The organism is Pseudomonas sp. GW821-FHT09D08, from assembly GCF_059416305.1.
This window is the reverse complement of the sequence record NZ_JBWKOX010000011.1, coordinates 1-115343: the sequence shown is the minus strand read 5'-3', so window position 1 is coordinate 115343 and position 115343 is coordinate 1. Positions and strand designations below refer to the sequence as shown.

Sequence of the window (115343 nt, the reverse complement as noted above, 5' to 3'; positions counted from 1 at the left end):
GATGCTGGCGAAGGTGCCGCCGCTTTCGGTGTCCCAGGTCCAGACCTTGGGTGGGACATAGCTGGATGAATCGGTCATGCTCACTGCTCCTGAGGCGCTTGGAATGGATGAATTCAAAGCGCATCTTACCGATTGGCTCACATTCAGATACCCCACATGGCCGACAGACTTGAAGATATTCTCGCCAATCACCTGAGGGTCGTGTTCTGCGGCATCAACCCCGGCAAGGGTTCCGCCGCCCTCGGCCTGCATTTCGCCAACCGCAGCAACCGCTTCTGGCGCACCCTGCACCTGGCCGGCTTCACACCCCATGAAATCCGCCCCGAACACGGGCGTACGCTGCTGCACTACCACTGCGGCCTGACCACGTTGGTGGAACGTCCCACGGCCAGCGCGGGCGAATTGGCACGGCATGAGTTCACCCAGGCCGCGACGGGCTTCGAACACAAGATCCGCCACTGCGCGCCGCGCTTCGTGGCGTTCCTCGGCAAGCCCGGCTACAGCGCGTTGAGCGGCCAACGCGAGATCGCCTGGGGCTTGCAGCCAAAGATGTTGGGCGGCGCGTCAGTGTGGGTGCTGCCCAATCCCAGCGGGCGCAACCTGGCGTTCAGCCTGGAGCAGTTGGTGCAGGCGTATCAACAATTGCGCCGGGCGACCGAGTGCCCTTAATCTCTTGGGCTCGTCACCCTGACAGCAATGGAGGCTTCATGAAACTGATCGGCATGCTGGACTCGCCCTACGTGCGCCGCGTGGCCATTTCCCTGGACCTGTACGGGGTGGATTTCGTGCATGAACCCCTGTCCGTGTTCCGCACCTTCGACGAATTTGCGCAGATCAACCCGGTGGTCAAGGCCCCTACCCTGGTGCTGGACGACGGCACGGTATTGATGGACTCCAGCCTGATCCTGGAGTACCTGGAAACCCTGGCCCCGGCTGACAGGAAGCTGTTGCCCCAGCATCCAGCGGCACTTGCCAAGGACTTGCACGTTCTGGGACTGGCGCTGGCAGCCTGTGAGAAGAGCGTGCAGATCGTCTATGAACACAACCTGCGCCCGGCCGAGAAGCTGCATGCACCGTGGCTTGAGCGCGTGAGCGGGCAATTGCTCGCGGCCTATGGGTTGCTGGACAAGCAACTGGGCGACAGCGAAGCACTGACCCAGGCGTCGATTACGGCGGCGGTGGCCTGGTCGTTCAGCCAGTTCACCGTGGCGTCGGTGGTCAAGGCGGATGCATTTCCCAACCTGCAACGGCATGCCGAAAGGCTGGAGCAGCATCCGGCGTTCAGGCGTTACCCCATCGCCTAAGCACAGCAGTTCAAATGTGGGAGGGGGCTTGCCGCCGATAAGGGTGGATCAGTTATAGAAGTACTGCCTGAACCACCGCTATCGGGGGCAAGCCCCCTCCCACATTGATTTGGGTTGCCTGAACTGACGTGTTCGGCTCAGACCCAGCCGCCATCCACAATAAAGTTCTGCGCCGAACACATCGCCGAGGCATCGGACGCGAGAAACAGCGCCATATTGGCGATGTGTTCCGGCAGTACGCTGCCGGGCAGGCACTGGCTGCGGCTGATCAGTTCCTTGGCGGCGTCATCCACCCACATGGCCAGCTGTTTTTCGGTCATCACCCAGCCCGGCACCAGTGTGTTCACCCGGATACGGTTCGGCCCCAGTTCTCGTGCCAGCGCGCGGGTCATGCCGTGGGCGGCGGCCTTGCTGGCGGCGTACACCGGGTAGCCGGCGGAGGCCATCATCCAGCCTACGGAGCCGAGGTTGATGATCGAACCGCTGCCGGCGCGTTTCATCATCGGCACCACGGCCTTGGCGGCAAAGAAGGCGTGTTTGAGGTTGACCGAGATCAGCTTGTCGAAGGTTTCCGAATCGACTTCTTCCAGGGTGTGGCGCACGTCATTGGCGGCGTTGTTCACCAGTACGCTGATCGGCCCCAGGGAATGCTCGAAGCGCCCTATCGCCGCCTTGTAGGCGATTTCATCGGTGATGTCGCAGCACACGAACTCCACGGCATGCCCCTGGGAACTCAACAGCGCCGCCAGGCGTTCGCCCTGGCTTTGCGCGCGGTCCACAAAGCCGACCTTGGCACCCTGCACGGCGAAGGCGCGCACCATGAATTCGCCGATCCCCGAGGCGCCCCCGGAAATCAGTACGGTTTTGCCTTTGAGGTCGGGATAAACGGCGTGTTCAGTACTCATAAAAGGATGCCTCGATCAATTAGTCTTATTTTATTTTACGAAATCGGCTTTAAAGGCTATAAATTCGCTGTCCAACCGACAAAATATCGCTATTAGTAGAACTATTCCACTCAAAACAACAAAAGGAAGTTCGACCATGAAGCACCCTCGATACCTGCTGTCCGGCCTGGCGCTGTCCATGCTGATCGCCAGCGGCGGCGCCCAGGCGGCCGGCCTGAGCAGCGAGCAAAAACCTTTCGGTAAAACCAACGACGGCACTGCCGTCGAACAGTACATCCTGCGCAACAGCCACGGCATGCAAGCCACGGTCATCACCTATGGCGGCGTGTTGCAGTCGCTGAAAGTGCCGGACAAAAACGGCAAGGTCGACGACGTGGTGCTGGGCTTTGACGACGTGCAGGGCTATCAAGCCGGTACGGCGTTTTTCGGCGCAACCATCGGCCGCTTCGGCAATCGCCTGGCCGGCGGTGCCTTTGAACTCGATGGCAAGCGCTTCCAGGTGCCGCTCAACGACGGCCCCAACTCACTGCATGGCGGCGCCCAGGGCTTCGACAAGCAGGTGTGGAAGGCCGAGCCGGTCAAGGACAAGGACTCGGTCGGCGTGAAGCTGAGCTACCTGTCCAAGGACGGCGAGATGGGCTTTCCCGGTAATTTGAAAACCGAAGTCACCTATCGCCTCAACGACAGGAACGAACTGCACATCGACTACAAGGCCACCACCGACAAGCCGACGGTACTCAACCTCACCAATCACAGCTACTTCAACCTGGCCGGTGCGGGTAACGGCGACATCCTCAAGCACGTCGCTACATTGCATGCCAGCCATTACACGCCGGTGAATGCCACCTTGATTCCTACCGGCGAACTGGCACCGGTCAAGGGCACGCCGATGGACTTCCTCAAGCCCACCCCGATCGGCCAGCACATCAAGGAAGATCACCCGCAGCTCAAGTTTGCCGAGCCGAAACAGGGTGGGTTTGACTTCAACTGGGCGCTGGACACCAAGGGCGACGTCAAGCAACTCGCCGCCGAGGTGCATGACCCGGCGTCAGGCCGGCGCTTGCAGCTCTACACCAGCGAACCGGGCGTGCAGTTCTACACCAGCAACTTCCTGGATGGTTCGGTGAAGGGCAAAGGTGGCAAGACCTACCTGCACTGGAGTGGTTTCACCTTGGAGACCCAGCACTATCCGGATGCGCCTAACCAACCGACGTTTGCCTCGACCCGTTTGAATCCAGGGCAGACGTATACCCAGAACACCGTCTTCAAGTTCTCCGCTGATTAACCTGACATCAACCCGCTTCGGTTAACGAAGCGGGCTTTTTTTGTGGTGAGCGGGCTTGCCCCGCGCTGGGGCGCGAAGCGGCCCTGAAACCCGCGACCCGGTTCAGCCTGGAAGAATGCAGTGACTGTGTTGGGGCCGCTTCGCGCCCCAGCGCGGGGCAAGCCCGCTCACTACAACCGGCTTGTTTACCACCATCAGCGTTGTTTCATGCGGTCGATGACCACCGCCAGCAGCAGGATCGAACCACGGATCACGTATTGGTAGAAGGTGTCGATGTTCTTCAGGTTCATCGCGTTCTCGATGATCGCCAAAATCAACACCCCGGCGATCACGTGGCGAATCATGCCGATGCCGCCGCTCAGCGACACCCCGCCCAGCACGCAGGCAGAAATCACCGTCAGCTCGAAACCCTGGCCGATCATCGGCTGGCCCGAGGTCATGCGCGAAGCGAGGATCACCCCGGCCAATGCGCCGATCAGGCCGTGCACGGCGAAGATCAGGATCTTGGTGCGGTCGACATTCACCCCCGCCAGCAACGCCGCTTCCGGGTTACCGCCGATGGCCATGGTGTTGCGCCCGTAGGTGGTGTAGTTGAGCAGCCAGCCGAAAAATAGGAAGCACACGATGGTGATCAGGATCGGCACCGGCACGCCCAGCAGTTGGCCATTGCCAAAGATAAAGAACTGGTCCTGGGATACGCCCACCGCCTTGCCGTCGGCAAAGATATAGGCCAGGCCGCGCACGATCTGCATGGTCGCCAGGGTGGTGATCAACGCATTGACCCGCAGCTTGGCGATCACGATGCCGTTGATCAGCCCCACGACCAGGCCCATCAGCAGCGCCGCGCCAATGCCCAGAATGACGCTGTCGGTGTCGCGCATCACAATCGCCGCCACCACGCCGGCGCAGGCGATCACCGAGCCCACCGACAGGTCGAAGTGCCCCGACGCCAGGCAGAACAGCATGGTGCAGGCGGCAATGCCCACGGTGGAAATCGCCAGGCCCAGGCCGCGCATGTTCAACGGCGAAAGGAAGTTATCGATGAGCAAGGCGCACAGGACAAAGATGCCCACCGCCGCCAGCAGCATCGCCCAGTTGTCGAGCAGTGCGCGCATATCGAGGGGTTTGCGTGCCGTCGGCAGCGCGTTGTTTTGAGTGGTCATGGTCTTCTCTCAGTTCGCCAGGCCGCGCGGCAGGGCCAGTTGCAGCAGGTTGGATTCGGTCGCGTGTTCGCGGGTCTGTTCGCCGCGCATCGCGCCTTCGCACAGCACCAGGATGCGGTCGGAGATGCCCATCACTTCCATGAGGTCGCTGGACACCACGATCACCGCAATGCCCTGGGCCGCGAGGTTATGAATAATCTGGTAGATCTCGGCCTTGGCGCCGATGTCGATGCCGCGGGTCGGTTCGTCCAGCAGCAGGACCTTCATCGGCATCGACAGCCAGCGGCCAAGAATGGCTTTCTGCTGGTTGCCGCCGGACAGGTACATGATCTTTTGCGCGGCAGTCGGGGTTTTGACCTTCATCGCCTTGATCTGCTGGTCGGCGTTGCCCTTCTCCCAGCCATCGCGCAGCAACCAGCCGAACGAAGAGTGGGCGCCACGGGCGCTGATGTTGATGTTCTCGGCGACGCTGGACAGCGGAATGATGCCTTCCTTCTTGCGGTCCTCGGGGCACAGCAGTACACCGGCGGCGATGGCGTCGCGGGGCGAGCGCAGTTGCAGGGCCTCCCCGCATAACTCAAGGCTGCCGGCACTGGCGCGCTCCAAACCGCTGAGCAAACGGAACAACTCCGTGCGCCCTGCCCCCACCAAGCCGAACAGGCCGAGAATCTCGCCTTTGCGCACCTCAAAACTGATCGGCTCCCGCAAACCCGGGCCCAATAAACCCTCGACCTTGAGCGCCACCTCGCCGTGCTCGCGCGGGCGGTAGTCGTAGATGTCCTGGATGTCGCGACCGACCATGCAGGTCACCAACTGGTCGTGGGTCAGCGCGCTCATGTCATCGAAGGTGCGCACGTAGCGGCCGTCCTTGAACACCGTGACCGCGTTGCAGATGCGGAACACTTCTTCCATGCGGTGCGACACATAGAGCACCACTTTGCCCTCGTCCCGCAGGCGCGTGATGATCGCCATCAAGCGGTCGATCTCCCGCGCCGACAGGCTGCTGGTGGGTTCGTCGAAGGCAATCACATGGGCGCCACGGGACAGCGCCTTGGCGATTTCCACCAATTGCCGCTGGCCCAGGGACAGACGCCCGAGTTTTTCCTCAGGGTCGATTTCATCCGCCAGGCCCTTGAGACAGGCCAGGGCCTGCTTGCGCAGCAGGCCCCGGTTGACCACGCCGAAGCGCGAGGGCAAATGCCCGAGGAACAGGTTTTCGGCGACGGTCATTTCCGGCACCAGGTGCAGCTCCTGGTGGATCACCGCGACGCCGCTGGCGATGCTGTCGGCGGCGCACTTGAACGCCATGGTCTGCGCGCCGATCTGCACGCTGCCGCTGCTGGGGATATAGGCCCCGCCCAATATCTTCAGCAGCGTCGACTTGCCCGCGCCGTTCTCGCCCATCAAGGCGTGCACCTGCCCCGGGTGGGCGGTGAAGCTGATGCCGTCCAGCGCCTTGACCCCGGGAAAGGTCTTGCCGATAGCGTCAAAACGCAGGGCCGCCGCCGTCATTTCCACAGCCCGATCTTGGTCAGTTCTTCCTGGAAGTTGGCGCGGGTGATCAGGGTCACTTCATCCATGGCCGTGTATTTAGGCGGCTCGGTGCCCTTGGTGACCCACTCGTACATCATCAACGCAGTGTTGTAGCCCTCGATGTGCGGGCTTGGCAGCATCGAGCCGAAGAAGCCGCTGTTGGCCTTCTTCAATTCGCCGATGGCGTCGGTGCCATTAATACCGATACCGATCACATTGGCCGCAGCGAAACCGGCGCTTTCGGTGGCGCGCACGCCGCCGAGCACGGTGTTGTCGTTCATGCCGCCGATGATCAGGTTTTTCGCACCGCTGGGCAGCTTGACCAAGGCCGAGTTGGTGGCGTCCATGCTGCCCGGGACGTCGAGGGTTTTCAGCGCGGCGGTGAGGATGTGGTCCTTGGGAATGCCGGCTTCTTCCAGGGATTTGATCGAGCCGTCGGTGCGTTTCTTGCCGGTGTCGAGTTCATTGAAGGTGTTGATCACCGCGTAGGTGTCCTTCCAGTCCCAACCGCGTTTTTTCGCCTCGGCAGCCATGGCCGCGCCCTGTTTCTGGCCGACTCCAAACGCGGCCATGCCCAGGTACGGCACGTCCTCCATGAAGTTGCCCTTGGCATCGACAAAGCGGTCATCCACGGCAATCACTTTCAAGCCGTTGGCCTTGGCCTTGGCGACGATGGCCGGGCCCAGGGACACGTCCGGCGGGCAGATCACAAAGCCCTTGGCGCCGTTGGCGGCCAGGCTGTCGATGGCCGAGAGGGTTTTCTCGCCATCGGGCACGGCGATCTTGATCACAGTAAAGCCATGTTCCTTGCCGGCTTTTTCGGCGAAGGCCCATTCGGTCTGGAACCACGGTTCCTCGGCCTGCTTGACCAGGAAGCCGATCTTCACTTCTTCAGCGGCCAGCAACAGCCCGCTCAAGCTCATGGCCGAGACCGCCACAGCGGCGCAGCACAGGGAACGGATACCACGACGACGATGATTCATACGGGTGACTCCTTGTTGTTGTTTTTTGTTTGCTGTTTTTTGTAGGAGCGAGCTTGCTCGCGAAAAACGTTAACGATGACGCGTACATCCTGAATGCACACGGCGCGCTCAGGCCTTTCGCGAGCAAGCTCGCTCCTACAGTGAAGCGGTGCAGCTAACCGGCAAAGCGATGGCAAGGCATGCCGGGTACATCGACTTCGATGGCCAGCACCGCGCCGTCCAGAGGGTGATCCAATGGGCTGGCGGCGCTGGTGATATACAAAGTGGTGAGGTGGGGGCCACCGAATACGCAACTGGTGGGGCGACTCACGGGCAACTCGATAATGCGGTCCACCTCCCCCTCGGGCGTCAGGCGCAGCAGGCAACTGCCGTCCCAACGGGCGTTCCAGATGTAGCCTTGACTGTCCATGGCCGAGCCATCCGGCCCGCCGCGCAAGTGCGGCCCGAACCACGGCGTTGCGGGCTCGAGTTGACCGTCGGCCTGGATCGAATACTGGTAGAGCGTGGCGTCCAGGCTGTCACCGAAATGCACCTGGCGGCCGTCCTCGCTCCACAGCAAGGTGTTGGGAATACCCAGGCCATGCAGCAACGGCGTGACCCGGGCATCCGCATCGATGCGAAACAGGCCGCCGGAGCGCCGCGTGATCGGCAAGTCTTCGCCGTGTTCGCCGATGTTGTTCTGCATCGTGCCCAGCCACAGGCGGCCCTGGGCATCGCAGCGCGCTTCATTGCCACGGTTGCCCGGTTGCGGGTCGGCCACGCACAGCAGGGTCAGGGCTTCGGTGGCCAGGTCCAGGCGGTAGACACCGCTGCTCAGGGTCACCAGCGCATCACCGCGTTCGCACGGGATAAACGCCGAAACGTGCTCGGGTAACTGCCAGATCTGCAACTGTCCGTCCATCAGGCGCAGGGCCTGTTTGCCGGCGATATTCACCCAATACAGTGCCTGGGTGGGCGCGTCCCAGAACGGACCTTCGCCCAACTGAGCACGGTGCGGAGTAACGGCGATGCACGACATGTTGCCTCCTGATTATTTACAGCGAGTCGCGGGATGGCGTGCCATCCACCAGGCGCTGGATGCGCAGGGGGTTGGCGTTTTTCAACGCGTCGGGCAGCAGGCTATCCGGGTAGTTCTGGAAGCACACCGGGCGCAGGAAACGGTCGATGGCCAAGGTGCCGACCGAGGTGCCACGGGCATCCGACGTCGCCGGATACGGGCCGCCGTGCACCATCGAGTCGCAGACTTCAACGCCGGTCGGGTAGCCGTTGAGCAGGATGCGCCCGACTTTCTGTTCCAGCAGCGGCGTGAGTTCGGCGAACTGTTGAAAGTCTGCCGGTTCGCCAATGATTGTCGCCGTGAGCTGGCCGTGCAGGCCGTGCAAGGCAGCGCTGAGCTGGGCTTGATCAGCCACTTCGACAAACACCGTGGTAGGACCGAAGACTTCTTCCTGCAGCACTTCATCGCCCTCGAGCAACAAGCGCACATCGGCCTTGAACAGCTGCGGTTGTGCCTGATTGCCCGCCTGGGTGCTACCGGCCACATGCTGAATGCCAGGGTGCGCCAGGAGTTTTTCCAGGCCTTTGCCGTAGCTGCTCAGGGTGCCGGCATTGAGCATGGTTTGCGCCGGTTGCTCGCCGATCAATTGCGCCACCTGCTGGGTGAACGCGGTAAAGGCCGGCGAGGCGATACCGATCACCAGCCCAGGGTTGGTGCAGAACTGGCCGCAGCCTTGCACCACCGACGCGGTCAGATCCCGCGCGACGGTTTCCGCCCGCGCCTGCAGGGCCTGGGGCAGCACGATCACCGGGTTGATGCTCGACATTTCGGCAAACACCGGGATCGGCTGCGGGCGCGCCGCGGCCATATCGCACAAGGCGCGACCGCCCTTGAGCGAGCCGGTAAAGCCGACCGCCTGGATCGCCGGGTGCTTGACCAGCGCCTCGCCGACGCCGCCACCGAAGATCATATTGAATACACCCGCCGGCATCTCGGTCGCTTCTGCCGCTCGAATGATTGCATTGGCCACCTGTTCAGCCGTGGCCATATGTCCGCTGTGGGCCTTGAACACCACCGGGCAACCGGCCGCCAGCGCCGCTGCGGTATCGCCGCCGGCGGTGGAAAACGCCAGGGGGAAGTTGCTCGCGCCAAACACGGCCACCGGGCCCAGGCCGATGCGGTATTGGCGCAGGTCCGGGCGTGGCAGTGGCTGGCGATCGGGTAACGCCTTGTCGATACGCGCACCATAAAAATCACCGCGACGCAGCACCGTGGCGAACAGGCGCATCTGGCCGCTGGTACGCCCGCGCTCGCCTTTGATACGTGCGGCGGGCAGCGCGGTTTCGCGGCAGACCAGCTCGATGAAGTTATCGCTCAGGCCATCCAGCTCGTCAGCGATCGCGTCCAGGAACTGCGCACGGCGCGCGGCACTCAACGCACGGTAAGCCGGATACGCCGCGGCGGCGGCCTTGGCAGCGGCGTCGACTTCTTCCGGCGTGGCCTGGTAGAAATCCTGCGGCAAGGTTTCGCCCGTGCTGGCATCGACGCTCTGCAGCTTGATGCTGCCGCTGGCGCTGCGCTGGCCGCCGATGTAGTTGTGGCCGAGGAACTGGGTCATGTTGATCTCCTTAAAGGGGGGTGACTTGGCCGGGTTCAAAGGCCGCATCGCTGCTGCCGACACCGTTGACCAACGGCGCACCGAACTCGGCCTGGCTGATCTCGAACACATCGCCCGGTTGGGTACGTATACCATCGGCGAATGACAGCGTGGCGGTGCCGAAGAAGTGAATGTGCACATCGCCCGGCTTGAGGAACTGGCGGTATTTGAAGTGGTGGTACTCGAGGTTTTCCAGGCTGTGGCACATATTGGCCTCGCCACTGAGGAATTCGTTCCGCCAGATTTCCTCACCATTGCGCAGGATTCGGCTGGTGCCGGCCAGGTGCTGGGGCAACTCGCCCACGCGCAGTTCGGGGCCGTAGCTGCAACTGCGCAGCTTGGAATGGGCCAGGTACAGGTAGTTCTTGCGCTCCATGATGTGGTCGGAGAACTCGTTGCCCACTGCAAAACCCAGGCGATAGGGCTGGCTGTCCGGGCCGATCACATACAGGCCGCCGATTTCCGGTTCTTCACCGGCGTCTTCGGCAAACGGTGGCACCGGGAAGGCTTCGCCTGGGCGCACGACGATGCTGCCGTCGCCCTTGTAGAACCATTCCGGTTGCACACCGGCCTGGCCGGCAGCGGGCTTGCCGCCCTCCACGCCCCATTTGAAGATGCGCATGGTGTCGGTCAAGGCGCTCTCATCGCCGGCCTGCTGGTGCATTTTGTCCCGCGCCGAGGCGCTGCCCAGGTGGGTCAGGCCGGTGCCGCTGATGAGCATATGGGCCGGGTCCGGGTGGTCCAGCGGCGGCAAAATCTTCAGGTCGGCCAGCAGTGCGGCGTAGTCATGGCTGTCGCCCAGGCCCAGGCTCTCGACCTGCTGCTGCAACTTGACGCCCGCCTCGATGGCGGCCAGCGCCAGTTCGCGCACGCTGCGCGCGGTACGCACTTCGCGCACTGTGGCGCCTTCTACAACGCCGACCCGGCGTTCACCGTTGCTTGACTCGAACTGAACTAAACGCATCAGACTTCTCCCAGATTAAGTACGTGTGGCGCCACGGGCGCTGGCGGCGAATTGGTCGGCGGGCAGTACGTGCTTGCGCTCCAGCACGCGGTAGACCACGCCGGTCAGGACCAGCCCGAACACCATGACCCCGGACAGGAAGTACAAGCCCGAGGCGAGGTTGCCGGTGTATTCCTTGAGCGCACCGATCACGAACGGACCGATATAGCCGCCGAGGTTGCCCACCGAGTTGATCAAGGCAATGCCCGCCGCCGCACTGGCGCCGGCAAAGAAGCGCCCCGGCAAGGTCCAGAACACTGCGGTGCAGGAAAACAGCGCAAACGCCGCCAGGCACAGCGCGGCCATTTGCAGCACCGGCACACTCAGCCAGGCACTGCAGAACAGGCCGATGGCGCCGAGCACATAAAGCACGGCCAGGTGGCCGTAGCGATCATTCAGGCGGTCGGAACTGCGCGGGATGATCAGCAGGCCGATGATGCCGAAGATGTACGGCACGGCGGAGATAAAGCCGGTGACCAGGTCGGTGCCGCCGAACTGTTTGATCAGGGTCGGCAGCCACAGGCCCAGGCCGTAAATGCTCAGGGTCACCGGCAGGTAGAACAGCGCCAGGAGCAACACGCGTTTGTCCTTGAGGGCATGCAGCGGGTTGCCGTGGCGGGTCTGGCCGTAGGCTTGCAGGTCTTTGTCCAGCTCACCGGTGAGCCAGGCCTTTTCGTCGTCGCTCATCCATTTGACCTGCCTGGGGCCATCCGGCAGGTAGCGCAGCACCGGCCAGGTCAGCAGGATCGCCGGGGTGCCGATCACGATGAACAGCCACTGCCAGCCATGCAGGCCGAGGATGCCGTCCATGCCCAGCAGGCCGCCGGACACCGGGCCGGTGATCATCATCGCAATCGGTTGGGAGAGGATGAACAGCCCGAGGATCTTGCCGCGATGGCGCACCGGGAACCATTGGGTGATGTAGTACAGGACGCCGGGAAAGAATCCGGCCTCGGCCGCGCCGAGCAGGAAGCGCATCACATAGAAACTGTGCGGCCCTTGCACGAAGGCCATGCCGATGGTGATCGCGCCCCAGGTGATCATGATCCGCGCAAACCAGCGCCGTGCGCCGAAGCGGTCGAGCATCAGGTTGCTGGGGATCTCGAAGAGGAAGTAGCCAATGAAGAACAACCCCGCGCCCAGGCCATAGGCCGCATCGCCGATACCGACGTCGGCGCCCATGTGCAGCTTGGCAAACCCCACGGCGGAACGGTCCACGTAGGCGATCAGGTACAGCAGGATCAGGAAGGGAATCAGTTTCAGCGTGATGCGCCGAATAAGCCGCAGTTCCTGGCTCATGGGGGTCGATCTCCGATTGTTGTTTTTATAGAAGCTCGGGGGACGCCTCTCGCGGAAATCCGCCAGGGTCATACCTCAGTTAAGCCAGACTATATAGTAGGACTATTTGCAAAACAACTCTTCCAAAGCATCGATTTTGCGCTTATGTTTAAGCACGCATAGAACATATAGTCATACAATAAGAGAATCGATCATGTCTGATAAAAAGCCCGGCCTACGCTCCGCCCAGTGGTTTGGTACCGCCGACAAAAACGGCTTCATGTACCGCAGCTGGATGAAGAACCAGGGCATCGCCGACCATCAGTTCCATGGCAAGCCGATCATCGGTATCTGCAATACCTGGTCGGAGCTGACCCCGTGCAACGCGCATTTCCGCCAGATCGCCGAGCACGTCAAACGTGGCGTGATCGAGGCCGGTGGCTTCCCGGTGGAATTCCCGGTGTTCTCCAACGGCGAATCCAACCTGCGCCCCACCGCCATGCTCACTCGCAACCTGGCGAGCATGGACGTGGAGGAAGCCATTCGCGGCAACCCGATTGACGGTGTGGTGCTGCTGACCGGCTGCGACAAGACCACCCCGGCCCTGCTGATGGGCGCCGCCAGTTGCGACGTGCCGGCCATCGTGGTCACTGGCGGGCCGATGCTCAACGGCAAGCACAAGGGCCAGGACATCGGCTCGGGCACCGTGGTGTGGCAGCTCAGTGAACAGGTCAAGGCCGGCACCATTACCCTGGATGACTTCCTCGCGGCCGAAGGCGGCATGTCGCGTTCGGCGGGCACCTGCAACACCATGGGCACCGCGTCGACCATGGCCTGCATGGCCGAGGCACTGGGCACCTCCCTGCCCCACAACGCGGCGATCCCGGCGGTGGATGCGCGGCGTTATGTGTTGGCCCACATGTCCGGCATGCGTGCGGTGGAGATGGTGCGCGAAGACTTGAAGCTGTCGAAGATCCTCACCAAGGAAGCGTTTGAAAACGCCATCCGCGTGAACGCCGCCATCGGTGGTTCGACCAACGCCGTGATCCACTTGAAAGCCATCGCCGGGCGCATCGGCGTCGAGCTCGACCTGGACGACTGGACCCGCATCGGTCGCGGCATGCCGACCATCGTCGACCTGCAACCGTCCGGGCGCTTCCTGATGGAAGAGTTCTACTATGCCGGTGGCCTGCCCGCCGTGCTGCGTCGCCTGGGTGAAGCCAACCTGATCCCGCACCCGAATGCCTTGACCGTCAACGGCAAGACCCTCGGCGAGAACACCAAGGACTCGCCGATCTACGGCCAGGACGAAGTGATCCGCACCCTCGACAACCCGATCCGCGCCGACGGCGGCATCTGCGTGCTACGCGGCAACCTGGCGCCACTCGGTGCGGTGCTCAAGCCGTCGGCCGCCAGCGCCGAGCTGATGCAGCATCGCGGTCGTGCGGTGGTGTTCGAGAACTTCGACATGTACAAGGCGCGCATCAACGATCCGGAACTGGATGTGGACGCCAACTCGATCCTGGTCATGAAAAACTGCGGGCCCAAAGGTTACCCAGGCATGGCCGAAGTCGGCAACATGGGCTTGCCGGCCAAGCTGCTGGCCCAGGGCGTGACCGATATGGTGCGGATCTCCGATGCGCGCATGAGCGGTACTGCCTACGGCACCGTGGTCTTGCATGTGGCGCCGGAAGCCGCGGCCGGCGGACCGTTGGCCACGGTGAAGGAAGGTGACTGGATCGAACTCGACTGCGCCAACGGTCGCCTGCACCTGGACATCCCCGACGCAGAGCTGGCGGCGCGCATGGCTGACCTGAAACCGCCGCAGAACCTGATCGTCGGCGGCTACCGCCAGTTGTACATCGACCATGTGCTGCAGGCCGACCAGGGTTGCGACTTTGACTTCCTGGTGGGTTGCCGTGGGGCTGAAGTCCCCCGGCATTCCCACTAATTGGGATGCTATGATGCCGCGAATTTAAGTCGGAGCATCCCTGTCGTTATGGATCACCAGCCGTCCAAGCCGCGCAAGAGCATGCATGCCCAGATCGTTCAGGACTTGGGCATGCACATCGTTTCAGGTCGCTTCAAGCCCGAAGAACGGCTGCCCATGGAGGCCACGCTGTGCGAGGAGTACAAGGTCAGCCGTTCGGTGTTGCGCGAGGCGACCCGGGTGCTCAGCGCCAAGGGCCTGGTGTATTCCAAGCCACGGGTGGGTGCGGTAGTGCGGCCGCGCTTGAAATGGCACCTGCTCGACCCGGACGTGTTGTCCTGGTTGATGCAGTCCACGCCCCACAGTGAATTCTTCAATACCCTGGCCGGTGTGCGGCGCATCCTCGAGCCGGAGATCGCCGCCATGGCGGCGACCACCGCCACCGATGAAGACATCGCCACCATCGAAAAAGCCTACCAGGGCATGGAAACCGCGCAGACCCACGAACAGCTGTTGCAGGCCGACCTGGACTTCCACCGCGCCATTGCCGACGCCACCCGCAACGACCTGCTCGCCTATATGTGCAACATGCTGTCGTTGCCGCTGCGCGAGTCGATCAACATCACCAACCGCCGCCCGGACATCCAGGGCCTGAGCCTGCCCCGGCACAAGGCGATCCTCACCGCGATCCAGAACCGCGACGCCCTCGGCGCGCGGCATGCGTCGCTGGTGCAGCTGGATGACACGCGAGTGGCGTTGGATACGGTGATGAGTGTGCTGACGCCGTTGTAATGTAAATGCAATCAAATGTGGGTGCGGGCTTGCCCCCTCCCACATTGAAGCTGTGCAGGCTGTTAGAGGGTGTAGGCGATCCCTACCTGCACAGTGCGCGGTTCGCCTGGGTAGGCGTATACGTTGCCGAACGCACCTTCTTCATACTCGCGATTGAACAGGTTTTTCACGTCCAGGTTCAGCCGCACCTTGTCGTTGACCTTGTAGTAGCTAAGCAGGTCGACCACGGTGTAGGCGTCCATCGAGAAGGCGTTGTTGGAGGTCTGCCCGGCCCGTTCATCCACATACTTGCTACCCGCGCCGAGGCCCAGGCCCTTGAGGGCGCCGTCCTGGAACTCGTAGACGTTGAGCAGGCTGAAGCTGTTACGCGGGATGTTCAGCAAGCGCGTGCCGCTGCGCAGGGTGTGGTCCTTGGTCACTTCGGCATCCACGTAGGCGTAGCCACCGATCACACGCCACTCGGGGGTGATATTGCCCGCCACGTTCAGGTCGAAACCACGGCTGCGCACCTGGCCGGCGGCGACGCTGAAGGTGGAGTCGATAGGGTCGGTGGTGAGCACGTTTTTCTTCTCGATCTGGTAGATCGCGGCGTCGACGCTGAGTTGACGGTCCAGGGCTTCCCACTTGATGCCCATCTCGTAGGATTTGCCTTTCTCCGGCTCAAAACCACCGCCCTGGCGACTGGCGCCGGTGTTGGGCTTGAACGAACGCGCGGCGTCGGCGTAGACCGCGACGGTGTCGGTGAGGTCGTAGATCATGCCCACGCGTGGGGTGACGGCGTTGTCGCTGGCTTCCCAGCTTTTACCGCCCGGCACGTAGGTGTGGTAGTCGTGTTCGAAACGCTCGAAGCGTGCGCCGGCGAGCACTTTAAGGCGCTCGGTCAGGGCCACCTGATCCTGCACGAAGGCCGCGTAGGTCTTGAGGTTTTCCTTGTCGTGGGTCGGCGTGCGCGTGAGGTTCGGGCGCGCCTGGCCGTAGACCGGGTTGAAGATGTCGATTGAATAAGCACCCACTGCGCCGCTGGAGCGCTGGATGATCGACTTGTAGTCGTAGTCTTCGAATTCGACGCCGGTGAGCAAGGTGTGGTCGAAACCACCGGTGGAGAAATGCCCGGTGAGGTTGAGCTGGGTGTCCTTGTCGGTCCATTCCAGTTTGCGGTAGTTGAAGTTGCGGCCCAGGGTGCGACCGTCGGCGGCCAGGCCGTTGGCTTCAATGGCATTGCCTTGCAAGGTGCCGTCCAGCCATTGGAAACCACCGCCCAGGGTCCAGCTGTCATTGAGCAGGTGCTCGAAACGCAGCTGGGCCATGCTGTTGTCGTTGTGCAGTTTGCCGGCGTCTTTTTCACCCCAGAAGGTGTCGCGCGAGGCGGTGCCTTTTTGATTGGGGTAGCGCGTCAGGCCACGGTCCAGCGGGTGGTTGTTGCGCATGAAGTCGCCTTCGAAGATCACCTTGGTGTCATCGCTGGCCTGCCAGGTGATCACCGGCGTCACGCCATAGCGTTCGGTTTCGACGTGATCACGGAAGGTGTCACCGCCCTCGCCTACCACGTTCAGGCGATAGGCCAGGCGACCTTGTTCGTCCAGCGGGCCGGAAGCGTCAAGGGTGGCGCGCTGCATGCCCTGGTCATCCAGTTGGCTGCCGAGGGTCACGGTCGGCTCGGCCAGCGGTTGCTTGGAGACCACGTTGAAGGTGCCGCCGGGATCGCCACGGCCATACAGCATGGTTGCCGGGCCGCGCAGCACTTCGAGGCGTTCGATGGTGTTGGCGTCGGGCATGTTCGGGTAGCCGCGGTTGATCGGGAAACCGTTGCGGTAGAACTCGCCGGTGGTGAAGCCACGTACGGTGAAGGTGGTGAGCCCCTGGCCACCGAAGTTGTTGGCGCGGCCGACGCCGCCGGCGTAGTCCAGGGCGTCCTGCAAGCGGGTGGCGCCGATGTCTTCGACCACATCCTTGGACACGACGCTGATGGACTGCGGGGTTTCATGAATCGAGGTGTCAGTGCGCGTCGCACTCGCGGAACGTGTGGCGTGGTAGCCCTTGACCGGCCCTTGCGCCGTCTCGTAGTCCGCCTCGCCGGTGACATTGGTGGCTTGCAGCTCAAGACTGGCCTTGTCGGCAGGGACAACCTCGGCCCAGGTAAACGGGGAAAACGCCTGAAGCACGCAGAGGGAAATCAGGGTACGACGCATGGATGTTGAACCTAGTGAATGAGCCAGATGGGGCGGCAAACCTGCCAAAAAACGCGGGAATGGTATACCAAGTCATTCGCGTTTGACATCTATTCTCATTCACTATTTTTCAGGTAACAGCTTTGTATCGATCTGTAGGAAATTGGACGAGAGGCAAATGTGGGAGGGGGCTTGCCCCCGATATCGGTGTATCAGTCACAGCAACATCGACTGGTCTACCGCTATCGGGGGCAAGCCCCCTCCCACATTTGGATTTTTATACAACGTTAGAAGTGGATCCGATCAGCGATACCGCTCCAACCAATGGGCGTAAGGCGCCGGCAGGGTCCAGGAGGACTTCTCCACCCCCAGCTCCTTGGCCGCAAAGTACGCCCAATGCGGGTCAGCCAGGTGCGCACGACCGACCGAGACCAGGTCCAGGTGCCCCGCCTGCAACGCACCTTCCGCCAGTTGCGGCGTGCCAAAGCCCCAGGCTGAGGTCACCGGGATGCCGGCTTCGCGGCGCACGCGCTCGGCGATCGGGCCCATGAAAGCCGGGCCCCACGGGATATTGGTGTCGGGGATGGTGAAACCGACGCTGACGCTCAGCAGGTCCAGGCCGCCGGCCTTGAAGTTGCGGGCCAGTTCGATGGATTCGGCCAGGGTCTGTTCGTCCCGGCCGTCGTATTCGATCACGCCAAAACGCGCGGTCAGCGGCAGGTTCTCCGGCCAGACCTCGCGCACGGCGGCCAGGGTTTCCAGGAGGAAACGGCTGCGGTTGTCGAAGCTGCCACCGTAGGCGTCGGTGCGCTGGTTGGAATGCTCGGAGAAGAAGCTCTGGCCCAGGTAGCCATGGGCGAAGTGCAGTTCGATCCATTCGAAGCCGGCATCACGGGCACGGCGGGCGGCATCGACGAAGTCCTGCTTGACCCGAGCGATGTCGTCCAGGGTCATGGCGCGTGGCACTTGCGGCAGGTTGGCACCGAAGGCGATGGCCGACGGCGCGATGGTTTCCCAGCTGCGCGCATCGGAGGCAGGTATGTGGTCGTCCCCTTCCCACGGGCGGTTGGCGCTGGCTTTGCGACCGGCGTGGCCGATCTGGATGCCGGGCACCGAACCGGCGGCCTTGATGGCCTTGACCATGGGCACGAACGCTTCGGCGTGGGCGTCGCTCCAGAGACCGGCGCAACCTGGGGTGATACGCCCCTCAGGCGCTACAGCGGTGGCCTCGACCACCAGCAAACCGGCGCCACCCCGGGCCATACTGGCCAGGTGCACGAGGTGCCAGTCGTTGACGATGCCGTCATCGGCCATGTATTGGCACATCGGCGGGATGGCGATGCGATTGCGCAGGGTGACGTCTTTGAGTGTGAACGGTTCGAACAAAGCGGGCATTGAGAACTCCGGGAGCGAGTGGATGATTCGATAGTTCGATGGTAATCGAACTATGGTATTCGATGATAGCCCCCTGTTATGATTCGTTTCATGCGAGCCTTTAAACACCCCACCCCGGAAGACTTGACCCTCGAGCGCCTGTTGTACGCGCTGAGTGATCCGGTGCGCCTGGAGATTGTCCGCTGCCTGGCCGGCGTGCCCGAGGCCAGTTGCGGCGAACTGGACGGCGGGCGTCCCAAGTCCAGCATGTCCCACCACTTCCGGGTCCTGCGCGATGCCGGCCTGGTCCACACCCGCAGCGTGGGCACTACCCATATGAATTCATTGCGCGGCGAGGTGCTTGAGGAACGGTTTCCGGGATTGTTGCAGAGCATCCTGACGCAACGATAAAAGCAGGATCAGTCCAGCAGCGCGATCAGCCGCGACTCGATCGTCATGTCCCGCACGTCCAGTACCGCCAACGTCACCGGCAATTTGAAGCGCCGCCGCCCTGCACTGCCGGGGTTTACGTACAGTGTTGCGCCCCGCCATTCGATCAGGGGCTTGTGCGAATGGCCGGTGATCACCAGCCGAGTAGACGCGTCGAGTAAGGCGGGTACGTCGGCGATATCATGCACCACCAACGTCCGCCATCCGTCCACCGCCAGCATCAAATGATCGGGCACCTGCTCTGCCCACGGCGCGTCCTGGTCATTGTTGCCACGCACCACGTGCAGGGGCGCGATCTGTGCCAATTGCTGAAGAATCTCAGGGCTGCCGATATCACCGGCATGGATGATCTGCTCGCATCCCTGCAAGGCAGCGACAGCCTCAGGGCGCAGCAGGCCGTGGGTGTCCGAAATCACGCCAACTTTCATAGGGCCTCCGGGGTGGACATCGAACGGTGAAACACCGGCGCGCCATCCAAATATACGCGGTCTTTACCGTTGCCCTTGGAGGCGTAGAGATTGCGGTCGGCACGCTTGAGGACCGCCGACATATCGGCCCCGGCCGTAAAGCGCGTCATGCCCGCACTGCAGGTGTAGTGATGGGGCGGCGCGACACTGCAGCGGATCGCTTGCAGCAGGCGCAGCGCGTAATCGGTGGCGAGATCGGGGTCATCGACCAGCAGCAGCACGCCGAACTCCTCGCCGCCAATCCTGCCGAAACTGTGGCTGCCGGGGGTGGATTTCAGGCACGCGGCCATGGCGCAGAGGATCCGGTCGCCGACATCATGGCCGAACTGGTCATTCTTCAATTTGAAACTGTCGATATCCAACATCATGAAGTAACCGGTATCGCCGGCCGCAATCAGTTTGGCGAAGCCCTCCATAAAGGCGCGCCGGTTCAGGATGGCGGTCAAGTAATCCGTCTCGGCCAATTCCCGAAACTCACTCTCGACCAATAACACGGAGCGCAGGTTTTTCAGGTAGTAGACATTCAAGATAAAGCCGATCGACACCGACGCCGCACAAAAAATAAACACATAGGTGTCGACCCCGTCATAAAGGCTCAGCTGAATGTTGGGCCACGTCAGTAACCAGACCAGGGCGGCGCAGACCAGAAAATCCTGGACCACGATAAACAGGATTGCGCTGCTCATCACCAAGGTCACGGCCAGCGGCAAGGCGAACACCTGCAACGCGGGGCGGGTGTGCACCACATAGGCAAAACCTGCGGACAGCAGCACCATGTAGAAGCCGCCCAGCGCCCGCCACAGCACATAATGCGTCACCACCCGGTGAACCCCATACACCCCGCACAGCCCCAGCGTGACCAGCACCACCGGCCAGCCGAACATCCCCCCACGATCCACCAGCAACACCGCCAGCCAGGCGAAAATCCCGATCAGTTCGGCCTGGGCGATGGCGGGCGACAACAGCCTCTGCATCCGAGGCCTGAGTTTCACATTTGCCGGCATCCCGTCACTCCCTGTGCATGCGTCGCCGGTGTGTCATCGGCATGACTCAGTTGAAGACTGTGCAGGCAGATCGCAAACGAATAGGCCATGAACCGTCTTACCAGCACGACAAAAGGTGGCAGGACCTCAAGTTGCGTCTTGGAATGAATCTTGAAATAGCCCCGCTCGGCCCCCTCTTGCACCAGACGAATGACATGGGTCTTGGACACCGAAAGTTGCTCAGCGATGGAAAGGTAGGACGAAGACCTGAAACTTGCGCCCTGGTTATCCCGCGTACACGCATCGTTATAGATCGCCAGCATCAACATATGCCCGGCATCGCGTTTTACCAGCCAATAACAATCGGGCATCAACAGGTCAATGCTCAGGTTACGGCAGAGAAGCACCGAGAACCCTTTGAAATACCGGGCCAGATAGGCGCGATCATCCAACCCGGCCATTGAGGCGCACACCGCGGGTTCGGGGCACATCACGCCCAGCGGCTCGACCATGGACGTGAGCATCGGCCTGATCTCCGCGCAGGCTTGGGACGATGGGCTGAACAGCCGCAGGCGGCTGTCGTCCGGATGCCTCGACACCGTCATGAACCCCAGTGCCCTGAACAGCAGGAAGATCGACTCCAGGCTGTTTCGCGAACAGAACCCGCGCGCCACACAAAACGCTTTCACCTCGGACAGCAAGGGGACCGGCTTGGCGAAATACGTGCTCAATAACGTAAAGGACACCATCAAGCGACTGAACTTCAGTGCCGTCTTGTAGAAAAACGGTCTTTTTGAATAGCACTCCAGCAGAGCCGAATAATGGGTACGAATACACCCGTCAAAATCCATATGGCGCTCAAACGCCCGCGCCGACTGTTCAATCGCCAGCTTCAACGAACCACTGCACATGAGAAAGAGCCCTGATCAAACAACTTGGATTCACTGATCTCAATTGCAGCACCGGTAATGGCGTTTTGCCTTGAGCGCAATCTAGCGTGATTAGCTCAGGGGACATCGTCGTTACCAAAATTGTTCCAAAAAACCCAGGCGGCTTAACCGTTTCAGTCGCCACGGCGAACCTTCCCCGCAAGCCGGCGTCCGAGCTAAGGCACTGTTGCCTACCGCTCGCCGCGAGGTTGTCGTTTGAAAGCCGCCATCATCAAAAAGTACCGCCTGATCATCAAGACCATGGGCTATGTGGGCTGGTCGCTGTTCTGGCTGTTGCTGTGGGACGTCGCCGTCACCGTGGACTTCATGCTGTTCCTCACCGCCAAGATCAATTTGCCGCTGATGCCCCTCACCCTGCTGGGCTCGGCACTGATCGTGCTCATCAGCTTTCGTAACAGCAGCGCCTATAACCGCTGGTGGGAGGCCCGTACGCTATGGGGCGCGATGGTCAACAATTCACGCAGCTTCGCGCGGCAGGTATTGACCCTGCTGGACGACCCCGACGGCGAAGTGAACCCGGTCAAGGCCACCCTGCTGCGCCGCCATGTGGCCTATGTGAATTGCCTGGCCGCGCACCTCAAGGGCGAGCCGTGCCCTGATGAAGTACGCGCCTTTATCCCCGCCGAGGAATTCGCCCGCAACGGCGCCACCAATAATTTCGCCAATGACATCCTCACCGGCTCGGCGGCGTTGCTGGCCAGGGAATACAAGGCCGGGCACCTGGACAGCATTCGCCTGGCACGGCTGGAGTCGACCCTGGTGGATTTGTCCAATGCCCAGGGCGGCATGGAGCGGATTGCCAACACGCCACTGCCCTACCCCTACGTGTATTTCCCGCGCCTGTTTATCTCGCTGTTCTGCCTGATCGTGCCCGTGGGCCTGGTGGAATCCCTGGGCTGGTTCACCCCGCTGGCGTCCACCGTGGTGGGCTTTATGCTGCTGGCCATCGAACGTATCGGCACCGACCTGCAAAGCCCGTTCCGCTCCAGCGAACACCAGATCCAGATGGAAGCCATCTGCGAAACCATCGAGAAAAACCTGCAATCGATGCAGCGTGATGCGCTGGGCGGCGAGCGCATCGGATAAACACGCCCTTCGGCCTAAAGTGCGTGCTCCCGCAGTCGATACAAAGGGAGTACGCATGGGCCACATCCCCTCAAAACAACACATGCGACGCTCGACGCCACTGTTTTCTCCTTGCCAAAAATATAAATACCCGCGGGTGAAGTCATGAATATCAAGCAAAAGTTGACCTGGGCGTTTGCCGCTATCGCGTGCCTGCCAGTCATCCTGGTGGCCGTTATGGTTGTGCTGAACTTGCGCGAGGGGGCCCTGGCCAATTTCCTCGACAGCAGCGGTCGCGAGATCCGTCAGATCGACAACGGCATGAAGCAGTTTTTCGATGGCATCAGCCAGAACGTCGACTTCGTCGCCAAGGACCCGCGCGTTGTCGCGGCCAAGGACCTCAAGAGCTACGCCGGCGCCGACGCCGCGCAAATCCCCCTGACCCAGACCAACAAAGACCTGCTGGCGATTTTCGATCAGTTCGCCAAGAGCCACCCGAGCACCGCCTACTTGTCCTTGGGCCTCGCCGACGGCGGTTATGCCAGCTGGCCTGACGACACCAAACTGAACAACTACGACCCACGCGTACGCCCCTGGTACAAAGCCGCCATCGCCGCCCCAGGCGCCACCGTGCGCACCGGCGCCTATTACTGGGCACCGGACGACGTGGTGCTGATCGGCACCGTGCACACCGTTGCCGATGCCACCGGCAATATCCTCGGCGTGGTCGGCCTGGACGTGTCGCTCAAGCAGCTCACCGAACTGGTGCGCAACATCAAGCTGGGCGACAGCGGCTACCTGATGCTGGTGGAAGCCAACGGCAACGTGCTGGTGGACCCCAGCGATGCCAAGCACAACTTCAAGCCGATGGCCGACCTGGGCCCCAACTACGCCGAACTGGCCAAGCGCGGCGACGGCGTGACCCAGATCGACATCAACGGCGTGGCCTACATGGCCAACGTGGTCAGCTCCAAGGATCTGGGCTGGCGCTTTATCGGCCTGATCAAACGCGATGAAGTCATGGCCGGCGCCACCAGCCTCACATGGTTGATCGCCGCGATTGCCGCCGTCCTGGCCGTGGTGTTCGCGATTGTCGGCGCCAGCTTTGCCAGCGTGATCGTGCGCCCGATTCGCGGGGTGGCCGACGGCCTGCAGGAGATTGCCGAAGGCGAAGGCGACCTGACGCGCCAACTCAAGGTGCAAGGCAAGGACGAAACCGCCAGCCTGGCGGGCTGGTTCAACCAGTTCCTGAGCATGATCGCGCAACTGGTGCAGCGCATCGGCAACGCCTCTTCCGACCTGCAAACCGCCGCCGCCGACACCAGCGAAGTCGCCAACAACATGAACCAGGCCGCCGGGCGCCAACGTGAAGCCGTGGAGCTGGTAAGCACCGCGTTCAACGAAATGGTAGCCACCGCCAACGAAGTCGCGCGCTCCTGCAGCGCCGCCGCCGCGAGTGCCGACGAAGGCTACCGCGACGTGCACAATGGCCAGCAGCACATCGGCGAAGCCACCGGCAGCGTGCTCAAGCTCAGCGAAGACCTGCAAAAGTCGACCCAGACCATGCAGTTGCTGGAGCAGGACAGCCAGAACATCAACACCATCCTCGACACTATCCGCTCGATCGCCGAACAGACCAACCTGCTGGCGCTCAACGCCGCGATTGAAGCCGCGCGCGCCGGTGACCAGGGCCGCGGTTTTGCCGTGGTCGCCGACGAAGTCCGCGCCCTGGCACGCCGCACTGCCGACTCCACCGGTGAAATCGACAGCCTGCTGGGCAACCTCGCCCGCCGCACCCAGGAAGTCACCCAGCAGATGCAAGGCAGCCTTCAGGTGTCCCACACCAGCGTGGAACGCATCCAGCAGGCCCGCGACAGCTTCGACAAGATCCAAGGCTCGGTGGACTCGATCCGCGACCAGAACACCCAGATCGCCACCGCGGCCGAAGAACAGCACCAAGTGGCCGAAGAGATCAACCGGCACATCGCGCAGATCCATGCCGATGCGCAACTGGTCGAAGGCTTTGCCCACTCGGCGCAGACCGGATCGGGGCGGTTGACGGATATTTCCGGTCAGCTCAAGGGGTTGGTGGGGCGGTTCAAGTTCTGACCGCTGTCACACCGGGGTCGCCGGCGGGGGCGTGTATTGGCTACTATAGCCACGCACTCCCCGCCTCTTACCCAACCACTGCGGAGCCTTAATGCCCAACCCGAAGGACACGGCCACCGACAGCAGCACCCCGATGATTCCCGAGCAGCGTCGAGAACAGATCCTGCGACAGTTGCGCAAGCATCAGGTGATGAGCGTGCACCAGTTGATGGAGATGTTCGACTGCTCGCACATGACCGTGCGCCGCGATATCGCCCTGCTGGAGCAGGAAGGCCGGGCGTACTCCGTCACCGGTGGGGTCCGGATCGCCAGCCAGTTGCACAGCGAACCCAGCCATCAATCCAAAGCCGTGGTGGAGTTGCCGCAAAAGCAGGCCATGGCACGACTGGCCGCACGGTTGCTGCACGCGGACATGACGGTGTACCTGGATGCCGGCACCAGCACCCTGGAGATCGTCCCGTATATCAAGGCGCTGTCGGGGATGACGGTGGTCACCAACGACTTCGGGATCGTGCAGGCCCTGATGGATGCGACGCAGGTCACGGTGATCCACACCGGCGGCCAACTGGACCATGACAACCATTCTTCCGTCGGCGGGCTGGCCGTGGCGACCCTGCGCCAGGTGGTCACGGACATCGCCTTTGTCTCCACCAGTTCCTGGGATTTGCACCGAGGCATCACCACCCCCTCGGCGCTGAAAGTCGAGGTCAAGCAAGTGGCGATGCAATCGGCGTCCCAGGTGGTGTTGGTGGCGAGCAGCTCCAAATACGGCACCTTCAGCATGTACCGCATCGCCGGGCTGGAACCGTTCGACGTGATCATCAGCGACGACGCCCTGGCCCCGGCAGCGGCAGATGGCATCCGCAAGCGCGGGATTGAATTGATGCTGCCGGGTGATCCGTTGCCGGAGTGATGCCCTTCCTGTGTGGGAGAGGTCGAGCTTTAGCTAGGCTTCGATGGCGACGGCAGGGTTGGTAGAGGTGTTGGCTGAGCCACCGCATCGGGGGCAAGCCCCCTCCCACATTTGGTTGTTGTTGGCAGGTAAAAAGTTGCCCGGCTATAGATCTCGTGGGCACTGCTGATCCCTGTGGGAGATGTCGAGCTTTAGCGAGGCTTCGATGGCGGCGGCATGGTTGGTAGATGTGTTGGCTGACACACTGCTATCGGGGGCAAGTCGAATCGTCGCACCGCCCCTCCCACATTTGAACCGAACCGACACAGACGCTCGTCGACTACCGAGCCGCTTTCCAGTCCCGCAACCATTGCAGGCCCGCCGAGGTATCGGCCTTTGGCCGGTATTCGCAGCCGACCCAGCCGTCGTAGCCCAACTGGTCCATCAGTTCGAACAGGAACCCGTAGTTCAGTTCGCCCAGCTCTGGCTCGTGACGGTCCGGTACCCCGGCAATCTGGATATGGCCAATGCCATCGAAGTCGCGGCGCAGTTTGGTGGCCAAGTCGCCTTCGACGATCTGGCAGTGGTAGCAGTCGAACTGCACCTTGAGGTTGCGCGCACCAACCTCCCGGCAGATGGCGTGGGCCTGGTCCTGGCGGTTGAGGAAAAACCCCGGCATGTCGCGGGTGTTGATCGGTTCCAGCAACACGGTGACGCCGACCTTGGCCGCCGCCGCGCTGGCGTAGGCGAGGTTTTCCAGGTACACGGCCTGGTGGCGCTGGCGCAGGCTTTCCGAGGGCAGCAAGCCGGCCATGACGTGCACGCGGTCGTTACCGAGCACGGCGGCGTATTCCAACGCGCGGTCGAAGCCACTGCGAAACTCCGCCTCACGCCCCGGCAGCGTGGCGATGCCGCGCTCCCCCGCAGCCCAATCGCCCGGTGGTGCATTGAACAGGGCCTGGACCAGGCCGTTGTCACTCAGGTGTTGCTTGAGTGCCTCGGCGCTGTAGTCGTAGGGGAACAGGTATTCCACCGCGTCGAAACCATCGGCCTTCGCCGCCGCGAAGCGCTCGAGAAAATCATGTTGCGGGTACAGCATGCTCAGGTTGGCAGCAAAACGAGGCATAAAAGCTCCCAAGAGTCAGACAAAAGGCCAGATCAGCAGGGTAATCAAGAAACCCAAGGTGCCGAGCAAGGTGGTGATCACCGTCCACGTGCGCAGACCGTCGGCCACGTTGAGCCCGGCGAGCTTGGTGAAGATCCAGTAGCCGGCGTCGTTGATATGCGACATCGCCAGCCCGCCACCGCCCATGGCCAGGCACAGCAGCGCCAGGTGGTTGGGCGTAAGGTTGAGGGTCACGATCAGCGGGCTGATGATCCCCGCCGTGGTCACCAGGGCCACGGTGGTCGAACCCTGCACCGCGCGCAGCAGCATGGTCAACAAAAAGCCCAGGGCCAGTACCGGCAGGCCGGTGGTGCGCAGCATGTCGGAGACTACCGCGCCGATGCCGGTGTCCACCAGCACCTTGCCGAACACACCACCGGCGCCGGCGATCAGGATCACCATCGCCACGCCCGGCAACGCCGAGCCGATCACGTCAGAGACCTGGCTGCGGCTCCAGCCACGGCGCGAGCCGAGCAGCCAGGCACACAGCAAGGTGTCGATCAGCAGCGCCACCAGCGGCGCGCCGAGTACGGTCATCACCCCACGCAGGGTCGAGTCGACCGGCAGCAGCGACGTGGCCAGGGTGCCCAGCAAAATCAGCACAATCGGCAGCAGGATCAGGCTGACAATCAGGCCGAAACCGGGTGCAGGCGCCGCCGGCAGCTTGGCGGCGATGGCGCTGGTGGACTCTTCCAGGCCCATAGGGGACTCGGCCACAGCGCTCTGTTGCACCGCCTGGTGATTGCCGTTGGTCCAGGCCCGCAGGTCTTCATTGGTCACGTGAGGGCCATAGACTTCGGCACGGATATCGTCGGTCATCGGATAGAAGCGTCGGGTCATGCGCCCCGCCACGCGGTAACCGATGTAGCACAGCAACGCGGTGATCGGCAGGCCGAACATCAGCACCCGGCCCAGGTCGGCGCCCAGTTGGCTGGCGGCGGCCACGGCGCCCGGATGGGGCGGCAGGAAGGCATGCACGGTGAGCAGCGCCGCACACATCGGCAAAGCGAACACCAGCAGCGGCTTGCGTGCCCGGCGTGCCACGCCATACGCCAGCGGCATGAGGATGATCACCCCGACTTCAAAGAACACCGGCACGCCGATGATGAACCCGGCGATGGTCAGCGCCAGCGGCGTACGGCTGTTGCCGAAGCGCTCGATCAGCGACTTGGCCAGGGCCTCGGCACCGCCGGACAGCTCGATGATCCGCCCGATCATCGCGCCCAGGGCAATGATGATCGCGATATGGCCAAGGGTCTTGCCCATGCCGCCCTCGATCGTCGCCACCAGGTCAGCCGGTTTCACCCCGGCCACCAGCGCCACCACGATACTCACCAGCATCAACGCGACAAACGGCTGGAATTTGTACCTGAGGACCAGAAACAGCAGCAGCGCGATACCCGCGACAGCGGTCAACATCAAAATCAGTGGGCTCATTCAAGAATGTCCTGTTGTTATTGTTTTTTCAGGCAAGCCGGGGCCGTCGAGCGTCAAACCAGGCGCTCGGGCAGCACTTGCGGTGTGTCTTGCGGGTTACCAGTGCGCGCCGAAGGTCTCGCGCAATTCATCCAGTGCCGCCTGATCCAGCGGCGCCGGCCGAGGGTTGCTCATCAACCACAACCGTGCGGTTTCTTCCAACTCTTCCAGGGCGTAGCTGGCCCTGGCCACCGAGCTTTCCCAGACAACCGGACCGAGGCGTTCAAGCATCACCCCACGCACGCGGTTGGCCAGTTGCGCGACTTGCTCGGCGACGTTGGGCGAACCCGGACGCTGATAGCCGATCAAGGGAATGTGACCGACCTTCATCACCTGGTAAGGCGTGAGCGGCGGCAAGATATCCTGCGCGCTCCACACGCCTGCCAGGGTCAGCGCCACCAGGTGGGTGGAGTGGGTGTGCACCACACCGCCCACCGAGGGGTTGCGGTCATACACCTGGCGATGCAGGGCCAGGGTCTTGGACGGTTTGTCCCCGGACACCCACTCGCCTTTCAGGTTGACCTTGGCAATAGCACCTGGCACGAGGCGCCCGAGGCAGGCATCGGTGGGGGTGATCAGCCAGCCATCGTCGAGGCGCGCACTGATATTGCCGGCGCTGCCGACGGTGTAGCCACGTTGATACAGGCTGTGGCCGACATCGCAGATTTCTTCGCGCAGGGCCTGTTCGTCGATGCCAGTCACTGGGCACCTCCGGCCAGGTGCGCGAGGGCTTTGGCGAAAAACTCACGGCCACCGAAGTTGCCGGATTTGAGCGCCAGTGCCAGGGGCTCGGCGGAACTGCTGACGGTGGCCGGCACGCCAGGATCAATCTGCGCGCCGATCTGCAGCAGGTTGACGCCGAGGGCCTTGACCACCGCGCCAGAGGTTTCGCCGCCGGCGATCACGAAACGCCGCACGCCTTGCTCGCGCAAGCCCGCGGCGATCTCGCCCAAGGCGTTCTCCACCAGGGCCCCGGCGCGCTCGACGCCGAGCCGCTCTTGCACGGCCTTGACCTCGGCGGGGGTGCTGGTGGCGTAGATCAATACGGTGTGTGCACTGTCGCGGGCAAACGCCAGGGCCTGCGCCACCACCGGCTCACCGGCAGCCAGGGCCAACGGATCAATGCGCAACGCCGGGCGACCCGCCTCTAACCAGGCCGCAACCTGGCCGAGGGTCGCCACCGAGGCACTGCCGGCGAGCACCACCTCGCCACCGCTGATAGTCGGCAGCGTCGCCGCATCGAAGTCGCGCAGCTTACCGGCACGGCGGAAATTGCCCGGCAAACCCAAGGCCAGGCCCGAGCCACCCGTGAGCAAAGGCAAGTCGGCGCAGGCGCTGCCGAGGGTGTAGAGGTCTTGATCGGACAGCGCATCGGCGATGGCAATGCCCACGCCTTGCTCGCGCAGTTCGGCGATTTTTTTACGGGTCGCCTCGACGCCCGCGGCGATGCTGTCGTACCGCAGCAGCCCGACCGGCAATTGCGTCTGGCTCTGCAGCACGCGCACCAGATTCGCGTCGCCCATGGGCGTCAGCGGGTGATGTTGCATGCCCGACTCATTGAGCAACTGGTCCTGCACAAACAGGTGACCACGGAAAATCGTCCGGCCGTTTTCCGGGAACGCCGGGCAGGCCAGGGTGAAATCACTGCCCAGCGCCTTGAGCAAGGCCTCGCTGACCTGGCCGATATTGCCGGCGGCAGTGGAGTCAAAGGTCGAGCAATACTTGAAAAAAATCTGTTCGCAGCCCTGCTCGCGTAGCCAGTCCAGCGCGGCCAAGGATTCCTCCACAGCCTCTGCGACCGGCGTGGTACGCGACTTGAGGGCGATGACGATGGCGTCCGCATCCAGCCCGTCCGCGACTTCGCGGCTGGGGATGCCGATGCTCTGCACCGTGCGCATACCGCCGCGCACCAGCATGTTGGCCAGGTCGGTGGCGCCGGTGAAATCATCGGCGATGCAGCCCAGCAACGGGCGCGTGGTGTGGTTAGTCATAAAGCGTTCCTTACACCGGCTCGGGCTTGGCAGTCGGCAGGTCGATGCCGGGGAAAATCTTGATCACCGCCGAGTCGTCCTCGCGGCCAAAACCGGCGCTGGAAGCCTGCATGAACATCTGGTGCGCAGTGGCCGACAACGGCAGCGGGAATTTGCTCGCACGCGCGGTATCCAGCACCAGGCCGAGGTCCTTGACGAAAATATCCACCGCCGACAGTGGCGTGTAGTCGGCCTTGAGAATGTGCGGCACGCGGTTTTCGAACATCCAGGAATTGCCGGCGCTGTGGGTGATCACCTCGTACAAGGCATCGGCGTCCACCCCTTCGCGCAGGCCCAGGGCCATGGCTTCGGCGGAGGCGGCGATATGCACGCCGGCGAGCAACTGGTTGATGATCTTGACCTTGGAGCCCAGGCCATGGACGTCGCCCAGGCGATACACCTTGCCGGCCATGCCCGCCAGCACTGCATCGGCCTTGGCATAGGCGGCCTGCGGGCCGGAGGTCATCATGGTCATCTCACCGGCGGCGGCCTTGGCCGCACCGCCGGAAATCGGCGCATCCAGGTACAGCAGGCCGTGTTCGCCCAGGCGCCGGCCGAGGTCCACGGCGTAGGTCGGGGCCACGGTGGCACAGCCGATCACCAGGCTGGCGGGACGCAGCGCCGCCACGGCAGCGCCCTCACCGAACAGCACGGTCTCGGTCTGCTCGGCGTTGACCACCACGGTGATGATCACATCACAGGCCTCGGCCATCTGCGCCGGCGACGCGCACGCCACCCCGCCTTCGCTGGCGAACTGCTGGGTCACCGCGTCGCGCACATCACAGGCATGCACATTAAAGCCTGCGCGCAACAGCGAACGGGCAATGCCCAGCCCCATCGCGCCCAGACCGATCACACCGACATTCTTATTATTCATGGGGTACTCCAGGGGAAAACGGCAGCTCGCGCTACACCGGCGAGCCGCATTGGAATTGCAGTCGATCATCCACCAATGAACGGATTATGTGAAGTTATTTTTCTATTTAACATTTGTTAACATTGGTCGCCGCCGATTTACCACGCCAGCCGGTAACCTATGTTCAAAGCCCACGGGCGCTTTTGGGTAGAACTGTCACTGGTCTCGACATCGACATATAGATGCTGGCTCCTGCTCATGGCCGCAGTAATACCTGCCCCGGCATACCAGCCACCGCCATTGCCGTCGGGGTGGCTGCTGACGTCGTTGGTCTTGACCTGGTTGCGCGCTGACAGGTCCTGGATCCAGCCAGCCTTGAGGTACGGCTGGATCGCAAAATCACCCTCCAACCGCATCTGGCGCCCAACCAGCGCGCCGCCGCGCAACTGGGTTGAAATGCCATCGTCGGCGTCGACGCGCATGTCGTTGCTCAACCGGTAACGATCACCGCCACCGTACAACGCCGACAACTGCGCTTGGGGCTCAACAAACCAGCCATGGGAGAAATCCAGGCGCTTGCCGGTTTCCACCGAGAGGCCAGCGCCGTTGCTGTGGGTTTTACCGCTGACGCGTTTGCCGTCGGTAGCGTCCACGTCGAACCGAGTGGACCAGCGATTGAGTGTCAGCAGGCTGTCGGTGTACCAACCCGAATCGTCCAGGTAAGTGGCGTAGGCACCGATGTAGTAACTTTCGAGCTTACCGCTGCCCTCGCCATTGAAGCTGCGATTGGCGTGACTGTAACCGGCAAGGCCGCCGAGGATCAGCGAACCGTTGCTGCGCGCCATCCGGCCATCCACACCCACCTGGACGCCGTTGAGGTTCTGCGTGAAGTGCCGCCCTGCGCCGTTATCCAGTTGCTGCTCCTGACCATAGCTGCGCATCCACACCCCTTCGTCGTGGCCATCGCCGCGCACATCGCCCAGGCGCTGGATCAGGCTGCCGCGCTCAGCATCCCAGGTGTCACGCAGGGTCGCCAACGCGCTGCTGTTGATCGCCGCGCTGGCGGCGGTGGACAGTTGCTCGGTGATGTTGACCAGGCTCCACTGCGATTGGCCGCTCGCACTGTCGTCACGTTGCAAGGTGTAGCGGTAGGTGCCCACATCCACCTCCTGGCCACGGTTGGCCAGCGTGAAGTCGCCGACGCCCCCCTGGCTGTCGATCAACAGCAATTTCTGCCCACCGCCCGACGGCTCGGCGCCGCTGTTGCGCACCAGCAACTGGTTATTACCGGTCACCTGGCCGCCCACCTCAAGCCGGTCGCCGCGCAGCGCGCCCAGATCAGTATTCATGATGTACTGCCCGTCGCCCTGAAGGTCGCCGACGACTTTCAGGCGCATGAAATCGCTCGCTGCCGGCGTGGCGAATTCCACGCTGCCCTTATTTGTCAGTTGGCCGACACTGGAGTCGCCCCGCATCAGCCAGGTGCTGCTGTCGTCCAGACTGAGGCTGGAATGGCCAGGGGTATCGTTCACCGCACCTTCGAGGCGTGACTGATTGTTCAGGCTCAACTGCAGCGCGCCACCCTCGACCAGGACATCGCCATCGATGAACGAGTGATCGCTGTCCAGCCGGACGAGGTCGGCGGCCAGCCCATTGGCACCGTCGGTAATCCATACTGCCGTCGCGGGCTGATCGGCGCTGCGCCCCACCAGGCTGCTGTGGGTCAGATGACTGAGCAAGCTGCCGCCGGAGACGCGCAAGGCACTGCTGTCGTGGGCCAGTACCGTACTGTCAGTGAGATCGAGTTGGTTGGTGATACCCGCGATGGTTGCCTGGCTCACCAGCCCGTAGGCTTTCTCTCCAGCGGTCTCGATGTGGGTGTCGGTCAGGTCTGCCGTGGCATTGTTGCTGACCGACAGGCCATACGCCGAGTTACCTTCGGTGACCACATTCGTGCGAGTCGTCTGCAAGCTGGCATCATCGCCTGAAACCAGTAGGCCATGACTGAGATCACCGTGGGTCAACAGCTGGCTGTCGGACAACACCATCCGTGTCCCGCCCAGCCGGGCTAAGGCGCCGACCGACCCGACGCCAAAGGTCTCGATCACCACGTTCATCACATCGAACGTCGCCCCGGGCGCCCCCGACTGGCCACCGATCACGTCGGTTGATGCATAGAGCCCGTGGGACGAGTCACCGTGGGTGACCACGCGGCCGCCGTCCATCTGGAAAATACCGGCGCGATTGTCCACCGCGGCCGCCTGTGTGCCCCATGTTTCCAGCTGACTGTCGTGCACGTCGGCGTGGCTGTCGCTGCCGGGCATCCAGATCGCCGAACCATTATCCCCTTTGGCGCTGATCTGGGACTCGTACAGTTCCAGGGACGCACCTTTGGCATCAAGGTTGATGCCGTTGCCGGTTTGAGAGAGGACCTGGGAATTGCGCACTACCGCCGTCCCCCCACCGTTGGGAGAACTCGGCCGGATCAGGATGCCGTCAGTCTTGGCCTGGATGCTGCCATTGCTGAACTCCAGACGTCCTTCTTGCATCTCCACGCCCTGGGCGCCGTCGGATTGTGCGGTCACGCCGTCGGCGGTGACCACGCTGTCCGTACCGGTGATGGCGATCGCGGCAGTCTGGCCATGGGCGGTGGCGCTGACGTTGTTCAACTTGATGCGCGCCCCCTGTTGCGCCCGCACTGCGTAGGCCGCATTGCCGGCGGTCGATACGCTCGTGCCACTGGCGCTGATGGTCGAACCAGCGCCCATGGCAGAGAGCCCGTCGGCCATGAGCCCTGTGGTGGTGACCGTGCCGCCGATGATCTGCGCGCTGGAGCCCTGATTGACCATGACCCCACGGCCACGGGCGCCGTCGGTGGTGATGTCGGTCTGCCCCAGCTGCACGTGCGAGCCTGCACCGCTGGCGCTGGCGCCGTCACCGAAATAGCCGCTGGCCTTGATCGTTGAGCCCTGCAGTGTGCCCCGCCCACCACCCTGCACTTGCAGCCCCGTCACCGCATCGTTTGGCCCGCCGGCGGTCGCGTGGATATCCATGGTCGTGCCGATGAATTCATTTTGCCCCCCCATAACGCGAACGGCCGCACCTTTGCCGGCGAACGAAACCTGGTCATTATCCAGTACCAGCAGGTCGCCCGCCTCGGACGAAACGTCAACAGACCCGATAGTGGCCGCCTGCACCGGCACTAGTGCAACGAAGAGGGCATAACTGATTGCAAAACTGAGGGGTTTCTTCGGAAAGTTCATTGATCCATTCCTTGACGTTAGTTGTCTTCCAACAAAAGCGCTCGACAAAAAAATGCCCGCCATGCCCCCAGTCAGAGAGGGAGTGGCAAACCCGTTAAAGCGCCTTTTATTGATACTTAACAGTGACCGTTGCGGTACCTTTTACAAGCCCGGGTGTGACGCAATTAGTGCCGCCAGAACTTTGGTAATAACGCACTAAATAGGGCAAGTTGAAACTTGTCGAATTGTTAAACACCGTGCCCACGACTTGAGTCGCCCCAAGTATCGCGGGCAGCCCACTAGTGGCATCGAGTACTTGTAGCGCCACGCAAGAGGCATTGTTCACGCCGGCCTGCGGTTTGATCAGGCCCAGGCTGCCGTCGGGCATGAACTTGTCAGCGTCCAGGGTCAGGGTGACTGCGCCGTTGGCTCCGGAACAGGTAAACGGCACGTTGAAAGGTGTGTCGCCCGTGGTGGAGCCCTGCCCGGTGAAGCGGCCGAATGGCGCCGGAGCCAGGTCCACACTCAGGTCGCCGATCGAGCAGGTACCCGTTTCCGGCACGATTTCACTGCCGCCACCGGTGATGCGCGTGGTCAGGAACACACCACTGTTGAACGGGTAAACATTCTGCGCCGTGTTGTTGGTGTAGGTACCACCCGCCAATGCACCGGAACCGACGGTGTCGCTCAGCTTGATCAACTCAACGACAACTGTTCCGCCGACATTGAAGACCAAGGTGTTTTGCGCCGCCGAGCCACTGACACCGGGCATCCCAAGTTTCCAGGTGGTCTGTTCTCCAGCATAAAACGGTGAAGCCGATTGTGCGGGTATCCAACTGGTACGCATGCCGACACCGGCAATGTTAGTTGTGTAGACGTTAGTTATAGTAGTGGCAGTGCCCTGTACGACCCGCCATTGCGTTGTATCACCCGGTTTGCAAGAAACAATGGCGAAAAAACTGCCAACAATAGGAAACTCCTTACTGTAAAACACGTCACCCACGGCAATCCCCGAAGGTACCGATATGCGGCCCATGGTTATATCGACTACCGCGCCTTCCTGATAGTTGGGCATCATCCCGCACACCGCATAAGCCGACGTTGAAACCATTAGCCAGGCACACACCTGAAACACTGCATAAATAAGTCTGGTCATTTTCATCGACTGCTCAGACGGGTACCTTCGCGCAGCAGGCACGGCGCTTGCGTTTGTAGCAGCCACTTGGTGCCGCTCGCCGTTTTCTCACCGAATCGATATGCAACCTGACAGGTTGATTCGTCCGGCAGGTTCACGCTCAGAGCGCCGTTGTTTTCAACGCCCTGGACAAACAGGTTGTTGCCCTGGCCGACCACACCGACCACATTGCCACGCTCGTCGCGTACATCCGCGCCGAACGGCAACTTGAGGCTGCTGCCATTGGTGATATGGATCACCGCCGACCGCCCGACCCGGGTCTGGAAATCGACGCGGACAATTGCGCCGGCAAAGGGTGCGACCTGTTGCGTGGTGTTCTGGAACGTGACATCCATCGAGCTGCCCTTGGGGTCCAGGTTGATATTGTTCATGCGATAGGGCGATAAATACGGCATCACGCCATAGCCGTTTTTATCGATGACCAGGCCGGACAATCCACCAATGCTCGCGCCCTCGCCGCCCGGTGCGGAGACCAGTGCAATGGTGTCGCCAGTATTCGGCGATAGCGTCACCCCGCCGCTGTGCACCACCAGGCTGCCATCGCTGCCCAGCGAGGTGGATTTGTAGTCCCCACCCTGTTCGTACGACGCGCGAACGGTGCTGCGGTCGCCGCGGTATTGAGCATTGACGCTGCCCGAGCTTGAGGTGTTGGTGTCCGCCGCGTGGGCGACCCCGTAGCTCAGGCGCCCCTCGTCATCGGCCACCCCGCTCAAGTAGTTGCGCAGCGTGCTGCCTTGCCCGCGCCCGCCGGTGTACTGCGTGCTCAGCGTCGGTGACTTGGCGCCGCTGCCCAATGGAATATTCAGGCTCAGGAAGTACTGGGTCTGGGCGCCGACGAACTCATCGTTATTGCGACTGGCGGAAAGGCTGTAGCTGACATCCCCGACGCTGCCGTTGAAGCCCACTTCAAACTGCCGGCTCGAGGATCCCGAGCCCCCCCAGGTCTTGCTGGTGCTACCGGTCAGGAACAGCGAGCCATAAGTGCTTACCGGCTGATCGATGCTGATATCGAAGCGGTCACGCTCATTGCCAAACCACAGCCATTCATCCTGATAGCCCGGGGTCTTGACCCGCTCACGCGCATCGACCGCCTGGGAAAGCGTCATGTATTTGGACGACGAGTAGCGGTAGGCCGCGAGGGTAAAGTTAGTGCGGGTTTCGCTCAGCAACTTGCTGTACGCCACCTTGACGCTATGCCCCGAAGCCGAACCGCTACGAGCGCCCAGTTGGGTGGTCTCCTGGGTCAGGTCGACCGAAAACGCCCCTAGCGAGGTGTTCAGTCCGACACCCGCGAGCCCCGCGTGAAAGCCTTCGCTGACCTGGAACCCGCCGTAGCCGGTCAGGCTGTTGTTCAGACCATAGAACAACGTGCCCTGGAACAGATGGGCATCGCTGGCCAGGTTCTGGTTATACAGCCGGCCAGCCACCAGGTCGTATTTGGCACGCCCCGGACGCATCAGGTTGGTGATCGACGAATAAGGCACATCGAAGCGCCGCTCACTTCCGTCGGCCTCGGTAACCACGACATTCAGGTTGCCGCCATAGCCTGTGGGGTACAGATCGTCGATCACGAAGTTGCCGGGCGTGACCGTGGTCTGATAGAGCTTTATATCGTTCTGCCACACCTCGACCCGCGCATTGCTGCGCGCGAAACTGCGGATCACCGGCGCGAAACCGATCTGTGAATCGGGAAACATGCGCTCGTCCGAGGCCAGGCTGACACCGCGCACGGCGATGCTGTCGAACCCCACGCCTTTGGTATTGATCTCGCCCAGGGTCACCTGGCTCTTGAGCTGCGCCACTGGCCGCTGAAGGTAGGTGGACATGCGGGTCCATTCGGCTTTGCCCCCCTGGGTCCAGTTCACATTGGCGTTATGTCGGAACTGCCAAAGGCCAAAATTGAACCCGCCACGCAAGCCCATGTAGGCAGAGTCGGTGCTGCCGTAATGGTCGTTCTGTGTGCTGAAATAGTTCAGGTTGTAATCGAGTTTCGCCGCGGTAATGCCCGCGTCCCAGTACTCGGGCTCTACATAACCACGCGGGGTACGCCGCAAGTTGGCCTGGGGGATTTGCAGGTAGAGCTTCTGCTCACCGATGTCGGCATAGGAGACCGTGTTGGGCAACACCGCCTTGAGCTTGCGACAACCGTTGAACGGCACCAATGGCTGTGTATCGATGCCCAGCCGTTTCATCGCTGCGAGCGTGAAACAGGCTTGCGCGATATTGCTGTTGGCCTCATCTGCGAACTCGACCCTGGCGCGCGTCACCTGCTTGCCATTGATGTAAACGTCCAAATCGTAATTTCCTGGCAATACCGGGTTGCCCTTCTGGTAACGCGACATATCCGTACGCTTGGCATTTCCCACCAGAAACGAACTGGTGAACTCGGCATCCTGGAAGTCCACCTGTGCAGCGGCCGCCGGCAGCACCGGCTCATCCGCCATTACGTTGTCATCTGCCGTGCTGAACACGAGGCACGCCACCGCCCAGAAACGAACGATTGAGCATGACGGTGACGCCAGAAATACTTTTCTGCGTAATATCGATCGATCAAAACGGTTCATAGACTTTTAGCGAAAGGGTAATTGAACTTAGTCGAACTGCGCGTTCACGGTTTTCAAGGCACCATAGTCGTTAATATAATTAAACTGTATGCCCTGGCCTTTTAGTTCAGGCAGGCGCGCGGTCTGCGGGTGCAGTTCAAACACGGCTTCGCCGCCCGGGGCAACCATATGATTACCGTCAGTATTGCTGAGTGTCTTGCCCGCCCACTTCACCTGGATATCGGCAAACGAGACATGTAAGGGCGAGGTATTCGTGCAGCGTAACTTCAACTGTGCGCCGTCGCCGAACACCTGCCACTTCAAATGCTTCGCGGCGTCATGCAAGGAGCTGCGGAGTGTCGCGGGTCGATAGAACACTTTAATTCGACTTTGAACAGCCAATAACAAGTTGTTCTTGTTTCTCGACTTTTCCGGCACCGGTGGTACTTCAAGTACATTCAGCCAGAACAGCGATTCACGGTCTGGCGGCAACGCTGTTCCATTGAACAGGATCCGCAGGGTCTGCGAGGCCTGGCCTTCGATACGGGTCAGCGGCGGCATGATCAGGAACGGCGCGGAGCTGTTCTCCGGCGTAGAGTCGGTGGCGCCGTCATCCATCCACGATTGCACCAGTGCCGGGGTCGCGCCCTTGTTCGACAGGGGCAGCGTGACTTCACGTTCGCCGCCTGGATAGATCAACCGAGTCCCGCCCAAAACGATATTGGCGCGAGCATCGAAGCTCATTAAATAAATGAGGAGGCAACCTATTAATAGACGATATATCCGCATAGTCAGGGTAGTCCCCTCTGCGCGATGTCTGCGCAGAGGGACATTCTCAGTTATAGCTCAATTGGTATTTGACCTGGCTCTTCACCAGGCCTGCCGTGGATTTGCCGGTCGCGTAGTACTGCACGCCGTAGATCATTTCAGCCGCACCGTCTTCCACGGTGAAGCTCTTGGCAGCACCAGCGTCGCCTGGTTTGATCAAGGAGTTGTCTGCGTAGTTGTAAAGCTGCAGGCCCACATTGGTGGCGGAGGTATCGCCGCTCAACTGGTTTTTCAGCACGCCCGAACTGATGTCGACCAGGTTGGCATCGTAGAGAAACTGCGCGCGTACATTGGTCACGGTCGGCGAGCATTGATTGACCGCAATACGGAAGTTGGACGGCATCGCGGTAGCACCGGCCTGGGCCAGGTCAGCCACTTTGGCGGTGGCCAGGTCCACGGTAAAATCGCCCGATGAGCCGGTGGTTACCTGGCAAGTTTCATCCGTAACTTTACCGTTGAAAGTAATAGTACCGGCTTCCGCGGCACTGACAGTAGTAGACAACATCAGACCACCACACACACTCAGGAGCGCCGCCTGCACAGGCAGTAAACGTTGCTTCTTCATACTTTATCATCTCTCAAATTTATATTAATTTGCGTTACTTTAATAACGCATCACAGGGCCGAACTTCACTTCACGAGTTGCTGGGCATCCACCTCCTTACTTGGAAATTAATCCTTTTTTGGCACACAGTGACCCGCCGCCTTGAAGTGCACTGTTGCGCACAACTGCAATAAGAAACTGTTCTTTTCTAGTGCAACTCAACCAGCACACGGCTACAAGTAGGTGACGTGACTTAGTCTATTGAGGTGCGGGCTGACGCTGTGGGGCCATTATGCGAGCCGACTCGGTGGCTGTCTTTAAGATCAAACTGAAAATAGGCCCAGGGCGAGAACTATCTTTCGGTTCAGCCCACGTAAACCGCTGGCACGACTTACAGGAAAAGCTGCGCATCCGCACAGAAGGTCAACAACGCTTGATCATTTTCCACGCCCAACTTGCGCATCGCCGAGACCTTTTGTGCGCTCACTGTCTTGGTGCTTCTATGCAATCGTGCCGCGATTTCACGGCCACTCAAGCCCGATACAAAATGCCGAAGCACTTCGTATTCGCGCATCGTCAGCCGAGCGGCCCTGGCTTGCATCTGGCTGTCGATGTTCGACAGCGCTTGCGCTGGTGGCTGGTATTTGCGTCCCTGCGACAACGCCTGCAGTGCTACCGCAATCTCATTGAAATCACCACTTTTCAATATTACGCCCCACACACCCAGGTGATAGAGGCCGCTGAGAATCAGGGGATTGGATAGCATGGTGAATACCAGGATGCGGGTGTCACCAAAGCGCCGGCACAGCAACTCGATCATCTGCAATCCATCGCCATGAATTCCGTCGCCGGGCATGCTGTAGTCGGCAATCACGACATCAGGCGAAAACTGCTGATGCATCTGCACCAATTCAGTAGGACCCTTGGCGATACCCACCACTTCAAAGCGTTCATCGCGCTCGACTATTTCCTGCACCGCCATCGCCACAATCGGATGGTCGTCGGCTATTAACACAGTGGTCTTTTTCATGGTTTGTATTCCAGTCTCAGTCATTGGATGTAGGGGGCTCGCCGTCCGTATTCGGCGCAAGGCCCGCCAGTAGTCGCTCTATACCGTCCATGAGTTCAATAACGCCCTTGGGAATTTTGTGCGTGGCGATCAGTTGCTGCTCCAGCGCTTTGCATGCGTCTGCCAGCTGCTTCGCCTGCACCGCAGCCAGCGAGCCGCGCAGCCGATGCAACTGCGGCACCATGGCAGCTATGTTGTGTTGCTGGCTGGCGTCGCGCAGGATTTTCAGGTCTGCACGCGTGGTATTCACAAACAGTTCATGCAGTCGCGATGAGATCGCCACAAACGCCGGCAGTTCTTCCTCCTGCGGCTCAAGTATTTGCGCGGGCGGGCAGCAGCGTCGCAACACTGCGTACAAATCGCTCAGGCTCACGGGCTTTACCAGCCAGGCATCCATGCCGGCTGCGACGAAGCGTCGGGTTTCTTCCGGCAGGGCGCTGGCGGTGATGGCGATGATCGGAAGCGTTACGCCCTGCTGACGCAGCGCACTCAATAACTCGAACCCATCCATCTGCGGCATGTTGATGTCGGTCAGTAGCGCATCGAAAGCCGGAGACCAGCGCGCCAATGCGTCAAGACCGTGACTTGCCAGGGTGACGCGACAGCCGAGCTGCTCGAGTTGTTCCTTGATCAATGCCTGGTTCATCGGGTTGTCGTCGGCGACCAGCAGGTTCAGGCCCAACTTACCGGGATGCCGAGACAAGCGAGCGCGCACGGCGGTCAGCGGTGCCTGCTGCCCCAAGGCAAAGCTGGCACTGAAACTGAAGCAGCTACCCACCCCGGGTTCGCTGGCCACGCTCAACCGACCGCCCATCAGTTGGGCCAGTTGCGCGCAGATGGACAGGCCAAGCCCGGTGCCAGCAACGGTATGCGCATGTCGGTGCGCCTGGTAGAACGGCTCGAACAGATGAACCTGCTGCTCGGCCGCAATACCCACGCCGGTGTCGGTGACTTGCCACGTCAGCGTAGCCCTGTCGTCGCTAATCGCGGCGCTCACCTGCAGCGTTACACCGCCGTGCTCGGTGAACTTGAGGGCATTACTGAGCAGATTGGTGAGGACCTGCCGGATACGCCGCGCATCCCCATGCACCCCAACCGGCACACCGGCATCGACATTCAAGCGCAACTGCACACCCTTGCCCTGTGCGGTGCCGCCGTATTCGGCGACGACCTCCTCGGCCAGTGCGAGGGGGCTGAAATCCGCCGACTCCAGCGCCATCTCCCCCGCTTCGATCTTGGACATGTCCAGCACATCGCTGACCAGTTGCAGAAGCATTGAAGAGGAGCGCTCGATAATGTGCAGATAGTTGCTTTGTTGCTCGGTCAACTCTGTGAGCCCCAGCAACTCCAGGGTACCCAACGCGCCATAGAGTGGAGTGCGGATCTCATGGCTGATGGTCGCCAGGAACCGCGACTTGGCAGCGCTGGCCTCGGCGAGCTTCTGCTCCACCGCCTTGTGCGCGCTGATGTCGCTGAACGCGCAGAGCACCACCGCCTCGCCGCGATAGCGGGCTGAGGCGAAACTGCCGTGCAGTGTGTAGCCGTGGCGGCCGTGGAAAATCACATCGCCGTCGGGTTGCGCCGGGTTAGGATTGAGCCCCCAAGACTCACTCAACTGCCTCACCGCCTGGGCATCCCCCAGCATTCGTTCGGCCAGTGGGTTTTGCATGATCAGGTGCCGATCCGCGCGCCTGAGCACACACAGTGCCACAGGGGCAGTCTGGATTACCGTACGGCTGAAAGTGTCGCTTTCGACGATCTCAAAATGGGCCTGGCGCGCGGGCGAAACCACCTTGCGCGCGTACCAGCGAATCGCCACCCAACTGCTCAACACACTGGCCAGCAGCAGGCCAATGCCGCCAAGCAACTGCCACTTGGCGTAGCCGAAAAAGCTTTGATAATTCAGTTCGTATAACGCGACCCAACCACCGGCACTGGGGCCGCCCATCTTGAACAGCAGGCCTTGCGCAGTGAAATTCAGGCCCTGCCGGTAGCTCTGCGCTACACCGACTGCATCTATCAACGAGTCGCCCTGGGGAGACAACAGCTGCAAGCGGTCGTAGATCGGCCGCTCGAACAATTGCTCGGGATCATTGATGCGCTCCAGATCCAACAGGGTCACGATGAAAATCCGACGCTTGACCTCAGGGGTCCACCAGATCGCATCGGGCAGCCTGAAATCCAGATAACCCAACAGCTCACGGGACTCGCCGGCAATGAAATGCTGCGCTGGCGCCCAGCGCACGTGGACTGCCCCCGTTGAGTCTTTACCGACTGGCAGCGCGCTGTAAATCCGCTCGACTGCCGCCAGGTAGTTCTCCGTCGTCAGCAGCACACGCCCCGGAAACCGGTCGATGGCAGGCACAGCCATGCTGGTGTTGCCCAGCGCGCCGATGACGAACACCTGCGGTGCCGGGTAGACAGAGGTACTCCAGAAACGGCTGTAAAAATTCGCCAGCATCACCCCCAAGGCGAAATTGCCAGGATGCGGGCCGGACGTTACGTGCTGTTGCGCCAGGGTAAACGGCATCGAAAACGTATATTGCGCCGCCTCAAAGATCCGCACGCCTGGCGTGTCGACACGCATTTGGCTCTGTACCGTCAGACCCGACGTCGGTTGGTTCTGCGAGACCTGGTTGCCGTGTTGCGCAATCCTGTTGATGAATTTTTCGTGCTGATGGATATCACCCACCAGCCGGTTGAAATGCAGCGTCACCTTGTTGCGCTCTTCGGCAACCACCTTGCTCAACGCCCAATAGCAGGCGGCCAGCGTTAACAGGTTAAGAAAAAGCGCGCAGATCAGCACGGTATTCAGGCGCAGGGACGTGCTGGCGAGCTTGCGAATCAAGCTGTAGTTGCGTTCGGGCATAGGTTCAAAGTCCGGTCTCGGAAGACGGCACGGTGGTAGCGGCATAGAGCCAGGCGCTGTATGCCACAGCTGGAGGTGAGTATGGCGTAATACGGCAAGTTCGCCTTGCCAGGCTTGAAGCGGCGCCAAGTTTAAAAAAGGGGGCGTTTTTACCAGATGGGCATCACGCACAGGTTGATCGAGATCAAAAAAACCCATCATCCAGGTGCACCGTTTGCCGACCCGGTCTTGTGGCGCTTGCACTTGTCATATTATGGTATACCATCATACACAGATCCATTTACCTCAGACGGAGCAGCTCATGAGTTTCGAAATCCGCAAGATCGTCAGCTACGTAGAAGAAACCTTTATCGAAGGCGGCAAGGCCGCGGACACCCCGGTGAAAATGGTCGGCCTCGCCGTGGTGCTGAAGAACCCGTGGCTGGGTCGTGGCTTCGTCGAAGACTTGAAGCCCGAGATCCGGGCCAATTGCTCCGACCTCGGCGCGCTGATGGTCGAGCGCCTGGCGGGCATCATTGGCGGCGCCGAAAACATCGAGGCGTATGGCAAGGCTGCCGTGGTCGGGGCCGATGGCGAGATCGAACACGCGAGCGCGATCATCCATACCCTGCGCTTCGGCAATCACTACCGTGAAGCGGTCAAGGCCAAGAGCTACCTGAGCTTCACCAACAAGCGCGGCGGGCCGGGCACCTCGATCCAGATCCCGATGATGCACAAGGACGACGAAGGCCTGCGTTCGCACTACATCACCCTGGAAATGCACATCGAAGATTCGCCGCGTGCCGACGAAATCGTCGTGGTATTGGGCTGCGCCGATGGCGGCCGCCTGCACCCTCGTATCGGCAACCGCTATATCGACCTGGAAGAGCTGGCCGCTGAAAAAGCCCAGTAAGCAAGACCGGCCAAAACAAAAAGCATGCAGGAGCGCTCCATGATTCGGCTCACCGCTGAACGCACCCCGGCTGGCACCAGTTATCTGGCGACCGGCCAAGGCCAGCCTGTGGTTTTGATCCACGGCGTGGGCCTGAATAAAGAAATGTGGGGCGGGCAAGTCGTTGGCCTGGCCACGAATTACCGCGTGATCACCTACGACATGCTCGGCCATGGCGCCAGCCCGCGCCCGGCCGCCGGCACGCCGCTGCTGGGGTATGCCGACCAGTTGCTGGAGCTGCTCGACCACCTGCAATTGCCCCAGGCCACGGTGATCGGTTTTTCCATGGGCGGCCTGGTCGCCCGGGCGTTTGCCTTGCACTACCCCGAGCGCCTCACATCCCTGGTAGTGCTCAACAGTGTGTTCAATCGCAGCCCCGAACAGCGTGCCGGCGTGATCGCACGCACCGCCCAGGCCGCCGAACACGGCCCGGATGCGAATGCCGAGGCCGCGCTGTCGCGCTGGTTCAGCCGTGAATACCAGGCGGCCAACCCGGCGCAGATCGCCGCCCTGCGTGAAACCCTGGCGGGCAACGACCCCCAGGGCTACCTGACCACCTACGAACTGTTTGCGACCCAGGACATGTACCGCGCCGACGACCTCAAGGGCCTGCGCGTACCGACCCTGGTCGCCACCGGCGAACTCGACCCCGGTTCAACCCCGGAAATGGCCCGGCAACTGGCCGATCGTATTCCCGGCGCCACCGTTGCGGTGCTGGCCGAGCAACGGCATATGATGCCGGTAGAATCGCCACGCCTGGTCAACCAGTTGCTGCTGGGCTTCCTCGACACGGTGTACGCCCAAAACAATCCAATCAAGGGGATCGTTGCATGACACTCGCACGCTTCCAGATGTGCATCGGCGGTGAATGGGTCGATGCCCTGTCCGGCAAGACTTTCGACAGCCTCAACCCGGCCCTGGCCGAACCCTGGGCGCAACTGCCCGACGCCGATGAAGCCGATGTGGAGCGCGCCGTGCAGGCCGCGCAAAGCGCCTTCGACAGCCCGGCCTGGCGTGGCCTCACCGCCACCGCACGGGGCAAATTGCTGCGCCGCCTGGGTGACCTGATCGCCGAGAACAAGGAGCAACTGGCCCAGCTCGAAAGCCGCGACAACGGCAAGTTGATCCGCGAAACCCGTGGCCAGGTCAGCTACCTGCCGGAGTTCTTCCACTACACCGCCGGCCTGGCCGACAAGCTCGAAGGCGGTACCCTGCCGCTGGACAAGCCCGACCTGTTCGCCTACACCGTGCACGAAGCCATGGGCGTGGTCGCCGCGATCATTCCGTGGAACAGCCCGCTGTACCTGACCGCGATCAAACTCGCGCCGGCCCTGGCGGCGGGCAATACCATCGTGATCAAACCGTCGGAACACGCCTCGGCGACCATCCTCGAACTTGCGCGCCTGGCCCTTGAAGCCGGGATCCCAGCGGGCGTGGTCAACGTGGTCACCGGCTACGGCCCCAGCACCGGCGCCGCCCTCACCCGCCACCCACTGGTGCGCAAGATCGCCTTCACCGGCGGCGCGGCCACGGCCCGCCACGTGGTGCGCAGCAGTGCGGAGAACTTCGCCAGGCTGTCCCTGGAACTGGGCGGCAAGTCACCCAATATCATCTTTGCCGACGCCGACCTCGACAGCGCCATCAACGGTGCGATTGCCGGGATCTACGCGGCGTCCGGGCAGAGCTGTGTCTCCGGCTCGCGCCTGCTGGTGCAGGATGAAATCTACGACGAATTCGTCGAGCGCCTGGTGGCACGTGCCGAGCGCATCCGCATCGGCAACCCCCAGGACGACGCCAGCGAAATGGGGCCCATGGCCACCGCGCAGCAACTGGCCGTGGTCGAAGGCCTGGTGGCCGATGCCATCGCCGAAGGCGCGCGCCTGCGCACCGGCGGCAAACGCCCGCAGAACCTTGGCGAAGGCTGGTTCTATGAGCCGACGCTGTTCGAGTGCGACAGCAATTCGATGAAGATCATGCAGGAAGAAGTGTTCGGCCCGGTGGCCTCGGTCATCCGTTTCAAGGATGAAGCCGAAGCGCTGGCCATCGCCAACGACTCGCAGTTCGGCCTCGCCGCCGGCATCTGGACCCGCGACCTCGGCCGCGCCCACCGCCTGGCGCGGGACGTGCGCTCGGGGATCATCTGGGTCAACACCTACCGCGCCGTGTCGGCCATGGCGCCTATCGGCGGCTTCAAGAACAGCGGCTACGGACGTGAAAGCGGCATCGATTCGGTGCTCGCCTACACCGAGCTGAAGACGGTGTGGATCAACCTCTCCCAGGCGCCCATGCCTGATCCTTTCGTGATGCGTTAAGAGACCCCGACCATGATCGAACCCGGCATTTACAAAGACGTCATGAGCTCATTCCCTTCGGGCGTCACGGTGGTCACCACCCTCGACCCGGACGGCGGCATCGTCGGCATTACCGCCAGTGCGTTCAGCGCGCTGTCGATCGACCCGGCGCTGGTGCTGTTCTGCCCCAACTATGGGTCGGACACCTACCCGATCCTGCGCGACAGCAAGCGCTTCGCGATCCACTTGCTGTCCGCCGACCAGACCGCCGAGGCCTATGCTTTCGCCAGCAAAGGCAAGGAAAAGGCCAAGGGCATCGAGTGGCACCTGAGCGAGTTGGGCAATCCGCTGCTGGCCAAGGCCACGGCGATCATCGAGTGCGAACTGTGGCGCGAATACGACGGCGGCGATCACGCGATCATCGTCGGCGCGGTAAAGAACCTGATCCTGCCCAAGGAGCCGGTCACGCCGATGATCTACCACAAGGGCAAGCTGGGCCCGCTGCCGGCCCTGGCCTGAGGCGCGCGGGGGCCGTGAGGGTTTGTCGCTTAAGGAACGCAGCATGATAAACTTGGGCACGATTTTCGGCCCTCAATCGGCCCCGGCCGGCCGAGGCCTCCAGTTAACCGCCACATTCAGAGCAGACCCCATGAAACGCGCGCCCCTCGACGACAGCTTCAAGGTCAATCACAACCCGGTCACCCTGCGCGAAATCGTGCTGGAAAAACTGCGCAGCGCCATCATGAACTTCCAACTGCTGCCCGGTGACCGCCTGGTGGAGCGCGACCTGTGCGACCGCCTCGGCGTCAGCCGCACCTCGGTACGCGAAGCCTTGCGTCACCTGGAGTCCGAAGGCCTGGTGGAATTCGCCGATGCCAAGGGCCCGCAGGTGGCGATCATCACCCTGGCCGACGCCGTCGACATCTATGAACTGCGCTGCGTACTCGAAGGCTTGATCGTGCAGTTGTTCACCCTGCGCGCCAAGGCCAAGGACATCAAGGCCCTGGAAAAAGCCCTGGAAGAAAACCGCAAGGCCCTCAAGGACGGTGAGCTGCAACAGGTCATCGACTCGGTCCAGGGCTTCTACGACGTGCTGCTCGAAGGTTCGGGCAACCATGTGGCGGCCACCCAGTTGCGCCAGCTGCAAGCGCGCATCAGCTACCTGCGCGCCACCTCGGTGTCCCAGGAAAACCGTCGCGGCACCAGTAACCAGGAAATGGAACGCATGGTCCAGGCGATCAAGAGCGGCGACCCGCTGGCGGCCCACCAGGCCTGCGTCGATCACGTGCGTGCGGCGGCCGCCGTGGCCCTGGACTACCTCAAGCGCAAACAGGAAGAAACCGGCAAGATTCCGGAAATCACCCTGCCCATCGCGCTGAAAGAACCGCGCATAGGTCACTGACCTTGGCCAGCCCCAGCTTTTGCCCGACATGCGGCGGCAGTGACCTCGGTCACCAGCTGCCACCGGGCGATACCCATGAGCGCCTGATGTGCCGGGGCTGCGGCTATATCCACTACATCAATCCCAAGATCATCGCCGGCTGCATCATCGAGCAGGACGGCAAATACCTGCTGTGCCAACGGGCGATCCCGCCCCGCCCGGGCACCTGGACCTTGCCTGCCGGCTTTATGGAAGGTGGCGAAACCACCGAGCAGGCGGCGTTGCGTGAAGTCTGGGAAGAAAGCGGCGTACGCGCCGAGATCGTATCGCCCTACTCGATCTTCAGCGTGCCGAAAATCAGCGAGGTGTACATCATCTTCCGCGCCATCGCGCTGGAGATCACCGGCCAGTTCGGCCCGGAAACCCTCGACTACAAGTTCTTCGCGCCCGAGGAGATTCCCTGGGAGAGCATCTACTACCCGGCGATCCGGCAGATTCTCGAACGGTATATCGAGGAACTCCAGGCTGGGGTGTATGGCATCTATATCGGGAACGATGACAGCGGCAAGATTCATTTCATCCGCTGACCGCACGGCCAAACACGGATCAAAATTTGGGAGGGGGCTTGCTCCCGATAGCGGTGTATCAGTCAGCATCCTTGTAGCTGACAGACCTCTATCGGGAGCAAGCCCCCTCCCACATTTGGCCCATGTTCGGCCTGATGACCTAGGGTGCCAGCCCTTCCACAATGATGATCTGCGCCAGCCCCGCCCCTTCACGGTGCGCCTTCGCCTCCTGATATTCAGCGGACTCATAACACGCCACCGCCTGCTCATAGCTCTCAAACTCAATCACCACATTTCGCTGCCGTGCCGGCCCGCCTTCCATCGCCTCGCTGCGCCCGCCCCTGGCCAGGAACCGCCCGCCAAACTTTGCAAACGCCGCCGGCGCGCGCTGGGTGTACTGCGTGTATTGCTCGGCATCGGACACATCCACATGGGCAATCCAGTAGGCCTTCATCATGACATCCTCTTGTTGAGTTTTGTGGTATACCATAATACATACAACCAACAAATCGAGCACTCTCCATGTCCTTCAACAGCATCGCAGACATCATCGAAGACTACCGCCAAGGCAAGATGGTGCTCCTGGTGGACGACGAAGACCGGGAAAACGAAGGCGACCTGTTGCTGCCTGCGGCCTGCTGCACCGCCGAGACTATCAGTTTCATGGCCCGCGAAGCCCGTGGCCTGATCTGCCTGACCCTCACCGACGAACACTGCCAGCGCCTTGGCCTGGAACAGATGGTGCCGAGAAACGGCAGCGTGTTCAGCACCGCGTTCACCGTGTCCATCGAAGCCGCCAGCGGCGTGACCACCGGCATCTCCGCCGCCGACCGCGCACGCACCGTGGCAGCGGCCGTCGATATCAATGCCGGACCGGCCGATATCGTGCAGCCGGGGCATATCTTCCCGTTGCGCGCCAAGGACGGCGGCGTGTTGACCCGCGCCGGCCACACCGAAGCCGGCTGCGACCTGGCGCGTCTGGCCGGGCACACCCCGGCGTCGGTGATCGTCGAAGTGATGAACGATGACGGCACCATGGCCCGCCGCCCCGACCTGGAAATCTTCGCGCGCAAGCACGGCATCAAGATCGGCACCATCGCCGACCTGATCCACTACCGCCTCAGCACCGAACGCACCGTGGTGCGCATCGGCGAACGCGACCTGCCCACGGTGCACGGCACATTCCGCCTGATCACCTTTGAAGACCGCATCGACGGCGGCGTGCACATGGCAATGGTGATGGGCCAGTTGCGCCGCGATACCCCGGCGCTGGTGCGCGTGCATGTGATCGACCCGCTGCGCGACCTGGTCGGTGCCGACTACAGCGGCCCGTCCAACTGGACGCTGTGGGCGGCCTTGCAACGTGTCGCCGCTGAAGGCAGCGGCGTGGTGGTGGTGCTGGCCAACCATGAGTCGTCCCAGGCGCTGCTGGAACGCGTGCCGCAACTGACCCAGGCACCGCGCCAGTTCAACCGTTCGCAGTCGCGCATCTATTCCGAAGTGGGCACCGGGGCGCAGATCTTGCAAGACCTCGGCGTCGGCAAGCTGCGTCACCTCGGTCCGCCCCTCAAATACGCCGGGCTGACCGGCTACGACCTGGAGGTGGTCGAGAGCATTCCCTTCACCGAATGACGGATAACCGGTAAGGCAAAATGCTTGCACAAAGTTTGGAATACCATAATATGATATTCCATAGACCGAACGCTTCCGCCAAGTGCGCCCGCCAGGGAGAGCACCAATAACAGCCCTTGGCACGGTCGCCTTTTGGGGTCTCGACTAGAGGCCCCCGATGGACCTACTGCTCCCGATAGGCGGGCATTACCAAGCCCGCTCAATAACAAAACAAATGAGGGCGTAAAAATGGTGTTGAACAAACGTGCAACTGCGGTGCTGTTCGCGGGTTTATTGGCCACGGCCACTCACGCGGCCATGGCGGCCGAAAGCGTCAATTTCGTGAGCTGGGGCGGTAGCACCCAGGATGCGCAGAAGCAGGCCTGGGCCGACCCCTTCAGCAAGGCCAGCGGCATTACCGTGGTCCAGGATGGCCCCACCGACTACGGCAAACTCAAGGCCATGGTCGAAAGCGGCAACGTGCAGTGGGACGTGGTGGATGTCGAGGCCGACTTCGCCTTGCGCGCCGCCGCCGAAGGCCTGCTCGAACCCCTCGACTTCTCGGTGATCCAGCGCGACAAGATCGACCCGCGCTTCGTCTCCGACCATGGCGTGGGCTCGTTCTTCTTCTCCTTCGTGCTCGGCTACAACGAAGGCAAGCTCGGCGCCGGCAAGCCCCAGGACTGGACCGCGCTGTTCGACACCAAGACCTACCCCGGCAAACGCGCCCTCTACAAATGGCCAAGCCCCGGCGTGCTCGAACTGGCGCTGCTGGCCGACGGCGTCCCGGCCGACAAGCTCTATCCCCTGGACCTGGACCGCGCCTTCAAGAAACTCGACACCATCAAGAAAGACATCGTCTGGTGGGGCGGCGGTGCGCAGTCGCAACAGTTGCTGGCGTCCGGCGAAGTCAGCATGGGCCAGTTCTGGAACGGTCGTATCCACGCCCTGCAGGAAGACGGCGCGCCCGTGGGCGTGAGCTGGAAGCAGAACCTGGTCATGGCCGACATCCTCGTCGTGCCTAAAGGTTCGAAAAACAAAGCGGCGGCGATGAAGTTCCTGGCCAACGCCAGCAGCGCCAAGGGCCAGGCGGATTTCTCCAACCTGACCGCCTATGCGCCGGTGAACATCGACAGCGTGCAGCGCCTGGATTCGGTGCTCGCGCCGAACCTGCCGACCGCCTACGTCAAGGACCAGATCACCCTCGATTTCGCCTACTGGGCCAAGAACGGTCCGGCCATTGCGACACGGTGGAATGAATGGCTAGTCAAATGAAAATGACGGCAACCACACCGACCGGGAGCGCCCTCGGCGCTGCCGGCGCGGTTTCGCCCAAGGCCGGGGCGCCGTCCCTGGCACAGCGCTGGCGGGGCTCGAGCAACCTGATCCCGGCCCTGCTGTTCCTCGGCCTGTTCTTCCTGGCGCCGCTGATCGGCCTGTTGCTGCGCGGCGTACTGGAACCCACGCCGGGCCTGGGCAACTACGAACAGCTGTTCGCCAACTCGGCCTATGCACGGGTGCTGCTCAACACCTTTTCGGTGGCGGGCCTGGTGACCCTGTTCAGCCTGCTGCTGGGCTTTCCGCTGGCCTGGGCGATCACCCTGGTGCCGCGCGGCTGGGGGCGCTGGATCCTGAATATTGTGCTGCTGTCGATGTGGACCAGCCTGCTCGCCCGCACTTACTCCTGGCTGGTCTTGCTGCAAGCCTCCGGGGTGATCAACAAGGCGCTGATGGCCATGGGCATCATCGATGTGCCCCTGGAGATGGTGCATAACCTCACCGGCGTGGTGATCGGCATGAGCTACATCATGATCCCGTTCATCGTGCTGCCGTTGCAGGCGACCATGCAGGCCATCGACCCGATGATCCTGCAGGCCGGCTCGATCTGCGGCGCGAGCCCGTGGACCAACTTCTTTCGCGTGTTCCTGCCGCTGTGCCGGCCGGGGTTGTTCTCCGGCGGCCTGATGGTGTTCGTGATGTCCCTCGGTTACTACGTCACCCCGGCGCTGCTCGGCGGTGCGCAGAACATGATGCTGCCCGAGTTCATCATCCAGCAGGTGCAATCGTTCCTCAATTGGGGCCTGGCCAGTGCCGGCGCCGCGTTGCTGATCTTCATCACCCTGGTGCTGTTCTACTTCTACCTGAAGCTTCAGCCGGAATCCCCGGTTGGCGCCAGCAACGCGAGGTAAGCCGTCATGCTCCTGACCCCCAATGCCATGAGCCGCAGGATGCGCTTGGGCCTCTACACCACCACCGGGTTGATTGGCCTGTTCCTGCTGCTGCCGATCGTGTTCATCGTGCTGCTGTCGTTCGGCTCGTCGCAATGGCTGGTGTTCCCGCCGCCGGGCTGGACGCTGAAATGGTACGGCCAGTTCTTTTCCAACGCCGACTGGATGAACGCGGCCATGGCCAGCCTCAAGGTGGCCGTGCTGACCACCGTGTTCGCCGTCGCCCTCGGCCTGCCCACCGCCTTTGCCCTGGTGCGCGGGCGCTTCCCCGGCCGTGAATTGCTCTACGGCCTGTTCACCCTGCCGATGATCGTGCCGCTGGTGATCATCGCCGTGGCGGTGTACGCGCTGTTCCTGAAGCTTGGCTACACCGGCACGATGTTCGCCTTTGTGGTCAGCCATGTGATCGTGGCGCTGCCGTTCACCATCATCTCGATCATCAACTCGCTGAAACTGTTCGACCAGTCGATCGAAGACGCGGCGGTGATCTGCGGCGCCTCGCGGTTGCAGGCGGTGTTCAAGGTGACCTTTCCGGCGATTCGTCCGGGGATGGTCGCCGGTGCGCTGTTCGCCTTCCTGGTCTCGTGGGACGAAGTGGTGCTCAGCGTGATGATGGCCAGCCCGACCCTGCAAACCCTTCCCGTAAAAATGTGGACCACCCTGCGCCAGGACCTGACGCCTGTGATCGCCGTCGCATCGACGCTGCTGATCGGCCTCTCGGTGCTGGTCATGGTGATTGCCGCCGCCGTTCGCCGGCGTACCGAAACCCGCGCTTGAGCGCCGAGGAGAAGAACATGAGTGCAGTGATCAACGATGTCGCGCAGAGCCATGGCCAACCCCTGGTCAGCCTGCGCAACCTGAACAAGCACTACGGCGAATTCGCTGCCGTGGACAACATCTCGCTGGACATCCAGGACGGCGAATTCCTCACCTTCCTCGGCTCCAGCGGCTCGGGCAAAAGCACCACGCTGTCGATGCTTGCCGGCTTCGAAACCCCAAGCAGCGGCGAGATCCTGGTCAGCGGCCAATCGCTGGTCAACGTACCGCCGCACAAGCGCGACATCGGCATGGTGTTCCAGCGTTACTCACTGTTCCCGCATTTGTCGGTGCGCGACAACATCGCCTTCCCCCTGGCGATTCGCAAACTGGCCAGCGCCGAACGCGACAAGCGCGTCGACGCCATGCTCAAGCTGGTGCAGTTGGAACAGTTCGCCCATCGCCGCCCTTCGCAATTGTCCGGCGGCCAACAGCAACGGGTCGCCATCGCCCGCGCGCTGGTGTACGAACCACGCATCCTGCTGATGGACGAACCCCTCGGCGCCCTCGACAAGAAGTTGCGCGAAGACCTGCAGGACGAACTGCGCCAACTGCACCGGCGCCTGGGCATCACCATCGTCTACGTGACCCACGACCAGGAAGAAGCCATGCGCCTGTCCCAGCGCATCGCGATTTTCAGCCACGGCAAGATCGTCGGCCTGGGCAGCGGCTTCGACCTCTACCAGAACCCGCCGAACGCGTTCGTGGCGTCGTTCCTCGGCAACTCCAACTTCCTCAAGCTCAAGGCCCAGGGCAATGCCGTGGCGGCGTTCGAAGGCCAATCCGTGTCGATCCGCCTGACCAGCGGGTTGCACACCGAGCAGGATGTGCTGCTGATGGTACGCCCGGAAAAAGCCCTGGCGCTGAGTGTCAAACAGGCCGCTGAGCAACCGTTGGCGGCGGGCTGGAATGAAGTGTCGGCGATTGTGGGTGAGGTGCTGTTCCTCGGCGAAAGCCAGACCTGCACAGTGAAAACCCTCGGCGGCACATCGATGACGGTCAAGGCGCTGTCCGCCGCGGGCATGCCCCTCAAGGCCGGCGACCCGGTGCGTGTGCGCTGGGCGACGGCGGATGCGTGTGTGTATACGCAGTGGGCGGAGAGTGATCTGAACAAGGCCGCAGGCGCACATTGAATCCCATGTGGGAGGGGGCGTGCCCGATAGCGTTGTGTCAGTTAAAGATGCATTCACTGACACGCCCTCATCGGGGCAAGCCCCCTCCCACATTTGAAGTGCGTTTATCCGTCAACTCTTGCGCTCGAAAATCGCCCCCTCGATCCCCAACACCTCACGGGTATCCGCATAAATCCCCACGCCCTTCTCCCACACATGCTTGATCGAGCGGTCGGCGCAGCGAATCCGGTAATTGAGCTCGAACGGCTCCTGCCGTGACAACGCATATTGCACCTCGCGCCACACATAGTCGGCGTCCTGCGCCAGGATCAGGCTGTTGTAGGTGAATTCATGGTTGTCCACCAGTCGCTCAGCGGGGTAACCGGTCAACTCCAGGCAACCGGCGCTGACGAATTCCATGGTCCAGTCGCGGTTGTTGCGGCCGCGATAGATCAGGCCCGGCATGCTGTCGAGCAAGCTCATGCTGCTGCGCTGGCTGGCCTGCCAGGCGATTTCGCGGCGCTTGTGGGCAGTAACGTCCCCGGCCACCAAATAGAAGCCTTGGGGGCCGCGCTTGAGGCTGATCTCGAACCAGCGCAGTTCGCCACTGGGGTGCACAAAGCGCAGGCGCTGGTTGAATGAGGTGTCGGGGCGGCGGCGCAGTTCATTCAGGGCCTGGCGCCATAGCGGGCGGTCTTCCTGGTGCACGTAGTCCATCAGGTTGCGCTCCGCGCCCGGCGCGCCCATCAACTCGGCCCAGGCCAGGTTGAAGTGGGCGATCTGGCCGTTGTCGCGCAGTTGCAATAAGGCGGCGGGAAAGCAATCCATCAGGTCAATCGGCGGCGGCGCAAACGCTTCGGGGCTGTCCCTCATCTAGTGGCGCTCCTCGTGTTTCATCAAGGCACCGCTGTGCACCCAGGCCGCCAGCTCCAGGCGCGAATGCAGGCCGAGCTTCTGCAACAGGCTGCGCACGTAGATTTTCACCGTGCCGTCGCTGATCCCCAGTTCCCGGCCGATCTGTTTGTTGCTCATGCCGGCGGCGATCAGCGCCAGGGTCTGGCCTTCGCGCTCGGTAAGGTTTTCGCTGCCCGCAGCTTCACACGCTTGCGTGGGCTCGGCCTGGTCGGCGAGCAAGGCAATCAGGCTCGAGTCCAGCACGATCGCGCCCTTGTGGCAGTTGCGCATATACGCCAGCAACGCATCCGGCTCGGTTTCCTTGAGCACATAACCGCTGGCACCCAGGCGCAAGGCCGTGAGCAACTCGGCGCGGTCCATGGAGGCGGTGAGCACCACCACCTGGCAATCCAGGCGCAACTGGCGCAGTTCATCCAGCACCTGCAAACCGCTGAGGCCGGGCATGTGCAAATCCAGCAGCACCTGTTGCGGCGTCAGGCTCACGGCCAGGTTGATGCCCTCGCGGCCGCTGGCCGCCTGCCCCACCACTTCGAAGTCGCCGCTGGCATCGAACAACTGCGCCAGGCCCTTGCGAAACAACGGGTGATCATCGATCAGTAATAAGGTCGTGCAGTCCATCGAGACTCCCCTGTGGCAGATCGTGGTGGCGACGCAGGCCAAGGTGCACGCGCACCCCGTGCGGGCGGATCGCTTCTATGCTCAGCCGTGCGCCGATGCTGGCGGCGCGCTCGCGGATAATCGCCAGGCCGAAATGGTTGTGCTCGTCGCAGGCCGGGATCAAGCCGATGCCATCGTCTTCCACCGACACCGAGGCGTCGCCGTCCTGGGTCTGGCGCAGTTCGATGCGCACGTGGCGCGCGTGGGAGTGCCGCACCGCATTGGCCAGGGCCTCGCGAATGATCTGCAGGATCTGCAATTCGGTTTCCGGGCTCAGGGCGTCGTCGGCCAGGCGGTTGTCGAGTTCGAAGACGATGATGCAGCGCCGCGAGAACTCCGCGACCGAATCGGCCAGGGCCTGGCGCAGCGAGCGCCCGTCCATGGTCAGGCGCGCACTGGTGATCAGCTCGCGCACCTGGCGTTGCAGTTGGCTCAGGCCGGTGCACAGGTCCTGCAGTGCCGGCTCGCCCAGTTGCGACTGCAAGCCATGGGCCTGGAACGACAGGTAACCCAACTGCTGCGCCACCGAATCGTGCAGCTCACGGGCCAGGGCACCGTGGCGGGAGGTCGCCTGTTTGCGCTGCTGCTCACGGGTTTGGCTGCGCAGGCGCACGCTCACGCCCACCGCCTGCGCCGCCTCTTCCAGTAACTGGCGCCAACTGGCACCGGCGCGCCGGGGGGTGTCGAGCAGCAATGCGCCTTTTTCACCCTCGGGCAAGGCGCACACCAGACGGTGCACGCCCCGTTGCCGGCACGGTCCGCAAGCTTGGGGGGCATCCGTCACGCTGGCGTCGCGCCAGGGGCAATGCGCGACCGCCTGGCAGCCGTCGACCCACCCTCGTCGCGTCGGGCCCAGGTCTTCGCCGCCGAGGATCAGGTTGAGCCTGGCAGGCGGCAGCAGTGCGTCGAAACGGTCCAGGAAACCCGACAAGGCACCGTCAGCGTGCAGGGGCAACCCGGCCAACAACCTGCGCACGCTGCGCGCCTGTTCGGGGCGCACAGGCCCCAACCAGAGCGGCCAGCCTTTTGGTCGTGTCAGCACTCTTCGATAACTCCCCGTCCGGTTGCGCTGCGTGGTCGAAAGGCCCAGCAACTTCCATGCCCCGAATGGCCCGCGCGCAAGGCTTATCTCCAAAGGCATAGCCCTTTTTCCAGATTGAGAAGATTTTCCCCATAGGAAAGTATCTCTCCCAACAGGAAACAAAAACCCACCGTGGAGAGCCCCCATGACCCACACCCGCAGCCGCCCCATCGTGGTGATGCAATCAGCCGCCGCCAGCGCAGGGTTCATCAGCGAACTGCACATGCCCCTGCTGTTGAACGGCGAACACCCCGACTTTGCGCGGCGCCTGCAACAGGCGCTGGCCAGCGCCACCGTGGGCTGCCGGCTCTACCTGCTGGGCGACGAAGCCTTTATCTGGCGTGTGCACGGCGAGGCGCGTGCCGCGGGTATGGAAGAGGACGAGATCGACATGACCTGCATCCCCGGCCTGCGCCAGGTGTATTGCGCACACTGTGGCCTGACCCAGGCGGCCGGGCCGGAGCCGCTGTTGAACTGCATCGGCTGCCACGTCGGGCTGGAGGTCCGCACGCATTTTTCCCGGCGCCTGGGGGCTTATCTCGGCGTGTGCATCAACCCCGACCAGCCCTACGCGGGGTTCCAGCCATGAGCGCGGCCCTCAAGGTCCAGGTCAGCGCCGCACGCATGCTCACGCCGGTGGTGCGCGAATTCACCCTGACGCCCGCCACGGGCAGCCTGCCCGGCTTCTCGCCCGGCAGCCATGTGCAGGTGCACCTGCCGCTGGCCGAAGGCACGGTGCGCAACGCCTATTCACTCACCAGCGACCCGGCGCAGCCCCAGCACTACCGCATCGCCGTGCGCCTGCAAGACGCCTCGCGCGGTGGCTCGCGGTACCTGCACAGGCAGGTGCAGGTCGGCGACACCTTGCAGATTTCACCACCGGCCAATCTGTTCGCACCCCATGGCACCGCGCGCCTGCATATCCTCATCGCCGCCGGGATCGGGATCACGCCGTTCATGGCCTATATCGCCGCGATGGAACAACAGCAGGCCGACTTCGAACTGCATTACCTGTTCCGCCGGGGCCTCAGCGACGCCTATCTCGACGAGCTGCAACAGCGCCTCGGCCCGCGCCTGCACACCTACGACCGGCGCCCGGACCTTAACCCAATCCTCGGCAACCGGCCGCTGGGCAGCCACGTCTACACCTGCGGTCCGCAGCCCTTGCTCGAGGCGGTTGAGCAACACGCTGCACGCCTCGGTTGGCCGAGCAGGCGTGTGCATTCGGAAGCCTTCAAGGGCGCACAACCCGGCCAGCCATTCGACCTGCAGCTGCTGCGCAGCGGCCGACGCCTGCGGGTCGAGGCCGAGCAAAGCCTGCTCGAAGCCCTGGAACACGCCGGACTACAGGTGCCCAACCTGTGCCGTGGCGGGGTCTGCGGCCAGTGCATCACGCGCCACCAGGGCGACGCCATCGAACACCGCGACAGCTTCCTCAGCCCGGCCGAGCAGGCCGACTTTCTGATGCCCTGCGTCTCGCGCGGCAGCGGCCCCTGCGTTTCGCTGGACCTATAGGAGTGAGTGCCATGCCCCTGCAAACGAGCCCCGTGCTGAGCTATCGCGACGATTTCAGCTTTCGCAACAGCCCGGCAGCGATCCGGCGTTTTCCCTTCCCGTTTATCGAGGACAGCTACCTGTACTCGGTGAACATCGAACCGGCCATCTCCCGCGACCCCGGCTCGATCTATGAGCACGCCTTCGACATCGACGAGCACTACCGCTCGGAAATGGCCGAGCGCGCCCTGGTGCTGGACAAGGACCCACGCCGCTACCTGGTGATGCCCCACATGCAAGTGGCGGCCTGGGATGCGCTGCAGATGATCATGGAACACCTGGCCGCCGACTACCCGCAGTCGTTCAGCCTGACGCAAAACGGTGAGCGCTGGCAGTGGCGCAACCACCTGCTGGACATCGACCAGGCCTTCATCTTCGGCGATACCTCCAGCCTGCCCTGTGCGCCGCTGGAGTACATCGGCCGCCAGGTGCAGGGGGATTTCGCCCTGCTCGACCAGCGCGACGGCGACCTGTACATGGACGCCGGCCTGGTCACCAGCCCGGCCGACTGGTCGCTGGCGTTCGACGCCGGCATGAGTTTCAAGCAATGGCACGCACCGGTGCCCATGGCCCATCAGATGGGCGTGTTCGAACGGGCGCTGAAGTACCTGCTCAACCTGCAGGTCGGCCAGCCGGTACGGCGCTTGAACTGGACCCTGACCATCAACCCGCGCCTGGATTCGTCGCCGGAAACCTTCCATGAATGGGGCGCCGATCGCGGCCGGATCACTGCGCAGAACGTCGGCCAGCAGGTGCACTTGCGGGTCGAGCTGCAAGTGATGGCGCGCCTGCCGCGCAGCCACGCGGTGATGTTCAGCATCCGCACCTACCTGATCAGCCTAGACGAGCTGGTCACCCAACCCGGCTGGGGCTGTCGCCTGCACCGCGTGCTGCGCGACCTGCCCGACCCCATCGCCGACTACAAGGGCATGACCCGCTACCGCCACACGCTGGTCGAGTGGCTGAGCCAGTTCGACCCACAGGCCTGACGCCCCTTCTTCTACGACAAGGAACCTCACATGACCCACTCATGGCGTATTTCTGCATTGGCCGACCGGCACCGCGCCCTCGGCTCCCACCTCGAAGACTGGAACGGCATGGGCACTGCCTGGACCTACAGCAGTGACCTCGCCGACCACCACCAGGCGATCCGCACCCGCGCCGGCCTGATGGACGTGTCCGGCCTGAAAAAAGTCCATTACGTGGGCCCCCACGCCGAGAGCCTGTTGCAGTGGGCTACCACCCGCGACATCGCCAAGCTCTACCCGGGCAAATCGGTGTACGCCTCGATGCTCGATGAGGACGGCAAGTTCGTCGATGACTGCATCGTCTACCGCACCGGCCCCAACGCGTTCATGGTGGTGCATGGCGCCGGCACCGGGCATGAAATGCTCGTGCGCTCGGCCCAGGGCCGGCAAGTGGCGGTGCTGTTCGATGACGACCTGCACGACCTGTCGCTGCAAGGTCCGCTGGCGGTGGATTTCCTCGCCGAACACGTGCCCGGCATCCGCCAACTGGCGTACTTCCACCACCTGCAAACCCGCCTGTTCGACCGCCCGGTGATGATCTCGCGCACCGGCTACACCGGCGAACGTGGCTATGAGATTTTCTGCAAGGCCGCCGATGCGCCGTTCCTGTGGGACAGCATCCTCGAACAAGGCGCGAGCCTGGGGATCATTCCCTGCGCCTTCACCGCCCTGGACTGGCTGCGGGTGGAAAGCTCGCTGATGTTTTTCCCCTACGACAACTCGCAGATGTACCCCTTCGCCGACCAGAAGGCCGGCGACACCCTTTGGGAAATGGGCCTGGATTTCACTGTTTCACCTGGCAAGAACGCCTTCCGTGGCGCCGAAGAACACCTGCGCCTGCGCGGCCAGGAGCGTTTCAAGATCACCGGCGTGCTGCTTGAGGGCGTCCGCGCCGCCGAGGCCGGCGACACCGTGTGGCAGGGCAACCAGCAAGTCGGCGTGATCACCTGCGGCATGTATTCGCGCCTGAGCAAACGCTCGATGGCCATCGCGCGCATGAGCATCGCCTGTTCCGAACCCGGTATTGCCTTGCAGGTTCGCGGCAGCCTCGAGGCCAGCGCCAGCACCCACGCCCTGCCCTTCGACGACCCGCAGAAAACTAAGCGCACGGCCAAGGGCTGAGCCTTCCTTCACTGAACTCAGGAGCTTTCGATGGACGCCTCCCGCGAACATTACATCCTCAAGATCACCTGCCCGGCGGCGTCCGGGATTGTCGCCGCGATCAGCGCGTGCCTGGCCCAACAACAGTGCTACATCAGCGAGCTGGCGCAGTTCGACGATGAGTTCACCGGGCAGTTTTTCATGCGCGCGGTGTTCCGTTTCAACACCGGCGTGAGCGGCGACATCGGCGCCCTGCGCAAAGGCCTCGGCGACCTGGCCGGTGGCTTCGACATGCACTGGCAGTTGTTCAGCTCGCGCCAACCGACCCGCGTACTGCTGATGGTCAGCAAGTTCGACCACTGCCTCACCGACCTGCTCTACCGCCACCGCAAGGGCGAGATGGACATGCACATCACCGCCGTGGTCTCCAACCACCTGGACCTGCGGGCGATGGCCGAGCGCGAAGGCATCCGCTTCATCTACCTGCCGATCACCCAGGACACCAAGGCCGGCCAGGAAGCCGAGCTGATGCGCATCGTCGAAGACACCCAGACCGACCTGGTGGTGCTCGCGCGCTACATGCAGATCCTGTCCGACGGCCTGTGCCAGCAACTGTCGGGCCGGGCGATCAATATCCACCACTCGTTCCTCCCAGGGTTCAAGGGCGCCAAGCCGTATCACCAAGCCTATGACCGCGGCGTCAAGCTGATCGGCGCCACCGCCCACTACGTCACCAGCGACCTGGATGAAGGCCCGATCATCGAGCAGGAAATCCAGCGCGTCGACCATACCCACCTGCCCGACTCGCTGGTCGCCATCGGCCGCGACACCGAAACCGTGGCCCTTTCCAAAGCCCTGAAATACCACCTGGAACACCGGGTGTTCATCAACCAGGACAAGACAGTGATCTTTCGCTGAAACCTTCAGGAGGCACGCTCATGACCCTACGTGTTGCAATCATCGGTGCCGGCCCATGCGGCCTGGCGCAACTTCGCGCGTTCCAGTCGGCCCGCGACAAAGGCGCCGCCATCCCTGAGCTGGTGTGCTTCGAAAAACAGCAGGACTGGGGCGGCATGTGGAACTACACCTGGCGCACCGGCCTCGACGAGAACGGCGAGCCGGTGCACGGCAGCATGTACCGCTACCTGTGGTCCAACGGCCCCAAGGAATGCCTGGAGTTCGCCGACTACACCTTCGAAGAGCATTTCGGCCGGCCCATCGGTTCCTACCCGCCGCGTGAAGTGCTGTGGGACTACATCAAGGGCCGCGTGGAAAAGGCCGGCGTGCGCGACTACATCCGCTTCAACAATGTGGTGCGCCAAGTCACCTTCGACGAACAGAGCCAGCGTTTCACCCTCTACGCCCACGACTACACCAGCGACACCTTGACCTGCGAAGCATTCGACTACGTGATCAACGCCTGCGGCCACTTCTCCACGCCCAAGGTGCCGTACTTCGAAGGCTTCGAACAGTTCGCCGGGCGCATCCTGCATGCCCACGATTTCCGCGAGGCGCTGGAGTTCAAGGACAAGGACCTGCTGATCGTCGGCAGCAGCTATTCGGCCGAGGACATCGGCTCGCAATGCTACAAATACGGCGCGCGCAGCATCACCAGTTGCTACCGCAGCGCGCCCATGGGCTATGCCTGGCCGGATAACTGGGAAGAAAAGCCACTGCTCCAGCGCCTGGAAAACAACCGCGCGTACTTTATCGACGGCAGCAGCAAGCACATCGACGCGGTAATCCTGTGCACCGGCTACAAGCACCACTTCCCGTTCCTGCCCGATGCACTGAGCCTCAAGACCGACAACCGCCTGTGGCCAATGAACCTCTACAAGGGCGTGTTCTGGGAACCCAACCCCCGCCTGATCTACCTCGGCATGCAGGACCAGTGGTACTCCTTCAACATGTTCGACGCCCAGGCCTGGTATGCCCGCGATGTGATCCTCGGGCGCATTCAACTGCCCGGCCACGCCGACATGGTCGCCGACAGCCAAGCGTGGCACGCACGGGAACAGGTCCTGGAAACCAACCAGCAGATGTTCGAGTACCAGGGCGCCTATATCCAGCAACTGGTGGACGCCACCGACTACCCGAATTTCGACATCGCCGCCGTCAACGAAACCTTCCTGCACTGGAAGCACGACAAGGCGGAAAACATCATGGGCTATCGCGACAAGTCCTATCGCTCGCTGATGACCGGCACCCAGTCGCCGCCGCACCACACGCCGTGGTTGCAGGCCCTGGATGACTCGATGGCGGCGTACCTGGGCGAGCCCGCGACACCCATCAAGTCGGTCGGCTGATGATGAATGCACCGCGTGTTTCCCATCCCCGCGAACCCGGGCTGTTTGCCCGCGCGCCGAACCTGGAACGCTACCGCGTGGCCGCCGGCGGCGTGACCCTGGTCGACTTACAGCCCGGCGACGGCCTGCAAGTGATCGACGTCGAAGGCCGGCAAACCTGCGCACTGCTGGCCCTCGACGCCGGCGGCCGCAGCGCCCTGGCGAGCTGGGGCCTGAGCGGGTCGACGGCGTGCAGCGTGCCTGGGCGTATCGGCCAGGCGCTCCAGCGGCGCGGCATCGACGCACAGGCCTTGCCGCTGGCGGCCTCGCTGTGGGACGCCGACAGCCCGCCCGGCCACAGCCGGCAGTTTGTCGCCGAGGACGCGCTGCTGGTGATCGTCGCTGCCCTCGCCGAGGCCACCGCCGTCGACCGGCAATACCGGCCCAGCCAGCTGCGTCTGATAGTGACGCGGGCCAATTCGTCGCCGCTGCTGCTGCCGGCCCTGCCCGAGCCGTTGGGCGATGTACTCGACGAATTCACCCTGCGCGCGGGCACCGCCCACGGCTACACCGTCGCCAAAGGGCAGTACATCCAGGTGCTGGACGTCGCGGGCCGCCAGTGTTCGGACTTCGTCGCCCTCGACCGGCGCGCCCTGGATCGCGGCGTCGAGCTGGACCTGGACCAGACCGTCACGCGCACCCTGAACGGCAGCGCCTACCCGGCACCGGGGCTGTTCTCGAAGTTTTTCGACCGCCATATGCAACCGATGCTGGAGGTGGTGCAAGACACCGTCGGGCGCCACGATTCATTCGCCCTGGCCTGCGCGGCGCGCTACTACGAAACCCATGGCTATTTCGGGCACGACAACTGCAGCGACAACCTCAGCCGCGTCCTCGCCCCCCATGGCGTGCAGGCGCGCAACGGCTGGCCGGCGATCAATTTCTTCTTCAACACCGGTATCGATGCGCACCAGCAGATGACCCTGGATGAACCCTGGTCACGGCCCGGCGATTACGTGCTGCTGCGGGCCATGACCGACCTGCTGTGTGGCAGTACCTCGTGCCCGGATGACATTGACCCGGCCAATGGCTGGAACCCGACCGACATCCATGTCCGCATCTACAGCGAGAAGGAGCGTTTTTCCATCGCCATGAGCACTCGAACCACGGCGGATGCCGACCCGATCCTCACCCGTGAGTCCGCGTTTCACTCACGTACCCGCGCCCTCACCGGCAGCTTCACCGACTACCGCAATTGGTGGCTGCCGCTGCGCTACGACGGTTACGGCGTCACCGAGGAATACCTCGGTTGCCGCGAACGGGTGGCGGTGATGGACCTGACCGCCCTGCGCAAATTCGAAATCATCGGCCCCGATGCCGAAGCCCTGTTGCAGTACTGCCTGACCCGCGACATACGGCGCCTGGCGGTGGGCCAGGTGGTGTATTCGGCGATGTGCCACGCCCACGGCGGCATGCTCGACGACGGTACCCTGCTGCGCCTGGGCCCGGACAACTTCCGCTGGATCTGCGGCGAAGACTATGCCGGCGTGTGGTTGCGCGAGCAGGCACAGAAACTGGGCATGAAGGTGTGGGTCAAGTCCGCCAGCGAGCAGATTCACAACCTGGCGGTGCAGGGGCCGTTGAGTCGCGAACTGCTCAAGCAGATGGTCTGGACTCCGCCCACGCAACCGAGTGTGGAAACCCTCGGCTGGTTTCGCTTCCTGGTCGGTCGGCTGGACGGTTTCGACGGCTGCCCGTTGATGATTTCGCGCACCGGCTACACCGGCGAACTGGGCTTTGAGGTGTGGTGCCAGCCCGAAGACGCCGAACGGGTCTGGGACCGCATCTGGCAACTCGGCCAACCCTTGGGCCTGGTGCCCCTGGGCCTGGAAGCCCTGGACCTGCTGCGCATCGAAGCCGGGCTGATTTTCGCCGGCTACGAGTTCAGCGATCAGACCGATCCGTTCGAGGCCGGTATCGGTTTCAGCGTGCCGCTCAAGAGCAAGACCGATGACTTTATCGGTCGCGACGCCCTGCTGCGGCGCAGTGCCCATCCCAGCCACAAGCTGGTTGGCCTGCACCTGAGCGGCAACGAGGCCGCCCACCATGGCGACCCGGTGTACCAGGGCCGGGCCCAGGTCGGGGTGATCACCAGTGCCTGCCGGTCACCGCTGCTGGCCAGCAATATCGCACTGTGCCGGGTCGACGTGAGCTGCGCCGAGCCCGGCACTGAACTTGAGATTGGCAAAGTCGATGGCCTGCAGAAGCGCATCAGCGCCACGGTCAGCGCAGCGATTTTCTACGACCCGGACAAAAGCCGGGTGCGCAGCTGATCGTCCCGAAACGTGTGTGCCAACCCATTTTGACTGCCCCAACCTAACCGCTATTCAGACATGGGAATACGAAGATGGAAGCGACGACGTTCGAGGCTGTACCGCAGGCTGCCGGCTCGGTGGGCAGCCTGCACCGCAAGATCGACTGGCGCGGGGCCTTCTGGGTCGCCAGTGGCGTGCCCGCGCTGGTGTTGTTCTCCATCGGTGCGATTGCCGCCACGGTGGGCAAACCGGCATGGATCGTGTGGATCGTGTCGATCCTGTTCGGGTTTATCCAGGCCTTCACCTATGCCGAGATCGCCGGGCTGTTCCCGCACAAATCCGGCGGCGCCTCGGTGTACGGCGCGGTGGCGTGGGTGCGCTACAGCAAGCTGATCGCGCCGGTGTCGGTGTGGTGCAACTGGCTGGCCTGGTCGCCGGTGCTGTCCATCGGTTCGGGGCTGGCGGCGGGGTATATCCTCACAGCGCTGTTTCCCGCCGATGCGTTGATCAACACCTGGCAACTGACCCTGCTGGACCTGGGCTGGGTCAAGAGCGGCCTGTCGTTGCGCATCAACGCGACGTTCGCCATTGGTTTGTTGATTTTGCTCACGGTGTTTGCCGTGCAGCACGGCGGCATCCTGCGGTCGGCGCGCCTGACCCTGGTGCTCGGCGTCACCTCGTTGATTCCGCTGCTGCTGGTGGGCGTGGTGCCGTTGTTCACCGGGGATGCGACCCAGGCCAACTTCCTGCCGCTGTACCCCCTGGCCCATGACGCGGCCGGGCAAGTCATCGATGGGCCGTGGGATATGTCCGGCTGGTCACTGATGGCCGGTGGGCTGTTCATGGCGGCGTGGTCCACCTACGGCTTTGAAACGGCGGTGTGCTACACCCGTGAGTTCAAGGACCCCAAGCGCGACACCTTCAAGGCAATCTTCTACGCCGGCCTGCTGTGCATCCTGGTGTTCACCCTGGTGCCGCTGGCGTTTCAAGGCAGCCTCGGGCTGGGCCAACTGGTGACGCCGGCGGTGCTCGACGCCAGTGGCGCAATCGTGACGCCCGCGGTGTACAGCGGCCTGCTCTCGCCCGCGATCTACAGCGGCATGGGCGTTGGCCAAGTGATGGCCGACAGCATCGGCGGCGGCAAGGTGGTGGCCAATATCGTACTGATCATGCTGGTGCTGGCGACGTTGCTGGCGATCATGACCTCGATGTCCGGTTCGTCGCGCACCCTGTACCAGGCCTCGGTGGATGGCTGGCTGCCCAAGTACCTGGGGCGCACCAACGAACATGGCGCGCCAACCGCGGCGATGTGGACCGACCTGTCGTTCAACCTGCTGCTGTTGCTGATGTCGGACTATGTGTTCGTGCTTGCGGCGTCCAATGTCAGCTACATCATCTTCAACTTCCTCAACCTCAATGCCGGCTGGATCCACCGCCTGGACCGCCCCGACTGGGTGCGCCCGTACAAAGCCCCCACCGTGCTGCTGGCGGCCGGCGCCGTGCTGAGCTTCGTCAACCTGGCCTGCATGGGCCTGGGCGCGGACATCTGGGGCGCAGGCACGCTGGTCACCGGCCTGCTGTTGGCGCTGCTGATCCTGCCGGTGTTCTGCTACCGCCACTATGTACAGGACAAGGGCCGCTTCCCTGCCGCCATGCTCACCGACCTGTATATCCAGGCCGATGACGGCCAGCGCCGCGCCGGCTGGCTGCCCTATGCCACGCTGGTCGCCGGTGTGCTGGTGGTGTATGCCTGCCATCAACTGGTAGCCTGAGCCTTCTGGCCTGCCTATGGCTGAGGGATTCTTATCCCTCAGCGCCTTATTTCCCCAGACAACGGTGACGCTTTTGACCAGCTCTCTCCCCACGCCTGCCCGCGATATCGACGGCAAGGCCATCTCTGCCCAGGTGCTCGACGAGGTTCGCGAAGAGGTCCTGCTGCTAGCCTCGCAGCAAATCTACCCGGCCCTGGCGGTATTGCTGGTGGGCGATGACCCGGCCAGCCACGTCTACGTGCGCAATAAGCTGCTGCGGGCCAAGGAAGTCGGAATTCGCTCCCTGGAATACCGGCTGCCGGAGGATGCCAGCCAGACGCAGGTGCTCGACCTGCTTGCCCAGCTGAATACCGATGCGACGGTCAACGGCATCCTGGTGCAGTTGCCACTGCCGGCGCATATCGACGAGGCCGCGGTGATCCACGCGATCGACCCGATCAAGGACGTGGATGGCTTCCACCGCGAAAACGTCGGTGGCCTGGTGCAAGGCATCGAAGTGCTCACGCCCTGCACGCCCAGCGGCTGCATGCGCCTGCTGCACGAAACCTGCGGCGACTTGAGCGGCTTGCACGCGGTGGTGATCGGGCGTTCGAACATTGTCGGCAAACCCATGGCAACCCTGCTGCTGCAGGCCAACTGCTCGGTCAGCGTGGTGCACTCGCGCAGCATCGATGCACCGGCGCTGTGCCGTTTGGCCGACATCGTCGTCGCCGCCGTAGGCCGGCCGCAGTTGATCGATGCCAGTTGGCTCAAGCCCGGCGCAGTGGTCATTGATGTGGGGATCAACCGCATCACCACCGAGACCGGCACGCGGTTGGTGGGGGATGTGGATTACGCCAGCGCACGCACCGTAGCCAGCGCGATCACGCCGGTGCCCGGCGGTGTGGGACCGATGACGATTGCCTACCTGCTGAAGAACACCCTGGTGGCGAGCCAGCTGCAACGCAGCAAGGCAAATGCGAGAGGGGACTTGCCCCCGATGGCCGTGGCTCAGCTACAACCAAGCTGACTGACAGACCACTGTCGGCGCCTAGGTATCCACAACGCTAACCACGATGCGAAGCGAGCCGCTCTTGCTCTTGCTGTAGATCTTGATCTTGATCTCAGGCGCCCCGTTAACCACGCTGGCCGGAATCCGATAGTGATGTGGGGGGTAAACCGGCAGGGATGCCGGTTTAGCCGCCCCGCGCCATGGATGGCGCGTGGCGGCGGCCCCCCACATCACTGTCGGATTACGGGCACACCGAGCCTAGGCGAGGTGCCGAGTGGTGGGGCGAAGCGTTTTTGGTTACTTTTGGCGCTCTTCCAAAAGTGACCCGCTGTAAGAGCGGAACCCTAAGTGGCCGTTACCGCAGCAACGGATATGTACTCGGCCTGACATCCTGGTCGGCTGTCAGGCCGCCATCGGGGGCAAGTCGAATCGTCGCACCGCCCCTCCCACATTTTGAGCTGCGTTTACTCAGGGGGAATGATCAGTGGTTGTAGGCCCGCTCATTATGCTCGGCCAGGTCCAACCCCATCTCCTCCACCGACTCATGGGCACGCAAGCCAACCAGGGCATTGACCCCCTTGAGGATGATCCAACTGATCACAAAACAGTACACCGTAGTCAGCAGCACCCCCTTGAGCTGGGCAACCAACTGCCCGCCCATGGTCACACCTTCCACCAGGCCCCCCATGGACGGTACACAGAACACCCCGGTCAACACCGCGCCGATCATCCCGCCAATGCCGTGCAGGCCGAACACGTCGAGGCTGTCGTCGTAACCGAAACGGCGCTTCAACACCGTCACGCTCAAGTAGCAGAACACCCCGCACAGCAAGCCGATGGCCAACGCACCGCCGACGCCCACGTAGGCACACGCCGGGGTGATCCCCACCAGGCCGGCCAACGCGCCGCTGGCCAGGCCGAGGGCACTGGGCTTGCCGACCTTGAACCACTCGGTGAACATCCAGCCCAGGATCCCGGCGCAGGCGCCCAACTGAGTGTTGAGCATGACGATGCCCGAGGTGCCGCTGAGGCCGCCACCGGAGCCGATATTGAAGCCGAACCAGCCGACCCAGAGCATCGCCGCACCGGCCATGGTCAGGCTGAGGTTATGCGCCGGCATCGGCGTGTTCTGGTAGCCCTTGCGCTTGCCGAGGATCAGGCACGCAGCGAGCGCAGCCACACCGGCATTGATGTGCACGGCGGTGCCGCCGGCAAAGTCGAGCACGCCCCAGTTATGCATCAAGGCTCCCGAACCGCCCCAGACCATATGCGCCACCGGGGCATAGACCAGGGTGAACCAGATGGCCATGAACAGCAGCGCCGCCGAGAATTTCATGCGTTCGGCAAAGGCGCCGGCGATCAGGGCCGGGGTGATGATGGCGAAGGTCATCTGGAAGGTCACGAACACCCCTTCCGGAATATCCCCCACCAGGCTCTCCGGGGTCATGCCCGCCAGGAAGGCGCGGCTCAGGCCACCGACAAAACTGTTGAAGGTCACCTGTCCTTCGACCATGCCGGTGGTGTCGACCACCATGCTGTAGCCGTAGATCACCCACAGCACGCCCACCAACCCGGCGATGCCGAAACACTGGGTGAACAACGAGAGCATGTTTTTCGCACGGACCAGGCCACCGTAGAACAACGCGAGCCCCGGCAAGCACATGAACAGCACCAGCACGGCGGCGGTGACCATCCAGGCGGTGCTGCCGGTGTTCAAGGTGGGTGCGTCGGCGGCCTGGGCCAAGGGTGCAAAGGCACCGGCCACCAATAAACCGAAGAGGGATTTGCCGAGAAGACGATTGACCATGTTCAAAGCTCCTGCAACAGAAGTGTGTAGGAGCGAGCTTGCTCGCGAAAAACGTCCAGGCAACGCGTTCATCCAGGGTGCCAGCGTTATCGTTGACGATCTTCGCGAGCAAGCTCGCTCCTACAGGGGGGGTAAACTCAGTAACCGGAACCTGGCACCCAACTGGTCCCCGCCAGCGGCACCCGGGCCATGGCGGCCGATTCCACCGTCAGCGCCACCAGGTCCTCGGGGTCGAGGTTGTGCAGGTGCGACTTGCCGCACGCACGGGCCATGGTCTGCGCCTCCAGCACCATCACCCGCAGGTAGTTGGCCAACCGCCGCCCGCCTTCCACCGGGTCGAGGCGCTTGGACAGCTCCGGGTCCTGGGTGGTGATGCCGGCCGGGTCGCGGCCGTTCTGCCAGTCGTCATAGAAGCCGGCGGCCGAGCCGATCTTTTTCAGTTCCGCGTCCAGCCGTGGGTGGTTGTCGCCCAGGGCAATCAGCGCCGCCGTGCCGATGGCGACCGCATCCGCGCCCATCGCCATGGCCTTGGCCACATCGGCACCGTTGCGAATCCCGCCCGAGACGATCAACTGGACCTTGCGGTGCATGCCCATCTCTTGCAAAGCCTGTACCGCTTGCGGGATGGCCGACAAAATCGGGATGCCCACATGCTCGATAAACACTTCCTGGGTCGCGGCAGTACCGCCTTGCATGCCGTCGAGCACGATCACATCGGCACCGGCCTTGACCGCCAGCTTCACGTCGTAATACGGCCGGCTCGCGCCGATTTTCACGTAGATCGGTTTTTCCCAATCGGTGATTTCGCGCAGCTCGGCAATCTTGATCGCCAGGTCGTCGGGGCCGGTCCAGTCCGGGTGGCGGCAGGCGCTGCGCTGGTCCACGCCGATGGGCAAGGTGCGCATGCCGGCCACACGCTCGGTGACTTTCATGCCGAGCAACATGCCGCCACCGCCGGGCTTGGCGCCCTGGCCGAGGACGATTTCGATGGCGTCGGCCTTGCGCAAATCATCCGGGTTCATGCCGTAGCGTGATGGCAGGTACTGATACACCAGGTGCTGGGACTGGCCGCGCTCTTCCGGGGTCATGCCGCCGTCACCGGTGGTGGTGCTAGTGCCGGCGATGGTCGCGCCACGGCCCAGGGCTTCCTTGGCGTTGGCCGACAACGCACCGAAGCTCATGCCGGCGATGGTCACCGGGATCTTCAGGTGGATCGGCTTCTTGGCGAAGCGGTTGCCGAGGATCACATCGGTGCCGCACTTCTCGCGATAGCCTTCCAGCGGGTAGCGCGACACGCTGGCGCCGAGCAGCAGCAAGTCATCGAAGTGCGGCAACTTGCGCTTGGTGCCGCCACCGCGAATGTCGTAGATGCCGGTTTCGGCGGCACGCTGGATTTCCTGGATGGTCAGGCGGTCGAAGGTGGCCGACTCGCGCAGGACCGGAGGGGTTTGTTCAGTCATGGTGAAGCTCCTGATCAGTACGCGGAGGCGTTATCGACTTTGAAGTTGTAGAGTTGACGGGCCGAGCCGTAGCGCTTGAAATCCGCCGCCTGGTGGGCGAAGCCGGCGCGGTCGAGCAGTTCCTGCAACTCTTGCAGGTGCTCGCTGCGCATCTCTTTTTCGACGCAGTCCGAGCCCAGGGACTCCACCGTGCCTTTCACGTAGATATGGGTTTCGTAGAGCGAATCCCCCAGCGCATCGCCGGCGTCGCCGCACACCACCAGGCGCCCGGCCTGGCCCATGAAGCAGCTCATATGGCCAATGCTGCCGCCGACGACGATGTCGATGCCCTTCATGGAAATCCCGCAACGCGCGCCCGCATCGCCCTCAATCACCAGCAAACCGCCATGGGCCGTGGCCCCGGCGGCCTGGGACGCGCTGCCTTTGACGCGCACCGAGCCGGACATCATGTTCTCGGCGCAGCCCACGCCGACATTGCCGTGCACGGTAATCGAGGCCTGCTGGTTCATGCCCGCGCAGTAGTAGCCGGCGTGGCCCTCGATATCGATGGACACGGCCTGGTTCACCCCTACCGCAAGGTTGTGCTTGCCGTTGGAATGGGTCACGCGCCACTCGTTGTCGATGGCCTGGGCGTGCAGCGCCTGGTTGAGGTCACGCACGGTGGCGGTGGAAAGATCGATGGTTTTCATGTGTGCGCTCCTTAAGCTGACGGGCGTTCCCAGATGTACAACGTGGCCGGTGCCGGCTCCCAGATCCGCGCGTTTTCGATGCCCGGCAGGCTCGACAGCGCCTGGTACTCGGAGGCCATGGCGACGTAGTCGTCGGTCTCGGCCAAGATCGCCGGCTTGCACGCAATCGGGTCGCGGATCACCGCAAAGCCGTTGCGCGTGCCGATGGCGAAGGTGAAGAAGCCGTCGAGGTCTTCCAGGGAGTGGTCCAGCGCCTCTTTGAGCGAATCACCCTGTTGCAGGCGCCAGGTCAGGTAGCCGGCGGCGACTTCGGTGTCGTTGTCGGTTTCGAAGTGGATGCCTTCGCGCTTGAGTTCCTGGCGCAGGCGGAAGTGGTTGGACAGCGAGCCGTTGTGCACCAGGCACAGGTCGGCGCCGGTGGAGAACGGGTGGCTGCCTTCCATGGTCACCGCGCTTTCGGTGGCCATGCGCGTGTGGCCGATGATGTGGCTGCCCTGCATGTTTGCCAGGCCGAAGCGTTGGGAAATTTCCTGGGGCAGGCCCATGCCCTTGAGGATCTCGATGCTCTGCCCGGCGCTCATGATGCGCACGCTCGGCGCCACTTCGGCCAGGGCCAGGCGCACCGGGGTTTCGTCGGCGTGGATCTTCAATACGGCGGCGCTGGCGTTCTGGAACCAGTCCAGGGAACAGCCGAGGCGCCCTTCCAGCTCGCCCATCAAGCCTTTCCAGTCGAAGGCTTCGGTGGTGGCTTGCAGGGTCAGCTTGACCCAGCCATCGGCGACTTCATCGCCGTAGATGGCGAAACCGGCGCTGTCCGGGCCACGGTCGGTCATGGCTTGCAGCATGGGTTCAAACAGCTGGCCGAGCTGGGGCTCCAGCTGCGGATTCTTCAGGTACAGGCCTACGATTCCACACATAACAAGTCTCCGTCACACGGTGTCAGAAAAATTCGGTATAGCGCTGGATTTCCCAGTCGCTCACATGGCGGCTGTACTCCACCCACTCCATGCGCTTGAGCTTGATGAACTCGCCCACGATCTGCGGGCCGAGCACTTCGGCGAACAGCGCGTCGGCTTCCAGCGCGTCGCAGGCTTCCTTGAGGGATTGCGGCAGGGTCTTGATGCCGCGCTCGGCGATCTGCTCAAGGCTCAGGCTGTAGAGGTTTTCGTTGCAGACGTGGTCGATTTCCAGCTGACGATCGATACCGTCCAGGCCCGCGGCGATGATCGCGGCGCTGACCAGGTAGGGGTTGCAGCCGGCATCCGGCAGGCGGAACTCCAGGCGGCCATACGGCACGCGCACCATGGCCGAGCGGTTGTTGGCGCCAAACGCAATAAAGGCCGGGGCCCAGGTGGCGCCGGACAACGAGTTGCCGACCACCAGGCGCTTGTAGGAGTTGACCGTGGGCGCGGCGAACGCACACAGCGCCGGGCCATGGGCGAGCAAGCCGGCGGCGAAGTGATAGGCGAGTGTCGACAGGCCCATGCCGCTCGGGTCGCTGGCGTCATGGAACAGGTTTTTGTTCTCGGCGCTGCTGATCGACAGGTGAAAGTGCATGCCGTTGCCGGCGCGTTTCGGGTCGGGCTTGGGCATGAAGGAGCAGATCATGCCCAGGTCATTGGCGATCTCGCCGGCGGCCATGCGGAAGAAGGTGAAGCGGTCGGCGGAGGTCAAGGCGTCGCTGTAGGTGTAATTGATCTCGAACTGGCCGTTGGCGTCCTCGTGGTCGATTTGATAGACCTCGAAATCCACCGCCTGCAAGGCTTCGGTCAGGCGCTCGAGGAACACCCGCGAACGCGACAGGCCCTTGTAGTCGTAGCAAGGCTTGTCGAGGTTGTCGCTGGGGTCCACCAGTTGCAGCTTGCCCTGCTCGTCGCGGCGCATCAGGTTGAACTCGGGCTCCAGGCCGGTGTTCAGCGTCCAGCCCTTGTCCTGCAGGCGCTGCACTTGTTGCTGCAACACGTAGCGGCTGTCGTAGGGATGGGGCTTGCCGTCGACATGCCCGACGCACACCACGCGCCCATAACCCGGCTGCCAGGGTACCGGGGTCAAGGTCGACAGATCGCCGCGCGCCATGAAGTCCGGGCCGTGGGGCTCCATGCCCATGCCGCTGATGGCAAACCCGGCAAACCCCGCGCCCTCTTCGGCCACGGTCTTGAGCCCGCAGAGGGGCACCGACTTGGTCTTGGCCGCACCGTGTATATCCACAAACTGCGCAAGCACGTATTTGATCCCGTGCTTGTCGATGATGCGCTGGGTTTCTGCTGGCAACATTGCGTGTCACTCCTCGCGAAAGGCAAAACCGTGTGGGTGGGCCTAGGCTGTCTTTTTATTCCTAAAAAGAAAGTTAGTTTCCCTACAGGAATGCAATACCCTTGCCAGAATCGCGATCGACACATCGAAGTGGGTGGAGCTGCGCTTTTGTGCTGTATATATGGGAAAATTCTTTTCCCCGCAGGAATACGCACAGCGGGGTGGCCTTCAAGTGCCAGACCTTGCACTTTCCCAGTGCGAAAATAATATTACTGAACGGAAACCGTGCAGGAGCCGATGATCATGTCCACCGAAACCGCCCCGCGCCTCAAGCTCGAGCAATACCTGGGGCTGCAGATCAAACGCCAGCGCCAGGCCCAGGACCTGAAGCTGTCCGACGTGGCGAAGATTGCCGATATCAGCCAGGGCATGTTGAGCAAGATCGAGAACGCCCAGGTCTCCACCAGCCTCGATACCTTGAGCCGCCTGTGCGATGTGCTCGGGCTGCCGCTGTCGAAGTTATTCAGCGAATACGATCAGCAGGATGGCAGCGCCTTGCTGGTCAAGGCCGACCAGGGCATGGAAGTGGTGCGCCGTGGGACGGAGAAGGGGCATACCTATCACCTGCTCAACCACACGCGCGGTCCGAAGAAGAGCTTCGAGGCGTACATGGTCAGCATGGATGACGCCAGCGAGGAGTTCCCGACCTTTGCTCATCCGGGGACGGAGTTTCTGCATTTGCTGGAGGGGGAGTTGATTTACCGGCATGGCAACCAGCTGTATCGGATGGAGGCCGGGGACAGCTTGACGTTTGAGGGCGAGATCCCCCACGGCCCGGAGCAGTTGGTGCAGGTGCCGATTCGGTTGTTGTCGATCATGAACTACGGCAACGACAAGGAATAATCCGAACTCGCGATACACCTGAAGCACAGAGATTCAACTGTGGGAGGGGGCTTGCTCCCGATAAGGGAATGTCAGTGAATGCATTTGTCATTGACCCACCCTTATCGGGAGCAAGCCCCCTCCCACATTTTTAACTGCATTCGATGCCGTCCTGCCCGCTAAAAATTTCTCCTCAGTTAAAAAACTTTCCCAAAACCCCTGGACGCCCTGCCCCCATTCCCCTATAAAGCCACTTCAGGAATATTTTATTCCCCACAAGAAAACGCGCTCAAGGAATGAGCCTGCTGTCCTCAGACATTTTTTCGCTATGCGATGAGCTGCCGCCATCATCCCGAGGACGTGTCATGCAACACGAAAAAAACCATTTCATCATCAAGGTGACGTGCCCCGCCGTGTCCGGCATCGTCGCTGCCGTCACCACTTACCTGGCGGACAAGGCGTGCTACATCGGGGAAATGGCGCAGTTCGACGATGACTTCAGCGGCCGCTTTTTCATGCGTGCGGTGTTCCGTTTCAACGATGGCCACACAGGCGACCTGCAAGCGATCAGAGACGGTTTCGCCGATGTCGCCCAGGCCTTCGACATGCAGTGGGAGCTGTACGACACCCGCGAGCCGATGCGCGTGATGCTGATGGTGAGCAAGTTCGACCACTGCCTCACCGACCTGCTCTACCGCTACCACAAGGGCGAGATGGACATGACCATCACCGCCATCGTCTCCAACCACCTCGACCTGCGGCCGATGGCCGAGCGCGAGGGCATTCGCTTTATCTACCTGCCGGTGTCCAGGGACAACAAGGCCGCGCAGGAAGCCGAGCTGATGAAGATCGTCGATGACACCCGCACCGAGCTGGTGGTGTTGGCGCGCTACATGCAGATCCTCTCCGACGACCTGTGCCGGCAACTGTCGGGACGGGCGATCAATATCCACCATTCGTTCCTGCCCGGTTTCAAGGGTGCCAAGCCCTATCACCAGGCGTATCAACGCGGCGTGAAGTTGATCGGTGCCACCGCGCACTATGTGACCAGCGACCTGGATGAGGGCCCGATCATCGAGCAGGAAGTGCAGCGCGTCGACCACGTGTACAAGCCCGACGACCTCGTCGCCATCGGCCGCGACACCGAAACCGTGGCCCTGTCCAAGGCGGTCAAGTACCACCTGGAGCACCGGGTCTTCCTCAATCAGGACAGAACGGTGGTGTTCCGGTGAGCGCGCATAAGCTGATCGACGGCAAAGCCGCCGCGGCGCGCGTGCTGCTGCAAGTGCGCGAGGACGTGGCGCGGCTGCATGGGCAGGCTATTCAACCGGCGCTGGCGGTGATCCTGGTGGGCAGCGACCCGGCCAGCCAGGTCTATGTGCGCAACAAGATCCTGCGCGCCGAAGAGGTGGGCATCCGCTCCGTGGAGCATCGCCTGCACGGCGATACCAGCACCGAACACTTGTTGATCCTGATCGGCCAATTGAATGCCGACCCGGCGATCCACGGCATCCTCCTGCAATTGCCGTTGCCGGCGCAGATGGACGAACTGCGCGCCCTGGAGGCCATCGCGCCGGAGAAGGACGTCGACGGGTTTCACAGCCAGAACGTCGGCGGCCTCAGCCAGGGCCGCGCAGTGCTCACGCCGTGCACCCCGAGCGGTTGCCTGTATCTGTTGGAGCAAACCTGCGGCGACCTGCGTGGCAAACACGCGGTGGTGATCGGCCGTTCGAACATCGTCGGCAAGCCCATGGCCGCGCTGCTGCTCAAGGCGGATTGCTCGGTGACCGTGCTGCATTCACGCAGCCACGACGCCCAGGCCCTGTGTCGCCAGGCCGATATCGTGATCGCCGCCGTGGGCCGCGCCCGCTTGATTGACGCGAGCTGGTTGAAGCCCGGCGCGGTGGTGATCGATGTCGGCATCAACCGCATCGACGACGACGGCCGCAGCCGCCTGGTGGGTGATGTCGACTTCGACAGCGCCCTGCCCCATGTCGCCGCCATCACCCCGGTGCCCGGCGGTGTCGGGCCGATGACCATTGCCTTCCTGATGAAAAACACCGTGGCCGCCGCCCTGGCGCAACACCACGCCCTACGCAGCCAATCGGAGGCCGTATGCCATTCAATCTATTGAAATACGGGCTGAGTTCGGAGTACCCGGTGGAGGTGGACCTGCCACCGCCCAAGGAACTCAAGTCGAGTTACGACGTGGTGATCATCGGCGCCGGTGGCCATGGCCTGGCGACGGCCTACTACCTGGCCAAGTACCACGGCATCACCAACATAGCGGTGCTGGAAAAGGCCTACCTGGGCGGCGGCAATACCGCGCGCAATACGGCGGTGATCCGCTCCAACTACCTCACCAGCGAAGGCGTTCGTTTCTACGCCGAGTCGGTGAAGATGTTCCAGTCGCTGTCCAACGAATTCGATTTCAACATCATGTACTCCGAGCGCGGCCAACTGACCCTGGCCCACACCGACGCCACCGTGCGTTCGTTCCGCCAGCGCGCCGAGGTCAACAAGCACTTCGGCGGGCGTACCGAGATGATCGACCGCCAACAGATCCGCGAGCTGGTGCCCAGCCTCAACCTCGACCCCGGCCACTTGCCGGTAATCGCCGGGCTCTGGCATATCGACGGCGCCACCGCGCGTCACGATGCCGTGGCCTGGGGCTACGCCAAGCAGGCGGCCAAGCGTGGCGTGGAAATCCATCAGCTCACTGAAGTGCAGGACCTGGTGATCGAGAACGGCGCCATCACCGCGGTGAAAACCAATCGCGGCACCATCCAGTGCGGCTGCGCGGTACAGGCGATTGCCGGGCACAGCTCGCTGCTGATGGCCAAGGCCGGTATCCGTTCGCCGATCCAGACCTTCCCGTTGCAGGCCATGGTCACCCAGCCGTTCAAGCCGTTCCTCGACCCGTTGGTGAGTTCCTCGGCCCTGCACTGCTACGTGCAGCAAACCAGCCGGGGCGAAGTGGTGTTCGGTGGCGGTTCCGACCCGTACCCGCTGTTCAACACGCGCTCGACCCTGGACCTCAAGGAAAGCCTGTTGGCCCATGCCATCGAGATGTTCCCGTTCCTGGCCAACGCCAAGTTGATGCGCCAGTGGGCCGGGATCACCGACATGACCCCCGACTACAGCCCGATCATGGGCCTGTCGCCGCTGAAGAATTACTACCTCGACGCCGGCTGGGGCACCTGGGGCTTCAAGGCCACGCCGATCTGCGGCAAGACCATGGCCGAGCTGGTCGCCAGCGGCGGCAAGGTGCCGGACTTGATCAAGCCCTTCGGCCTCGAACGTTTCTCGACCTTCCAGCAAGTCAACGAAATGGGCGCCACAGCGGCCAGCCACTGACGGAGAGCAGACGATGAAAATCATGATTTGCCCGCTCAACGGGCCGCGCAATATCAGCGAGTTCACCTACGGCGGTGAATTCAAACCGATGCCCGATCCGGTGACCTGCAGCGATGCCGAATGGGCCGACTACGTGTTCAACACCGACAACCTCGCCGGTGTGGTGCGCGAATGGTGGATGCACACGCCGTCCAGTTACTGGTTCCTCGCCGAGCGCCACACGGTCACCGACGAGATCCTGCGCACCTTCGATCCGCGCGAAGTGTTCACTACCCGCGTCGACTTCACCACCGCCAAGGAGATCGCCGGATGAACCGCCTCCCCGCCCCCATGGGCCTGCTGATCCAGCGTGACCAGCCACTCGATTTCAGTTTCGACGGCCTGCCCTACCAAGGTTTGCAGGGCGACAGCATCGCCAGCGCGCTGCTCGCCAACGGGCGCTTCCTGATGTCGCGCTCGTTCAAATACCACCGCCCACGCGGCCCGCTGACCATGGCCGGCCATGACGCCAACAGCCTGGTGCAACTGCCCCGCGAACCCAACGTATTGGCCGATGCCCACGCGCTGTCCGCCGGCCTGGCGGTGACGGCGCAGAACGTCAACGGCTCGCTGGATAACGACAAGGACGCCTACCTGGGCAAGTTCTCCAAGTTCATGCCGGTGGGTTTCTACTACCGATCGTTCTACAAGCCCAAGGGCATGTGGAAAGTCTGGGAGCCGATCATCCGCAAAAAGGCCGGCCTGGGCGTGCTCGACCTGACCTTCCAGCCCGAGTACTACGACAAGGCCTACCTGTTCACCGACCTCGCCGTGATCGGCGCCGGACCCGCTGGCTTGCAGGCCGCGCTGACCGCCGCGAATGCCGGGGCCAAGGTGCTGCTGATCGAGCAGCAGCCGATCCTCGGCGGGTCGCTGACCTACGCGCGCTTCGATATTGCCGGCACCCGTGCCGACACCTTGCGCCGCGAGTTGCTCGGCGCGGTGCAGCAACACGCGAATATCCAGGTGCTCACCGACGCCACCTGCAATGCCTGGTTCACCGACAACTACCTGCCGGTGATCCAGGGCAAGCGCCTGTACAAAGTGCGCGCGCAACAGTGCCTGGTGTGCAGCGGTTCGTTCGACCAACCGGTGGTCTTCCGCAACAACGACCTGCCGGGGGTGATGCTCACCAGCGCCGCGCAACGCCTGATGAAGCTCTATGCAGTCAAGCCCGGCAAGCGCGCGGTAGTGCTCACCGGCAACGATGACGGCTACCTCGCCGCCCTCGACCTGCATGACCAGGGCGTGGACGTGGCCGCCGTGATCGACCTGCGTAATGCCCCGGCGGACAAAGCCCTGCCGGGCGCGCTGGCCCAGCGCAAGATCCCGTGCCTGAACAACAGCACGGTGTTCGAGGCCCTGCATGAAAAAGGCCTGCGCCATGTGAAGGGCGTCGACGTGCGCCAGATCACCGGCCAGGGCCAGATCAGCACCAGCGGGCACGTGATCGACTGCGACCTGCTGTGCATGTCGGCCGGCTATATGCCGGTCTATCAATTGCTATGCCAGGCCGGTGGCAAGCTGGCCTATGACGACGCACGAGCGGAGTTCAGCCTCAGTGGCCTGCCGCGCAACCTGGGCGTGGCCGGTTCCGTACACGGTCGGCATCAACTGGACAATGTGCTGGCGGATGGGACCAACGCCGCCGCCGACAGCCTGCGCGCCCTCGGTTTGAACAGCCCGAGCCCGCCTGCAGCGTTGCGCAGCGAAGCCCAGGTCAACTTCCACTGGCCGATCTTCCCGCACCCCAAGGGCAAGGATTTCGTCGACTTCGACGAAGACCTGCAAGTGGCAGACATCGTCAACGCCACCCGCATCGGCTACCGCGATGTGCAGTTGGTCAAGCGTTACTCCACGGTCGGCATGGGTCCGTCCCAGGGACGTCACTCGGCGCTGCCGACCGCACGGCTGGTGGCCTGGGCGACCCAGCGCACGATCAGCGAAACCGGGGTCACCACCGCACGGCCGCCGTTCGTGGCGGAAAAACTCGCCCATGTCGCCGGACGGGCCTTCGACCCTTACCGCCAAACGCCGATGCACGCGCGCCATGTGCAAGCCGGGGCGAAGATGATGCCTGCCGGTATCTGGCAGCGCCCGGCCTATTACGGCAAGCCCCAGGACCGCGAAGCGTGCATGCAGGCCGAAGCGCTGCACGTGCGCAACAAGGTCGGTCTGATCGATGTGTCCACCCTCGGTGGCCTGGACGTGCGCGGCCCGGACGCCGCCGAGTTGCTCAACCGCATGTACACCTTCGCGTTCCTCAAGCAGCCGGTGGGCCGTTCGCGTTATGCACTGATGACCAACGAACACGGCGTGGTGATCGACGACGGCGTGTGCGCACGGCTGGCCGACAAGCATTTCTACGTCACCGCCACCACCAGCGGCGTCGACCGCATCTACCAGCAGATGCTCAAGTGGAACGCACAGTGGCGCCTGGACGTGGACGTGACCAACGTCACGGCAGCGATCTGTGCGGTGAACCTCGCCGGGCCGGATTCGCGCAAGGTGCTGGAGCAGGTGTGCAGCGACCTCGACCTGAGTGCCGAAGGCTTCCCCTACCTGGGCGTGCGCCAGGGCACGGTGGCCGGAATCAAGGCACGCTTGCTGCGGGTTGGGTTCGTCGGCGAGCTGGGCTATGAAATCCACGTACCGGCACGCCACGGCCTGGCGTTGTGGGACGCGTTGATGACAGCCGGCAAGGCCTTTGACATTCGCCCCTTCGGCGTCGAAACCCAACGCCTGCTGCGCCTGGAAAAAGGCCACGTGATCATCAGCCAGGACACCGACGGCATGACTCACCCGGCAGAAATCGACATGGGCTGGGCGGTCAGCCGCAACAAGCCGTTCTTCGTCGGCCGCCGCTCGGTGGACATCCTTGAAGCCCAGCCGCTGAAACGCAAACTGGTGGGCTTCAGCCTGCCCAAGGGCAGCGTGCAACCGCTGGAAGGCCACCTGGTGCTCAACGGCGCGGACATCAGCGGCAACGTCACCTCCTGTGAATATTCCGCCAGCCTGGGCCGCATCATCGGCCTAGCCTACGCCGGGATCGACCAGAGCACACCGGGGCAGCGCATTCCGATTCGCGTCGAGGGCGGCATCGTCGTCCAGGCCGAGGTGGTGCAACTGCCGTTCTTCGACCCCACCCACCAACGCCAGGAGGGTTAAGCCATGACCAGTCTGAAAGCCCACGAATTGTTCACGCCGCCCTGCCAACTGCAGGACCAGACCGACCTGCCCCGGGTCGGCTTTCGCGGCGCACAAAGCGCCGAGTACCTTACCGCGCGCGGCTTCACGTTGCCGGGCGCGCCCAACCAAGCCAGCGCACAAGCGGACGGCAGCTGGGTGGCGCGCCTGTCGCAGAACGAATACCTGGTGCTGGGCAGTCCGCAGGATCAGGGGCAACGGATTGCCGATGAAGAAGCGCGTTGGGAACTGGACCACCGCGCCAATTACCTGCTGCCGCGCCAGGACAGCCATGCCTGTGTGCGACTCAGCGGGGGCGTGATTGCGCAGGTGATGGCGAAGCTGTGCGGGGTTGACTTGAGCGACCCGGCGTTCAAGCCCGGGATGGTGGCGCAGACGTCAGTGGCGCGGGTCAATGCGATTGTCATCCACACAGGGAGTGTGGAGCTGCCGGCGTTTCATATCCTCTGGGATCGCGCCTCGAAGGAATACTTCGAGGGCGCGTTGCGGGATGCGTTGGAGGAGTTCGGCGGAGTGGCTCAGTCGGTGTAGCCCAACCGCACCGCCCTGATCTTCCGGGTGTGTTGACGTGTCGCCAGGCAGTAATACAACGGGCACGTCACCACCAGTCCCACCAGCCACGACAGGTCCGCGCCTTCCACCAGGTTGGCCCACGGCCCCACATACAGCGACGTATTGGCAAACGGCAGTTGCACGATGATGCCGATGCAGTACGCCACGATCGCATGCAGGTTGAAACGCCCATACACTCCGCCATCGGCCCGGAAGATCGAGGCAATGTCATAGACCCCGCGCTTGATGATGTAGAAGTCGATCAGGTTGATCGACGCCCACGGCACCAGCACCAGCAACAGCGCGAGGATCAGGCCGATAAATTGCGAGATGAAGTCCGCCGACGCGCCCAACGCCACCACGCAGCAACCGGCCAGGACCACGCCCGACAGCAGCACGCGCACCTTGATGCTCGGGGTCCAGTGGCTGGCGAAGGTCTGCACCGAGGTGATGATCGACAGCACCGCGCCGTACAGATTCAGGGCGTTGTGGCTGATGATATTGAGCAGGAACAGCACCATCAGGATCGGCCCCAGCCAGCCGGTGGCTTGCTTGACCGCGACCATGGCTTCGGTGCCTTCGGGCGTGGCCAGTGCGGCTACCAGGCCAAAGGCGAAGGACAGGATGGTGCCGAGGGTGGCGCCCAGGTAGGTCGCAATGAACGGCCGGGTGATGCCGATATCCGCCGGCAGGTAGCGCGAGTAGTCGCTGGTGTAGGGCGAAAAACTGATCTGCCAGATCACCCCCAGCGACACGGTGGCCAACCAGCCAGCGGCGTTGAAGCCGCCACGGGTCAGGAAATCTGCCGGCAGGTCATGGGCGAAGATGTAGATAAAACCGGCCAGCAACGCGCTGCCCATCACCCAGGTGCCGATGCGGTTGAGGCTATGGATAAAGCGGTAGCCGATCACGCCGATGGCGGTGGCGCTGAGGGCGCCGATCAGGATGCTCGCCGGCACCGGCACCGACGGCACGATGCCGACGATGGACTTGCCGGCCAGGACGATATTGGAGATGAAAAAGCCGATGTAGATCAGTGCGGCGAAGAACACGATCAGCAGCGCGCCGTAACGGCCGAACTGGCCACGGCTCTGCACCATCTGCGGGATGCCCATGCGCGGGCCCTGGGCCGATGCGAGGGCAATCACGATGCCGCCGAGCAGATGCCCGAGGGCAATCGCCAGCAGCCCCCACGCCAGATTGAGATGGAACACCTGGGCCACCATGGCACCGGTGACGATCGGCAGCGGTGCGATGTTGGTGCTGAACCATAAGGTGAACAGGTCGCGGGCCTTTCCATGGCGCTCTGCGAGGGGGACGTAATCGACCGTGTGATGCTCGATCAGGGGGTCTTGCCGGGACATCTGGGGCATGGAAATGAACTCGCGTTTGTCTGATCTTATAGTTGTTTGACGCCACACCGGGGGAGCTCTCTGGCCGCCCCTCAGATGAACACCATATTATGGTATTCCAACATTTTCACAAGACTGATCCGTAGTCTCAGCGCCCATCTGATCCGCAAGTGTGCCACAGCGCAACCTGCTGTTTCCTGCCATGGTGCCCGTATTTATTGGCTATAAGCCCCAGCCTTGACGTTCATCGGGCAACTGAAAAAGCGGTTGCATCGATTGTATTACGGTATACCATCAGACCTAGAAACCATAAAAACCGCTTTACCCGCAGAGGACCGCCCCATGATCGATGCCGCTATCTACAAACAAGTGATGGGTTCGTTTCCGTCCGGGGTCACCGTGATCACCACGCTGGATGACGACGGGCAAATCGTCGGGCTGACCGCCAGTGCCTTCAGCTCGTTGTCCATGGACCCGGCCCTGGTGCTGTTCTGCCCCAACTACAGCTCCGACTCGTACCCGGTGTTGATCAAGAACAAACGCTTTGCCATTCATGTGCTTTCCGGTGGGCAGCAAACAGAAGCCTATGCCTTTGCGCGCAAGGGCAAGGACAAGGCCCAGGGCATCGAGTGGACCCTCAGTGAGCTGGGCAACCCGATCCTGGCGAATGCCACGGCGGTGATCGAGTGCGAGTTGTGGCGCGAATACGAAGGCGGCGATCACGCGATCATGGTCGGCGCAGTGAAAAACCTGATCGTGCCCCGGCAGAACGCCGGGCCACTGGTGTATTGCCACGGCAAGATGGGTGCGTTGCCGATGCCGGCCTGAGCCCCTCCCACAGTTTGATTGCGGGTGTCAGCCCGGTAACCGGTTGAGAGAAAAATTTTGCGGACATTCCGTATTATGGTATACCAACAATCAATCCGCCGAACCGCCGTCATCACTGGCAGGCTTCACATTGGCGAGAGCACTTAAGGGCCCGCAGTCGACAGGCCGATCACAATAGATCCGAGGTAAGCGTCATGAAGTTTTCCCTGTTCGTACACATGGAACGTTGGGACGAAAGTGTCAGCCACCGTCAGTTGTTCGAAGACCTGACTGAACTGACCCTGATGGCCGAGGCCGGCGGTTTCAGCACCGTATGGATTGGCGAACACCACGCCATGGAATACACCATCTCGCCAAGCCCGATGCCGCTGCTGGCTTACCTCGCGGCCAAGACCACCACCATTCACCTGGGCGCCGGCACCATCATCGCGCCGTTCTGGCATCCGTTGCGGGTGGCGGGCGAATGCGCCTTGCTCGATGTGATCAGCAACGGGCGCATGGAAGTCGGCCTGGCCCGTGGCGCTTACCAGGTAGAGTTCGACCGCATGGCCGGCGGCATGCCCGCCTCCAGCGGCGGCCAGGCGCTGCGCGAGATGGTGCCGGTGGTGCGTGCGTTGTGGAAAGGCGACTACGCCCACGACGGCGACATCTGGAAATTCCCCACCTCCACCAGCGTGCCAAAACCGATCCAGCAGCCCAACCCGCCGATGTGGATCGCCGCCCGCGACCCGGATTCGCACAACTTCGCGGTAGCCAACGGCTGCAACGTGATGGTCACGCCGCTGATGAAGGGCGACGAGGAAGTCCTCGACCTGAAAAACAAATTCCAGGCCGCCCTCGACAACAACCCCGGCGTACCACGCCCGCAACTGATGGTGCTGCGCCACACCCACGTGCATGCCGCCGATGATCCGGACGGCTGGAAAGTCGGGGCCAAGGCGATCTCGAAGTTCTATCGCACCTTCGATGCCTGGTTCGGTAATAAAGAGGTGCCGGTGAATGGCTTCCTGGCACCGAGCCCGGAAGAAAAATTCGCCGCCCGCCCGGAGTTCGAACTGGAAAGCCTGCACAAGACCGCGATGATCGGCACCGCCGAAGAAATCATCCCGCGCATCCGTTACTACCAGGAGCTGGGCGTGGATGAGTTCAGCTTCTGGTGCGACAACAGCCTGCCCCATGCCGAGAAGAAGAAGTCGTTGGCGTTGTTTATCGAGCAGGTGGTGCCGGCGTTTCGTTGAGAGGCACGCGGCGCAGGCGTGGTTGCTGTCAACCACGCCTGCGGCTGATGTACCCACTGACACCCTGATAAACCCCCAGCAACAGCCCCGCCAGCAGCAATGTCCATTGCACGCTCAGCGCCGCCGCCAGCAGGCCGGCCAACAATCCGCCGATGGCTTCAAAGCCGAAACGCATGGCGATATAGAACGCAATCACCCGACCGCGCAACGCTTCCGGCGCCGCGCTTTGCAGGGTCATATTGCTGCTGACATTGCTCACCGTGATGCCGAAGCCCAGCCCGGCAAGCGCCGCCAGGGTGAACCACAGCGGCGGGTTGGCCGCCACCGCGCACAGCGACACCGCACAGACCAGCGTGCCGAGCACGATAAAGCGGCCCAGGTTCGAAGCACTGCCGGCAAACGCCAGGAAGATCGTGGCCACAAACGCACCGGCACCGGCTGCGCCCCACAGCCAGCCGAGGGTTTGCGCATCGCCGCTGAACGCATGCTTGGCCAGGATCGGCAGCAGTACGGTGTAGCAGGACGCCAACAGGTTGACCATCACCACACTGACCAGCAGCCGCCGAATCGCCAGGGTGGTCCACAGGTAGCGCAGACCTTCGCGGAAAATCTCCCCGGTAGACCCTTTGGCCCGGGCCTGCGCTCGGCTTTGCACCCTGCCCAGGCCGATCAGCAACATACCGAACGCGATGGAGGTGAGCACAAAGCAACCGGCCTCGCCGCTCCAGTTGATCAGCAAGCCGGCCAACGGCGGGCCGATAAAGCGTGCGGCATTGATCAGCATCGCGTTGAGCACAAGGGCGTTGGGCAGGTCTTTGGGCTCGTCGACAAAGCTCGCGATCAAGGCTTGGCGCAGCGGCGTTTCCAGGGCGTTGAGCAGACCCAGCAGAAGCGCCATGGCAATGATCACTTCACGGCCCATCCACTGCTGCCAGGTCAGCACGGCCAGGGCCAACGATTGCAGGGCCAGGGCGGCCTGCACCGCCATCAACAGGCGGCGCTTGTCATGGCGGTCGGACCAGGCGCCCGCCAGCGGTCCCACCAGCAGCTGAGGCAACAGCGTCAGAAACGCAATCGCCCCCAGCAACACGGCCGAGCCCGTCAAGTGATAGGCGAGCCAGGACAGCGCGACCTGTTGCACCCACTTGCCCAGGGTGGAAAGGCCCTGGCCGACAAAGTAGATCTGGAAATTTCGATGGCGCAGCGCGCGCACAGGCGCCGGCCAGCGGGAGGGGGAAGCAGGATTCAAATAAACTCGCAGCCCTTTTGTGTGAGCGATTTCAGGACCCAGGTGCGGTCGTTCTCGCCCAGCGCGATCTGTTCAAGCTGCTTCTGTTCAGCGGCATGCTTGGCGTAGGCGCGATCATACACCTCGCCGACCTGATCGAAGGGCACGCAGAGCAAGCCATCTTCGTCACCGATCACCAGATCGCCCGGTTCGATCACCATGCCCGCCACGGCAATCGGTACGTTCACCTCACCCGGGCCGTCCTTGTACGGGCCGCGATGGGTGATGCCGGCGGCAAACACCGGGAAGTCACCGGCACCGATACTCGCAGCATCGCGAATGGCGCCATTGATCACAATGCCGGCCACGCCTTTCTTGATCGCGTACGCCACCATCATTTCGCCGATCAGTGCGTTGCTCAGGTCGCCGCCGGCGTCGACCACAATCACGTCGCCAGGCTGGGCGATATCCAGGGCGTAATGCAGCATCAGGTTGTCCCCAGGCCGCGCTTTGACGGTCAGCGCCGGCCCCACCAGCACGCCCTGGTGGTGCATCGGTTGCAGGGTGGCGCCACCGGCGGTCATGCGGTTCATCGAATCGCTGATATTGGCGACGGGCATTGTCCGGTAACGCTCGACCCACTCGGCAGCGACTTTACGTTGCTGCTTGAGCACTCTGAATCCGATGGACATGGGGCATTCCTCTTGTGGTTTTTATTAAACGTGAAAATTAATAAAATGAAATGGCATTTCGAAATTAACACTGCAATTTAAAACTGACAAGACTCACCCACAGCGGCTTCGGCACATGAAAAACGGTTTAAGGCTGAATAAAACCCTTAATTCGTTGAATAACACGGGGTTGCACGCATGCACTCAACCGTTTCGCGCAAATCAACAAAAATTATTTATTGCAACGCCATTTCATTATGTTAGGTTTCGAGCACTGTTGAGCGACATCACGAACCGCCAACTGCACACAGATAAGAAAACCAAGGTGCGCCAAATGACCCGAACTCTCCTGCTGACCGGCCCGCAATTAACTGCCGAAGCCATGGCCCACGCCGCCGCCCATGGCGTGCGCGTAATCCCTACCACCCCGTATGCCCCGGCCGACGAACTCACCGCGATCATTGCCCGCGAACAGCCGGACGCAATCATCGTGCGCCAGGGCAAACTGACCCGGGACATGATCAATGCATCGCCCGCGCTGAAGATCATCGCCAAGCACGGCGTGGGCTACGACACCATCGACATCGCCGCCGCCGCTGAACGCGGCATCCCCGTCACCATCGCCCTGGGCGCCAATGCGCAATCGGTGGCTGAGCATGCGCTGGCGCTGATGTTCACCGTCGCGCGCCAGACTGCCCTGCTCGATGCGCGCATGCGTGACGGCCATTGGGACAAAGCGACCGCCGTGGGCATCGAGCTGTCCGGCAAGACCCTGGGCCTGGTGGGCCTGGGCGCTATCGGGCGAATCCTGATGGAACTGGTAACGCCGCTGCGCATGACCATCAAGGTATTTGATCCCTACTTGAGCAACCTGCCCGACCTGCCGAATGTCGAGCGCGGCGAGGACTTCGATGCCTTGCTGGCGAGCTGCGATATCATCAGCCTGCATTGCCCGCTGACCGAGCAGAACCGCAACCTTTTCGGCGCGGCGCAATTCAAGCGCATGCGCCCAGGCAGCCTGTTGATCAACACCGCACGCGGCGAACTGATCGATACCGAAGCGCTGGTGCAGGCGCTGAGCACCGGCCAGATCGCCGGCGCCGGCCTCGACACCTTCAACCCCGAACCGCCACCCACCGACTCAGCGCTGTGGGGCCTGCCGACCCTGGTCGCCACCCCCCACGTAGGCGCCAACACTGCCGAGGCGCGCGATCGCGTGGGCCTGCTGGCCGTGCAACAGATCATCGACTTCTGGGACGGCAGCGCACCGGAGCCGCGCGCGGTGGTCAACCGCCACCTGTTCGCACACTGATTGAACGCCCATCGCCCGACCGTCACCCAAGGAAGGTCGAGCTCATTACGCTTCTCCAAAAAAAACAAAATGGGAGAGAGTCATGCCTATCAGTTCTACCGACATCAGCGCGATCGAGCGCTCAACCATGCGCAAGGTGGCGTGGCGACTCCTGCCGTTCCTGATCCTTTGCTACCTGCTGGCAATCATTGATCGCGGCAATATCGGCATGGCATCCCTGCAGATGAACCAGGACCTGGGCCTTACACCGGCGATCTTCGGCTTTGCCAGCAGCCTGTTCTTCGTGTCGTATTTCCTGGTGGAAGTGCCAAGCAACCTGGCGCTGCAACGTTTCGGCGCACGGGTGTGGATTGCGCGGATCATGATCACCTGGGGACTGATTTCCGCCGGCACCGCGTTTGTGACCGGAGCCAATTCGCTGTACGTGATGCGCTTTTTGCTGGGTGCGGCCGAAGCCGGCTTCTTCCCGGGCGTGCTGCTGTACCTCACCTACTGGCTGCCAGCGGCATACCGTGGACGCATGGTGGCTATCTTCATGGTCGCCATTCCCGGCGCCAACTTCATTGGTTCGCCGCTGTCCGGCCTGTTGCTGAGCCTGGACGGCTGGTTCGGCATGCGCGGCTGGCACTGGCTGTTCATCATCGAGGGCATCCCCGCCGTACTGCTGGGCATCGCCTGCCTGTTCGTACTCACCGACCGCCCCGAACAGGCCAAGTGGCTGAGCAACGAACAACGCAGCTGGCTCACCGGCCGCCTGGACGAAGAGCGCAGCCGCAAGACCGCCATCGGGCATATCTCGCTGTGGAAACTGCTGCGCCACAAGCACATTTGGGTACTGGCACTGATCTACTCCGGGGCGTCGGCGGCCGGCAGCACCATGAGCGTGTGGGCGCCGCAATTGCTCAAGACGTTTGACCTGAACAACCTGGAAATCGGCCTGGTCAATGCCATTCCCTACGGACTGGCTTCGGTGCTGATGATTCTGTGGGGACGCAGCTCCGACAAGAGCGGTGAACGCCGCTGGCACACCGCGATGACCTTGCTGCTGATCACCGCCGGTTTGCTGCTCGCACTGGTCACCTCCTCGCTGGTGGCGACGGTGTTCATGCTGTCCATGGTGTTGATCGGGGCGTACTCAATGAAGGGGCCGTTCTGGGCACTGGTTTCGACCTGGCTCTCGTCCTCCACTGCCGCCGCCGGTCTGGCCGCCGTGGGCGCGATGGCCAATCTGATTGGTGGCGGCATCATGGTGAATGTGTACGGCACCATTCACCACGCCACCGGCAGTTACGCCCTGGCCCTGTTGCCGCTGGCGGCGCTGTGTGCCGCCGGTGCCGTGATGGTGCTGCTGATGGGGCGCAGGCAGATGCGGGATTTGAGCGGCACAGGCGAACTGATCGCCCGGTAACGCGCTGAAATCGCTGTACGCTCAATCGCTTGGCATTGCTCCCTGCGGGCAATGCCAGTATTTTGCAGCGTACCCGCCCCCCCTTCAAGGAGCCCCCCATGGTAAAAACACGCCCACGCCCCGCCGTCACCGGAGTTGCTTCGGCTGATCGGGTGCTGACCGTGCTCACCGCCTTCAAGATGGGGGACACGGCCCTGGAACTGGCCGAGCTGGCCGCGCGCACCGGGCTGATCAAGAGCACCATCATGCGCCTGATGGTGTCACTGGAAGACCACGGCCTGATCACTCGCCTGGCGGACGGTCGCTACCAGCTGGCGACCGAGATCATGCGCTTGAACACGGTGTACCAGGACGGCCTCGACCTTGAGCGCCATATCACCCCGCTGCTGCATCGCCTGACCCAGGAAACCGGCGAAACAGCTTCATTCTATGTGCGCCACGGCGCCTACCGAATGTGCCTCTACCGGGTCAACTCCCCGCATCACCTGCGCTTGCACCTGCAACCGGGCGACACCCGCCCCATGGACGGTGCAGCCGGTGCCGAAGCGTTACGCACGCCGTATTCGCTGGCGGCGAAGATGATCAAGCCGTTGTTTTCCCATGGCGCCACCGACCCCCACGCCGCGTCGATGGCATTGCCGATCTTCGGCCCAGGGGAAAACCTGATCGGTGCCCTGGTGCTGTCCGGCCCGGCCAGTCGCCTGACCGCCGAGCAGGCGCAGACATTGCACCCCCTGTTCCAACAGGCCGCCGTCGAGTTGACGCGCAGCCTGGGGGGCGACGCACTGGAGGACGGGGAAACTGCGCAGAAAAAACCTCGCGGCAAAAAACCAGCCGAGGCGTAAAACCAAACCCACCCCGTATGTGGCAACCCGCTTACGCGCTGCCACATATTGCCCAAGGCGTGCCTACACTTCAGCGACACGCGCGACATTTAGCCCCAGCCCATCATCGCAGCACCTGTAATAGTCTATTGCAGGACTCTAATGTACTAACCAGTTAATTATCTTGCTAAAATCGCGTCTTTGCCCTCTCTCACTCGAGTCCTTTCGACATGAAACGAGCATCGCGCGCCACTGGCGTCTCTAGATTCCTACTCCTGGGCCTGGGCGTAATCATCGCCCTGCTCGGCCTCGCGCTGGCCGTTGGCGGCGCCAAATTGGTGAGCCTTGGCGGTTCCTGGTACTTCCTGGTCGGCGGCGTGGCCATGGCGGTTTCCGGCCTGCTGATTGCCCGGCAAAAAACCGCAGGTGCATGGCTGTTCGCGGCGTTCCTGATCGGCACGGCCATCTGGGCGGTGGCGGATGTGGGCCTGGTGTTCTGGCCGCTGTTCTCGCGGCTGTTCATGTTCGCGGTCATCGGCCTGGTGGTGGCGCTGGTGTATCCGCTGCTGGCCGGCCGGCCCGCGCGCGGTGCCTATGGCGTTGCCGCCGTGCTGGCGGTGGGCGTGGCGGTGGCGGCGGGCAATATGTTTGTCGCCCACCCCAGCGTCGCCCCGACCGGTGCGGGCCCAGGCATCACGCCCGTGGCCGCGGCCGACGCGCAGAAAGACTGGGCCCACTACGGCAACACCGAAGGGGGCAGCCGCTTCGCCGCGCTGGACCAGATCAACCGCGACACTGTCGACAAGCTCAAGGTGGCCTGGACCTATCACACCGGTGACGTGGCCCTCAGCGACGGCAACGGCGCCGAAGACCAACTCACGCCCCTGCAGATCGGCAACAAGGTGTTTATCTGCACGCCCCACAACAACCTGATCGCCCTCGACGCCGACACAGGCAAAGAGCTGTGGAAGAACGAAGTCAACGCCAAGTCGGCGGTGTGGCAGCGTTGCCGGGGCATGGCGTATTTCGACGCCACCGCGCCGATTGCCCAGCCGACCCAGCCCAACAGCTCGCCGATCATCGCCGCCAGCGTTCCCGCCGGTGCGCAGTGCCAACGCCGCTTGCTGACCAACACCATCGATGCGCGCCTGATCGCCGTGGATGCCGACACCGGTAAATTCTGCGAAGACTTCGGCACCCACGGCCAGGTGGACCTGAAAGCCGGCCTGGGCAATGTGCCGGACAGCTACTACCAACTGTCTTCCGCGCCGTTGATCGCCGGGACTACCGTGGTGGTGGGCGGCCGCGTCGCGGATAACGTCCAGACCGATATGCCCGGCGGTGTGATCCGTGGCTTCGATGTGATCAGCGGGCAAATGCGCTGGGCGTTCGACCCGGGCAACCCTGAAGACAAACAAGCACCAGCCGCCGGCAGCACCTATGTGCGCAGCACGCCCAACAGCTGGGCGCCGATGTCCTACGACCCGTTGATGAATACGGTCTTCCTGCCGATGGGCAGCTCGTCCACCGATATCTACGGCGTGGAACGCACCCAACTCAACCACAAATACGGCGCTTCGGTCTTGGCGCTGGATGCCTCCACCGGTGCTGAAAAGTGGGTGTACCAGACCGTCCACAATGACCTGTGGGACTTCGACCTGCCGATGCAACCGAGCCTGATCGACTTCACCCCACCGGGCAGCGACAAGGCGGTACCGGCGGTGGTGATCGGCACCAAGGCCGGGCAGATCTATGTACTCGACCGCGCCACCGGCACGCCGCTGACCGAGGTCAAGGAAGTCCCGGTCAAGGCCGCCAACATTCCGAACGAGCCTTATTCGCCGACCCAGCCCAAGTCCGTGGGCATGCCGCAGATCGGCGCGCAGCCCCTGAGCGAGTCGGACATGTGGGGCGCCACCCCGTACGACCAGTTGCTGTGCCGCATCGACTTCAAGGGCATGCGCTACGACGGCCTGTACACCGCGCCGGGTACGGATAAATCCCTGAGCTTCCCCGGCTCCCTGGGCGGCATGAACTGGGGCAGTATTTCCACCGACCCGGTGCATGGCTTTATCTTCGTCAACGACATGCGCCTGGGCCTGTGGATCCAAATGCTGCCGTCGCAGAACAAGGCCCAGTCTTCGTCCGGTGGCGAAGCGCTGAACACCGGCATGGGCGCGGTCCCGCTCAAGGGCACGCCGTATGCGGTGAACAAAAACCGCTTCCTGTCGGTGGCCGGCATCCCATGCCAGGCGCCGCCGTTCGGCACCCTGACCGCCATCGACATGAAGACCCAGAAAGTCGCGTGGCAAGTGCCGGTCGGCACCGTTGAAGACACCGGCCCCCTGGGCATCCGCATGCACCTGCCGATCAAGATCGGCCTGCCGACCCTCGGCGGCACGCTGTCGACCCAGGGCGGCCTGATCTTTATCGCCGGCACCCAGGACTTCTACCTGCGCGCTTTCAACAGCGGCAACGGCGATGAAATCTGGAAGGCCCGCCTGCCCGTCGGCAGCCAGGGTGGCCCGATGACCTACGTGTCGCCGAAAACCGGCAAGCAGTACATCGTGATCACCGCCGGCGGTGCGCGCCAGTCCACCGACCGTGGCGACTACGTGATCGCCTACGCCCTGCCATAACCCCCTCCTGGCGCGGTGCCCCGGTACCGCGCTGTCTGGACTGGATCGCTCTTCGAGCAAGCAATGCTCGCGTTCAAGTGCAGGCGGTCACCTCTGGACCGTATTCGCATCATTGTTTCTATCGGTCGTTATCAAAAGATAAACAGCTACCAGGAAACAGTACGCAAGCATCACCAGAGCACCCAACACCAAAATGCCATATCGGGCCATGCTCGCTTCAAACCCTATGAAATCCTCATACACCCGAACTTGCGCAACGCCGTCGCTGTAACCGATGTACACGTCCTGCTCTTTTAGCGTTTTTAAATCACCCTGAAAATGAATCCAGAGCGTGTACACACCGTTTTGCACAATCGAAGGAATGACAACACTGCTGACCGGATCAGGCATCACCGTATCAGAGCGCGAATCATCCCTGATCTGGACCAGTCCCTTTGCAGGCAGCTTGATGTGTACATCCTTGATGACCTTGCTGCCGCTGTTCCTCAGCGTAATCAACAGGCTTATGGGGTAATTGTCCGGCCCTTTTTCGAACGGCGCATCGAGTAGCGCGAGGTAAGGCGCCTGGCTCAGGTTGACCATTTTATCGATCTGTTCATGGCTGAGCGCACCGTCACCAATGCGCTTGATGCTGTCATACAAATTGGCGTACTTGAGCTTTTCAGCAGTACTGCCTAAACGCTCAGAGAATTGACGGGGTGCACTTTCATACCGGTAGGACAGATCAGCCTCGAGCTTAGTGTCATCCTTGAAAGCCACGTATATCCCGGTAATTGATCCCAGACCCGTCACTAGGGCCAACAGAAATTTTCCAACGTTTCCCCAACTCAATGTAATGCTTCCTTATTGATCATCCTGGCGTACTCACTCACCGTTTGAGCGTGCCAAGTTCCGCTACGCAGAGCAAGCGAACAGGTTGCACTTGCACACGGACAGCAGCCTAGCGAGCTAAATGACACTGTGGTTGAACGTTGTGGATGAGTGCGACGCAGGCATCGTCCCCCCCGCGCCCTGCTGATACTCGCGGGGCGTGCAGCCAAACTCTCGCCGAAACACCGTATGCAGGTACTGCGCCGATTTGAACCCGCACTTGGCGGCAATATCGGCAATCGCCAGTTCGTGGCTTTCCAGGCCCTTGGCGGCGGCGGCGAGTTTGAAGCGCAGGATCTCGTCATGCACGCTGCAGCCGCGTACCTTGCGAAAGTGCGCTTCCAGGGATGAACGCGACACGCCGACATAGGCCGCCACCTGCGCGGTCTTGATGCCCTGGCAGGCGTACTGGCGGATAAACAGCAGCGCCTGCATCACGTACGGATTACCCAAGGGTTGATGCAGGCTGGAGGCCTGAACGTTGATCGCCTCCGGCGGCACCAGGACCTGCGTGCCCAGGCACGGTTTGCCGTGCAGCATCTGGTGCAGCAAGGCGGCGGCCGTGCGCCCCATGGTTTCCGTGCCCTGGATCACCGAACTCAGCGGCACCCGCGTGAGGGTGCGGGTCAGGGGGTCGTTGTCGATGCCGATCAACGCCACTTGCTCCGGCACGGCGATGCCGGCAGTCAGGCAGGCTTGCAGCAGTTGTCGGGCGCGGGCATCGGTGACGGCGATGATGCCGATGGGCTTGGGCAGGCTGTGCAGCCAGGCAATCTGCTGTTCCACCGCGCTGTCCCACAACGGCGCGCTGGTGCCCAGGCCGCGATACACCTCGACGTGCAAACCATCCCGTTGCAGCAGGCGGCGAAAGGCTTTTTCACGCTCCTGGGCCCAGCGATTGGCCTGGGCCTCGGGCAGGCTGAAACAGGCGAATCGAGTCAGGCCAGCTTCGATCAAGTGTTCGTAAGCCAACTTCATCAATGCGTGGTTATCGGTCGCCACATAGGGAATGCCCTTGGGATAGGCGCGCGCGTCTTCATAGGAGCCACCCACTGCCACCACCGGCAACGTGCTGTCGGCCAACGCTTCGCCGATCAGCGGGTCGTCGAAGTCGGCAATGATACCGTCGCCCTGCCAGCGCTCGATGCCTTTGAGCCGGCATAGAAAGTCCTCTTCCAGGAACAAGTCCCAAGACGCGCGGGTGCTGCTCAAGTAATTGCCAATACCGGCGATGATGCCGCGGTCATAGATTTTGCTGCCGTTGAAAAGCAAGGCGATACGGTGCACGGGCGGTAGGGTTTTCATTGTTTTTGTCCTCGGGCCTGTGGCAACAGACTAGCCCTCGCCGGTCAAAATCGCACCACCCCTTGGTGATTTTCATAATCAGCGGGCCCGGTGCCGTTGCTAGTATCCAGACACCGCCAAGAACAATAAGGAAAACGCCATGCCGTACTTCCCCGGTGTCGACAAGGTTCGCTTCGAAGGTCCCAGCAGCGATGCCCCCCTCGCCTTTCGCCATTACGACGCCAACAAGCTGATCCTCGGCAAGCCGATGCGCGAGCACCTGCGCATGGCCGCGTGTTACTGGCACACCTTCGTGTGGCCCGGCGCCGATATGTTCGGCATGGGCACCTTCAAGCGCCCGTGGCAGCGCAGCGGCGAGCCGATGGACGTGGCCATCGGCAAGGCAGAGGCGGCCTTCGAGTTTTTCTCCAAGCTGGGCATCGACTACTACAGTTTTCACGACACCGATGTGGCGCCGGAAGGCAGTTCGCTCAAGGAGTACCGCAACCACTTTGCGCAGATGGTCGACCATCTGGAGCGCCATCAGGAACAGACCGGCATCAAGTTGCTGTGGGGCACCGCCAACTGCTTCAGCAACCCGCGTTTTGCCGCCGGTGCCGCCAGTAACCCGGACCCGGAGGTGTTTGCCTACGCCGCTGCCCAGGTGTTCAGCGCGATGAACGCCACGCTGCGACTCAAGGGCGCCAACTATGTGCTGTGGGGCGGACGTGAAGGCTATGAAACCCTGCTCAACACCGACCTCAAGCGCGAGCGCGAACAGCTCGGGCGCTTTATGCGCATGGTGGTGGAGCACAAGCACAAGATCGGCTTCAAGGGCGACCTGCTGATCGAACCCAAGCCCCAGGAGCCGACCAAGCACCAGTACGATTACGACAGCGCCACGGTGTTCGGCTTTTTGCATGAGTACGGCCTGGAGCATGAGATCAAGGTGAATATCGAGGCCAACCACGCCACCCTGGCCGGGCACAGCTTCCATCACGAGATTGCCACAGCCGTGTCGTTGGGCATTTTCGGCAGCATCGACGCCAACCGGGGCGACCCGCAGAACGGCTGGGACACCGACCAATTCCCCAACAGCGTCGAGGAGATGACCCTCGCCACCTATGAAATCCTCAAGGCCGGCGGCTTCAAGAATGGCGGCTACAATTTCGACTCCAAGGTACGCCGCCAGAGCCTGGACGAGGTCGACCTGTTCCACGGCCATGTCGCCGCCATGGATGTACTCGCCCTGGCGCTGGAACGTGCGGCGGCGATGGTGCAGAACGACCGGCTGCAGCAGTTCAAGGACCAACGCTATGCCGGCTGGCAGCAGCCGCTGGGCCAGGCCGTGCTGGCCGGTGAGTTCAGCCTGGAGTCCCTGGCCGAACACGCGTTTACCCACGAACTGAACCCGCAGGCCGTGAGTGGTCGGCAGGAGATGCTGGAGGGGGTGGTCAACCGGTTTATTTATCGGTGACAGTGTGGTGAGCGGACTTGTTGTGATGAGCGGGGTTGGTGTGGTGAGCAGGCTTGTTGTGGTGAGCGGGCTTGCCCCGCGCTGGGGCGCGAAGCGGCCCCATTGCAGGCGATGTGTTTTTAGCTGACACACCGAGGTGCCTGGGTTTGGGGCTGCTTCGCAGCCCAGCGCGGGGCAAGCCCGCTCACCACAACAAGCCTGCTCACCACACCAAACCCATTCACCACAATAAGCCCGCTCACCACACTAAACCCATTCACCAAGACAAGCCCATTCACCACAAAAGTCCTGTTCACCACAAAAGCCCGGCTTGCCACAACACGCCGGTTAGCCACACCTACAGTGTTCGCCTAGAGTCTTCACCCAGTGTCTTTCCAACAACAATAAAAGGACGCACCACCATGAAGTCATTCAAACGTACCCTGCTCGCCACCGCCCTGGCCCTGCTCGCCCTGCCGGTGATGGCCGATTCCGCCCACCCGAAAATCGGTTTTTCCATCGACGACCTGCGCCTGGAACGCTGGTCCCGTGACCGTGACTACTTCGTCGCCGCCGCAGAAAAACTCGATGCCAAGGTCTTTGTGCAGTCCGCCGATGCCAACGAGCAGAAGCAGATTTCGCAGATCGAAAACCTGATCTCCCGGGGTGTCGATGTGATCGTGATCGTGCCGTTCAACGCCACGGTGCTGACCAACGCGGTCGCCGAAGCCAAGAAGGCCGGGATCAAGGTGGTGTCCTATGATCGCCTGATTCTCAACGCGGACATCGATGCCTACATCTCCTTCGATAACGAAAAAGTCGGTGAAATGCAGGCCAACGGCGTGCTGCAAGCGGCGCCCAAGGGCAACTATTTCCTGCTCGGCGGCGCGCCCACCGACAACAACGCCAAGGTACTGCGCGAAGGCCAGATGAAGGTGCTGCAACCGGCCATCGACAAGGGCGACATCAAGATTGTCGGCCAGCAGTGGGTCAAGGAATGGAACCCCACCGAAGCCCTGAGCATCGTCGAAAACGCCCTGACCCGTAACAGCAACAAGATCGACGCCATCGTCGCCTCCAACGACGCCACCGCCGGCGGTGCGATCCAGGCCCTGGCCGCGCAGAAACTGGCAGGCAAGGTGCCGATCTCCGGCCAGGACGCCGACCTCGCCGCCGTCAAGCGCGTGATCGACGGTACCCAGACCATGACCGTGTACAAGCCACTCAAGCTGATCGCCACCGAAGCCGCCAAGCTCTCGGTGCAACTGGCGCGTAACGAGAAGCCCACCTACAGCTCGCAGTACGACAATGGCAGCAAGAAAGTCGACACCATCCTGCTCACCCCGACCCCGCTGACCAAGGCCAATATCGACCTGTTGGAGAAGGACGGGTTCTATACCAAAGAGCAGATCGGCCTGTAGGAGCTGGCTTGCCAGCGAAGATCGCGAACGAAAACGCGGAAAGCCTGAATAAACGCGGTGACTTGGCGTTTTTCGCGAGCAAGCTCGCTCCTACAGTCATGTCGTCAGTCCTGTGTGTGAGCCATGGTATGTCCGACTACCTGCTGCAAATGAACGGCATCGTCAAAACCTTTGGCGGTGTCCACGCGCTGAACGGCATCGACATCAAGGTGCGGCCGGGGGAATGCGTCGGCCTGTGCGGCGAGAACGGCGCCGGTAAATCCACCCTGATGAAGGTGCTGTCGGCGGTCTACCCCCATGGCACCTGGGAGGGGGAAATCCTCTGGGACGGGCAACCGCTCAGGGCCCAGTCCATCAGCGAAACCGAGGCCGCCGGCATCGTCATCATTCACCAGGAACTGACCCTGGTGCCCGACCTGTCGGTGGCCGAGAACATCTTCATGGGCCACGAGCTGACGTTGCCCGGCGGGCGCATGAACTACCCGGCGATGCTGCACCGCGCCGAAGCGTTGATGCGCGAGCTCAAGGTGCCGGACATGAACGTCGCGCTGCCGGTGTCGCAGTACGGCGGCGGCTACCAGCAACTGGTGGAAATCGCCAAGGCCCTGAACAAACAGGCGCGCCTGCTGATCCTCGACGAACCCTCCTCGGCCCTGACCCGCTCGGAAATCGAAGTGCTGCTGGACATCATCCGCGGCCTCAAGGCCAAGGGCGTGGCCTGCGTGTACATCTCCCATAAGCTCGATGAAGTGGCGGCCGTGTGCGACACCATCACGGTGATCCGCGATGGCAAGCACATCGCGACCACGGCCATGGCCGACATGGACATCCCGCAGATCATCACGCAGATGGTCGGGCGGGAAATGAGCAATCTCTACCCCACCGAGCCCCATGCCATCGGCGAGTTGATTTTCGAAGCGCGCAACGTCACCTGCTATGACGTCGACAACCCCCAGCGCAAGCGCGTCGACGATATTTCCTTTGTGCTCAAGCGCGGCGAAATCCTCGGCATAGCCGGGCTGGTGGGCGCCGGGCGTACGGAGCTGGTGTCGGCGTTGTTCGGCGCCTACCCCGGCCGCTACAGCGCCGAGGTGTGGCTCGACGGCCAGGTGATCGATACGCGCACGCCGCTCAAATCGATCCGCGCCGGACTGTGCATGGTGCCGGAGGACCGCAAGCGCCAGGGCATCATCCCTGACCTGGGCGTGGGCCAGAACATCACCCTGGCGGTGCTCGACACCTATGCCCACCTGACTCGCATCGATGCCGAGGCCGAACTGGGCAGCATCGACCAGCAGATCGCGCGCATGCACCTCAAGACCGCCAGCCCGCTCCTGCCGATCACCAGCCTGTCCGGTGGCAATCAGCAAAAGGCCGTGCTGGCGAAAATGCTGATGACCAAGCCCAAGGTGCTGATCCTCGACGAGCCCACGCGCGGGGTGGATGTGGGCGCCAAGTATGAGATCTACAAACTGATGGGCGCGCTGGCGGCAGAAGGCGTGTCGATCATCATGGTTTCCTCGGAATTGGCCGAAGTGCTCGGCGTGTCCAACCGCGTGCTGGTGATCGGCGACGGCCAGTTGCGTGGCGACTTCATCAACGAGGGGCTCACCCAGGAACAGGTGCTCGCCGCCGCGCTCAGCCAAAACAATAACAATCGGAAAACCGCGTAGATGAATCAGGTCAAACAGCTGTTCACTCGCTACAAAATGCTCGCCCTGGTGATCGCCGTGGCGTTTATCTGGCTGTTTTTCAGCTGGCAGACCGAGGGCGGCTTCCTCACCCCGCGCAACCTGTCCAACCTACTGCGGCAGATGTCGATCACCGGCATCCTGGCGTGCGGCATGGTGCTGGTGATCATCAGCGGCGAGATCGACTTGTCGGTGGGTTCGTTGCTGGGACTGTTGGGCGGGCTCGCGGCGATCCTCGATGTGGTCTATCACATTCCGCTGCTGGCCAACCTCAGCCTGGTGGCGTTGTGCGGCTTGATGATCGGTTTGGCCAACGGCTACATGACCGCTTACCTGCGCATTCCGTCGTTTATCGTTGGCCTCGGCGGCATGCTGGCGTTTCGCGGGATTCTGCTGGGGATCACCGGCGGTACCACCATCGCGCCGGTGTCGCCGTCGCTGGTGTATGTAGGCCAGGGGTATTTGCCGCATTCGGTGGGGGTTGGCCTTGGGGGCTTGCTGTTCGCCCTGACCCTGTTTTTGACCTGGAGACAACGGCGCAACCGCGCGCTGCATGGCTTGGCGCCGCACGCCATGATGCGCGATGTGCTGCGCGTGGGGGTGATCGGCGCGGTGCTCGCCGGGTTCGTCACCACCCTCAACAGCTACGACGGCATCCCCGTACCGGTGCTGCTGTTGCTGGTGCTGCTCGGCGTGTTCAGCTACGTCACCAGCCAGACCGTGTTCGGCCGCCGCGTCTACGCGGTGGGCAGCAACATGGAAGCCACGCGCCTGTCGGGCATCAACGTGCAGGCGGTGAAACTGTGGATCTTCGGGATCATGGGCGTGATGTGTGCCCTCGCCGGCCTGGTCAACACCGCACGCCTGGCGGCGGGATCACCGTCGGCGGGCAATATGGGCGAGTTGGATGCCATCGCTGCGTGCTTTATTGGGGGGACGTCGATGCGCGGCGGCTCGGGCACCGTGTATGGCGCGTTGCTCGGGGCGTTGGTGATTACCAGCCTGGATAACGGCATGTCGATGCTGGACGTGGACAGTTACTGGCAGATGATTGTGAAGGGCAGCATCCTGGTATTGGCGGTGTGGGTGGATGTGAGTACACGCACGGGTCGGCGCTGACTGCCTCACTTTCCGAGCAATACGGCCCCATCCCCCAGCCGTCCCAACTGATCCCCCGGATTGCGCAACGGGCAATCATCCAGGGACAGGCATCCACAGCCGATACAGCCATCGAGTTGGTCGCGCAGTTGAGTGAGGCTGTTGATACGCTCACTCAACAGGTCGCGCCAGCGTGTGGAGAGTTGGGTCCAGTCCTTGGCCGTCAACGGCCGTCCTGAAGGCAGTTCGTCCAACGCGTCCTTGATAGTCGCCAACGGAATGCCCGCGCGCTGCGCGACCTTGATCACCGCGATCCGGCGCAGTACGTCACGCTGATAACGACGCTGATTGCCCGCGCTGCGTTGTGCGTGAATCAACCCCTTGGCTTCGTAGAAATGCACCGTGGCCACGGTCACGCCGCTGCGCCGGGCCAATTCGCCCACGCCGAGGGGGATGCGCACATCGATTTTAGCGTCCATCCAGCTCTTGACCTCATCTAAACATGAGGTTTTATAAAGGGTGTCGGCTTGCCTTGGCAAGCCTTCAGCCCTTTGAATCGGAGCCTGCATGGACACACCTCAACCCTCCCCCTCCAACTGGGCCGCGCTGTTGTCCGGTGCCAACGGCGTACGTTCGCTCGCACTGGCCGGCGGCGTGGTGCTGCATGCGATCAACGTGTACATCGCCACCACGATTCTGCCGTCGGTGGTCCAGGACATCGGCGGCATCGACTACTACGCATGGAACACCACGTTATTTGTCGCCGCCTCGATCCTCGGCTCGGCATTGTCGGCGCGCCTGCTCGGCAGCCTCGGGCCGCGTGCGGCGTACCTGGCCGCCAGCCTGGTGTTTGCCGGCGGGGCCTTGGCCTGTGCGTTTGCGCCGTCCATGCCGGTGATGCTCGTTGGGCGGTTGGTGCAGGGGCTGGGCGGTGGGTTCTTGTTCGCGCTGTCCTACGCGATGATCCGCTTGGTGTTCGATGAAAGCCTGTGGCCGCGCGCGATGGCGTTGGTGTCGGGGATGTGGGGCGTGGCGACGCTGGTCGGCCCGGCGGTGGGCGGAGTGTTTGCCGAGCTGGGCATATGGCGCGCGGCGTTCTGGTCGTTGATTCCGGTGGCCGGGTTATTCGCGGTGCTGGCGGCGGCGGTCCTGCCCAGGCGCAGCACCGAGAGCGCTGCGCCGACCCCGTTGCCACTCGCCCAACTGGTGCTGCTGACGGCGGCGGTACTGGCGGTGTCGGCCGGCAGTGTCTCGTCCACCCTGCCCCTGAACCTTCTGGGGCTGGCCGTGGCTGCGGTGTTCACCGCGCTGCTGATCGTCACGGAAAGCCGCGCCCGCCATCGACTGTTGCCCGCCAGCGCGTTTCGGATCACCACGGCACTCGGCGCGCTGTACGCGACGATGTCATTGTTGGCGGTGGCGGTGACCAGTGGCGAAATCTTCGTGCCGTTGTTTCTTCAAGTCCTGCACCACCAGTCGCCGTTGGTGGCCGGTTATCTGGCGGCATTGATGGCGGCCGGCTGGACGCTGGGGTCAATCGCCAGCGCGGGCGTGACGGGCAGCAACATTCGACGGGCGATCCTGGCCGGGCCGATCCTGGGCGTGGTGGGCATGGTGGCGCTGGCCATCTTGATGCCCGTCGAAAGCAACGGCAGCGGGCAGACGCTCACACCGATCTGCCTGGCGCTTATCCTGATTGGGTTGGGCGTGGGGCTGGCATGGCCGCACTTGCTGACCCGGGTGTTCCAGGTGGCGCCGGCCGGTGAGCAGGACCTTGCCAGCGCGTCGATTACTACCGTGCAACTGTTCGCCACCGCGTTTGGCGCGGCACTGGCGGGCATGGTCGCAAACGTCGCCGGCCTCAGTGAGCCCGGCGGCGTCGAAGGCACCGCAAGCGCTGCGGTGTGGCTGTTTGGGGTGTTTGCACTGGCGCCCGTGGTGGGTGTTCTGATTGCCAGGCGGGTGGTTCGCATGATCGGTCAGTAGCATGCCAAGCGCACCAATCCCCCTGCCTGCGCACATTTGACTGCATTCCAAGGTTGGATCGAGGTGCTCAGTGCTATTCAAACGCCTGGCGATTCTCAGGCGTGATCAACTTGAACGGCACCCAGACCACCGCCGACTCCAGCACCTCGCCGCGTACCAGGCGCAGTGCGGTGTCCACTGCGCCGCCGGCCTGGCCGGCGGCATCCTGGAACACGCTGACCGCCATCTTGCCCTCAGCCATCAACTTCAAGCCGTCCGGTGTGCCGTCGATGCCGCCGACCCAATAGTCCTTGGCCTGCTTGCCGGCCTTTTCCAGGCCCATGATCGCGCCGATCGCCATTTCATCGTTATTGGCCGCAATGATCGAGAAATCGACGCCCTGCTTGACCCAGTCAATGACAATCGTGGCGGCCTGGCTACGCTCCCAGTTGCCGACTTTTTTCTGTACGACTTTCATACCGGGATATTTGGCAACGACTTTTTCCACGTCCTCGGTGCGCATCAAGGAGGACGCGTTGGCCGGGTCGCCCACCAGAATCACCACGTTGCCCTTGTAACCGGCGCGGCGCGCCAGCTCTTCCATCTGCAACGTACCCGACTCCAGCTCGTTGGAGCCGACAAACGCGGTCTGCGCCGGCCACGTTTGCGGGTTCGGGTTGCGGTTGACGAACACCAGCGGGATCTTTGCGTCCGTGGCCAGCTGCATCATCTGCGCCGCACTTTTGCCATCGACCATCGCGACGATGATCGCATCCACCTTGGAATTGACCAGGTTGCGGAATTGGCGCATCTGCAGATCGACGCTGTCCTGCCCGTTCTCCATAAAGATGTCGGCGTTCATGACGCTGGCCTGTTGCTGCACCCCGTTGCGCAGCAGGGTCTGGAAGTTATCGTCGTACTTTGCCATGCCTACACCCAGCAAGGGCGTGGCGGCCTGGGCCGGGCCCGGAATGAACAGCGTCGCCCCCAAGGCGAGGATTAACCATGCTTTCATGTTCTGACTCCCGCGGCTCAAACGCTGAAATGATGGAGCAGCTCGCGCTGCACCTTAGCCATGTCCGACAGCTCGTGGCTGCTGATGGCGGACTGCTCGGCGCCGTCTGCCGTCTGCTGGGCCGAATCGTTGATCTGGATGACCATCCGACTGGTTTCCTGCACCGTGGCGCTCTGCTCCTCGGTGGCGGCGGCGATCTGGATATTCATGTCGCGGATACTGTCGACCGAGTCGCTCATCGACAGCAGCAAGTCACCCGCGCCCGAGGCCAGGGACACGCATTGGGTGGACTGCGCCTGGCTTTCGTTCATCACGTGCACCACCGAGTGAATCTTTTCCTGCATGAGCCCGATCATGTCCTGGATTTCGCTGGTCGAGGTCTGGGTACGGCTGGCCAGGGAGCGCACTTCATCGGCCACCACCGCAAAACCGCGTCCCTGCTCGCCGGCACGGGCCGCTTCGATCGCCGCATTCAGGGCGAGCAGATTGGTCTGTTCGGCAATGGTGCGAATGGCGACAACAATGCCTTCGATATTCTGCCCGTACTTCTGCAACTCATCGGTCACCTGCGTGGCCTTGTTCACCTGGTCGGCCTGCTGGCGGATATTGACGATGGTCTCGGCCACACGCGCCTGCACCTTGTGCGTGAGCTCACTCGTGTCGTCCACGGCCTGGCGGGTGTCCTGCGCACGCCGGGCCACCTCTTCGACCGTGCTTTCCATCTGCGTCATGGCCGAAGCCGCCGATTGCAAGCGGTCCTTCTGTTCATCCACCACACGGGTGGTCTGCTCGCTGTTCAGGGCGTTGCTGCCCGCGGTAACGGCCAGCGCATCGGCAGAGCCGATCAATTCACGGAAGGTTTTGCGCAGGGCCGTGGTCAGTTCGTTCAGGTAACCGCCCAACTCTCCGAACTCGTCTTTACGGCTGACATCGAAACTGACCCGCATGTCTCCCGCCGTGAGCGTCTTGAGGACTTCGCGAAACGCCGCCAGCGGACGCCGCAGGCTGAAGGCGACCCAGGTACCAATCGCCACCGCCGCCAGCACCGCCAGCACACACGCGATCAACAGCAAGCTGCGGCTGGTGCCGATGGTGGCATTGGCCGACTGGCTGGCCTGGTTGGCGACCTCCAGGGACTGGCTGCCGAACTCACCAATCCTGTCCAGGGTGGCTTTCAGCGCCGCGTCAACCGCACTGCGTTGCTGCTGCACCTGCGTGGCCAGTTTTGCCTCCACCTGATAAGCCTGGAACAGGCCGTCAGAGGCGGTCAGGTCAGTCAGCAGGCGATTGACCATGACGCCGGCAATCCGCCCGACCCTGGGGTCAATCGCCGCCAGGGCCTGGGCCCGGGTGCTGATCACTTCGTCCTGGAGATTGAGCACACGCTGTAATTTATCAATGGCCGGCGTGACGGTATGAGCCGCGAAGCCATCGTAGGATTTGTTGACTTCCAACAGCAGCTTTTCCGCTGCGGCCACCTGTTGCGGTTCGCCGACACTGCGTGCATGGGCAATGTAATCGCGCAGATAGCTGGTCAGCTGTATCGCCTGTGCACTGCTGTAGCCTTGCAGTTGCCGCGTCAGCGCCAATTGCTGCACGTGTTGCACGTGGGACGCCATCAGCGCCTGCGCCTGTTCGGCGTAGGCCGCGACCTGTTGGCGCTGCTGCGCCAGGTTCGCCCGCAGCGCCTCATGCTCGCCCGTATAGGCAACGGTGCTGTCGAGCAATTGATTGAACTGGGCGATGCTCTCGGTGAACGGTCGCTTGCCGTCCTCGATCTGCTTGGGGTCGGTGCTGATCTGAAGGGCCAGCAACGCCTGGTTGGCGCGCAGGATGTGCACGTATAGCTCACTGGCGGCCCGGCTCAAGGGTGCCGACTCGCCGGTGATAATGTTCAAGCGACTGCTGATGGACTGGGTGTTCTGATAACTGATCCCCGCCATGACTAGCAGTAACAGCACCAACACCGCAAACCCGCCGATCACACGCTGCAATATGGTCATGGCCACCCCTTTTGATTTTTATTCGTTGACCTGAGCGACGACCAGGCGTGCACCTACGAGTTCGGGATCACTCGTGCTGCTAGTGCCTGTATCGGCCAGGTGGGCGAGGACTTGAGCCTTGAAGGCAGGCTGAAATGCGGTCAAAAAAAAGTGGGAGGGGGCAAGCCCCCTCCCACCTACCTGATGAAATCAGGCTGGGTTTTGCATTGCGGTCACTGGCTCAACACCACATCCCGCATCGCCGGAATGTAACCATAGTCATAAGCCTCCTGCACAAACGAACGATCGCCCTTCAACACGATCCTGACCGTCGGCGCTTCGGTGCCGCCGATGCGGTAGTCATCGCCGGTGGTGGGCACGCTGTCGATAAAAGACGTCACCAGGCCGTTGGGCATCACGCAGTGGGAATACGTCTGGAACGGCTGCGACGGCGGATTGCCGAGGACCAGCCCGGACGCGTTCATCGGCGTATAGGGCCCGAACAGATGATCGCTGATGAACCCATAGACGCCATCCGGCCCCGTCACGCCATCGGCATAGGTGAACTTGTGGCTGATGGTGAACAGGTAGTACTTGTTGTCCTGGAACACATAGTGCGGCCGTTCGGTCTGGTCGTTCACGCCAACGGCCGTGACCAGGGGCGGCAGGATTTCCCATTCGTCACCGTTGAGGTCCTTGGCCACGGCGATGCCGATGCAACCCACCTGGTAGCGGGCACCGCCCACGTCCTCGTGCCCCGGCGGCACCAGGCCCAGCTCGTTCGGGCCCACTTCGTGAGTGCCGCGCTCACCGGCGACATTGCCTTCGAACACCATGTACAACTTGCCATCGACGGGATCGATAAAGGGGCTGGGATCGCGAAAGTTCCAGGTCGCATTCTGGGCTTCGGTTTGATAATAGGTGCCGTCGGCGTCGAACAACGACTTGACCTGATCAAAGCCCTGGAGGGTGACACCGGTGTCCGACGTAATGACCTGGCCTCGGACTTTGGCAATCGTGGCACCCGGCGTGACGCAGGTGTAGTACAGGTCGATGTCACCGTTGTTATTCAACAGGATCGGCGTGCCCGCCCATTCACGGGTGGTCGGCGAAACCCCTTCGGCCATGACACGGCCGCCGAAGATCCAGTCCTTGCCGGTGCGCGAATACCAGTAGCAGATCCGCGCATGACCATGACGGTCTTCCCAATCGCGCTTGATGTCGTAACGGCCATCGGCATTGATGAATTGTGGATCATGGGGGCGACGATCGGCGGTCAGGGTGAAGATCACCGACCAGCCATCCACCGATACCACCGTGCCATCGAGTTCACGCAAGGGCATGGTGTCCCAGATAAAGACCGTGTCACTCATGACAGGAAAGTCAGGACTCACTAACGGCTGTGTCGTCGTCGGGTCATTTTCATTAACTTTCAGCGCATCGGCCCGTGTCCAGCGAGTGGGTGTGTGATTCGCATGTTTCATGATGATGTCCTTTTGCTGACGCTTAAGTGACAAGCGAAGATTAAATAGCACCGAACAGCCAGCAACTTAATACTGACTGAAAGAGCAAGAGATAGTTAGCTCTGCAAGTGCGCACCAAGGTTTAACATGGGCACTTGCTTATCGCAACATGAAGAATTATTTAGATTACAAAGGCCATCACTGTGTTTATATCCTTGATATAAATACAGTGGCACTTGCAATAAATGACAGCTCAGTAGAAAGCTAGCTAATCAACTACCGAATACCAGCGCCGCTGCCTGGGCACCGGCATTCTTCTGGGTGAAGTCCTTGGCTTGCGCCGCCGTCTTCAAGGTATAGGCGTAGTTGGAACTGGCCGTCCATTGTGCTTTGGGCGACTTCTGGTTGGTGATCGGCGGCACACTGTTTATATCAGTGAACGTCCCGGTGCCTTTGTCATCCAACATGCCTTTATTCTGGCTGCCTTCGCCAAAATAGTTACTTTCAGACAGGATATTGGCGTTCTGGGCCAGGGTAAAACCGAGGTGGAAGTTATTGATGTAGTTGTTATACACATGGAAGTAACCGTAGCGCATCAAGCCGGGTGCGCGCACTTCCATATTGTCGAAGCGGTTATGGCACAGCGTCAGGCGCGGATAACCGTTGAACTCTGCCTTATTATCATCCGCCGGGTGACCGAAGATCAGCCCGTACTTGTGGCTGCCAAAGAAGCAGTTGCTGATGGTGGCATAATCGGCTTTTTCACCGATATACAGCAGTTTGTCTTCACTGCCGTCAGTGGTGGACCAGCTGTGACCGACAAATGAGCAATGGTCAATCCAATACTTACTGCCGTAGTTCAGGTACACCTGAATATCGTCATTGGCCTTAATGCTCGCCGAATGCTTGAAGATAATATTCTGCAGAATAATGTTCTGCGACTGCGCGGTTGCACGCAGGTGAATATTCTCCAACGTGCGGTTCTGGAAGGAACCGATCAGCGTCTTGTTGGCGCCCAAGTTGACTTTGGTCAGGCTCGACGCCGAGATATTACTGTTGATCACCAATACCCGAGGCGTGGTGTCGCCGATATTGGCCTTGAGTTGATCCAGGGTAGTAATGCTGACCACAGGGCCGGACCAGCCACCGGTGACTTTTGCCGCGAGGGCGAAACCGGTCAAGCCGGTAAGTTTGCTTTCTGGATAGGACATGAGTTCCCTCTCTATCAATAAAAACGGCTCGGTAGAACGAGCCTGCGCATTAAGTTAATCCATTAACTTGCACACAGTGTTTGGCGTGGCTGATGTTGCCATCCTGGTTGATCAGCGCTTAAACACTGTGTTTATGTACAGTATTCGTCATTCGCCTGGCCGTCAACCCTCAAGTGAAAAACAACCAAAAGTGGGAGGGGGCTAACCCCCTCCCACTTTTGCCCTACGGTGTTCTTCCAACGTTATTTGGACACCGGCATTGCAAACTCCGCGCCCTGCTCGATGCTCTCCGACCAGCGCTGCATGATCGATTTCTGCTTGGTGTAGAAGCGCACACCCTCAGTGCCGTAGGCATGCATGTCGCCGAACAGGCTCTTCTTCCAGCCACCAAACCCGTGCCAGGCCATCGGCACCGGGATCGGCACGTTGATGCCGACCATGCCCACTTCGATACGCCGGGCAAACTCGCGGGCAATGTTGCCGTCGCGGGTAAAGCAGCTGACGCCGTTGCCGAACTCGTGGTCGTTGACCAGCTTCACCGCCTCGGCGAAGTCATTCACGCGCACGCAGGCCAGTACCGGGCCGAAAATTTCTTCGCGGTAGATGCTCATCTCCTGGGTCACGTGGTCGAACAGGGTCGCGCCGAGCCAGAAGCCGTTTTCCAGGCCAGCCTCGGTGGGTACATAGTCACGTCCGTCGAGCAGCAGTTGCGCGCCGGCCTGCACGCCTTGTTCGATGTAGCCGCTGATGCGCTCCAGTGCGGCGCGGGACACAATCGGGCCCATCTCGGCCTTGAGGTCGCGGCCGTCGGTGATGCGCAGGTGCCTGGCGCGTTCGGTCAGGGCGGCGATGACCTTGTCACCGACATCGCCGACCAGCACCGCGACGGAGATGGCCATGCAGCGTTCGCCGGCACTGCCGTAGGCGGCGCCCATCAAGGCATCGACGGTTTTTTCGATATCCGCGTCCGGCATCACCACCATATGGTTCTTCGCGCCGCCCAGGCCTTGCACACGCTTGCCGTTGCGCGCACCGGTTTCGTAGATGTACTGCGCAATCGGCGTGGAGCCGACAAAGCTCACAGCCTTGACGTCCGGATGCGCGATCAGCGCGTCCACCGATTCCTTGTCGCCCTGCACCACGTTGAACACGCCTTTGGGCAGGCCGGCTTCACGCAGCAGTTCGGCCATGAACAGCGAAGCACTTGGATCGGTCGGGCTTGGCTTGAGGATGAAGGTGTTGCCCGCCGCAATGGCGATCGGGTACATCCACATCGGCACCATCACCGGGAAGTTGAACGGCGTGACGCCGGCCACGACACCCAGCGGCTGGCGCATCGTCCAGTTGTCCATGCCACGGGAAACCTGGTCGGAGTGTTCGCCCTTGAGCAGGTTGGGGATGCCGCAGGCGAATTCGAGGATATCGATGCCACGGTCGACTTCGCCCTGGGCATCGGTGAAGACCTTGCCGTGTTCGGCGACGATGATGCGCGCCAGGTCGTCCTTGCGCTCACGCAGCAGGTGCAGGTATTCGAACAGCACGCGGGCGCGACGGATGGGCGGGGTGTCGGCCCAACCGGCAAAAGCGGCCTGGGCAGCGGCGACGGCTTCGGACACGGTCTGGCTGCTGGCCAGGGCGACGCGGCCGGTGACTTCGCCGGTGGCCGGGTTGTAGACGTCCTGATAGCGATCATCGCGGCTGACGCGCTGGTCGTTGATGTAGTGCTCGATTGTTGTAGTCATGGCAGTCGATCCAGGTGGGTTGCGTTGGGACACACGATAGGCTTTCGGTTTGTTCCAAACCAGAGCAGAATCAAGAACTGATTGTCCTCACAAGCGAACAATAAACCCATGGAAAAATCCGAGATCGAAGGGCTGTGGACCCACATTCACTGGCTCTCAGTGCTGGAGGAACACGGCACTTACACCGCCGCCGCCGCGCGCCTGGGGGTGAGTAAATCGGCGGTCAGCCAGCGCATTTCCGACCTGGAGAAAGCCACCGGCACACGGCTGGTGACCCGCACCACGCGCAGTGTGCGCTTGACCGATGCCGGGTTGTCGCTGACCCGTGAAGTGCGCGGTGCCTATGAGCAAATCGCGCGCAGCTTCTCGTCGGTGCGCGATTCCGCCGGGGAGATTCGAGGCCTGGTGCGCTTGACCGCCCCCGTGGCATTTGCCCGGCAACAGTTGGTGCCGCACTTGGCGGAGTTCCTGCAGCAGTACCCGCAGGTGCGTATCCAGCTGGATGTGTCGGATGCCTTGAGTTCGCTGGCGGCCGAAGGCTACGACCTCGCTGTGCGCCACGGCTTCCAGGTGCCGGAAACCCATGTGGCCTGGAAGCTGTGCGACACCGGTTCGGTGCTGGTCGCCAGCCGCGATTACCTGCAACGCCACGGCGAACCCCGCGAACCCGGCGACCTGTCGGCGCACAACTGCCTGTTCTACCCGCGCGGCACCGACCAGCCCGCATGGACCTTCGAACGCGGCAGCAAAAAGGTCGAACGCCTCACCGTGCCCATCGCCGGCAGCTTCGCCACCAACAACAGCGAAGCCCTGCGTGATTCGGCGCTCAACCACTTGGGCATCGCCCTGCTCCCGGACTTCAGCGCCCACGCTGCGCTGGCCAGCGGCAAGCTGGTACAGGTGCTCAAGGGCTGGACACTCAAGGGCGCGTTTGCCGATGAGATCTACCTGATCAGGCCGTATTCGCCCCATGTGCCGAAGTCGGTGAGTGCGCTGGTAGGGTATTTGAAGGAGAAGTTATCGACGGGATTCCGCTTCGAGGGCTGAGGTTTTTAGCTTGCTCAACGGAACTAAAAGTCCATAATGGACAAATAAGTTCAGATATCGGAGATATCCATGTCCAGCGCGCCCCATGTAATCAACCAGGCCCAGGCCCGCGAACTGCTCGCCCAAGTCGATGTACCGCAGATCCTGCGCACGCTGTTCCGCGCCCTGGCCGCCGGGCATGCGGTGCAACCGGCGCAGCAGTTAGTGGCGTTCCCCCACGGCGCGGGCGACTTCATCAATTACATGGGCGTGCTGGCTGAAGAGCGGGTGTACGGGGTCAAGACCTCGCCGTATATCGTGCGCGAGCAAGGGCCGCTGGTAACGGCCTGGACGCTGTTGATGTCGATGCAAACCGGCGAGCCCCTGTTGCTGTGCGATGCCGCCGAGTTGACCACCGCGCGCACCGCAGCGACCACTGCGCTGGCGGTGGAGGCGTTGGCCCCGCAGGCGGCACAGCGCCTGGCGATCATCGGCAGCGGCAAGGTGGCCCAGGCGCATCTGCACTACGTGAAAAACCTGCGGGACTGGCAGAGCATCAGTGTGTTTTCGCCCAGCCTGGCCACTGCCAATACCGACGCCATCAAACGCCTGGATCCACGCTTGAGCGTCGCCGACAGCTGCGATGCGGCGGTGGCCGACGCCGATGTGATCCTGCTGTGCACCTCATCGGCCGGCCCGGTGATCGACCCGTCGCGCTTGAGCAAGCCGGCGCTGATCACCTCGATCAGCACCAACGCCCCGCGTGCCCATGAAGTGCCGCCCCAGAGCCTCAACGCCATGCAGGTGTTCTGCGACTATCGCCAGACCACCCCCGGCTCGGCCGGCGAGATGCTGATTGCCGCTGAACAGCACGGCTGGGACAAGAACGCGATCGTCGGCGACCTGCCCGAACTGCTCAGTGAGCAGGTACAGCGCCCGCCCTATGACCGCCACGTATTTTTCCGTTCCATCGGCCTGGGCCTGGAAGACATCGCCCTGGCCAATGCCCTCTGGAGACTGTTATGAGCCATGCCGACTTCATCATCATCGGCGGCGGCATTGCCGGCGCGTCCACGGGTTTCTGGTTGTCGCCCCATGCCAAGGTGCTGGTACTGGAGCGTGAATCCCACCCGGCCTATCACTCCACCGGACGCTCGGCCGCGCTCTACACGGCGGCGTATGGCACCCCGCAGGTGCGTGCGTTGACCCAGGCCAGCCGCGCGTTTTTCGATAACCCGCCGCCAGGTTTCTGCGAGCATCCCCTGCTGACGCCGCGCGGCGAAATGACCGTGGACTTCAACGGCGACGCTGCCGAATTGCAGGCCCAGTACCTGAGCGCCAAGGCCACGGTGCCGCAGGTCGAACGGCTTACGGCGGATGAAGCCTGCGCGCGCCTGCCGATCCTGCGCCGGGAAAAAGTCCATGGCGCGCTGTATGACCCGACCGCCAGCGACATCGACACCGACGCCCTGCACCAGGGCTATCTGCGCGGTATCCGACGCAATCAGGGCGAAGTGCGCACCGACAGCCATGTACTGGGCTTGAGCCGTGACAGCGCGGGACTCTGGCACGTAAACACCCAGGACGGGACCTACACCGCGCCCATCATCATCAACGCCGCCGGGGCCTGGGCCGATCATATCGGCGGGCTGGCGGGCGCCGCGTCCATCGGCCTGCAACCCAAGCGGCGCTCGGCATTTATCTTCGCCGGCCCCGAAGGCGTGGACAGCCATGCCTGGCCGATGCTGGTGGCCCTCGACGAAGCCTTCTACATGAAGCCCGACGCCGGCATGTTCCTCGGCTCGCCGGCCAATGCCGACCCGGTGGAGCCCCAGGATATCCAGCCCGAAGAGCTGGACATCGCCATGGGCATCTACCAGATCGAAGAAGCCACCACCCTGAACATCCGCCGCCCGACGCGCACCTGGGCCGGCCTGCGCAGCTTTGTGCATGATGGTGATTTGCTCAGCGGCTTCGACCCGCAGGTGCCCGGCCTGTACTGGGTGGCGGCGCAAGGCGGTTATGGGATCCAGACATCGCCCGCCATGGGCCAGGCCAGTGCAGCGCTGGTGCGCGGTGAAGCGTTGCCGGAGCCACTGACGCGGTTCGGCCTCGACGCTGGTATGCTCTCCCTCGCCCGCCTGGAGCCCCATTGATGAACAGCGCCGAACACGAAAAAGTCATGCAGAATTTCCGTGCGATTGCCGATGCAATCGCCACGTTGTTCTTCCCCCACGCCGAAGTGGTGCTGCATGACCTGCGCACGCAAAAAGTCGATTACATCGCCAATAACCTGTCCAAACGGGGCATTGGCGACGACTCGGCGCTGGAGGACATGCTCAGCGCCGACGTCAGCGACGTGAATATCGGCCCCTACGAAAAGCTCAATTGGGATGGCCAGAAAATCCGCAGCCTGAGCACCGTGCTGCATGACCACACAGGTCGGCGGCTGGCGGTGCTGTGCATCAACCTGAATATCTCACTGTTCGAAAACGCCAAGGCCGCGCTGGACCTGTTCCTGTCGCCGAGCAAGCTGATCCCGCAACCGGACTCGCTGTTTCGCGATGACTGGCAGGAGCGCATCAACACGTTCCTGCATGCCTGGATGCGCGAGCGCCAGTTGAGCCTGAACCTGCTCACCCGTGACCACAAGCGCGAGTTGGTGCTGGCGCTGCATGCAGAGGGAGCGTTCAAGGGCAAGAGCGCCTCGAACTATGTGGCCAACGTGCTGGGCATGGGGCGGGCTACGGTCTACAAGCACTTGAAGGAACTCAAGGGCTGATCGAACACCACTGATCAAATGTGGAAGGGGCGGTGCGACGATTCGACTTGTCCTGATGCCAGTCAGTTAAGAAGTAGAAAGGGTAAAAAGTAACCTGTGGCGAGGGCGCTTGCTCCCTCGCCACAGATACAGTGCTCGACCTTAACTGACGGGCATTCCCACGCGGAGCGTGGGAATGATCATATTACGAAGACTGTAAGCACCAAGCCCACCGAACTGTGCCTTGTGTCGCACATCCGACATCGTTCCATGCCCGGCGCCATAGAGCCCTATTCGGCCCGTTGCAGCCTGTCTCCAGGCACAACCAATACTCGCCATCTGTCGGAATGGGCCAAGTCGTTACCGGACCGTAGGCTTTCACCATTTCATCAATCCCACCGTAAAAACTCATTGCCCTGCCCCCCGGCAGCGAGTTACGCCACGCAATAGCTTGGGCGTAATTCACACCGCTCGAGTACTCACGCAAGTAATACACATTGCTGACGGTAACGTTATACGAAACGGTGCTGCCTGCCTGATCCCTCACATCAATCGTCGTACTGCCATTGGCAACCCCTCTCACTTTCCCTGCCGCCGTTACCGAGGCGACAGCAGAATTGCGTGAACTGTAGGTATAAGGTGGACGGCCGCCGGTGGCCACGCGAGTTTGGTTATTACCTGAATAATCCCCGGCAGGTTGTCCCCAGAACGCAATGATCGCAAATCCATTCAAGTTCATTGTGGTTTGATCAATTCTCAAGGGTGGATAGTTCACTAACGTGTAAGTCGTCGTCGGTAAAGTAATCACATCGCCAGGGCTCAAGCTGCCATTGAGCGTCACCTGGCTCCTCACATGGATCTGTTGGTTATTG

Annotated in this window: 97 protein-coding genes and 3 pseudogenes (1 of these 100 running past the window's edge); 52 read left to right on the top strand and 48 right to left on the bottom strand. The window is 62.4% G+C overall.

Going from position 1 to position 115343, the window contains the following annotated elements; all coding sequences use genetic code 11:
- A protein-coding gene (yghU, locus tag AC07OP_RS19525; protein WP_065939862.1) for a glutathione-dependent disulfide-bond oxidoreductase crosses the window boundary here: on the bottom strand, positions 1 to 78 show its 5' portion. 759 nt of this gene lie to the left of the window's left edge; 78 of the gene's 837 nt are visible here — the first part of the coding sequence; the start codon lies at positions 76 to 78; its stop codon lies off the left edge, out of view.
- 78 nt (positions 79 to 156) lie between these two features.
- Between yghU and mug the strand changes: the two genes are divergently transcribed.
- Both mug and AC07OP_RS19515 read left to right on the top strand, forming a co-directional pair.
- On the top strand, positions 157 to 669 hold the full coding sequence (gene mug / locus AC07OP_RS19520) for a G/U mismatch-specific DNA glycosylase (protein WP_495102203.1): 513 nt from the start codon (positions 157 to 159) through the stop codon (positions 667 to 669).
- Between the two features lie 38 nt (positions 670 to 707).
- On the top strand, positions 708 to 1304 hold the full coding sequence (locus tag AC07OP_RS19515; protein ID WP_495102202.1) for a glutathione S-transferase family protein: 597 nt from the start codon (positions 708 to 710) through the stop codon (positions 1302 to 1304).
- A gap of 137 nt (positions 1305 to 1441) precedes the next feature.
- Here the strand turns inward: AC07OP_RS19515 and AC07OP_RS19510 are convergent, their stop codons facing one another.
- Positions 1442 to 2209 carry an SDR family NAD(P)-dependent oxidoreductase gene (locus tag AC07OP_RS19510; protein ID WP_027607585.1) on the bottom strand — a complete coding sequence of 256 codons (768 nt, stop codon included), beginning with the start codon at positions 2207 to 2209 and terminating at the stop codon, positions 1442 to 1444.
- A gap of 136 nt (positions 2210 to 2345) precedes the next feature.
- Here AC07OP_RS19510 and AC07OP_RS19505 point away from each other — a divergent pair, with 136 nt between their 5' ends.
- Positions 2346 to 3494: an aldose epimerase family protein gene (locus AC07OP_RS19505; RefSeq protein ID WP_098479795.1), complete on the top strand. Its 1149-nt coding sequence runs from the start codon at positions 2346 to 2348 to the stop codon at positions 3492 to 3494.
- A 194-nt stretch (positions 3495 to 3688) separates the two neighbouring features.
- Here the strand turns inward: AC07OP_RS19505 and araH are convergent, their stop codons facing one another.
- The 7 genes from araH to AC07OP_RS19470 all read right to left on the bottom strand — a co-directional run bounded on the left by araH (position 3689) and on the right by AC07OP_RS19470 (position 12129).
- The gene (gene araH, locus AC07OP_RS19500; protein WP_495102201.1) at positions 3689 to 4657 is read right to left on the bottom strand and encodes an L-arabinose ABC transporter permease AraH; all 969 of its coding nucleotides are present in this window, start codon (positions 4655 to 4657) and stop codon (positions 3689 to 3691) included.
- Positions 4658 to 4666: 9 nt separating this feature from the next.
- Positions 4667 to 6169, bottom strand: a complete 1503-nt coding sequence (araG, locus tag AC07OP_RS19495; RefSeq protein WP_495102229.1) for an L-arabinose ABC transporter ATP-binding protein AraG — start codon at positions 6167 to 6169, stop codon at positions 4667 to 4669.
- Positions 6166 to 7173 carry a substrate-binding domain-containing protein gene (locus AC07OP_RS19490; RefSeq protein WP_495102200.1) on the bottom strand — a complete coding sequence of 336 codons (1008 nt, stop codon included), beginning with the start codon at positions 7171 to 7173 and terminating at the stop codon, positions 6166 to 6168. The genes araG and AC07OP_RS19490 overlap by 4 nt, the downstream gene beginning before the upstream one ends.
- A 154-nt stretch (positions 7174 to 7327) precedes the next feature.
- Positions 7328 to 8191, bottom strand: a complete 864-nt coding sequence (locus AC07OP_RS19485) for an SMP-30/gluconolactonase/LRE family protein (protein ID WP_495102199.1) — start codon at positions 8189 to 8191, stop codon at positions 7328 to 7330.
- A gap of 16 nt (positions 8192 to 8207) precedes the next feature.
- Positions 8208 to 9788, bottom strand: coding sequence for an aldehyde dehydrogenase (NADP(+)) (locus tag AC07OP_RS19480; RefSeq protein ID WP_495102198.1), 1581 nt, complete (start codon positions 9786 to 9788; stop codon positions 8208 to 8210).
- A gap of 10 nt (positions 9789 to 9798) precedes the next feature.
- Positions 9799 to 10791, bottom strand: coding sequence for an AraD1 family protein (gene araD1 / locus AC07OP_RS19475; protein WP_421534813.1), 993 nt, complete (start codon positions 10789 to 10791; stop codon positions 9799 to 9801).
- A 15-nt stretch (positions 10792 to 10806) separates the two neighbouring features.
- Positions 10807 to 12129, bottom strand: coding sequence for an MFS transporter (locus tag AC07OP_RS19470; RefSeq protein ID WP_065939746.1), 1323 nt, complete (start codon positions 12127 to 12129; stop codon positions 10807 to 10809).
- 193 nt (positions 12130 to 12322) lie between these two features.
- On the opposite strand from AC07OP_RS19470, the gene AC07OP_RS19465 reads away from it, so the two are divergent.
- Both AC07OP_RS19465 and AC07OP_RS19460 read left to right on the top strand, forming a co-directional pair.
- Entirely contained in the window at positions 12323 to 14059 is a 1737-nt protein-coding gene (locus AC07OP_RS19465; protein WP_027603618.1) for an IlvD/Edd family dehydratase, read from the top strand.
- Positions 14060 to 14107: 48 nt separating this feature from the next.
- Positions 14108 to 14830, top strand: coding sequence for a FadR/GntR family transcriptional regulator (locus AC07OP_RS19460; RefSeq protein ID WP_495102197.1), 723 nt, complete (start codon positions 14108 to 14110; stop codon positions 14828 to 14830).
- 62 nt (positions 14831 to 14892) lie between these two features.
- Here AC07OP_RS19460 and AC07OP_RS19455 read toward each other — a convergent pair whose 3' ends face one another.
- On the bottom strand, positions 14893 to 17019 hold the full coding sequence (locus tag AC07OP_RS19455) for a TonB-dependent siderophore receptor (RefSeq protein WP_495102196.1): 2127 nt from the start codon (positions 17017 to 17019) through the stop codon (positions 14893 to 14895).
- 282 nt (positions 17020 to 17301) lie between these two features.
- Positions 17302 to 18393, bottom strand: a complete 1092-nt coding sequence (locus tag AC07OP_RS19450) for an NADH:flavin oxidoreductase/NADH oxidase (protein WP_495102195.1) — start codon at positions 18391 to 18393, stop codon at positions 17302 to 17304.
- Between the two features lie 78 nt (positions 18394 to 18471).
- Between AC07OP_RS19450 and AC07OP_RS19445 the strand changes: the two genes are divergently transcribed.
- Positions 18472 to 18783 (top strand): ArsR/SmtB family transcription factor, encoded by a 312-nt coding sequence (locus AC07OP_RS19445; protein ID WP_027603612.1) that lies wholly within the window; start codon positions 18472 to 18474, stop codon positions 18781 to 18783.
- 8 nt (positions 18784 to 18791) lie between these two features.
- On the opposite strand, the gene AC07OP_RS19440 is transcribed toward AC07OP_RS19445, so the two are convergent.
- The 3 genes from AC07OP_RS19440 to AC07OP_RS19430 are packed head-to-tail and all read right to left on the bottom strand — an operon-like array spanning position 18792 to position 21168.
- Positions 18792 to 19250 (bottom strand): metallophosphoesterase family protein, encoded by a 459-nt coding sequence (locus AC07OP_RS19440; protein ID WP_495102194.1) that lies wholly within the window; start codon positions 19248 to 19250, stop codon positions 18792 to 18794.
- Positions 19247 to 20293, bottom strand: a complete 1047-nt coding sequence (locus tag AC07OP_RS19435; RefSeq protein ID WP_495102193.1) for a GGDEF domain-containing protein — start codon at positions 20291 to 20293, stop codon at positions 19247 to 19249. The genes AC07OP_RS19440 and AC07OP_RS19435 overlap by 4 nt, the downstream gene beginning before the upstream one ends.
- The gene (locus AC07OP_RS19430) at positions 20278 to 21168 is read right to left on the bottom strand and encodes a hypothetical protein (RefSeq protein WP_495102192.1); all 891 of its coding nucleotides are present in this window, start codon (positions 21166 to 21168) and stop codon (positions 20278 to 20280) included. Before AC07OP_RS19430 ends, AC07OP_RS19435 begins: the two co-directional genes overlap by 16 nt.
- A gap of 249 nt (positions 21169 to 21417) precedes the next feature.
- On the opposite strand from AC07OP_RS19430, the gene AC07OP_RS19425 reads away from it, so the two are divergent.
- From AC07OP_RS19425 to AC07OP_RS19410, 4 genes and pseudogenes are all read left to right on the top strand, one after another.
- Positions 21418 to 22308 carry a bestrophin family protein gene (locus AC07OP_RS19425; protein ID WP_115489070.1) on the top strand — a complete coding sequence of 297 codons (891 nt, stop codon included), beginning with the start codon at positions 21418 to 21420 and terminating at the stop codon, positions 22306 to 22308.
- Between the two features lie 144 nt (positions 22309 to 22452).
- A pseudogene (locus tag AC07OP_RS19420) lies at positions 22453 to 23532 on the top strand (HAMP domain-containing protein); the annotation flags it as partial.
- Positions 23533 to 23880: 348 nt separating this feature from the next.
- Positions 23881 to 24396, top strand: a pseudogene (locus AC07OP_RS19415) (methyl-accepting chemotaxis protein); the annotation flags it as partial.
- 91 nt (positions 24397 to 24487) lie between these two features.
- Entirely contained in the window at positions 24488 to 25309 is an 822-nt protein-coding gene (locus AC07OP_RS19410; protein ID WP_115489068.1) for a DeoR/GlpR family DNA-binding transcription regulator, read from the top strand.
- A 319-nt stretch (positions 25310 to 25628) separates the two neighbouring features.
- On the opposite strand, the gene otnI is transcribed toward AC07OP_RS19410, so the two are convergent.
- The 12 genes from otnI to AC07OP_RS19350 form a co-directional block, all read right to left on the bottom strand.
- Positions 25629 to 26414 carry a 2-oxo-tetronate isomerase gene (otnI, locus tag AC07OP_RS19405; protein ID WP_495102191.1) on the bottom strand — a complete coding sequence of 262 codons (786 nt, stop codon included), beginning with the start codon at positions 26412 to 26414 and terminating at the stop codon, positions 25629 to 25631.
- 15 nt (positions 26415 to 26429) lie between these two features.
- Positions 26430 to 27890 carry a GntT/GntP/DsdX family permease gene (locus AC07OP_RS19400; protein ID WP_115489066.1) on the bottom strand — a complete coding sequence of 487 codons (1461 nt, stop codon included), beginning with the start codon at positions 27888 to 27890 and terminating at the stop codon, positions 26430 to 26432.
- A gap of 96 nt (positions 27891 to 27986) precedes the next feature.
- Complete coding sequence (gene otnC, locus AC07OP_RS19395; RefSeq protein WP_495102190.1) at positions 27987 to 28631, bottom strand: 3-oxo-tetronate 4-phosphate decarboxylase; 645 nt, start codon at positions 28629 to 28631, stop codon at positions 27987 to 27989.
- Complete coding sequence (gene otnK, locus AC07OP_RS19390) at positions 28628 to 29920, bottom strand: 3-oxo-tetronate kinase (protein WP_495102189.1); 1293 nt, start codon at positions 29918 to 29920, stop codon at positions 28628 to 28630. The genes otnC and otnK overlap by 4 nt, the downstream gene beginning before the upstream one ends.
- Before the next feature lie 10 nt (positions 29921 to 29930).
- Positions 29931 to 30836, bottom strand: a complete 906-nt coding sequence (gene ltnD, locus AC07OP_RS19385) for an L-threonate dehydrogenase (protein WP_495102188.1) — start codon at positions 30834 to 30836, stop codon at positions 29931 to 29933.
- A gap of 137 nt (positions 30837 to 30973) precedes the next feature.
- Positions 30974 to 34078, bottom strand: a complete 3105-nt coding sequence (locus tag AC07OP_RS19380; protein WP_495102187.1) for an autotransporter outer membrane beta-barrel domain-containing protein — start codon at positions 34076 to 34078, stop codon at positions 30974 to 30976.
- 106 nt (positions 34079 to 34184) lie between these two features.
- A complete protein-coding gene (locus AC07OP_RS19375) occupies positions 34185 to 35219 on the bottom strand; it encodes a fimbrial protein (RefSeq protein ID WP_495102186.1) in 1035 nt (344 codons plus the stop codon).
- Positions 35216 to 37723 carry a fimbria/pilus outer membrane usher protein gene (locus AC07OP_RS19370; protein WP_495102185.1) on the bottom strand — a complete coding sequence of 836 codons (2508 nt, stop codon included), beginning with the start codon at positions 37721 to 37723 and terminating at the stop codon, positions 35216 to 35218. The genes AC07OP_RS19375 and AC07OP_RS19370 overlap by 4 nt, the downstream gene beginning before the upstream one ends.
- A 120-nt stretch (positions 37724 to 37843) precedes the next feature.
- Positions 37844 to 38539, bottom strand: coding sequence for a fimbrial biogenesis chaperone (locus tag AC07OP_RS19365; protein ID WP_495102184.1), 696 nt, complete (start codon positions 38537 to 38539; stop codon positions 37844 to 37846).
- A gap of 91 nt (positions 38540 to 38630) precedes the next feature.
- On the bottom strand, positions 38631 to 39128 hold the full coding sequence (locus tag AC07OP_RS19360; RefSeq protein WP_168209015.1) for a fimbrial protein: 498 nt from the start codon (positions 39126 to 39128) through the stop codon (positions 38631 to 38633).
- Between the two features lie 430 nt (positions 39129 to 39558).
- Positions 39559 to 40197 (bottom strand): response regulator, encoded by a 639-nt coding sequence (locus AC07OP_RS19355; protein ID WP_495102183.1) that lies wholly within the window; start codon positions 40195 to 40197, stop codon positions 39559 to 39561.
- A gap of 16 nt (positions 40198 to 40213) precedes the next feature.
- Positions 40214 to 43105: an ATP-binding protein gene (locus AC07OP_RS19350; RefSeq protein ID WP_495102182.1), complete on the bottom strand. Its 2892-nt coding sequence runs from the start codon at positions 43103 to 43105 to the stop codon at positions 40214 to 40216.
- Positions 43106 to 43406: 301 nt separating this feature from the next.
- Between AC07OP_RS19350 and AC07OP_RS19345 the strand changes: the two genes are divergently transcribed.
- From AC07OP_RS19345 to AC07OP_RS19320, 6 genes are all read left to right on the top strand, one after another.
- Entirely contained in the window at positions 43407 to 43997 is a 591-nt protein-coding gene (locus AC07OP_RS19345) for an amino acid synthesis family protein (protein WP_495102181.1), read from the top strand.
- A 39-nt stretch (positions 43998 to 44036) separates the two neighbouring features.
- Entirely contained in the window at positions 44037 to 44870 is an 834-nt protein-coding gene (locus AC07OP_RS19340; RefSeq protein ID WP_027603603.1) for an alpha/beta fold hydrolase, read from the top strand.
- The gene (locus tag AC07OP_RS19335; RefSeq protein WP_115489055.1) at positions 44867 to 46348 is read left to right on the top strand and encodes an aldehyde dehydrogenase; all 1482 of its coding nucleotides are present in this window, start codon (positions 44867 to 44869) and stop codon (positions 46346 to 46348) included. The genes AC07OP_RS19340 and AC07OP_RS19335 overlap by 4 nt, the downstream gene beginning before the upstream one ends.
- Positions 46349 to 46360: 12 nt before the next feature.
- Entirely contained in the window at positions 46361 to 46846 is a 486-nt protein-coding gene (locus tag AC07OP_RS19330) for a flavin reductase family protein (RefSeq protein WP_027603601.1), read from the top strand.
- 130 nt (positions 46847 to 46976) lie between these two features.
- Entirely contained in the window at positions 46977 to 47729 is a 753-nt protein-coding gene (locus AC07OP_RS19325) for a GntR family transcriptional regulator (RefSeq protein ID WP_027603600.1), read from the top strand.
- Positions 47730 to 47731: 2 nt separating this feature from the next.
- On the top strand, positions 47732 to 48295 hold the full coding sequence (locus AC07OP_RS19320) for an NUDIX hydrolase (RefSeq protein ID WP_495102180.1): 564 nt from the start codon (positions 47732 to 47734) through the stop codon (positions 48293 to 48295).
- A gap of 139 nt (positions 48296 to 48434) precedes the next feature.
- On the opposite strand, the gene AC07OP_RS19315 is transcribed toward AC07OP_RS19320, so the two are convergent.
- Positions 48435 to 48728 (bottom strand): DUF1330 domain-containing protein, encoded by a 294-nt coding sequence (locus tag AC07OP_RS19315; protein WP_065926396.1) that lies wholly within the window; start codon positions 48726 to 48728, stop codon positions 48435 to 48437.
- 68 nt (positions 48729 to 48796) lie between these two features.
- Here AC07OP_RS19315 and ribBA point away from each other — a divergent pair, with 68 nt between their 5' ends.
- From ribBA to AC07OP_RS19290, 5 genes are all read left to right on the top strand, one after another.
- Complete coding sequence (ribBA, locus tag AC07OP_RS19310) at positions 48797 to 49906, top strand: bifunctional 3,4-dihydroxy-2-butanone-4-phosphate synthase/GTP cyclohydrolase II (RefSeq protein ID WP_495102179.1); 1110 nt, start codon at positions 48797 to 48799, stop codon at positions 49904 to 49906.
- Between the two features lie 228 nt (positions 49907 to 50134).
- Positions 50135 to 51160: an ABC transporter substrate-binding protein gene (locus tag AC07OP_RS19305; protein WP_027603596.1), complete on the top strand. Its 1026-nt coding sequence runs from the start codon at positions 50135 to 50137 to the stop codon at positions 51158 to 51160.
- The gene (locus AC07OP_RS19300; RefSeq protein WP_053139514.1) at positions 51157 to 52074 is read left to right on the top strand and encodes an ABC transporter permease; all 918 of its coding nucleotides are present in this window, start codon (positions 51157 to 51159) and stop codon (positions 52072 to 52074) included. Before AC07OP_RS19305 ends, AC07OP_RS19300 begins: the two co-directional genes overlap by 4 nt.
- 6 nt (positions 52075 to 52080) lie before the next feature.
- Positions 52081 to 52890 carry an ABC transporter permease gene (locus AC07OP_RS19295; RefSeq protein WP_010567348.1) on the top strand — a complete coding sequence of 270 codons (810 nt, stop codon included), beginning with the start codon at positions 52081 to 52083 and terminating at the stop codon, positions 52888 to 52890.
- 17 nt (positions 52891 to 52907) lie between these two features.
- Positions 52908 to 54062, top strand: a complete 1155-nt coding sequence (locus AC07OP_RS19290) for an ABC transporter ATP-binding protein (protein WP_495102178.1) — start codon at positions 52908 to 52910, stop codon at positions 54060 to 54062.
- Between the two features lie 111 nt (positions 54063 to 54173).
- Here AC07OP_RS19290 and AC07OP_RS19285 read toward each other — a convergent pair whose 3' ends face one another.
- Genes AC07OP_RS19285 through AC07OP_RS19275 form a run of 3 tightly spaced genes read right to left on the bottom strand, consistent with a single transcriptional unit; the run spans position 54174 to position 56589 of the window.
- Complete coding sequence (locus tag AC07OP_RS19285) at positions 54174 to 54914, bottom strand: PAS domain-containing protein (protein WP_027603593.1); 741 nt, start codon at positions 54912 to 54914, stop codon at positions 54174 to 54176.
- The gene (locus AC07OP_RS19280) at positions 54915 to 55574 is read right to left on the bottom strand and encodes a response regulator (RefSeq protein WP_065926401.1); all 660 of its coding nucleotides are present in this window, start codon (positions 55572 to 55574) and stop codon (positions 54915 to 54917) included.
- Positions 55543 to 56589 (bottom strand): ATP-binding protein, encoded by a 1047-nt coding sequence (locus AC07OP_RS19275; protein ID WP_141157881.1) that lies wholly within the window; start codon positions 56587 to 56589, stop codon positions 55543 to 55545. Before AC07OP_RS19275 ends, AC07OP_RS19280 begins: the two co-directional genes overlap by 32 nt.
- Before the next feature lie 250 nt (positions 56590 to 56839).
- On the opposite strand from AC07OP_RS19275, the gene AC07OP_RS19270 reads away from it, so the two are divergent.
- The 9 genes from AC07OP_RS19270 to folD (AC07OP_RS19230) all read left to right on the top strand — a co-directional run bounded on the left by AC07OP_RS19270 (position 56840) and on the right by folD (AC07OP_RS19230) (position 67758).
- On the top strand, positions 56840 to 57283 hold the full coding sequence (locus tag AC07OP_RS19270; protein WP_141157384.1) for a dimethylamine monooxygenase subunit DmmA family protein: 444 nt from the start codon (positions 56840 to 56842) through the stop codon (positions 57281 to 57283).
- Positions 57280 to 58209: a PDR/VanB family oxidoreductase gene (locus AC07OP_RS19265; protein ID WP_495102177.1), complete on the top strand. Its 930-nt coding sequence runs from the start codon at positions 57280 to 57282 to the stop codon at positions 58207 to 58209. The genes AC07OP_RS19270 and AC07OP_RS19265 overlap by 4 nt, the downstream gene beginning before the upstream one ends.
- A gap of 11 nt (positions 58210 to 58220) precedes the next feature.
- Positions 58221 to 59237 carry a heme-dependent oxidative N-demethylase family protein gene (locus AC07OP_RS19260; protein WP_495102176.1) on the top strand — a complete coding sequence of 339 codons (1017 nt, stop codon included), beginning with the start codon at positions 58221 to 58223 and terminating at the stop codon, positions 59235 to 59237.
- A 30-nt stretch (positions 59238 to 59267) separates the two neighbouring features.
- Complete coding sequence (locus AC07OP_RS19255; RefSeq protein WP_495102175.1) at positions 59268 to 60398, top strand: aminomethyl transferase family protein; 1131 nt, start codon at positions 59268 to 59270, stop codon at positions 60396 to 60398.
- A gap of 30 nt (positions 60399 to 60428) precedes the next feature.
- The gene (gene purU, locus AC07OP_RS19250) at positions 60429 to 61295 is read left to right on the top strand and encodes a formyltetrahydrofolate deformylase (protein WP_065939724.1); all 867 of its coding nucleotides are present in this window, start codon (positions 60429 to 60431) and stop codon (positions 61293 to 61295) included.
- Between the two features lie 20 nt (positions 61296 to 61315).
- Positions 61316 to 62683 (top strand): trimethylamine monooxygenase, encoded by a 1368-nt coding sequence (locus AC07OP_RS19245; protein ID WP_495102174.1) that lies wholly within the window; start codon positions 61316 to 61318, stop codon positions 62681 to 62683.
- Positions 62684 to 62685: 2 nt separating this feature from the next.
- Complete coding sequence (locus AC07OP_RS19240; RefSeq protein WP_495102228.1) at positions 62686 to 64995, top strand: trimethylamine N-oxide demethylase; 2310 nt, start codon at positions 62686 to 62688, stop codon at positions 64993 to 64995.
- A 74-nt stretch (positions 64996 to 65069) separates the two neighbouring features.
- Complete coding sequence (locus tag AC07OP_RS19235) at positions 65070 to 66749, top strand: APC family permease (RefSeq protein ID WP_098479811.1); 1680 nt, start codon at positions 65070 to 65072, stop codon at positions 66747 to 66749.
- Positions 66750 to 66822: 73 nt separating this feature from the next.
- Positions 66823 to 67758 (top strand): bifunctional methylenetetrahydrofolate dehydrogenase/methenyltetrahydrofolate cyclohydrolase FolD, encoded by a 936-nt coding sequence (gene folD / locus AC07OP_RS19230; protein WP_495102173.1) that lies wholly within the window; start codon positions 66823 to 66825, stop codon positions 67756 to 67758.
- Positions 67759 to 68221: 463 nt separating this feature from the next.
- Here the strand turns inward: folD (AC07OP_RS19230) and AC07OP_RS19225 are convergent, their stop codons facing one another.
- From AC07OP_RS19225 to glnT, 5 genes are all read right to left on the bottom strand, one after another.
- A complete protein-coding gene (locus AC07OP_RS19225; RefSeq protein WP_495102172.1) occupies positions 68222 to 69547 on the bottom strand; it encodes an ammonium transporter in 1326 nt (441 codons plus the stop codon).
- A gap of 137 nt (positions 69548 to 69684) precedes the next feature.
- Complete coding sequence (locus tag AC07OP_RS19220) at positions 69685 to 71007, bottom strand: FMN-binding glutamate synthase family protein (protein ID WP_027603581.1); 1323 nt, start codon at positions 71005 to 71007, stop codon at positions 69685 to 69687.
- A 14-nt stretch (positions 71008 to 71021) separates the two neighbouring features.
- Positions 71022 to 71696, bottom strand: coding sequence for a GltB/FmdC/FwdC-like GXGXG domain-containing protein (locus AC07OP_RS19215; protein WP_027603580.1), 675 nt, complete (start codon positions 71694 to 71696; stop codon positions 71022 to 71024).
- An 11-nt stretch (positions 71697 to 71707) separates the two neighbouring features.
- Entirely contained in the window at positions 71708 to 72613 is a 906-nt protein-coding gene (locus tag AC07OP_RS19210) for a class II glutamine amidotransferase (RefSeq protein WP_495102171.1), read from the bottom strand.
- A gap of 22 nt (positions 72614 to 72635) precedes the next feature.
- Positions 72636 to 73970 (bottom strand): type III glutamate--ammonia ligase, encoded by a 1335-nt coding sequence (gene glnT / locus AC07OP_RS19205; RefSeq protein WP_495102170.1) that lies wholly within the window; start codon positions 73968 to 73970, stop codon positions 72636 to 72638.
- Positions 73971 to 74252: 282 nt separating this feature from the next.
- Here glnT and AC07OP_RS19200 point away from each other — a divergent pair, with 282 nt between their 5' ends.
- The 7 genes from AC07OP_RS19200 (at position 74253) to AC07OP_RS19170 (ending at position 81965) form a co-directional block, all read left to right on the top strand.
- Positions 74253 to 74852, top strand: a complete 600-nt coding sequence (locus AC07OP_RS19200) for a helix-turn-helix domain-containing protein (RefSeq protein ID WP_053139883.1) — start codon at positions 74253 to 74255, stop codon at positions 74850 to 74852.
- Between the two features lie 344 nt (positions 74853 to 75196).
- On the top strand, positions 75197 to 76063 hold the full coding sequence (purU, locus tag AC07OP_RS19195; protein ID WP_027603576.1) for a formyltetrahydrofolate deformylase: 867 nt from the start codon (positions 75197 to 75199) through the stop codon (positions 76061 to 76063).
- Positions 76060 to 76965 (top strand): bifunctional methylenetetrahydrofolate dehydrogenase/methenyltetrahydrofolate cyclohydrolase FolD, encoded by a 906-nt coding sequence (gene folD, locus AC07OP_RS19190; RefSeq protein ID WP_495102169.1) that lies wholly within the window; start codon positions 76060 to 76062, stop codon positions 76963 to 76965. The genes purU (AC07OP_RS19195) and folD (AC07OP_RS19190) overlap by 4 nt, the downstream gene beginning before the upstream one ends.
- On the top strand, positions 76947 to 78188 hold the full coding sequence (locus tag AC07OP_RS19185) for an FAD-dependent oxidoreductase (RefSeq protein ID WP_495102168.1): 1242 nt from the start codon (positions 76947 to 76949) through the stop codon (positions 78186 to 78188). Before folD (AC07OP_RS19190) ends, AC07OP_RS19185 begins: the two co-directional genes overlap by 19 nt.
- Before the next feature lie 13 nt (positions 78189 to 78201).
- On the top strand, positions 78202 to 78501 hold the full coding sequence (locus tag AC07OP_RS19180) for a sarcosine oxidase subunit delta (RefSeq protein WP_027603573.1): 300 nt from the start codon (positions 78202 to 78204) through the stop codon (positions 78499 to 78501).
- Positions 78498 to 81395: a 2Fe-2S iron-sulfur cluster-binding protein gene (locus tag AC07OP_RS19175; RefSeq protein WP_495102167.1), complete on the top strand. Its 2898-nt coding sequence runs from the start codon at positions 78498 to 78500 to the stop codon at positions 81393 to 81395. Before AC07OP_RS19180 ends, AC07OP_RS19175 begins: the two co-directional genes overlap by 4 nt.
- 3 nt (positions 81396 to 81398) lie before the next feature.
- Positions 81399 to 81965, top strand: a complete 567-nt coding sequence (locus AC07OP_RS19170) for a sarcosine oxidase subunit gamma (RefSeq protein WP_065939713.1) — start codon at positions 81399 to 81401, stop codon at positions 81963 to 81965.
- Here AC07OP_RS19170 and AC07OP_RS19165 read toward each other — a convergent pair.
- Positions 81953 to 83359: a purine-cytosine permease family protein gene (locus tag AC07OP_RS19165; RefSeq protein ID WP_495102166.1), complete on the bottom strand. Its 1407-nt coding sequence runs from the start codon at positions 83357 to 83359 to the stop codon at positions 81953 to 81955. The genes AC07OP_RS19170 and AC07OP_RS19165 overlap by 13 nt on opposite strands.
- A 321-nt stretch (positions 83360 to 83680) precedes the next feature.
- Between AC07OP_RS19165 and AC07OP_RS19160 the strand changes: the two genes are divergently transcribed.
- Positions 83681 to 84166 carry a flavin reductase family protein gene (locus tag AC07OP_RS19160; protein WP_115489020.1) on the top strand — a complete coding sequence of 162 codons (486 nt, stop codon included), beginning with the start codon at positions 83681 to 83683 and terminating at the stop codon, positions 84164 to 84166.
- A gap of 194 nt (positions 84167 to 84360) precedes the next feature.
- The gene (locus AC07OP_RS19155; RefSeq protein ID WP_012723539.1) at positions 84361 to 85404 is read left to right on the top strand and encodes an LLM class flavin-dependent oxidoreductase; all 1044 of its coding nucleotides are present in this window, start codon (positions 84361 to 84363) and stop codon (positions 85402 to 85404) included.
- Between the two features lie 28 nt (positions 85405 to 85432).
- Here AC07OP_RS19155 and AC07OP_RS19150 read toward each other — a convergent pair whose 3' ends face one another.
- Positions 85433 to 86617: an MFS transporter gene (locus tag AC07OP_RS19150; RefSeq protein WP_495102165.1), complete on the bottom strand. Its 1185-nt coding sequence runs from the start codon at positions 86615 to 86617 to the stop codon at positions 85433 to 85435.
- 32 nt (positions 86618 to 86649) lie between these two features.
- Positions 86650 to 87324 carry an RraA family protein gene (locus AC07OP_RS19145; RefSeq protein WP_495102164.1) on the bottom strand — a complete coding sequence of 225 codons (675 nt, stop codon included), beginning with the start codon at positions 87322 to 87324 and terminating at the stop codon, positions 86650 to 86652.
- A gap of 313 nt (positions 87325 to 87637) precedes the next feature.
- On the opposite strand from AC07OP_RS19145, the gene AC07OP_RS19140 reads away from it, so the two are divergent.
- The 4 genes from AC07OP_RS19140 (at position 87638) to AC07OP_RS19125 (ending at position 93486) form a co-directional block, all read left to right on the top strand.
- Positions 87638 to 88615: a hydroxyacid dehydrogenase gene (locus AC07OP_RS19140; RefSeq protein WP_495102163.1), complete on the top strand. Its 978-nt coding sequence runs from the start codon at positions 87638 to 87640 to the stop codon at positions 88613 to 88615.
- Positions 88616 to 88697: 82 nt separating this feature from the next.
- Positions 88698 to 90023, top strand: coding sequence for an MFS transporter (locus AC07OP_RS19135; protein WP_027603564.1), 1326 nt, complete (start codon positions 88698 to 88700; stop codon positions 90021 to 90023).
- 98 nt (positions 90024 to 90121) lie between these two features.
- Positions 90122 to 90868, top strand: a complete 747-nt coding sequence (locus AC07OP_RS19130; RefSeq protein ID WP_027603563.1) for an IclR family transcriptional regulator — start codon at positions 90122 to 90124, stop codon at positions 90866 to 90868.
- 209 nt (positions 90869 to 91077) lie between these two features.
- Positions 91078 to 93486: a glucose/quinate/shikimate family membrane-bound PQQ-dependent dehydrogenase gene (locus AC07OP_RS19125; RefSeq protein ID WP_495102162.1), complete on the top strand. Its 2409-nt coding sequence runs from the start codon at positions 91078 to 91080 to the stop codon at positions 93484 to 93486.
- An 87-nt stretch (positions 93487 to 93573) separates the two neighbouring features.
- On the opposite strand, the gene AC07OP_RS19120 is transcribed toward AC07OP_RS19125, so the two are convergent.
- Both AC07OP_RS19120 and AC07OP_RS19115 read right to left on the bottom strand, forming a co-directional pair.
- Positions 93574 to 94245, bottom strand: coding sequence for a hypothetical protein (locus AC07OP_RS19120; protein ID WP_495102161.1), 672 nt, complete (start codon positions 94243 to 94245; stop codon positions 93574 to 93576).
- A gap of 189 nt (positions 94246 to 94434) precedes the next feature.
- A complete protein-coding gene (locus AC07OP_RS19115; protein ID WP_051429293.1) occupies positions 94435 to 95661 on the bottom strand; it encodes a XylR family transcriptional regulator in 1227 nt (408 codons plus the stop codon).
- 139 nt (positions 95662 to 95800) lie between these two features.
- On the opposite strand from AC07OP_RS19115, the gene xylA reads away from it, so the two are divergent.
- From xylA to AC07OP_RS19095, 4 genes are all read left to right on the top strand, one after another.
- Positions 95801 to 97117: a xylose isomerase gene (gene xylA, locus AC07OP_RS19110; protein ID WP_495102160.1), complete on the top strand. Its 1317-nt coding sequence runs from the start codon at positions 95801 to 95803 to the stop codon at positions 97115 to 97117.
- A gap of 401 nt (positions 97118 to 97518) precedes the next feature.
- Positions 97519 to 98517: a D-xylose ABC transporter substrate-binding protein gene (gene xylF / locus AC07OP_RS19105; protein WP_065926258.1), complete on the top strand. Its 999-nt coding sequence runs from the start codon at positions 97519 to 97521 to the stop codon at positions 98515 to 98517.
- Between the two features lie 128 nt (positions 98518 to 98645).
- Positions 98646 to 100190, top strand: coding sequence for a D-xylose ABC transporter ATP-binding protein (gene xylG / locus AC07OP_RS19100; protein WP_495102227.1), 1545 nt, complete (start codon positions 98646 to 98648; stop codon positions 100188 to 100190).
- Positions 100191 to 101327, top strand: coding sequence for a sugar ABC transporter permease (locus AC07OP_RS19095; RefSeq protein ID WP_495102159.1), 1137 nt, complete (start codon positions 100191 to 100193; stop codon positions 101325 to 101327).
- A gap of 5 nt (positions 101328 to 101332) precedes the next feature.
- On the opposite strand, the gene soxR is transcribed toward AC07OP_RS19095, so the two are convergent.
- Complete coding sequence (soxR, locus tag AC07OP_RS19090) at positions 101333 to 101785, bottom strand: redox-sensitive transcriptional activator SoxR (RefSeq protein ID WP_495102158.1); 453 nt, start codon at positions 101783 to 101785, stop codon at positions 101333 to 101335.
- A gap of 88 nt (positions 101786 to 101873) precedes the next feature.
- Between soxR and AC07OP_RS19085 the strand changes: the two genes are divergently transcribed.
- Positions 101874 to 103292: an MFS transporter gene (locus AC07OP_RS19085; RefSeq protein WP_495102157.1), complete on the top strand. Its 1419-nt coding sequence runs from the start codon at positions 101874 to 101876 to the stop codon at positions 103290 to 103292.
- Positions 103293 to 103365: 73 nt separating this feature from the next.
- Here the strand turns inward: AC07OP_RS19085 and AC07OP_RS19080 are convergent, their stop codons facing one another.
- The 6 genes and pseudogenes from AC07OP_RS19080 to AC07OP_RS19055 all read right to left on the bottom strand — a co-directional run bounded on the left by AC07OP_RS19080 (position 103366) and on the right by AC07OP_RS19055 (position 110684).
- On the bottom strand, positions 103366 to 104286 hold the full coding sequence (locus tag AC07OP_RS19080) for a substrate-binding domain-containing protein (RefSeq protein WP_495102156.1): 921 nt from the start codon (positions 104284 to 104286) through the stop codon (positions 103366 to 103368).
- A 17-nt stretch (positions 104287 to 104303) separates the two neighbouring features.
- Positions 104304 to 105059: a methyl-accepting chemotaxis protein gene (locus tag AC07OP_RS19075; RefSeq protein WP_370671265.1), complete on the bottom strand. Its 756-nt coding sequence runs from the start codon at positions 105057 to 105059 to the stop codon at positions 104304 to 104306.
- A gap of 102 nt (positions 105060 to 105161) precedes the next feature.
- Positions 105162 to 105581 (bottom strand): annotated as a pseudogene (locus AC07OP_RS19070) (HAMP domain-containing protein); the annotation flags it as partial.
- Between the two features lie 920 nt (positions 105582 to 106501).
- A complete protein-coding gene (locus tag AC07OP_RS19065; RefSeq protein WP_495102155.1) occupies positions 106502 to 107752 on the bottom strand; it encodes a glycoside hydrolase family 68 protein in 1251 nt (416 codons plus the stop codon).
- A 251-nt stretch (positions 107753 to 108003) separates the two neighbouring features.
- Positions 108004 to 108942 carry a pectate lyase family protein gene (locus AC07OP_RS19060; RefSeq protein WP_065926251.1) on the bottom strand — a complete coding sequence of 313 codons (939 nt, stop codon included), beginning with the start codon at positions 108940 to 108942 and terminating at the stop codon, positions 108004 to 108006.
- A gap of 242 nt (positions 108943 to 109184) precedes the next feature.
- Complete coding sequence (locus AC07OP_RS19055) at positions 109185 to 110684, bottom strand: CoA-acylating methylmalonate-semialdehyde dehydrogenase (RefSeq protein WP_092359136.1); 1500 nt, start codon at positions 110682 to 110684, stop codon at positions 109185 to 109187.
- 108 nt (positions 110685 to 110792) lie between these two features.
- Between AC07OP_RS19055 and AC07OP_RS19050 the strand changes: the two genes are divergently transcribed.
- The 4 genes from AC07OP_RS19050 (at position 110793) to AC07OP_RS19035 (ending at position 114492) form a co-directional block, all read left to right on the top strand.
- Positions 110793 to 111731: a LysR family transcriptional regulator gene (locus AC07OP_RS19050; protein WP_065924410.1), complete on the top strand. Its 939-nt coding sequence runs from the start codon at positions 110793 to 110795 to the stop codon at positions 111729 to 111731.
- A 69-nt stretch (positions 111732 to 111800) separates the two neighbouring features.
- Positions 111801 to 112736 (top strand): ornithine cyclodeaminase family protein, encoded by a 936-nt coding sequence (locus tag AC07OP_RS19045; protein WP_495102154.1) that lies wholly within the window; start codon positions 111801 to 111803, stop codon positions 112734 to 112736.
- Positions 112733 to 113866 (top strand): NAD(P)/FAD-dependent oxidoreductase, encoded by a 1134-nt coding sequence (locus tag AC07OP_RS19040; RefSeq protein ID WP_495102153.1) that lies wholly within the window; start codon positions 112733 to 112735, stop codon positions 113864 to 113866. The genes AC07OP_RS19045 and AC07OP_RS19040 overlap by 4 nt, the downstream gene beginning before the upstream one ends.
- The gene (locus AC07OP_RS19035; RefSeq protein ID WP_065947967.1) at positions 113866 to 114492 is read left to right on the top strand and encodes a helix-turn-helix transcriptional regulator; all 627 of its coding nucleotides are present in this window, start codon (positions 113866 to 113868) and stop codon (positions 114490 to 114492) included. The genes AC07OP_RS19040 and AC07OP_RS19035 overlap by 1 nt, the downstream gene beginning before the upstream one ends.
- A 184-nt stretch (positions 114493 to 114676) precedes the next feature.
- Here AC07OP_RS19035 and AC07OP_RS19030 read toward each other — a convergent pair.
- Positions 114677 to 115343, bottom strand: a 667-nt coding sequence (locus AC07OP_RS19030) for an immunoglobulin-like domain-containing protein (RefSeq protein ID WP_495109916.1), incomplete at its 5' end; no start/stop codon positions are given.

What these genes read in the sequence shown, in the direction of transcription:
- AC07OP_RS19330 (WP_027603601.1), top strand. Translation starts at nt 46,361, where the DNA reads ATGATCGAACCCGGCATTTACAAAGACGTCATGAGCTCATTCCCTTCG.
- AC07OP_RS19465 (WP_027603618.1), top strand. Translation starts at nt 12,323, where the DNA reads ATGTCTGATAAAAAGCCCGGCCTACGCTCCGCCCAGTGGTTTGGTACC.
- AC07OP_RS19360 (WP_168209015.1), bottom strand. Translation starts at nt 39,128, where the DNA reads ATGTTGTCTACTACTGTCAGTGCCGCGGAAGCCGGTACTATTACTTTC.
- AC07OP_RS19085 (WP_495102157.1), top strand. Translation starts at nt 101,874, where the DNA reads ATGGACACACCTCAACCCTCCCCCTCCAACTGGGCCGCGCTGTTGTCC.
- AC07OP_RS19490 (WP_495102200.1), bottom strand. Translation starts at nt 7,173, where the DNA reads ATGAATCATCGTCGTCGTGGTATCCGTTCCCTGTGCTGCGCCGCTGTG.
- AC07OP_RS19045 (WP_495102154.1), top strand. Translation starts at nt 111,801, where the DNA reads ATGTCCAGCGCGCCCCATGTAATCAACCAGGCCCAGGCCCGCGAACTG.
- AC07OP_RS19210 (WP_495102171.1), bottom strand. Translation starts at nt 72,613, where the DNA reads ATGTGTGGAATCGTAGGCCTGTACCTGAAGAATCCGCAGCTGGAGCCC.
- AC07OP_RS19485 (WP_495102199.1), bottom strand. Translation starts at nt 8,191, where the DNA reads ATGTCGTGCATCGCCGTTACTCCGCACCGTGCTCAGTTGGGCGAAGGT.
- AC07OP_RS19455 (WP_495102196.1), bottom strand. Translation starts at nt 17,019, where the DNA reads ATGCGTCGTACCCTGATTTCCCTCTGCGTGCTTCAGGCGTTTTCCCCG.
- AC07OP_RS19035 (WP_065947967.1), top strand. Translation starts at nt 113,866, where the DNA reads ATGAACAGCGCCGAACACGAAAAAGTCATGCAGAATTTCCGTGCGATT.
- soxR (WP_495102158.1), bottom strand. Translation starts at nt 101,785, where the DNA reads ATGGACGCTAAAATCGATGTGCGCATCCCCCTCGGCGTGGGCGAATTG.
- AC07OP_RS19270 (WP_141157384.1), top strand. Translation starts at nt 56,840, where the DNA reads ATGACCCACACCCGCAGCCGCCCCATCGTGGTGATGCAATCAGCCGCC.
- AC07OP_RS19140 (WP_495102163.1), top strand. Translation starts at nt 87,638, where the DNA reads ATGACCCGAACTCTCCTGCTGACCGGCCCGCAATTAACTGCCGAAGCC.
- AC07OP_RS19515 (WP_495102202.1), top strand. Translation starts at nt 708, where the DNA reads ATGAAACTGATCGGCATGCTGGACTCGCCCTACGTGCGCCGCGTGGCC.
- AC07OP_RS19225 (WP_495102172.1), bottom strand. Translation starts at nt 69,547, where the DNA reads ATGGTCAATCGTCTTCTCGGCAAATCCCTCTTCGGTTTATTGGTGGCC.
- AC07OP_RS19435 (WP_495102193.1), bottom strand. Translation starts at nt 20,293, where the DNA reads ATGCCGGCAAATGTGAAACTCAGGCCTCGGATGCAGAGGCTGTTGTCG.
- AC07OP_RS19065 (WP_495102155.1), bottom strand. Translation starts at nt 107,752, where the DNA reads ATGAAACATGCGAATCACACACCCACTCGCTGGACACGGGCCGATGCG.
- AC07OP_RS19470 (WP_065939746.1), bottom strand. Translation starts at nt 12,129, where the DNA reads ATGAGCCAGGAACTGCGGCTTATTCGGCGCATCACGCTGAAACTGATT.
- AC07OP_RS19285 (WP_027603593.1), bottom strand. Translation starts at nt 54,914, where the DNA reads ATGAGGGACAGCCCCGAAGCGTTTGCGCCGCCGCCGATTGACCTGATG.
- glnT (WP_495102170.1), bottom strand. Translation starts at nt 73,970, where the DNA reads ATGTTGCCAGCAGAAACCCAGCGCATCATCGACAAGCACGGGATCAAA.
- AC07OP_RS19050 (WP_065924410.1), top strand. Translation starts at nt 110,793, where the DNA reads ATGGAAAAATCCGAGATCGAAGGGCTGTGGACCCACATTCACTGGCTC.
- AC07OP_RS19355 (WP_495102183.1), bottom strand. Translation starts at nt 40,197, where the DNA reads ATGAAAAAGACCACTGTGTTAATAGCCGACGACCATCCGATTGTGGCG.
- AC07OP_RS19410 (WP_115489068.1), top strand. Translation starts at nt 24,488, where the DNA reads ATGCCCAACCCGAAGGACACGGCCACCGACAGCAGCACCCCGATGATT.
- AC07OP_RS19280 (WP_065926401.1), bottom strand. Translation starts at nt 55,574, where the DNA reads ATGGACTGCACGACCTTATTACTGATCGATGATCACCCGTTGTTTCGC.
- AC07OP_RS19265 (WP_495102177.1), top strand. Translation starts at nt 57,280, where the DNA reads ATGAGCGCGGCCCTCAAGGTCCAGGTCAGCGCCGCACGCATGCTCACG.
- AC07OP_RS19080 (WP_495102156.1), bottom strand. Translation starts at nt 104,286, where the DNA reads ATGAAAGCATGGTTAATCCTCGCCTTGGGGGCGACGCTGTTCATTCCG.
- AC07OP_RS19400 (WP_115489066.1), bottom strand. Translation starts at nt 27,890, where the DNA reads ATGAGCCCACTGATTTTGATGTTGACCGCTGTCGCGGGTATCGCGCTG.
- AC07OP_RS19180 (WP_027603573.1), top strand. Translation starts at nt 78,202, where the DNA reads ATGAAAATCATGATTTGCCCGCTCAACGGGCCGCGCAATATCAGCGAG.
- AC07OP_RS19480 (WP_495102198.1), bottom strand. Translation starts at nt 9,788, where the DNA reads ATGACCCAGTTCCTCGGCCACAACTACATCGGCGGCCAGCGCAGCGCC.
- AC07OP_RS19510 (WP_027607585.1), bottom strand. Translation starts at nt 2,209, where the DNA reads ATGAGTACTGAACACGCCGTTTATCCCGACCTCAAAGGCAAAACCGTA.
- AC07OP_RS19220 (WP_027603581.1), bottom strand. Translation starts at nt 71,007, where the DNA reads ATGACTGAACAAACCCCTCCGGTCCTGCGCGAGTCGGCCACCTTCGAC.
- araG (WP_495102229.1), bottom strand. Translation starts at nt 6,169, where the DNA reads ATGACGGCGGCGGCCCTGCGTTTTGACGCTATCGGCAAGACCTTTCCC.
- AC07OP_RS19095 (WP_495102159.1), top strand. Translation starts at nt 100,191, where the DNA reads ATGAATCAGGTCAAACAGCTGTTCACTCGCTACAAAATGCTCGCCCTG.
- ribBA (WP_495102179.1), top strand. Translation starts at nt 48,797, where the DNA reads ATGTCCTTCAACAGCATCGCAGACATCATCGAAGACTACCGCCAAGGC.
- AC07OP_RS19450 (WP_495102195.1), bottom strand. Translation starts at nt 18,393, where the DNA reads ATGCCCGCTTTGTTCGAACCGTTCACACTCAAAGACGTCACCCTGCGC.
- AC07OP_RS19130 (WP_027603563.1), top strand. Translation starts at nt 90,122, where the DNA reads ATGGTAAAAACACGCCCACGCCCCGCCGTCACCGGAGTTGCTTCGGCT.
- AC07OP_RS19440 (WP_495102194.1), bottom strand. Translation starts at nt 19,250, where the DNA reads ATGAAAGTTGGCGTGATTTCGGACACCCACGGCCTGCTGCGCCCTGAG.
- AC07OP_RS19290 (WP_495102178.1), top strand. Translation starts at nt 52,908, where the DNA reads ATGAGTGCAGTGATCAACGATGTCGCGCAGAGCCATGGCCAACCCCTG.
- AC07OP_RS19245 (WP_495102174.1), top strand. Translation starts at nt 61,316, where the DNA reads ATGACCCTACGTGTTGCAATCATCGGTGCCGGCCCATGCGGCCTGGCG.
- mug (WP_495102203.1), top strand. Translation starts at nt 157, where the DNA reads ATGGCCGACAGACTTGAAGATATTCTCGCCAATCACCTGAGGGTCGTG.
- AC07OP_RS19375 (WP_495102186.1), bottom strand. Translation starts at nt 35,219, where the DNA reads ATGAAAATGACCAGACTTATTTATGCAGTGTTTCAGGTGTGTGCCTGG.
- AC07OP_RS19335 (WP_115489055.1), top strand. Translation starts at nt 44,867, where the DNA reads ATGACACTCGCACGCTTCCAGATGTGCATCGGCGGTGAATGGGTCGAT.
- AC07OP_RS19240 (WP_495102228.1), top strand. Translation starts at nt 62,686, where the DNA reads ATGAATGCACCGCGTGTTTCCCATCCCCGCGAACCCGGGCTGTTTGCC.
- otnK (WP_495102189.1), bottom strand. Translation starts at nt 29,920, where the DNA reads ATGACTAACCACACCACGCGCCCGTTGCTGGGCTGCATCGCCGATGAT.
- AC07OP_RS19305 (WP_027603596.1), top strand. Translation starts at nt 50,135, where the DNA reads ATGGTGTTGAACAAACGTGCAACTGCGGTGCTGTTCGCGGGTTTATTG.
- AC07OP_RS19295 (WP_010567348.1), top strand. Translation starts at nt 52,081, where the DNA reads ATGCTCCTGACCCCCAATGCCATGAGCCGCAGGATGCGCTTGGGCCTC.
- AC07OP_RS19460 (WP_495102197.1), top strand. Translation starts at nt 14,108, where the DNA reads ATGGATCACCAGCCGTCCAAGCCGCGCAAGAGCATGCATGCCCAGATC.
- AC07OP_RS19115 (WP_051429293.1), bottom strand. Translation starts at nt 95,661, where the DNA reads ATGAAAACCCTACCGCCCGTGCACCGTATCGCCTTGCTTTTCAACGGC.
- AC07OP_RS19365 (WP_495102184.1), bottom strand. Translation starts at nt 38,539, where the DNA reads ATGAGCTTCGATGCTCGCGCCAATATCGTTTTGGGCGGGACTCGGTTG.
- AC07OP_RS19170 (WP_065939713.1), top strand. Translation starts at nt 81,399, where the DNA reads ATGACCAGTCTGAAAGCCCACGAATTGTTCACGCCGCCCTGCCAACTG.
- AC07OP_RS19185 (WP_495102168.1), top strand. Translation starts at nt 76,947, where the DNA reads ATGCCATTCAATCTATTGAAATACGGGCTGAGTTCGGAGTACCCGGTG.
- AC07OP_RS19155 (WP_012723539.1), top strand. Translation starts at nt 84,361, where the DNA reads ATGAAGTTTTCCCTGTTCGTACACATGGAACGTTGGGACGAAAGTGTC.
- AC07OP_RS19380 (WP_495102187.1), bottom strand. Translation starts at nt 34,078, where the DNA reads ATGAACTTTCCGAAGAAACCCCTCAGTTTTGCAATCAGTTATGCCCTC.
- AC07OP_RS19135 (WP_027603564.1), top strand. Translation starts at nt 88,698, where the DNA reads ATGCCTATCAGTTCTACCGACATCAGCGCGATCGAGCGCTCAACCATG.
- AC07OP_RS19055 (WP_092359136.1), bottom strand. Translation starts at nt 110,684, where the DNA reads ATGACTACAACAATCGAGCACTACATCAACGACCAGCGCGTCAGCCGC.
- xylA (WP_495102160.1), top strand. Translation starts at nt 95,801, where the DNA reads ATGCCGTACTTCCCCGGTGTCGACAAGGTTCGCTTCGAAGGTCCCAGC.
- ltnD (WP_495102188.1), bottom strand. Translation starts at nt 30,836, where the DNA reads ATGAATAATAAGAATGTCGGTGTGATCGGTCTGGGCGCGATGGGGCTG.
- AC07OP_RS19255 (WP_495102175.1), top strand. Translation starts at nt 59,268, where the DNA reads ATGACCCACTCATGGCGTATTTCTGCATTGGCCGACCGGCACCGCGCC.
- AC07OP_RS19235 (WP_098479811.1), top strand. Translation starts at nt 65,070, where the DNA reads ATGGAAGCGACGACGTTCGAGGCTGTACCGCAGGCTGCCGGCTCGGTG.
- AC07OP_RS19325 (WP_027603600.1), top strand. Translation starts at nt 46,977, where the DNA reads ATGAAACGCGCGCCCCTCGACGACAGCTTCAAGGTCAATCACAACCCG.
- AC07OP_RS19165 (WP_495102166.1), bottom strand. Translation starts at nt 83,359, where the DNA reads ATGCCCCAGATGTCCCGGCAAGACCCCCTGATCGAGCATCACACGGTC.
- AC07OP_RS19160 (WP_115489020.1), top strand. Translation starts at nt 83,681, where the DNA reads ATGATCGATGCCGCTATCTACAAACAAGTGATGGGTTCGTTTCCGTCC.
- AC07OP_RS19215 (WP_027603580.1), bottom strand. Translation starts at nt 71,696, where the DNA reads ATGAAAACCATCGATCTTTCCACCGCCACCGTGCGTGACCTCAACCAG.
- AC07OP_RS19350 (WP_495102182.1), bottom strand. Translation starts at nt 43,105, where the DNA reads ATGCCCGAACGCAACTACAGCTTGATTCGCAAGCTCGCCAGCACGTCC.
- otnI (WP_495102191.1), bottom strand. Translation starts at nt 26,414, where the DNA reads ATGCCTCGTTTTGCTGCCAACCTGAGCATGCTGTACCCGCAACATGAT.
- AC07OP_RS19340 (WP_027603603.1), top strand. Translation starts at nt 44,037, where the DNA reads ATGATTCGGCTCACCGCTGAACGCACCCCGGCTGGCACCAGTTATCTG.
- xylG (WP_495102227.1), top strand. Translation starts at nt 98,646, where the DNA reads ATGTCCGACTACCTGCTGCAAATGAACGGCATCGTCAAAACCTTTGGC.
- xylF (WP_065926258.1), top strand. Translation starts at nt 97,519, where the DNA reads ATGAAGTCATTCAAACGTACCCTGCTCGCCACCGCCCTGGCCCTGCTC.
- AC07OP_RS19315 (WP_065926396.1), bottom strand. Translation starts at nt 48,728, where the DNA reads ATGAAGGCCTACTGGATTGCCCATGTGGATGTGTCCGATGCCGAGCAA.
- purU (WP_027603576.1), top strand. Translation starts at nt 75,197, where the DNA reads ATGCAACACGAAAAAAACCATTTCATCATCAAGGTGACGTGCCCCGCC.
- AC07OP_RS19060 (WP_065926251.1), bottom strand. Translation starts at nt 108,942, where the DNA reads ATGTCCTATCCAGAAAGCAAACTTACCGGCTTGACCGGTTTCGCCCTC.
- AC07OP_RS19300 (WP_053139514.1), top strand. Translation starts at nt 51,157, where the DNA reads ATGAAAATGACGGCAACCACACCGACCGGGAGCGCCCTCGGCGCTGCC.
- AC07OP_RS19345 (WP_495102181.1), top strand. Translation starts at nt 43,407, where the DNA reads ATGAGTTTCGAAATCCGCAAGATCGTCAGCTACGTAGAAGAAACCTTT.
- araH (WP_495102201.1), bottom strand. Translation starts at nt 4,657, where the DNA reads ATGACCACTCAAAACAACGCGCTGCCGACGGCACGCAAACCCCTCGAT.
- AC07OP_RS19200 (WP_053139883.1), top strand. Translation starts at nt 74,253, where the DNA reads ATGTCCACCGAAACCGCCCCGCGCCTCAAGCTCGAGCAATACCTGGGG.
- AC07OP_RS19145 (WP_495102164.1), bottom strand. Translation starts at nt 87,324, where the DNA reads ATGTCCATCGGATTCAGAGTGCTCAAGCAGCAACGTAAAGTCGCTGCC.
- AC07OP_RS19040 (WP_495102153.1), top strand. Translation starts at nt 112,733, where the DNA reads ATGAGCCATGCCGACTTCATCATCATCGGCGGCGGCATTGCCGGCGCG.
- AC07OP_RS19260 (WP_495102176.1), top strand. Translation starts at nt 58,221, where the DNA reads ATGCCCCTGCAAACGAGCCCCGTGCTGAGCTATCGCGACGATTTCAGC.
- AC07OP_RS19505 (WP_098479795.1), top strand. Translation starts at nt 2,346, where the DNA reads ATGAAGCACCCTCGATACCTGCTGTCCGGCCTGGCGCTGTCCATGCTG.
- AC07OP_RS19175 (WP_495102167.1), top strand. Translation starts at nt 78,498, where the DNA reads ATGAACCGCCTCCCCGCCCCCATGGGCCTGCTGATCCAGCGTGACCAG.
- AC07OP_RS19445 (WP_027603612.1), top strand. Translation starts at nt 18,472, where the DNA reads ATGATTCGTTTCATGCGAGCCTTTAAACACCCCACCCCGGAAGACTTG.
- araD1 (WP_421534813.1), bottom strand. Translation starts at nt 10,791, where the DNA reads ATGCGTTTAGTTCAGTTCGAGTCAAGCAACGGTGAACGCCGGGTCGGC.
- AC07OP_RS19125 (WP_495102162.1), top strand. Translation starts at nt 91,078, where the DNA reads ATGAAACGAGCATCGCGCGCCACTGGCGTCTCTAGATTCCTACTCCTG.
- purU (WP_065939724.1), top strand. Translation starts at nt 60,429, where the DNA reads ATGGACGCCTCCCGCGAACATTACATCCTCAAGATCACCTGCCCGGCG.